Annotated in this window: 99 protein-coding genes and 4 pseudogenes (2 of these 103 running past the window's edge); 50 read left to right on the forward strand and 53 right to left on the reverse strand. The window is 59.3% G+C overall.

The window, feature by feature from the left end:
* The 10 genes from PI739_RS22485 to PI739_RS22530 all read right to left on the reverse strand — a co-directional run.
* Nucleotides 1–54 carry the start of a glutathione S-transferase family protein gene (locus tag PI739_RS22485; RefSeq protein ID WP_024661874.1) on the reverse strand. 576 nt of this gene lie to the left of the window's left edge, so only the first 54 of its 630 coding nucleotides appear in the window; its start codon is at nucleotides 52–54; its stop codon lies beyond the left edge, outside the window.
* Between the two features lie 69 nt (nucleotides 55–123).
* Nucleotides 124–306 carry a hypothetical protein gene (locus PI739_RS22490; protein WP_002555613.1) on the reverse strand — a complete coding sequence of 61 codons (183 nt, stop codon included), beginning with the start codon at nucleotides 304–306 and terminating at the stop codon, nucleotides 124–126.
* Nucleotides 303–1436 (reverse strand): PepSY-associated TM helix domain-containing protein, encoded by a 1134-nt coding sequence (locus tag PI739_RS22495; RefSeq protein WP_003432543.1) that lies wholly within the window; start codon nucleotides 1434–1436, stop codon nucleotides 303–305. Before PI739_RS22495 ends, PI739_RS22490 begins: the two co-directional genes overlap by 4 nt.
* Nucleotides 1437–1557: 121 nt before the next feature.
* Nucleotides 1558–2541, reverse strand: a complete 984-nt coding sequence (locus PI739_RS22500) for a FecR domain-containing protein (protein ID WP_003432542.1) — start codon at nucleotides 2539–2541, stop codon at nucleotides 1558–1560.
* Complete coding sequence (locus tag PI739_RS22505) at nucleotides 2538–3056, reverse strand: RNA polymerase sigma factor (RefSeq protein WP_003372500.1); 519 nt, start codon at nucleotides 3054–3056, stop codon at nucleotides 2538–2540. Before PI739_RS22505 ends, PI739_RS22500 begins: the two co-directional genes overlap by 4 nt.
* Before the next feature lie 287 nt (nucleotides 3057–3343).
* Nucleotides 3344–5050 carry a choline dehydrogenase gene (betA, locus tag PI739_RS22510; RefSeq protein ID WP_024661877.1) on the reverse strand — a complete coding sequence of 569 codons (1707 nt, stop codon included), beginning with the start codon at nucleotides 5048–5050 and terminating at the stop codon, nucleotides 3344–3346.
* Nucleotides 5051–5190: 140 nt separating this feature from the next.
* Complete coding sequence (gene betB, locus PI739_RS22515) at nucleotides 5191–6663, reverse strand: betaine-aldehyde dehydrogenase (RefSeq protein ID WP_054081724.1); 1473 nt, start codon at nucleotides 6661–6663, stop codon at nucleotides 5191–5193.
* Between the two features lie 103 nt (nucleotides 6664–6766).
* Nucleotides 6767–7360: a transcriptional regulator BetI gene (gene betI, locus PI739_RS22520; RefSeq protein ID WP_002555619.1), complete on the reverse strand. Its 594-nt coding sequence runs from the start codon at nucleotides 7358–7360 to the stop codon at nucleotides 6767–6769.
* Nucleotides 7361–7665: 305 nt separating this feature from the next.
* Nucleotides 7666–9054 (reverse strand): DUF3482 domain-containing protein, encoded by a 1389-nt coding sequence (locus PI739_RS22525; protein ID WP_054081725.1) that lies wholly within the window; start codon nucleotides 9052–9054, stop codon nucleotides 7666–7668.
* Nucleotides 9047–10426, reverse strand: coding sequence for a DUF2868 domain-containing protein (locus PI739_RS22530; RefSeq protein ID WP_054081726.1), 1380 nt, complete (start codon nucleotides 10424–10426; stop codon nucleotides 9047–9049). Before PI739_RS22530 ends, PI739_RS22525 begins: the two co-directional genes overlap by 8 nt.
* Nucleotides 10427–10535: 109 nt before the next feature.
* On the opposite strand from PI739_RS22530, the gene PI739_RS22535 reads away from it, so the two are divergent.
* Both PI739_RS22535 and PI739_RS22540 read left to right on the forward strand, forming a co-directional pair.
* Nucleotides 10536–11048: a dihydrofolate reductase gene (locus tag PI739_RS22535; RefSeq protein ID WP_003432534.1), complete on the forward strand. Its 513-nt coding sequence runs from the start codon at nucleotides 10536–10538 to the stop codon at nucleotides 11046–11048.
* A gap of 190 nt (nucleotides 11049–11238) precedes the next feature.
* Complete coding sequence (locus tag PI739_RS22540; RefSeq protein ID WP_003372512.1) at nucleotides 11239–12297, forward strand: HAD family hydrolase; 1059 nt, start codon at nucleotides 11239–11241, stop codon at nucleotides 12295–12297.
* 41 nt (nucleotides 12298–12338) lie between these two features.
* On the opposite strand, the gene trmB is transcribed toward PI739_RS22540, so the two are convergent.
* The 4 genes from trmB to PI739_RS22560 form a co-directional block, all read right to left on the reverse strand.
* On the reverse strand, nucleotides 12339–12986 hold the full coding sequence (gene trmB, locus PI739_RS22545) for a tRNA (guanosine(46)-N7)-methyltransferase TrmB (protein WP_216818618.1): 648 nt from the start codon (nucleotides 12984–12986) through the stop codon (nucleotides 12339–12341).
* Nucleotides 12987–13083: 97 nt separating this feature from the next.
* A complete protein-coding gene (locus PI739_RS22550) occupies nucleotides 13084–13878 on the reverse strand; it encodes a thiazole synthase (protein WP_003304387.1) in 795 nt (264 codons plus the stop codon).
* Between the two features lie 51 nt (nucleotides 13879–13929).
* The gene (thiS, locus tag PI739_RS22555; protein WP_003372514.1) at nucleotides 13930–14130 is read right to left on the reverse strand and encodes a sulfur carrier protein ThiS; all 201 of its coding nucleotides are present in this window, start codon (nucleotides 14128–14130) and stop codon (nucleotides 13930–13932) included.
* Between the two features lie 114 nt (nucleotides 14131–14244).
* Nucleotides 14245–14625, reverse strand: coding sequence for a DUF423 domain-containing protein (locus PI739_RS22560; RefSeq protein WP_003372515.1), 381 nt, complete (start codon nucleotides 14623–14625; stop codon nucleotides 14245–14247).
* Between the two features lie 80 nt (nucleotides 14626–14705).
* Between PI739_RS22560 and mtgA the strand changes: the two genes are divergently transcribed.
* A complete protein-coding gene (gene mtgA, locus PI739_RS22565; RefSeq protein WP_054081792.1) occupies nucleotides 14706–15416 on the forward strand; it encodes a monofunctional biosynthetic peptidoglycan transglycosylase in 711 nt (236 codons plus the stop codon).
* A gap of 134 nt (nucleotides 15417–15550) precedes the next feature.
* Here mtgA and rpoH read toward each other — a convergent pair whose 3' ends face one another.
* From rpoH to ftsY, 4 genes are all read right to left on the reverse strand, one after another.
* Nucleotides 15551–16405 carry an RNA polymerase sigma factor RpoH gene (gene rpoH, locus PI739_RS22570; protein WP_002555629.1) on the reverse strand — a complete coding sequence of 285 codons (855 nt, stop codon included), beginning with the start codon at nucleotides 16403–16405 and terminating at the stop codon, nucleotides 15551–15553.
* A 118-nt stretch (nucleotides 16406–16523) separates the two neighbouring features.
* Complete coding sequence (gene ftsX, locus PI739_RS22575) at nucleotides 16524–17558, reverse strand: permease-like cell division protein FtsX (RefSeq protein ID WP_003372518.1); 1035 nt, start codon at nucleotides 17556–17558, stop codon at nucleotides 16524–16526.
* Nucleotides 17555–18226, reverse strand: coding sequence for a cell division ATP-binding protein FtsE (gene ftsE / locus PI739_RS22580; protein WP_002555631.1), 672 nt, complete (start codon nucleotides 18224–18226; stop codon nucleotides 17555–17557). The genes ftsX and ftsE overlap by 4 nt, the downstream gene beginning before the upstream one ends.
* Nucleotides 18223–19728, reverse strand: a complete 1506-nt coding sequence (gene ftsY / locus PI739_RS22585; RefSeq protein ID WP_054081728.1) for a signal recognition particle-docking protein FtsY — start codon at nucleotides 19726–19728, stop codon at nucleotides 18223–18225. Before ftsY ends, ftsE begins: the two co-directional genes overlap by 4 nt.
* A gap of 256 nt (nucleotides 19729–19984) precedes the next feature.
* Here ftsY and PI739_RS22590 point away from each other — a divergent pair, with 256 nt between their 5' ends.
* From PI739_RS22590 to PI739_RS22605, 4 genes are all read left to right on the forward strand, one after another.
* Entirely contained in the window at nucleotides 19985–21337 is a 1353-nt protein-coding gene (locus PI739_RS22590) for a M16 family metallopeptidase (protein ID WP_003372526.1), read from the forward strand.
* On the forward strand, nucleotides 21334–22824 hold the full coding sequence (locus tag PI739_RS22595) for a M16 family metallopeptidase (protein ID WP_271352191.1): 1491 nt from the start codon (nucleotides 21334–21336) through the stop codon (nucleotides 22822–22824). The genes PI739_RS22590 and PI739_RS22595 overlap by 4 nt, the downstream gene beginning before the upstream one ends.
* Nucleotides 22824–23414, forward strand: coding sequence for a 16S rRNA (guanine(966)-N(2))-methyltransferase RsmD (rsmD, locus tag PI739_RS22600; protein ID WP_044309109.1), 591 nt, complete (start codon nucleotides 22824–22826; stop codon nucleotides 23412–23414). Before PI739_RS22595 ends, rsmD begins: the two co-directional genes overlap by 1 nt.
* A gap of 272 nt (nucleotides 23415–23686) precedes the next feature.
* Nucleotides 23687–24721 carry a hydrolase gene (locus PI739_RS22605; protein WP_072367015.1) on the forward strand — a complete coding sequence of 345 codons (1035 nt, stop codon included), beginning with the start codon at nucleotides 23687–23689 and terminating at the stop codon, nucleotides 24719–24721.
* Nucleotides 24722–24728: 7 nt separating this feature from the next.
* Here the strand turns inward: PI739_RS22605 and PI739_RS22610 are convergent, their stop codons facing one another.
* Both PI739_RS22610 and PI739_RS22615 read right to left on the reverse strand, forming a co-directional pair.
* On the reverse strand, nucleotides 24729–25586 hold the full coding sequence (locus PI739_RS22610) for a sulfurtransferase (RefSeq protein WP_003432512.1): 858 nt from the start codon (nucleotides 25584–25586) through the stop codon (nucleotides 24729–24731).
* A 54-nt stretch (nucleotides 25587–25640) separates the two neighbouring features.
* The gene (locus tag PI739_RS22615) at nucleotides 25641–26303 is read right to left on the reverse strand and encodes a TetR/AcrR family transcriptional regulator (protein WP_003432509.1); all 663 of its coding nucleotides are present in this window, start codon (nucleotides 26301–26303) and stop codon (nucleotides 25641–25643) included.
* 367 nt (nucleotides 26304–26670) lie between these two features.
* On the opposite strand from PI739_RS22615, the gene coaD reads away from it, so the two are divergent.
* Together coaD and PI739_RS22625 are read left to right on the forward strand one after the other, a co-directional pair.
* On the forward strand, nucleotides 26671–27150 hold the full coding sequence (coaD, locus tag PI739_RS22620; protein ID WP_003348749.1) for a pantetheine-phosphate adenylyltransferase: 480 nt from the start codon (nucleotides 26671–26673) through the stop codon (nucleotides 27148–27150).
* A 98-nt stretch (nucleotides 27151–27248) separates the two neighbouring features.
* The gene (locus PI739_RS22625; RefSeq protein ID WP_054081730.1) at nucleotides 27249–27500 is read left to right on the forward strand and encodes a YfhL family 4Fe-4S dicluster ferredoxin; all 252 of its coding nucleotides are present in this window, start codon (nucleotides 27249–27251) and stop codon (nucleotides 27498–27500) included.
* Nucleotides 27501–27508: 8 nt separating this feature from the next.
* Here PI739_RS22625 and PI739_RS22630 read toward each other — a convergent pair whose 3' ends face one another.
* The 3 genes from PI739_RS22630 to PI739_RS22640 form a co-directional block, all read right to left on the reverse strand.
* On the reverse strand, nucleotides 27509–27847 hold the full coding sequence (locus PI739_RS22630) for a hypothetical protein (RefSeq protein WP_003372544.1): 339 nt from the start codon (nucleotides 27845–27847) through the stop codon (nucleotides 27509–27511).
* A gap of 97 nt (nucleotides 27848–27944) precedes the next feature.
* Nucleotides 27945–28757, reverse strand: coding sequence for a bifunctional DNA-formamidopyrimidine glycosylase/DNA-(apurinic or apyrimidinic site) lyase (gene mutM / locus PI739_RS22635; RefSeq protein ID WP_003372546.1), 813 nt, complete (start codon nucleotides 28755–28757; stop codon nucleotides 27945–27947).
* Nucleotides 28758–28802: 45 nt separating this feature from the next.
* Nucleotides 28803–29615 (reverse strand): HDOD domain-containing protein, encoded by an 813-nt coding sequence (locus PI739_RS22640; RefSeq protein WP_170846043.1) that lies wholly within the window; start codon nucleotides 29613–29615, stop codon nucleotides 28803–28805.
* Nucleotides 29616–29853: 238 nt separating this feature from the next.
* Here PI739_RS22640 and PI739_RS22645 point away from each other — a divergent pair, with 238 nt between their 5' ends.
* Nucleotides 29854–30393 (forward strand): type 1 glutamine amidotransferase domain-containing protein, encoded by a 540-nt coding sequence (locus tag PI739_RS22645; protein ID WP_003372548.1) that lies wholly within the window; start codon nucleotides 29854–29856, stop codon nucleotides 30391–30393.
* Between the two features lie 85 nt (nucleotides 30394–30478).
* Nucleotides 30479–31675: a class I SAM-dependent rRNA methyltransferase gene (locus PI739_RS22650; protein WP_003372549.1), complete on the forward strand. Its 1197-nt coding sequence runs from the start codon at nucleotides 30479–30481 to the stop codon at nucleotides 31673–31675.
* An 819-nt stretch (nucleotides 31676–32494) separates the two neighbouring features.
* Here the strand turns inward: PI739_RS22650 and PI739_RS22655 are convergent.
* The gene (locus tag PI739_RS22655; RefSeq protein WP_003372560.1) at nucleotides 32495–33241 is read right to left on the reverse strand and encodes a TraX family protein; all 747 of its coding nucleotides are present in this window, start codon (nucleotides 33239–33241) and stop codon (nucleotides 32495–32497) included.
* Nucleotides 33242–33340: 99 nt separating this feature from the next.
* Here PI739_RS22655 and PI739_RS22660 point away from each other — a divergent pair, with 99 nt between their 5' ends.
* The 6 genes from PI739_RS22660 to msrA all read left to right on the forward strand — a co-directional run bounded on the left by PI739_RS22660 (nucleotide 33341) and on the right by msrA (nucleotide 42437).
* Nucleotides 33341–34381 (forward strand): threonine aldolase family protein, encoded by a 1041-nt coding sequence (locus PI739_RS22660; protein ID WP_003432507.1) that lies wholly within the window; start codon nucleotides 33341–33343, stop codon nucleotides 34379–34381.
* 125 nt (nucleotides 34382–34506) lie between these two features.
* A complete protein-coding gene (locus tag PI739_RS22665) occupies nucleotides 34507–35949 on the forward strand; it encodes a TldD/PmbA family protein (protein WP_003432506.1) in 1443 nt (480 codons plus the stop codon).
* A complete protein-coding gene (locus PI739_RS22670) occupies nucleotides 35949–37274 on the forward strand; it encodes a TldD/PmbA family protein (protein ID WP_054081731.1) in 1326 nt (441 codons plus the stop codon). The genes PI739_RS22665 and PI739_RS22670 overlap by 1 nt, the downstream gene beginning before the upstream one ends.
* A gap of 9 nt (nucleotides 37275–37283) precedes the next feature.
* Nucleotides 37284–38696, forward strand: coding sequence for a multidrug transporter subunit MdtD (mdtD, locus tag PI739_RS22675; RefSeq protein ID WP_003372572.1), 1413 nt, complete (start codon nucleotides 37284–37286; stop codon nucleotides 38694–38696).
* Nucleotides 38697–38946: 250 nt separating this feature from the next.
* Nucleotides 38947–41640, forward strand: a complete 2694-nt coding sequence (locus tag PI739_RS22680) for a bifunctional diguanylate cyclase/phosphodiesterase (RefSeq protein WP_054081732.1) — start codon at nucleotides 38947–38949, stop codon at nucleotides 41638–41640.
* Nucleotides 41641–41789: 149 nt separating this feature from the next.
* Nucleotides 41790–42437 carry a peptide-methionine (S)-S-oxide reductase MsrA gene (gene msrA, locus PI739_RS22685; RefSeq protein ID WP_003432504.1) on the forward strand — a complete coding sequence of 216 codons (648 nt, stop codon included), beginning with the start codon at nucleotides 41790–41792 and terminating at the stop codon, nucleotides 42435–42437.
* A gap of 281 nt (nucleotides 42438–42718) precedes the next feature.
* Here msrA and PI739_RS22690 read toward each other — a convergent pair whose 3' ends face one another.
* A complete protein-coding gene (locus PI739_RS22690) occupies nucleotides 42719–43555 on the reverse strand; it encodes a 23S rRNA (adenine(2030)-N(6))-methyltransferase RlmJ (RefSeq protein WP_054081733.1) in 837 nt (278 codons plus the stop codon).
* Nucleotides 43556–43934: 379 nt separating this feature from the next.
* Here PI739_RS22690 and PI739_RS22695 point away from each other — a divergent pair, with 379 nt between their 5' ends.
* Together PI739_RS22695 and PI739_RS22700 are read left to right on the forward strand one after the other, a co-directional pair.
* Entirely contained in the window at nucleotides 43935–44165 is a 231-nt protein-coding gene (locus PI739_RS22695) for a DUF6124 family protein (protein ID WP_003432502.1), read from the forward strand.
* 119 nt (nucleotides 44166–44284) lie between these two features.
* Nucleotides 44285–44551, forward strand: coding sequence for a hypothetical protein (locus PI739_RS22700; protein WP_003393668.1), 267 nt, complete (start codon nucleotides 44285–44287; stop codon nucleotides 44549–44551).
* 91 nt (nucleotides 44552–44642) lie between these two features.
* Here PI739_RS22700 and gbcB read toward each other — a convergent pair whose 3' ends face one another.
* Nucleotides 44643–45743 (reverse strand): glycine betaine monooxygenase reductase subunit, encoded by a 1101-nt coding sequence (gbcB, locus tag PI739_RS22705; protein ID WP_003372583.1) that lies wholly within the window; start codon nucleotides 45741–45743, stop codon nucleotides 44643–44645.
* Between the two features lie 309 nt (nucleotides 45744–46052).
* On the opposite strand from gbcB, the gene gbcA reads away from it, so the two are divergent.
* Both gbcA and PI739_RS22715 read left to right on the forward strand, forming a co-directional pair.
* Nucleotides 46053–47351, forward strand: a complete 1299-nt coding sequence (gbcA, locus tag PI739_RS22710) for a glycine betaine monooxygenase oxygenase subunit (RefSeq protein WP_003432500.1) — start codon at nucleotides 46053–46055, stop codon at nucleotides 47349–47351.
* A gap of 179 nt (nucleotides 47352–47530) precedes the next feature.
* The gene (locus PI739_RS22715) at nucleotides 47531–49936 is read left to right on the forward strand and encodes a fibronectin type III domain-containing protein (protein WP_054081735.1); all 2406 of its coding nucleotides are present in this window, start codon (nucleotides 47531–47533) and stop codon (nucleotides 49934–49936) included.
* Nucleotides 49937–50797: 861 nt separating this feature from the next.
* Here the strand turns inward: PI739_RS22715 and etfB are convergent.
* From etfB to PI739_RS22745, 6 genes are all read right to left on the reverse strand, one after another.
* A complete protein-coding gene (etfB, locus tag PI739_RS22720; RefSeq protein WP_003432497.1) occupies nucleotides 50798–51595 on the reverse strand; it encodes an electron transfer flavoprotein subunit beta in 798 nt (265 codons plus the stop codon).
* Nucleotides 51585–52805, reverse strand: a complete 1221-nt coding sequence (gene etfA / locus PI739_RS22725; RefSeq protein ID WP_054081736.1) for an electron transfer flavoprotein subunit alpha — start codon at nucleotides 52803–52805, stop codon at nucleotides 51585–51587. The genes etfB and etfA overlap by 11 nt, the downstream gene beginning before the upstream one ends.
* Nucleotides 52805–54766 carry a dimethylglycine demethylation protein DgcB gene (dgcB, locus tag PI739_RS22730; RefSeq protein ID WP_054081737.1) on the reverse strand — a complete coding sequence of 654 codons (1962 nt, stop codon included), beginning with the start codon at nucleotides 54764–54766 and terminating at the stop codon, nucleotides 52805–52807. Before dgcB ends, etfA begins: the two co-directional genes overlap by 1 nt.
* A 156-nt stretch (nucleotides 54767–54922) precedes the next feature.
* On the reverse strand, nucleotides 54923–56983 hold the full coding sequence (gene dgcA / locus PI739_RS22735) for a dimethylglycine demethylation protein DgcA (protein WP_003432483.1): 2061 nt from the start codon (nucleotides 56981–56983) through the stop codon (nucleotides 54923–54925).
* Between the two features lie 15 nt (nucleotides 56984–56998).
* Nucleotides 56999–57529: a DUF5943 domain-containing protein gene (locus PI739_RS22740; RefSeq protein WP_003432482.1), complete on the reverse strand. Its 531-nt coding sequence runs from the start codon at nucleotides 57527–57529 to the stop codon at nucleotides 56999–57001.
* Nucleotides 57530–57613: 84 nt separating this feature from the next.
* On the reverse strand, nucleotides 57614–58591 hold the full coding sequence (locus PI739_RS22745) for a dipeptidase (protein ID WP_003372603.1): 978 nt from the start codon (nucleotides 58589–58591) through the stop codon (nucleotides 57614–57616).
* A gap of 228 nt (nucleotides 58592–58819) precedes the next feature.
* On the opposite strand from PI739_RS22745, the gene PI739_RS22750 reads away from it, so the two are divergent.
* Both PI739_RS22750 and PI739_RS22755 read left to right on the forward strand, forming a co-directional pair.
* Entirely contained in the window at nucleotides 58820–59230 is a 411-nt protein-coding gene (locus tag PI739_RS22750) for a lysozyme inhibitor LprI family protein (RefSeq protein WP_003405168.1), read from the forward strand.
* A 55-nt stretch (nucleotides 59231–59285) separates the two neighbouring features.
* Nucleotides 59286–59705 (forward strand): DUF3010 family protein, encoded by a 420-nt coding sequence (locus PI739_RS22755; RefSeq protein WP_003372607.1) that lies wholly within the window; start codon nucleotides 59286–59288, stop codon nucleotides 59703–59705.
* A gap of 193 nt (nucleotides 59706–59898) precedes the next feature.
* Here the strand turns inward: PI739_RS22755 and fba are convergent, their stop codons facing one another.
* From fba to tkt, 7 genes are all read right to left on the reverse strand, one after another.
* Complete coding sequence (gene fba, locus PI739_RS22760) at nucleotides 59899–60963, reverse strand: class II fructose-bisphosphate aldolase (RefSeq protein ID WP_003372623.1); 1065 nt, start codon at nucleotides 60961–60963, stop codon at nucleotides 59899–59901.
* Nucleotides 60964–61076: 113 nt separating this feature from the next.
* Entirely contained in the window at nucleotides 61077–61403 is a 327-nt protein-coding gene (locus PI739_RS22765; protein ID WP_003320832.1) for an MliC family protein, read from the reverse strand.
* A gap of 52 nt (nucleotides 61404–61455) precedes the next feature.
* Nucleotides 61456–61653: a hypothetical protein gene (locus PI739_RS22770; RefSeq protein ID WP_003372626.1), complete on the reverse strand. Its 198-nt coding sequence runs from the start codon at nucleotides 61651–61653 to the stop codon at nucleotides 61456–61458.
* 84 nt (nucleotides 61654–61737) lie between these two features.
* Nucleotides 61738–61968: a lipoprotein gene (locus PI739_RS22775; protein ID WP_003316354.1), complete on the reverse strand. Its 231-nt coding sequence runs from the start codon at nucleotides 61966–61968 to the stop codon at nucleotides 61738–61740.
* Nucleotides 61969–61995: 27 nt separating this feature from the next.
* On the reverse strand, nucleotides 61996–63159 hold the full coding sequence (locus tag PI739_RS22780; protein WP_003372628.1) for a phosphoglycerate kinase: 1164 nt from the start codon (nucleotides 63157–63159) through the stop codon (nucleotides 61996–61998).
* Nucleotides 63160–63181: 22 nt separating this feature from the next.
* Nucleotides 63182–64225 carry an erythrose-4-phosphate dehydrogenase gene (gene epd / locus PI739_RS22785; protein WP_054081738.1) on the reverse strand — a complete coding sequence of 348 codons (1044 nt, stop codon included), beginning with the start codon at nucleotides 64223–64225 and terminating at the stop codon, nucleotides 63182–63184.
* 186 nt (nucleotides 64226–64411) lie between these two features.
* Nucleotides 64412–66409 carry a transketolase gene (gene tkt, locus PI739_RS22790; RefSeq protein ID WP_003372635.1) on the reverse strand — a complete coding sequence of 666 codons (1998 nt, stop codon included), beginning with the start codon at nucleotides 66407–66409 and terminating at the stop codon, nucleotides 64412–64414.
* 258 nt (nucleotides 66410–66667) lie between these two features.
* On the opposite strand from tkt, the gene PI739_RS22795 reads away from it, so the two are divergent.
* Together PI739_RS22795 and metK are read left to right on the forward strand one after the other, a co-directional pair.
* Nucleotides 66668–67663 (forward strand): ArsR/SmtB family transcription factor, encoded by a 996-nt coding sequence (locus PI739_RS22795; protein ID WP_003316359.1) that lies wholly within the window; start codon nucleotides 66668–66670, stop codon nucleotides 67661–67663.
* A 20-nt stretch (nucleotides 67664–67683) separates the two neighbouring features.
* A complete protein-coding gene (metK, locus tag PI739_RS22800; protein WP_003372639.1) occupies nucleotides 67684–68874 on the forward strand; it encodes a methionine adenosyltransferase in 1191 nt (396 codons plus the stop codon).
* Nucleotides 68875–68954: 80 nt separating this feature from the next.
* Here metK and PI739_RS22805 read toward each other — a convergent pair whose 3' ends face one another.
* Entirely contained in the window at nucleotides 68955–69575 is a 621-nt protein-coding gene (locus PI739_RS22805; RefSeq protein ID WP_054081739.1) for a LysE family translocator, read from the reverse strand.
* 664 nt (nucleotides 69576–70239) lie between these two features.
* Here PI739_RS22805 and ligB point away from each other — a divergent pair.
* Entirely contained in the window at nucleotides 70240–71925 is a 1686-nt protein-coding gene (ligB, locus tag PI739_RS22810) for an NAD-dependent DNA ligase LigB (protein WP_054081740.1), read from the forward strand.
* A gap of 40 nt (nucleotides 71926–71965) precedes the next feature.
* The gene (locus tag PI739_RS22815; RefSeq protein ID WP_003432477.1) at nucleotides 71966–72376 is read left to right on the forward strand and encodes a DUF1090 domain-containing protein; all 411 of its coding nucleotides are present in this window, start codon (nucleotides 71966–71968) and stop codon (nucleotides 72374–72376) included.
* Nucleotides 72377–72422: 46 nt separating this feature from the next.
* On the opposite strand, the gene PI739_RS22820 is transcribed toward PI739_RS22815, so the two are convergent.
* The 3 genes from PI739_RS22820 to PI739_RS22830 all read right to left on the reverse strand — a co-directional run bounded on the left by PI739_RS22820 (nucleotide 72423) and on the right by PI739_RS22830 (nucleotide 75001).
* Nucleotides 72423–72824, reverse strand: a complete 402-nt coding sequence (locus PI739_RS22820) for an MAPEG family protein (RefSeq protein WP_003372643.1) — start codon at nucleotides 72822–72824, stop codon at nucleotides 72423–72425.
* Between the two features lie 114 nt (nucleotides 72825–72938).
* Nucleotides 72939–74330 (reverse strand): heavy metal sensor histidine kinase, encoded by a 1392-nt coding sequence (locus PI739_RS22825; protein WP_054081741.1) that lies wholly within the window; start codon nucleotides 74328–74330, stop codon nucleotides 72939–72941.
* Nucleotides 74327–75001 (reverse strand): heavy metal response regulator transcription factor, encoded by a 675-nt coding sequence (locus PI739_RS22830; protein ID WP_003372647.1) that lies wholly within the window; start codon nucleotides 74999–75001, stop codon nucleotides 74327–74329. The genes PI739_RS22825 and PI739_RS22830 overlap by 4 nt, the downstream gene beginning before the upstream one ends.
* A 251-nt stretch (nucleotides 75002–75252) precedes the next feature.
* Between PI739_RS22830 and PI739_RS22835 the strand changes: the two genes are divergently transcribed.
* The 11 genes and pseudogenes from PI739_RS22835 to PI739_RS22885 all read left to right on the forward strand — a co-directional run.
* Entirely contained in the window at nucleotides 75253–76479 is a 1227-nt protein-coding gene (locus tag PI739_RS22835) for a TolC family protein (RefSeq protein WP_096105254.1), read from the forward strand.
* A 67-nt stretch (nucleotides 76480–76546) separates the two neighbouring features.
* Complete coding sequence (locus tag PI739_RS22840; RefSeq protein ID WP_096128192.1) at nucleotides 76547–77800, forward strand: efflux RND transporter periplasmic adaptor subunit; 1254 nt, start codon at nucleotides 76547–76549, stop codon at nucleotides 77798–77800.
* A gap of 24 nt (nucleotides 77801–77824) precedes the next feature.
* On the forward strand, nucleotides 77825–80989 hold the full coding sequence (locus tag PI739_RS22845) for a CusA/CzcA family heavy metal efflux RND transporter (protein ID WP_271352194.1): 3165 nt from the start codon (nucleotides 77825–77827) through the stop codon (nucleotides 80987–80989).
* Nucleotides 80990–81279: 290 nt separating this feature from the next.
* Nucleotides 81280–81867 (forward strand): hypothetical protein, encoded by a 588-nt coding sequence (locus PI739_RS22850; RefSeq protein WP_054081745.1) that lies wholly within the window; start codon nucleotides 81280–81282, stop codon nucleotides 81865–81867.
* Between the two features lie 112 nt (nucleotides 81868–81979).
* Nucleotides 81980–86179 (forward strand): RHS repeat-associated core domain-containing protein, encoded by a 4200-nt coding sequence (locus PI739_RS22855; RefSeq protein WP_271352196.1) that lies wholly within the window; start codon nucleotides 81980–81982, stop codon nucleotides 86177–86179.
* A 4-nt stretch (nucleotides 86180–86183) separates the two neighbouring features.
* Nucleotides 86184–86717 (forward strand): imm11 family protein, encoded by a 534-nt coding sequence (locus PI739_RS22860; protein ID WP_054081746.1) that lies wholly within the window; start codon nucleotides 86184–86186, stop codon nucleotides 86715–86717.
* A 220-nt stretch (nucleotides 86718–86937) separates the two neighbouring features.
* Nucleotides 86938–87774, forward strand: a pseudogene (locus PI739_RS25025) (RHS repeat domain-containing protein); the annotation flags it as partial.
* Nucleotides 87764–88162 (forward strand): hypothetical protein, encoded by a 399-nt coding sequence (locus tag PI739_RS22870; RefSeq protein ID WP_046720119.1) that lies wholly within the window; start codon nucleotides 87764–87766, stop codon nucleotides 88160–88162. The pseudogene PI739_RS25025 and the gene PI739_RS22870, both read left to right, overlap by 11 nt.
* 34 nt (nucleotides 88163–88196) lie before the next feature.
* Nucleotides 88197–88736 (forward strand): annotated as a pseudogene (locus PI739_RS25030) (DNA/RNA non-specific endonuclease); the annotation flags it as partial.
* Nucleotides 88714–89166: an NTF2 fold immunity protein gene (locus PI739_RS22880; protein ID WP_271352201.1), complete on the forward strand. Its 453-nt coding sequence runs from the start codon at nucleotides 88714–88716 to the stop codon at nucleotides 89164–89166. The pseudogene PI739_RS25030 and the gene PI739_RS22880, both read left to right, overlap by 23 nt.
* A 169-nt stretch (nucleotides 89167–89335) precedes the next feature.
* A pseudogene (locus PI739_RS22885) lies at nucleotides 89336–90571 on the forward strand (RHS repeat domain-containing protein); the annotation flags it as partial.
* A gap of 111 nt (nucleotides 90572–90682) precedes the next feature.
* On the opposite strand, the gene PI739_RS22890 reads toward PI739_RS22885, so the two are convergent.
* The 3 genes and pseudogenes from PI739_RS22890 to PI739_RS22900 all read right to left on the reverse strand — a co-directional run bounded on the left by PI739_RS22890 (nucleotide 90683) and on the right by PI739_RS22900 (nucleotide 92506).
* Complete coding sequence (locus tag PI739_RS22890; protein ID WP_054081748.1) at nucleotides 90683–91126, reverse strand: helix-turn-helix domain-containing protein; 444 nt, start codon at nucleotides 91124–91126, stop codon at nucleotides 90683–90685.
* A gap of 111 nt (nucleotides 91127–91237) precedes the next feature.
* A pseudogene (locus tag PI739_RS22895) lies at nucleotides 91238–91828 on the reverse strand (OprD family outer membrane porin); the annotation flags it as partial.
* 456 nt (nucleotides 91829–92284) lie between these two features.
* On the reverse strand, nucleotides 92285–92506 hold the full coding sequence (locus PI739_RS22900) for a hypothetical protein (RefSeq protein ID WP_054081749.1): 222 nt from the start codon (nucleotides 92504–92506) through the stop codon (nucleotides 92285–92287).
* Between the two features lie 221 nt (nucleotides 92507–92727).
* Here PI739_RS22900 and PI739_RS22905 point away from each other — a divergent pair, with 221 nt between their 5' ends.
* Together PI739_RS22905 and PI739_RS22910 are read left to right on the forward strand one after the other, a co-directional pair.
* Nucleotides 92728–93057: a DUF2790 domain-containing protein gene (locus PI739_RS22905; protein ID WP_003372061.1), complete on the forward strand. Its 330-nt coding sequence runs from the start codon at nucleotides 92728–92730 to the stop codon at nucleotides 93055–93057.
* A 279-nt stretch (nucleotides 93058–93336) separates the two neighbouring features.
* Complete coding sequence (locus PI739_RS22910) at nucleotides 93337–94596, forward strand: cation:proton antiporter (RefSeq protein ID WP_003343805.1); 1260 nt, start codon at nucleotides 93337–93339, stop codon at nucleotides 94594–94596.
* Here PI739_RS22910 and PI739_RS22915 read toward each other — a convergent pair whose 3' ends face one another.
* Nucleotides 94597–95496: an AraC family transcriptional regulator gene (locus PI739_RS22915; protein ID WP_024663424.1), complete on the reverse strand. Its 900-nt coding sequence runs from the start codon at nucleotides 95494–95496 to the stop codon at nucleotides 94597–94599.
* A 282-nt stretch (nucleotides 95497–95778) separates the two neighbouring features.
* Between PI739_RS22915 and PI739_RS22920 the strand changes: the two genes are divergently transcribed.
* The 3 genes from PI739_RS22920 to PI739_RS22930 all read left to right on the forward strand — a co-directional run bounded on the left by PI739_RS22920 (nucleotide 95779) and on the right by PI739_RS22930 (nucleotide 98881).
* Entirely contained in the window at nucleotides 95779–97095 is a 1317-nt protein-coding gene (locus PI739_RS22920) for an ABC transporter substrate-binding protein (protein ID WP_054081750.1), read from the forward strand.
* 39 nt (nucleotides 97096–97134) lie between these two features.
* Complete coding sequence (locus PI739_RS22925) at nucleotides 97135–97908, forward strand: L-iditol 2-dehydrogenase (protein ID WP_271352202.1); 774 nt, start codon at nucleotides 97135–97137, stop codon at nucleotides 97906–97908.
* Nucleotides 97909–98038: 130 nt separating this feature from the next.
* A complete protein-coding gene (locus tag PI739_RS22930; protein WP_003372074.1) occupies nucleotides 98039–98881 on the forward strand; it encodes a DeoR/GlpR family DNA-binding transcription regulator in 843 nt (280 codons plus the stop codon).
* A 79-nt stretch (nucleotides 98882–98960) separates the two neighbouring features.
* On the opposite strand, the gene typA is transcribed toward PI739_RS22930, so the two are convergent.
* Nucleotides 98961–100781 carry a translational GTPase TypA gene (gene typA / locus PI739_RS22935; protein WP_002555714.1) on the reverse strand — a complete coding sequence of 607 codons (1821 nt, stop codon included), beginning with the start codon at nucleotides 100779–100781 and terminating at the stop codon, nucleotides 98961–98963.
* A gap of 143 nt (nucleotides 100782–100924) precedes the next feature.
* Nucleotides 100925–102379, reverse strand: a complete 1455-nt coding sequence (gene thiI / locus PI739_RS22940) for a tRNA uracil 4-sulfurtransferase ThiI (protein WP_003426934.1) — start codon at nucleotides 102377–102379, stop codon at nucleotides 100925–100927.
* A gap of 336 nt (nucleotides 102380–102715) precedes the next feature.
* Here thiI and glnA point away from each other — a divergent pair, with 336 nt between their 5' ends.
* From glnA to ntrC, 6 genes are all read left to right on the forward strand, one after another.
* Nucleotides 102716–104122: a glutamate--ammonia ligase gene (glnA, locus tag PI739_RS22945; protein ID WP_003372080.1), complete on the forward strand. Its 1407-nt coding sequence runs from the start codon at nucleotides 102716–102718 to the stop codon at nucleotides 104120–104122.
* 163 nt (nucleotides 104123–104285) lie between these two features.
* Nucleotides 104286–104843: a chorismate mutase gene (locus PI739_RS22950; RefSeq protein ID WP_003432414.1), complete on the forward strand. Its 558-nt coding sequence runs from the start codon at nucleotides 104286–104288 to the stop codon at nucleotides 104841–104843.
* 77 nt (nucleotides 104844–104920) lie between these two features.
* Nucleotides 104921–105457 (forward strand): DUF4124 domain-containing protein, encoded by a 537-nt coding sequence (locus PI739_RS22955; protein WP_044310464.1) that lies wholly within the window; start codon nucleotides 104921–104923, stop codon nucleotides 105455–105457.
* Nucleotides 105458–105468: 11 nt separating this feature from the next.
* A complete protein-coding gene (locus tag PI739_RS22960) occupies nucleotides 105469–106086 on the forward strand; it encodes a DUF4124 domain-containing protein (protein WP_003372084.1) in 618 nt (205 codons plus the stop codon).
* Between the two features lie 282 nt (nucleotides 106087–106368).
* Nucleotides 106369–107454: a nitrogen regulation protein NR(II) gene (glnL, locus tag PI739_RS22965; protein WP_002555720.1), complete on the forward strand. Its 1086-nt coding sequence runs from the start codon at nucleotides 106369–106371 to the stop codon at nucleotides 107452–107454.
* On the forward strand, nucleotides 107451–108887 hold the full coding sequence (gene ntrC, locus PI739_RS22970; protein ID WP_271352203.1) for a nitrogen regulation protein NR(I): 1437 nt from the start codon (nucleotides 107451–107453) through the stop codon (nucleotides 108885–108887). The genes glnL and ntrC overlap by 4 nt, the downstream gene beginning before the upstream one ends.
* A 182-nt stretch (nucleotides 108888–109069) precedes the next feature.
* Here ntrC and mgrA read toward each other — a convergent pair whose 3' ends face one another.
* The 4 genes from mgrA to PI739_RS22990 form a co-directional block, all read right to left on the reverse strand.
* Nucleotides 109070–110107 (reverse strand): L-glyceraldehyde 3-phosphate reductase, encoded by a 1038-nt coding sequence (mgrA, locus tag PI739_RS22975; RefSeq protein ID WP_004654952.1) that lies wholly within the window; start codon nucleotides 110105–110107, stop codon nucleotides 109070–109072.
* Nucleotides 110108–110188: 81 nt separating this feature from the next.
* Nucleotides 110189–111124 carry a sulfonate ABC transporter substrate-binding protein gene (locus tag PI739_RS22980; RefSeq protein WP_058397121.1) on the reverse strand — a complete coding sequence of 312 codons (936 nt, stop codon included), beginning with the start codon at nucleotides 111122–111124 and terminating at the stop codon, nucleotides 110189–110191.
* Between the two features lie 123 nt (nucleotides 111125–111247).
* Complete coding sequence (locus PI739_RS22985) at nucleotides 111248–112573, reverse strand: LLM class flavin-dependent oxidoreductase (protein WP_058397120.1); 1326 nt, start codon at nucleotides 112571–112573, stop codon at nucleotides 111248–111250.
* 34 nt (nucleotides 112574–112607) lie between these two features.
* Nucleotides 112608–114923, reverse strand: coding sequence for a TonB-dependent receptor (locus PI739_RS22990; RefSeq protein ID WP_271352204.1), 2316 nt, complete (start codon nucleotides 114921–114923; stop codon nucleotides 112608–112610).
* Nucleotides 114924–115093: 170 nt separating this feature from the next.
* Between PI739_RS22990 and PI739_RS22995 the strand changes: the two genes are divergently transcribed.
* Nucleotides 115094–115343, forward strand: the start of a protein-coding gene (locus PI739_RS22995; RefSeq protein ID WP_058397119.1) for a LacI family DNA-binding transcriptional regulator. It continues 797 nt past the right edge of the window; 250 of the gene's 1047 nt are visible here — the first part of the coding sequence; it begins with the start codon at nucleotides 115094–115096; the stop codon falls past the right edge of the window.

A 115343-nucleotide genomic window follows, 5' to 3' on the forward strand; every position in this document is an offset into this window, starting at 1 on the left:
GCGGGCGAAGGGTGAAGCCGCGTTGAAGTACAACGTCATCGTGGGCGCTGACATGGGTATTCCTCGAATGAGACAGGATCCTAGACTAGTCAGCCTGTGACGCGTCTGCAATCAGCGTTTCAATCAGCCGCGCCGCACCAGCAAGCCCTTGATGCTCAACAGGGCAGCCGTCCCCATGCCCAGCCACGCCAGCGTATCCCACCAGCCATCGCCCAGCAGCGCGGCGAACAAGCCGACGCCGATAAGCAGCGCTATCACGGCGGGTATCGCAAAGGTCCTCCAGAATCGCGATGGCCTGGAACTCATTGCGCCACCTGGGCCCGAACCATGCTCACCGAGCGCGCGGCACGACGCCTCACCCACCACAGGTAGACGCCGCTGCCGAGTACGATGATGGTCAGCACGTCCAGCACTGCCCAGAGAATCTTCATCGGCATGCCGCCGTAATCACCGAAATGCAAAGGTTGCGACATGCCCAGAGCGTCCATATACCAGGGACGTTCGACCACGGCGGTGACTTGCAGGGTCTGCGCGTCGATCAGCACCGGTGTGGCGAGGTGCGCAGTCAGGTGTGTATTGCCTTTGAGGAACACCGCGTAATGATGCTCGCTGGAGAAGCGCGTGCCGGGGAAAGCGATGAAATCGGCCTGCATGCCGGGCGCAGCGGATTCGGCAATTTCCAGCAATCGAGTCGCCGGGGCGCGCTGGGTCAATGGCGGCGCGTCCTTGTAAGGGGCGATCATCGTCGCCAGCGCATCATTGCGCCAGGAGGCAATCAGCAGATCGGCACAGGCGCTGATGACCCCCGTCACGCCGACCACCAGCGCCCAGGTCAATGTCACTACGCCGATCAGGTTGTGCAGGTCCAGCCAACGCGTACGCCTGGATTTATTGACCCGCACCTGGCCGAACTCCAGCTTGCGCATGAACGGCGCATACAACACGGTCCCGGAAACGATCGCCACCACAAACAGCAAGCCCATGAACGCCAGCAGCAATTTGCCGGGCAGGTTGGCGTACATGTCTACATGCAGGCGCAGCATGACCATCATGAAGCCGCCGTTGGCAGAAGGCATCTCCAGCGCCTCACCGGTGCGCGCATCGAGGGCGAAGGTGTGCGAGGAGTTGGGCTCGGTGCCGGCGGTTGCAGCGGTGATTGCCATTACGCCATTGGGGTCTTCGTCGTCCCAGCCGAAATACTGCATCACCTCACCGGGGCGATGCGCTTCGGCTGCCCTGGCCAGTTGCTCCAGATCCAGGCGTGGTGTGTCGGCAGGCATCTCCCGGTAATGCGGAGCGTCGCCGAGCAGATGATCGATTTCATGATGAAAGATCAGCGGCAGGCCGGTGACAGCCAGCATCAACAGGAACAGGGTGCAAATCAGGCTGCTCCAGGTATGCACGATGGACCAGCGGCGCACGGTTTGGCTTTTCATGGTTTATCCACAGACGAAGAGACGCAACGCTAAGCGCGTCCCCGAAATGACTTGTAAGACTAAGCCGCTCGAAACCAAAAAAGTGTCAGGGCGATCCGCTGTCTGCATGAACGGGTATGTTTCAGAGTTTTGCCGGAGGATTACCGGGCTGTTGATCCCTGGGCAGCACGGACACCCACCACGCCGTGTGCTGTTCTATCTGCACAGGCAAGGTCGGCAGCAGCGCCCTGAGCGCCAGGTCAGTGTCTTTCAACGGGAAGGTACCGGTAACCCGCAGATCAGCCACCTTCGGGTCGACGCCCAGATGTCCTGCCCGGTAACGCCCCAGTTCAGCGAGCATGTCCGCCAGCCGCGCGTTGTCCACCACCAGCATGCCGCGCGTCCAGGCGTCGACACCGGAAGGCATGCCAAGCAACGGGCCAAGTCCGTTGCGGGTCAGCAGCACCTGTTGGCCCTCGCGCAGAACCTGTTCACCGGAAGCATTGCGCGGGTGGGCGACGACCGCCGATTGCAACACGCTGAGCCGTGTTCCATCGGACTCGCGCCGGACCAGAAAACGCGTTCCCAGAGCGCGCATCTTTCCATCCGCCGTCTCGACGATGAAGGGCCGCGGGTCGTCATGATCGCCGGTCTGCACCAGTATTTCACCGTCCTGCAGAATGACCCGACGTTGCTGCGCATCGAAGCGCACATCGATTGCGCTGTGGGTGTTGAGGCGAATCAGGGTGTTGTCCGCCAAACGCACGTCACGCTGTTCACCGGTGGCGGTGCGCTGGTCGGCAAGCCAGTAATCTATCGGCAGATAGCGGTCGCCGACGAACAATGCCAGACCCAAGGCCATGAACACCCCGGCCAGACCGCCACCGAGCTTGCGCAAACTGTGTCGCAGGGCTCCCGGTGACTGTTGCAATGCCTTGCGTGCCGGACCTGCGGGCAAAGCAAAGCGCTGATTGACCATGCCCAACTGGCTCCAGGCCCGGGCATGCTCTTCATCGGCAGCCAGCCAGCGCGCCAGTTCGGCGTCATTGCCGTCGTTGCTGTCCATGTTCAGTTGCCACTGGATGGCCGCATCGAGCACGCGGGCAGAGACCGGTCTGGCGTTCACGTCGGCTCACCGTAAAGTGCCACGTAGCACTGACGCATGGCCTGAGCCAGGTATTGCCTGACGCGCGAGACCGAAACGCCCAGCCTCTCGGCAATCTCAGCGTGACTCATGCCGTCGAGGCGACTGTACAGAAAGGCTGCCCGCGCCTTGCTGGACAGTGTGCCGAGCATGCTGTCGATCGCCTTGAGGTCTTCCAGAATCAGCATTTGCTCTTCCGGAGAGGGCTGCTCGGCCTCGGGCACCTGCATCAACTCCCCAAGATAGGCCTGCTCCAGCGCAGCGCGTCGGAAGTGATCGAACATCAAGCCTTTGGCGACGGTTGCCAGGAAAGCACGCGGTTCTCTGGGCGTGAGCAATTCATGGCGCCCCAGCAAGCGCACAAACGTGTCCTGACTCAAATCCTGAGCACGTTGCGGGCAGGCGACATTGCGTCTGAGCCAGGCCAGCAGCCAACCGCGATGATCGCGATACAGCGCACCAACGATCTCGCTATGAGTGCTTGGGACTGACGACACGAATGGCCTCGATGAGAAAGTTCTAACTAAAGAGAATCATTCGCGATTGTGGCAGAGCGGAGGGGTAGTGGCAATTCGCGTCTGTCGGGAGGCGGGTCTGAATCGAGTGGGCGCTCGTACCCATGCTCAGCGCACATTGCGAAGCGGAGCGTCGGGAAATGCAGTCTCACGCTGAAGCGTGAGGAACAAGAATCCTGTAACTATCGTGCCGATGCTCCAGTGTGAAATACATTCACGCTGGAGCATGCACAACGACAGGCGTCCCGGGAGGACGCCTGGGCGTTAGATCAGGCCTGGTGGCTGATCTCGCGCAGCGGCTTGCCGCGTGCCGGCTTGTCGCCTGCGACGAAGTAGTCGGCCGTGCTGCGTGGCAGCGGCTGGCGACCACGGATCTTGTCGGCGATTTTCTCGGCGATCATGATCGTCGGTGCATTCAGGTTACCGGTGGTGATGATCGGCATGATCGAGGCATCGACCACACGCAGGCCTTGCAGGCCATGCACGCGACCCTGACCATCGACAACCGCCATTTCGTCGGTGCCCATCTTGCACGAGCAGGACGGGTGATAAGCCGTCTCGGCATGCTCACGCACGAACTGGTCCAGTGCCTCGTCAGACTGCACGTCGATGCCGGGGCTGATTTCGCGGCCACGGTACGGGTCCAGTGCCGGCTGCTGCATGATCTCGCGCGTCAGGCGGATGCCATCGCGAAACTCCTGCCAGTCCTGCTCGCTGGCCATGTAGTTGAACAGGATGCTCGGGTACTCGCGCGGGTCTTTGGATTTGACCTGCACGCGGCCACGGCTCGGCGAACGCATGGAGCCGACGTGAGCCTGGAAACCGTGCTCCTGAACGCCCTTGGTGCCGTTATAGTTAATCGCGACCGGCAGGAAGTGGTACTGAATGTTAGGCCATTCGAACGCTTCACTGGAGCGAATGAAACCACCGGCTTCAAACTGGTTGCTCGCACCGATACCTGTACCGAGGAACATCCACTCGGCACCGATGGCAGGCTGGTTCCACCACTTCAGCGAAGGGTACAGCGACACCGGCTGGGTGCAGGCGTACTGCAGGTACATCTCCAGGTGATCCTGAAGGTTCTGGCCAACGCCCGGCAGGTCATGAACCACCGGAATATCCAGCTTGTTCAGCACTTCGGCCGGGCCGACGCCGGAACGCTGGAGAATCTGTGGCGAAGCGATCGCGCCGCCACACAGCAGCACTTCCTTGCGGGCACGGGCCTGGATGCGGGTATCGCTGTCGCCTACCAGGTACGCCACGCCGACGGCACGCTTGCCTTCGAACAGAATGCGATCGGTCAGCGCGTGAGTGACGATGGTCAGGGTCGAGCGCTTCTTGGCCTCGTCCAGATAACCACGGGCGGTACTGGCGCGACGACCGTTAGGCGTCACGGTGCGGTCCATCGGACCGAAACCTTCCTGCTGATAACCGTTGAGGTCGTCAGTGCGCGGGAAACCGGCTTGCACGCCCGCCTCGACCATCGCGTGGAACAGCGGATTGTTGCCCGCCTTGGGCGTGGTCACGCTGACCGGACCTTCACCACCGTGGTAGTCGTTCGGGCCGATGTCGCGGGTTTCGGCCTTGCGGAAGTACGGCAGGCAGTCGAGGTAGCTCCAGTCTTCGAGACCCGGCTCCTTGGCCCAGCCGTCGTAGTCCATCGCGTTGCCGCGGATATAGCACATGCCGTTGATCAGCGATGAGCCGCCCAGGCCTTTACCGCGGCCGCATTCCATGCGGCGGTTGTTCATGTGCGGCTCTGGCTCGGTCTCGTAGGCCCAGTTGTAGCGACGGCCCTGCAGCGGAAATGCCAGGGCGGCAGGCATCTGGGTGCGGAAATCCAGCCGGTAATCCGGGCCACCGGCTTCGAGCAGCAGAACGGTGACGCCTGCGTCTTCGGTGAGACGGGCTGCCAGGGTGTTACCGGCCGAGCCGGCACCAATGATGATGTAGTCGTATTCGGATTGAGTCGTCATAGAGGCTCCCTCATAGAGCTGCGAGTTTCAAGCCTTGGCCGCAAGCAGAAGCAGCGAGGCGATACTCGTGAAAATGGGGTGCGGCAGGCAGCTTTTGAGTGCGTCTGCTTGAGGCCTGCCGCGTGCCACTGAAACCGTGTTTAGAAAACCGAGGCGTAATCGCCCAGTTCGATTTGTACCGACTTGATGCGCGTGTATTGGGCCAGCGAGCTGATGCCGTTCTCACGACCGACGCCCGACTGCTTGTAGCCGCCGACCGGCATTTGTGCCGCCGACTCGCCCCAGGCGTTGATCCAGCAGATACCGGCTTCCAGCAGATGAATCACGCGGTGGGCGCGGTTCAGGTCGCGGGTCACGATGCCTGCAGCCAGACCGAAGTCGGTGTCGTTGGCGCGGCGTACCACTTCGTCTTCGGTGTCGTAACCGAGGATGCTCATCACCGGGCCGAAGATTTCTTCACGCACGATGGTCATCTCGTCGGTGCAGTCGGTGAACACGGTCGGCGCAACGAACGCGCCCTTGTCGAACACACCGCCGGTCAGGCGATCGCCGCCGCACAACAGACATGCGCCCTGCTCTTTGCCCTTGGCGATATAACCCAGCACGCTTTCCATGTGCTCGAAGCTGACCAGCGGGCCGAAATTGATAGTTTCGTCTTCCGGGTTGCCGGCGCGGATGCGCTTCACGCGCTCGAGGATTTTCGCTTCGAACTCGGCTTTCAGAGCGTTCGGCACGAACACGCGGGTGCCGTTGGTGCAGACCTGACCGGAACTGTAAAAGTTGGCCATCATCGCGATATCGGCCGCACGGTCCAGATCGGCGTCGTCGAACACGATCAGCGGTGATTTGCCGCCCAGCTCCATGGTCACTTCCTTGAGCGACGAGCTCGAGGCGCTGGCCATGACTTTCTTGCCAGTGTCAGTGCCGCCGGTGAAGGAGACTTTCTCGATGCGCGGGTGCTCGGTGATCCAGGTACCGACTTCACGGCCGCTGCCGGTCAGCACGTTGAATACGCCGTTCGGTACGCCCGCTTCGGTGTAGATTTCTGCCAGCTTCAGGGTGGTCAGCGAAGTGACTTCACTCGGCTTGAAGATCATCGCGTTACCCGCGGCCAGCGCCGGGGCGGATTTCCACAGTGCGATCTGGATCGGGTAGTTCCAGGCGCCGATACCGGCCACCACACCCAGCGGCTCGCGGCGGGTGTACACGAATGAAGAGTCGCGCAGCGGAATCTGCTCACCTTCGATGGCGGGTACAAGACCGGCGTAGTATTCCAGCACGTCGGCACCGGTCACGATGTCCACGTAGCGGGTTTCGGAGATCGCCTTGCCGGTGTCCAGCGTTTCCAGAGCGGCCAGTTCATCGTTGCGCTCACGCAGGATGTCGACGGCACGGCGCAGGATGCGCGAACGCTCGACGGCGGTCATGGCGGCCCAGATTTTCTGGCCCTTTTCGGCGGCGACGACGGCGCGCTCGACATCGTCCTTGCCGGCGCGCTGGATCTGCGCCAGGACTTCGCCGTTCGCCGGATTGATGGCGTCGAAGGTTTCAGGGTTGCTGGCATCGACATAACCGCCATCGATGTAAAGTTTCTGCAGTTCAAAACGGGCCATAAAGTCCTCGCAAATTCAGTGGGGGGGCGATGACTGATTTCAGTGTGCCGGGTTCGTTCGGCAACAGGCTTTTACAGTCGTTCGGTAAGGGGCTTCGAAAGCCTCAGCTCGCCGATTTCGCCAATTGGAAATCCATGTACTCGTAAGCGATCCGTTGCGCTTGCTCGGTGTCGAATGCATCGCCTGACAGCGCGCCTCTCAGCCACAACCCGTCTATCAGGGCTGCCAGCCCGCGGGCGGCACTGCGTGCCTGTTCCAGTGGCAAGGTGCGGCGGAACTGACAGCACAGGTTCGAATACAAACGGTGGTCGTTGATACGCTGCAATCGGTGCAGCGAAGGGTGATGCATGCTGGTCGCCCAGAAGGCCAGCCAGGTTTTCATGGCCGGGCCGCTGACCTGACTGGCGTCGAAGTTGCCTTCGATGATCACTTGCAGGTGAGCCCTGGGGCTGTCCTCGGTCAGCGCCTGACGGCGTTCGCGGACGTTCTGGATCAAGGCGTTCATCAGATGCCGCATCGTGGCGGCGATCAGGCCGTTCTTGTCCTGAAAATAGTGACTGATGATGCCGTTGGACACGCCTGCCAGTCGCGCAATCAGCGCAATGCTGGCATCGCCCATACCGACCTGATCGACCGCAGTCAGAGTGGCCTGGATCAACTGTTGGCGGCGGATGGGTTGCATTCCGACCTTGGGCATTGGCGCGATTCTCCCGGGTGTCTGCAGTGATCGTTGTACCAAAACGGTGAGACCAGTCTAAAGATTTTTTATTGAACGATCAATCAATAAAAATAATCGGCGGGTTTTCGCCGGTAAACGGCAAGCTGAAAAGCGCCTGAATGCGGGGGTTCTGGAGGATGCGTCAAGGCGCAGATTTGTGACGCGGAGCGTCACCCACTGCATTTCCACGCTGGAGCGTGAGGAACGATATCTCAACTATCGTGCTCAGCTTCATCCTCAACTATCGTGCGACGCTCCGCGTCCGGTCTTCAGCGCTGGAACAGTCAATCCTGCAAAACCACATCCGCCAGTTGATCAATCGCTTCCTGCCGCTCCGCCTGATTCGGTTTGGCGTGCGGGTTGAGTGTGGACCATTGCGGGTGGGCGCGGGCGCGGTTCAGGGGCTCGAGGATTTTGCCTTTGCGCCAGGTCTTGTCCTGCGGTGTGGTCAGTTCGATGCTGTGCAGAGCCGCGTGGCCCCTGACACCCAGCGCCAACAGCAAGTGGCGCTGACGCAGGGCGAGCAGGCGCAGTACCGCATCATCGACGGTCAGTTCTCTGCGCCCCTTGAACTTGCCGAGCAACCGGCCTCCGTAGCTGCGCGCCGTGGATAACGCACCACCAGCAATCGCGCCGACCAAAGCCGCCGCGCCAAGCGTTACGCCGCCGACCATCAGGTCGACCCCTGCCCCGGCCGCAGCGCCAGCCGCCACCCCGCCGCCAACGCGCACGCCCATCAACTTCAGGGTTTCCGGGTTGAACAGATCATCACCCCAACGACCGTCCATCAACGGCAAATCGCTGCTGGACACATCATCCTTGCGAAACGCATACAGCTTGAGCAGCGCCTCGACACATTGCTGTTCGCGCTGGCGAACCGCCTTGCGCAACGCTTCCACAGCCTGCTGCTCCTGCTCGGCAGTGGTCTCGACGCTACGCCGGCATGCAGCACAATCAATCAGCAGTTCGGCGATCAGGCGAGCAGCGCTGTGACGTTTGGCCGTGCGCTGTTTTTCCTGATCCTCAATCAAACGCTCGAGCCGCGGCCGCGCGCTTTCCAGCAGAAGCGCCAGGCTTTCATAGAGACGTCGACCGCCGTCTTCCGGCGGTGCGACGCTGTCGAAGCGCACCAGTGCATGCAGCCCCAGGCGTGAAAGCGCTTCGCGCCACTCCGGCTCGCGGTGTTGCTGTGCACTGACGAAATTCAGCACCGGCAGCAGTGGCTTGCCACAACTGGCCAGCACCGCCAGCTCATCACGGTACTTGGCGAGTACCGGTTCGCGTGCATCGATCACATACAGCCCAGCGTCCGAGCCGAGCAACTGGCGCATGACTTTGGCCTCCTGCTCAAAACGCTGGCGGGCCTCGCTGCCCTCCAGAAAGCGCGCCAGTCGCGCCGGTCCGTCCAGACGCTCGCCAGGACGGTCCAGGCGCTCCAGATAATCGAGCAGTGCGATAGCGTCTTCCAGGCCAGGCGTGTCGTACAGCTCGACCAAGGCCTCGCCGTCCACAGAAAGGCGCGCGCCTTCGACATGACGAGTCGTGCTGGGGCGATGGGACACTTCGCCAAAGCTGACATCACCGGTCAGGGTACGCAGCAGCGAGGTCTTGCCGACGTTGGTATGACCGACCACCGCCAGCTTGATCGCACGAGTGCTGTCTGCTTCAGTCATGGCCTGTCTCCAGCCAGTTCAAGGGCGCACTGTCGGCGTGTGGCAACTGCAACTGATCCAGCGCAACATGCCAGTCGCCAAGGCGCTCGGGGTCAAGCCTCTGCCCGGCAGGCGCGGGCAGCAGCCAGATACGCGCTGCACCGGCGCAGCGTGCCAGTTCGGCGATCAACGCCAGACTGCCACGGTCCGGCGAGCGGCGCGGGTCGCAGGCGATCACTATGCGCGCAGGCGGATACTGGGTCAGTTGCTCCAGCAGCTTGTGGCGCGACTCACGGCTGTCGAGAACACCTGCATCAGCAACACCCGACGGCAGCGATGGCGGCCAGACCTGCTGATCATCCAGCTCGATGGCCACCAGCAACGCGCCGTCGCTTTCGCTCGCCCCTGCGCCGGACTGCACCTGATGCAGTGCGGCAGGCTCGGCATCGTTGACACCCAGGCGCTCGCTGCTGGGCATCAGGCGCTCACGCAATTCAAGGTATTCGGGCAAATCCAGATCAAGGCGCAGCGCTGCCCTGCCCTGCTTCCAGCGCCACAGGCAGAACCCGGCCAGCAAAAGACGCGGCACGATGCCGTACACCAGCAGCACACCGACCAGCCATGCCGCCCAGGCCTGACGCGCATTCTCGATACTCAACGCGCCATTGCCGCTGGCACGAATCATGGTTTCGTCCGGCACACTGAACCCCAGCCACGCCGGGATCGTACTGAGCGTCTGGGTAAGGCTGACGAACGTGTCGCTGCTCAGAATGGTGGTTTCCCAGACAAACCCGTAGCGTCGGGTCGCCATCAGCATCAACAGCAACACCAGCGCAGTGAGTAACGCCAGCAGCCACAGGCTGTGAACCACCAGCCCCAGCGCCCAGCGGTTCAGGCGCTGGCGTTGCAGCAGCAAAACCAGCGCGGGGGCAAGCTGCGCGGCCTGGGCGTCACGGGCGAGTTTTTCGCTCAGCCACAGCCACACTCGGCCCAGCCCGGTGTTACTGCGCCCGGCGAAGATCAGGCCCAGCGCCCAGGTCAGCAACAGCACAAGGTTCAGCCCCAGCAGGCTGCCCAGCGCCCAGAACACATTGACCGCTGCCTGCCCGTCGCCCATTGCAGCGAACGCCAGGCCAGCGCCACTGATCACCGAGAGCACCGCCAGCGCAATCAACGCCAGCCGTGCGCCCTGCTTCCAGTGGTGCAGTGCGCCAAGCATGCCGTCGCGCTGCGCCAGGCCGAGGGCGCGGTGGGTAATGCGCGCAGTCAGGTCGCCGCCGGCAGCGCGGGCACGGCGATTGGCTTCCTGATCATCCAGCACGCCCGCCTGCTGTTCACGCAGGCGCACGGCTTCGGTCAGCCAGAGGGTATCGAGGGGGGTCAGTGCAGTCACACAGTGTCTCTTGATTGAATTCAGCGGTGAGCATAACCGCAGTCATGGGACTGAGCACGGCGCATGTCAGTTCATTCGCCTGCCCTGCGACCTCTGATATCCTCGCGGCATGAAAACTCATCTCCCCCTCAGCCTGATTGCCGCCCTTGGTGAAAACCGAGTGATTGGCGTCGACAATTCCATGCCCTGGCATTTGCCGGGGGATTTCAAATACTTCAAGGCAACGACGCTCGGCAAGCCGATCATCATGGGCCGCAAGACCTGGGATTCGTTGGGTCGCCCGCTGCCTGGCCGCCTCAACCTGGTGGTCAGCCGCCAGACTGATCTGCAGCTTGAAGGCGCGGAAGTCTTCGCTTCGCTGGACGCCGCCGTCGTGCGCGCCGAGCAGTGGGCGCAGGAACAGGGTGTCGACGAGGTGATGCTGATCGGCGGCGCGCAGCTTTATGCCCAAGGCCTTCCCGAGGCGGATCGCCTGTACCTGACCCGCGTGGCACTGAGCCCTGATGGCGACGCGTGGTTTCCTGAATTCGATACGGCGCAGTGGGCGCTGGTATCCAACATCGAAAACGCCGCCGTCGATGACAAGCCTGCCTACAACTTCGAAGTGTGGGAACGCGTCTGATCAGCAATTTTCGGCACAATGGCGGCCGCTGACGAAAAACTGCAATAAAAGTGTCGTTTTTGGTTTCACTGTCGCAAATAAAGGGGCAAACGGCGTCATTTAGCCTTTTTCGGGTCGCTGACGTACTTTTGCCTTCACAATAATTTGTTACGGTCTGCCCCTTCGTTTTTTCGACAAGGGGAAATCGCCTATGAAACTCGTGCCAAAACTGTTGGCTGCTGCCGTCTGCTTCGGGCTTGCCAGCCAGGCTACCGCGGCCACCGAATTGAAGCATTGGCCCGAGCCTGCCGCCAAGGCGCTCGACGCGATGATTGCGGCGAATGCCAACAAGGGCAATTACGCAGTCTTCGACATGGACAACACCAGCTACCGCTTCGACCTCGAAGAGTCGCTGCTGCCGTACATGGAAAACAAAGGCCTGATCACCCGCGAAAAACTCGACCCCTCGCTCAAGCTGATCCCCTTCAAAGACACCGCCGAGCACAAGGAAAGCCTGTTCAGCTACTACTATCGTCTTTGCGAAATAGACGACATGGTCTGCTACCCGTGGGTCGCGCAGGTGTTTTCCGGCTTTACGCTTCAGGAGCTCAAAGGCTATGTCGATGAGCTGATGGCCCTGAAAAAGCCGATCCCTGCGACCTACTACGAAGGCGATACCGTCAAGCAGCTCAATGTCGAACCGCCGCGGGTATTCACCGGGCAGACCGAGCTGTACAACAAGCTGATGGAAAACGGCATCGAGGTGTATGTGATGACCGCCGCGTCCGAAGAGCTGGTGCGTATGGTCGCTGCCGACCCGAAGTACGGCTACAACGTCAAACCGCAGAATGTGATCGGCGTGAGCACGCTGCTCAAGGACCGCAAAACAGGCGAGCTGACCACCGCACGCAAGCAGATCACAGCGGGCAAATACGATCCGAAAAGCAACATGGGTCTGGAGCTGACGCCATACCTGTGGACACCGGCAACCTGGATGGCGGGCAAGCAGGCGGCCATTCTGACCTACATCGACCAGTGGAAAAAACCGGTCCTGGTCGGCGGCGATACCCCGACCAGCGACGGCTACATGCTGTTTCACAGCGTCGACGTGAGCAAGGGCGGCGTGCACTTGTGGATCAACCGCAAGGACAAGTACATGACCCAGCTGAACGGCATGATCAAGGACAATGCCGAAGCTCAGGCCAAGGAGAAGCTGCCGGTCACGGCGGACAAGAACTGGGTGATCGTCAAGCCGGACGAGATTCAGTAAGCGACACGACATTGCGGGTTGTCAGCAACCCGCAAACCCGGTCAGTCGACTTTCTCGAACTTCAGATCCCAGACGCCGTGTCCGAGCTTCTCGCCACGGCGCTCGAACTTGGTGATCGGCCGTTCCGCAGGGCGCGGAACGTACTGGTTGTCTTCGGCCTGGTTGCGATAACCGGGCGCCACGCTCATCACTTCCAGCATGTATTCCGCGTACGGGCCCCAATCAGTGGCCATGTGGAACACGCCGCCTGCCTTCAGCTTGCTGCGCACCAGTGCGGCGAATTCAGGCTGCACGATGCGGCGCTTGTGGTGACGACTCTTGTGCCACGGGTCCGGGAAGAACAGCATCAGTCGATCCAGGCTGTTGTCCGCAACGCAGCGGTTCAGCACTTCAATGGCGTCGCAATCGTAGACGCGCACATTGGTCAGCCCCTGGGTGAGTACGCCGTTGAGCAATGCGCCTACGCCTGGAGAGTGCACCTCGACACCGATGAAGTCGTGCTCGGGAGCCGCAGCGGCCATTTCCAGCAGCGAGTGGCCCATGCCGAAGCCGATTTCCAGCGTACGCGGCGCAGAGCGACCGAATACCTGATCGAAATCAACAGGCGTGTCGGTCAGCGACAGGCCATACAGCGGGAGGCCTTGATCGAGGCCGCGCTGCTGACCTTCGGTCATGCGGCCGGCACGCATCACAAAACTCTTGATGCGGCGGTGCGGGCGCTCTTCGCCTTCTTCGACAGCAGGCGACTCTGGGTGCGGAACGTGCGAATCAGTCATCAACGGGCTCTTACTTGATCAGGCCATCCAGCGGCGAAGACGCGCTGGCATAGAGTTTTCGTGGCATGCGCCCGGCCAGGTAGGCCAGACGACCGGCAATTACGGCGTGCTTCATGGCTTCGGCCATCATCACCGGCTGCTGGGCATGGGCGATGGCCGAGTTCATCAATACGGCTTCACAGCCCAGTTCCATTGCGATGGTGGCATCGGAGGCAGTACCGACACCGGCATCGACCAGCACCGGCACTTTGGTTTCTTCAAGAATGATCTGCAGGTTGTACGGGTTGCAGATACCCAGACCGCTGCCGATCAGGCCGGCCAGCGGCATGATCGCGATACAGCCGATTTCGGCCAGCTGACGGGCGATGATCGGGTCATCACTGGTGTAGACCATCACGTCGAAACCGTCCTTGACCAGGATCTCGGCGGCCTTGAGGGTTTCGATCACATTCGGGAACAGGGTTTTCTGGTCGGCCAGCACTTCGAGCTTGACCAGATTGCGGCCGTCGAGCAGTTCGCGGGACAGGCGGCAGGTGCGCACGGCCTCGGTCGCATCGAAGCAGCCAGCGGTGTTCGGCAATATGGTGTAGCGATCAGGCGGCAGCACGTCCAGCAGGTTCGGCTCGCCGGGATTCTGGCCCAGGTTGGTACGGCGCACGGCAACGGTCACGATCTCGGCGCCCGAGGCCTCGATGGCCAGACGGGTCTGTTCCATATCGATGTACTTGCCGGTGCCTACCAGCAGGCGCGACTCGAAAGTCCGACCGGCCAGGACGAAGGGCTTGTCGCTGCGAACATTGCTCATCGGAAATCCTCATAACGTGCAGATTGGGTTGGGCGCAGTGCGGATTGCGAACTAGCCACCGCCAATGGCATGAACCACTTCGACCTGATCGCCTTCACTCAGGACGGTCGCCGCATGTTGACTGCGCGGCACGATATCCAGGTTCAGTTCCACCGCGACCCGGCGCCCTGCAAGGTCCAGACGGGTCAGCAATGCCGCGACGGTTTCGCCATCGGGCAATTCAAAGGGTTCGCCGTTCAACTGAATGTGCATGCGAGAGCAGCCATCATTTTAGGGGGCCAGCATTCTAGCCCGATCAGCCGGTATGACCAAGGCAAAGCCACGCCATTCGTCTCAAGCGCGGCCTGCTTTCCGGGGAGCAGGCGCTCAAGGAGGCGAGCCCAGCCTCCAGGCCGCCAGACCGAGCATCGACCAGCCGAACAGAAATGCCAGCCCACCGAACGGCGTGATGATGCCAAGCTTGCTGAAACCGGTCAGGGTCAGCGCGTAGAGGCTGCCAGAAAACAGCAGGATACCGACCGCGAAGGAGAATCCGGCCCAGGTGATCAGGCGCCCGGGGATGTGCGTTGCCAGTATCGCCACGCCGAGCAGGGCCAGCGCGTGAATCAGCTGATAAAGCACACCGGTGTGGAACACCGCCAGATACTCGGCACTCAGGCGTTCCTTGAGACCGTGGGCAGCAAATGCGCCCAGGGCGACACCGGTGAAGCCGAAGAAAGCGGCCAGCATCAAAAAGCTACGAAGCATCAGGAACTCCAGTGAAAAATCGTCGAAAGGCGCACGGTCTGTATAATGGCCCGCTCAACGGGTTCGGCCAAGCCATCTCTATGCTGCAGTCTATTCTTCGTCGTATTGTCAAAGCCCTGCTGTGGTTCGCCGCAGGCAGTGTTCTCGTGGTTCTGGTTTTGCGCTGGATGCCGCCACCGGGCAGTGCGCTGATGGTCGAGCGCAAAGTCGAATCCTGGGTCGATGGCGAGCCTATCGACCTGCAACGCGACTGGGAACCGTGGGACAAAATCTCCGACGACCTGAAAATTGCGGTCATTGCCGGCGAAGACCAGAAGTTTGCCGAGCATTGGGGGTTCGACGTCGACGCCATTCAAGCGGCCATCCTGCACAACGAGCGCGGCGGCTCGATACGCGGTGCCAGCACGCTCAGCCAGCAGGTGTCGAAAAACCTGTTCCTGTGGTCCGGCCGCAGCTACCTGCGCAAGGGGCTGGAAGCCTGGTTCACCATGCTGATCGAACTGCTCTGGTCCAAGGAGCGCATCCTCGAGGTGTACCTCAACAGTGTCGAGTGGGACGAAGGTGTATTCGGCGCCCAGGCTGCAGCGCAACATCACTTCCGCACCAACGCCAGCGCGCTTTCCGCCCAGCAGGCCAGCTACCTCGCCGCCGTCCTGCCCAACCCGCGCCAGTGGAGCGCCAGCCACCCGAGCAGCTATGTCTCCCGCCGCGCGGGCTGGATTCGTCAGCAAATGCGTCAATTGGGTGGGGATGAGTACTTGCAGGGGTTGAACAGCAGTCGTCGCTGGTGATGGGCTGGCGCTAGTTCGGAGAAGAGGACGCAGAGCGTCCAGAACGGCATGCCGATGCAGAGCGTCGCACGATAGCTGATACACAAACAAAAACGCCCCGATTATCTCGGGGCGTTTTTCGTTGCTAGGCAGCCTTACGCGGCAATCGACGTCTTGAGCTTGTTCATCGCGCTTTTTTCCAGCTGACGAATACGCTCTGCAGAAACGTTGTACTTCTGCGCCAGGTCGTGCAGCGTGGCTTTTTCTTCTGCCAGCCAGCGCTGGTAGAGGATGTCGCGGCTGCGTTCGTCCAGCACGTCCAGCGCCTGATGCAGATTGGCGGTGGAGTTGTCGGTCCAGTCGGAGTCTTCCAGTTGACGCGCCGGGTCGTAGCGGTGGTCTTCCAGATAATTGGCTGGCGACTGGAACGCGCTGTCGTCATCCGCCTCGGCTGCCGGGTCGAAGGCCATGTCGTGGCCCGTCAGACGGCTTTCCATCTCACGCACTTCACGCGGCTCGACGCCCAGGCTTTCAGCGACGCGATGCACTTCATCGTTGTTCAGCCAGGCCAGACGCTTCTTCTGGCTGCGCAGGTTGAAGAACAGCTTGCGCTGCGCCTTGGTCGTGGCGACCTTGACGATGCGCCAGTTACGCAGGATGAACTCGTGAATTTCAGCCTTGATCCAGTGCACGGCGAAGGACACCAGACGCACGCCCATTTCCGGGTTGAAACGCTTCACGGCCTTCATCAGACCGACGTTACCTTCCTGGATCAGGTCGGCCTGAGCCAGACCGTAACCCGAATAACTGCGCGCGATGTGCACGACGAATCGCAGGTGGGCGAGGACCATTTGACGGGCCGCGTCCAGATCCTGCTCATAGTAGAGACTCTCAGCCAGTTCACGCTCCTGCTCGGGCGTCAGCAAAGGAATGCTGTTGACCGTGTGCACGTAGGCCTCGAGGTTCGCACCCGGGACTAGAGCATAAGCAGGTTGCAAAGAAGTGGTCATACGAAAAAACCTCCAGCGCACAGGTTATGTGCAGTTCAGCATTAGCCAGATTGACCCGGAACCGCTAACCAAGTTCCTTGATTTTCAGAGGCCAGTCTGGTGAAACAATAATGTGGCTCTACCGGGGCGCCAGTTCACGAAGATGTCGGGCCACCGCAATCCAGGCACCGATATACCCTAACAGAACCGCTCCAAGCAAGAGGGAAAGACCATCACCCATCGGCACACCGGCCAGCGCAAAGTCACTTCCATAGAGACCTGCCAGTCCGACAACCGCGCCGTTCAGCCAGTTCAGGCCATAAGCCAGAACGCCCCAGGACAGGATGCCCGCCCCGAAGCCGTACAGCGCGCCCATATAAAGGAAAGGCCTGCGCACGTAGCTGTCGGTACCGCCCACCAGCTTGATCACTTCGATTTCGATGCGGCGGTTTTCAATGTGTAGACGAATTGTGTTACCAATTACTAACAGCAAAGCCGAGACCAGCAGAACCGTCAAGCCGAAAACGAAACGGTCACCCAGTTTGAGGATCGCGGCCAGCCTTTCTACCCAGACCAGGTCCAGTTGCGCCTGTTCTACTTTAGGTAATCCGGCGAGTCGCGTACGCAAGGCTTCCAGCGCAGGTTTGTCCACTTCGTCCGGCGTCACCAGCACCACGCCCGGAAGCGGGTTCTCTGGCAATTCCTTGAGCGCCTCGCCCAACCCGGACTGCTGCTTGAACTCCCCCAATGCCTGTTCGCTGCTGATGTACTCGGCATCTGCCACACCGGGCATCGCCTTGATTTCATCGCGCAGGCGCGTGCCGTCGGCAGTACTGGCATCCAGATTCAGATAAATCGAAATCTGCGCCGCGCGCTGCCATGAACCACCCAGACGCTCGACATTGCTCAGCAGCAACGACAAGCCCATCGGCAGGCTCAAGGCAATCGCCATCACCAGACACGTAAAAAAGCTGCCAATCGGCTGTTTGCCCAGGCGTCGCAGGCTGTCCAGTAGACTGGAACGATGGCTTTCCAGCCAGGCGGACATCAGCGCACTGAAATCAGGGCCATCGTCATCGTGGTCGTGGCGCTGTTTTTTCTGTTTCGGCGGTAGCGGATCGGCCGCTTTTGGCGCGACGCGCTCTGAAACCTTGGGGCTGCGTGTGGCACTCATACTCCGGCCTCCCCATCACCGATCAGACGACCGCGCTGCAGGGTCAGCATGCGATGACGCATGCGGGCGATCAATGCCAGGTCGTGACTGGCAATCAGCACGCTGGTCCCCAGTCGGTTGATATCTTCAAACACACCCATGATCTCCGCCGCCAGCCGTGGGTCGAGGTTACCGGTCGGTTCATCGGCGAGCAGCAGGGCCGGACGGTGAACAATGGCGCGGGCAATGCCGACACGCTGTTGCTGACCGGTAGAGAGGTCACCCGGGTACAACTCGGCCTTGTCGGACAACGCTACCCGCTCAAGCGCCGAATCGACCCGCTTGGCGATTTCGGGCTTGGACAGGCCGAGGATCTGCAAAGGCAACGCAATGTTGTTGAACACCGTGCGATCGAACAGCAACTGGTGATTCTGGAATACCACGCCGATCTGACGACGCAGAAACGGGATTTGTGCGTTGCTGATTTGCCCAAGATCCTGACCGGCCAGCATCAGTTTGCCGGTGGTCGGACGCTCCATGGCCAGCAACAGGCGCAGCAGCGTGCTTTTGCCGGCACCGGAATGACCGGTGACGAACAAAAACTCGCCGCGACGTACTCGAAAGCTCAGTTCATGCAACCCGACATGTCCATTCGGGTAGCGCTTACCGACCTGCTCGAATCGAATCATGGACGCTCCCGCTCCGCAAACAGTGCCTGAACAAAGGGTTCGGCCTCGAAGGTACGCAGATCATCGATACCTTCACCAACGCCGATATAGCGAATCGGCAAGCCGAACTGCTTGGCCAAAGCGAAAATCACGCCGCCCTTGGCGGTGCCGTCCAGCTTGGTCAGCGCCAGCCCGGTCAGCGTGACGGTCTGGTTGAATTGCTTGGCCTGATTGATAGCGTTCTGCCCGGTGCCCGCATCGAGGACCAGCAGGACTTCGTGAGGGGCATCTGCGTCCAGCTTGCCGATCACGCGGCGAACCTTCTTCAACTCCTCCATCAGATTGTCCTTGGTGTGCAGACGTCCGGCGGTGTCGGCGATCAGCACGTCGATGCCACGAGCCTTGGCAGCCTGCACGGCATCGAAGATGACAGAAGCCGAGTCGGCACCGGTGTGCTGAGCGATGACCGGTATGTGATTACGCTCACCCCAGACCTGCAATTGCTCGACGGCTGCCGCGCGGAACGTGTCGCCCGCCGCCAGCATGACCTTCTTGCCTTCCAGTTGCAGCTTCTTGGCCAGCTTGCCGATGGTGGTGGTCTTGCCCGCGCCATTGACGCCGACCACCAGAATCACGAACGGCTTGTGTTCGGCCTTGATCACCAGCGGTTGCTCGACAGGCTTGAGCATCGCAGCCAGTTCGCCCTGCAACGAGGTGTACAACGCTTGGGCGTCGGTCAACTGCTTGCGCGCGACCTTCTGAGTCAGGCTCTTGATGATGGCCGAGGTGGCCTCAACGCCGACATCGGCGGTCAGCAGGCGGGTTTCGATTTCTTCCAGCAGATCATCATCGATGGCCTTCTTGCCCAGAAACAGGCTGGCCATGCCTTCGCCGATGCTGGCACTGGTCTTCGACAGGCCCTGCTTGAGACGCGCAAAGAAGCCGACCTTGCCGGTTTCTGGCTCAGGTGTCGGTGCGGGCGCCGGCACTGCAACCGCTTGCGCAGCAGGCTGAACAGGTTGCGGCATTGCCTGCGCGACCACTGGCTCAGGCTCTGCAACAGGTTGAACCAGGACCGGCTCAGGCATCGCGAGCGGCACGATATCCGCCACCGGCTCCGCTATGACGGGTTCAGGCTCCCGCGGTTCGGGCGCAACAGGGGCATGGTTCTGTTCAGGGATGGCCGGCGTGACATGCGGCTCTCGCTCGTCACTCAATGCCACCGGCTCTTCAGTCACAGGCAAGGTCAGCCAGGGCTGGGGCGACGGAGCACCGGGCTCGACATGACGTTGCGAGGCAGGCTCAGCCGCTTCGACGGTGACTTCAGACACCGATTGCGAGGCAACATGAGGCTCAACCTGCGGCGTCGCTGCAACCTGATCGGCGATCGGGTCGGGTTGCGTCGGGGATGATTCTGCTGGCTTCGACTCGGTTTGCTGCGGCTTCTTGCGCAACCATCCGAACAGGCCTTTCTTCTCTCCAGCCTCGGCTGGGGTCTTCTTGTCGTCGTTGGAACCAAACATGGAGGACGGCTATCTCAAGGTTGCGGGTCGCCAGAGGGCGACCCGGAAAAATTCTGACATGCAAAACAGACTGCGTTTAGGACTTCTTGTTCACTCATCGGCCGCGTGTGCAGCTACCTTTACCTGCGTTTCAGACAGGTTTCACTCGCAATCGGCCAGTGAAGGCTGTCTCTGAAGCAAACGGATCAGTATCCTAACACCCCCGCGCCCGCCGACGCTAAGTTCAAGCGGGCCGTCCTACAGGTTCAAACTACGAATGAATGCTCTTGCCCGCCGCGCCGCAGGCCTGCTGCTCAGCACAATTTGTCTGCCTTTGACAGCATTGGCTGCTGATCCGCAACCGACTCACGAATTCACCCTCGACAATGGCCTGAAGGTTATTGTTCGCGAAGACCACCGCGCTCCTGTGGTGGTATCGCAGATCTGGTACAAGGTCGGCTCCAGCTACGAAACGCCGGGCCAGACCGGTCTGTCCCACGCACTTGAACACATGATGTTCAAAGGCAGCAGCAAAACCGGGCCGGGCGAGTCCTCGCTGATTCTCCGCGATCTGGGCGCTGAAGAGAATGCGTTCACCAGCGACGACTACACCGCCTATTACCAGGTGCTGGCGCGTGACCGCCTGAACGTCGCGCTGGAGCTGGAAGCCGATCGCATGGCAACCCTGAAATTGCCCGCCGACGAATTCAGCCGCGAGATCGAGGTCATCAAGGAAGAGCGTCGCCTGCGTACTGACGACCAGCCAATGGGCAAGGCGTTCGAGCGCTTCAAGGCAATGGCCTACCCTGCCAGCGGCTATCACACGCCGACCATCGGCTGGATGGCGGACCTGGAGCGCATGAAGGTCGAAGAACTGCGCCACTGGTACGAATCCTGGTATGCGCCGAACAACGCCACGCTGGTGGTCGTCGGTGATGTGCAGCCGGACGAAGTCAAAGCCCTGGCAGAGCGCTTCTTCGGGTCGATCCCGCGACGCGATGTACCGCCTTCGAAAAAACCACTGGAACTGGCCGAGCCAGGCGAGCGCAAGATCACCCTGCACGTCAAAACCCAGTTGCCGAGTCTGATCTACGGTTTCAACGTACCCAGTGTCGCAACCGCTGAAGATCCCCGCTCGGCGAACGCCCTGCGTCTGATCGCAGCGCTGCTCGACGGTGGCTACAGCGCACGCATTTCATCGCGCCTGGAACGTGGCGAAGAGTTGGTCTCCGGTGCCTCGTCGCGTTACGACGCGTTCGCTCGCGGCGACAGCCTGTTCATGATCAGCGCCACACCCAACCTGCAGAAGAAGAAAACCCTGGCCGATGTGGAAGCCGGGATCTGGCGCCTGCTCGATGAGCTGAAAACCAAGGCACCGTCCGCCGAGGAGCTGGAGCGTGTCCGGGCTCAGGTCATTGCCGGTGTGGTCTACGAGCGCGACTCGATCACCAGCCAGGCGACCATGATCGGAGAGCTGGAAACCGTCGGTCTGTCCTGGAAGCTGATGGACAATGAACTGGAGGCGCTGCAAAGCGTGACCCCGCAAGACATCCAGAAAGCTGCCAACACCTATTTCACCCGTGAGCGCCTCAGCGTTGCGCACGTTCTGCCTGAGGAGAAAGCCAAATGATCACGCGCAATGCTCCACGTCATGCGCTGCTTGGCCTGATCCTGGCCGGTTCGCTCGGCGCCTTTGTCGCACTGCCAGCCCTGGCCGACGACGCGCCTGCCGAGCAGGGCCGGGCCGCTCCCGCGCTGGGCAGCAACCTGCAGACCCTCAAGGAACTGGACGGCAAGGCTCCGGCCCGTCGCGCCCTGAACATCCAGACCTGGAATACCGCCGAGGGCGCCCGGGTGCTGTTCGTGGAATCCCGCGAATTGCCCATGTTCGACATGCGCCTGACGTTCGCCGCCGGTAGCAGCCAGGACCAGAAATCCCCCGGCATTGCCCTGCTGACCAACGCCATGCTCAACGAGGGCATCAAAGGCAAGGACGTCAACGCGATCGCCCAAGGCTTCGAAGGCTTGGGCGCCGACTTCAGCAACGGGTCCTACCGTGACATGGCGGTGGTCTCGTTGCGCAGCCTGAGTGCTGCGGACAAGCGCGATCCGGCCCTGAAGCTGTTCAGTGAGGTCGTGGGCAAGCCCACCTTCCCTGCCGATTCTCTGGCCCGCATCAAGAACCAGTTGATCGCCAGCTTCGAGACTCAGAAACAGAACCCTGGCGCTATCGCCAGCAAGGAACTGTTCAATCGTCTGTACGGTGATCACCCCTACGCTCACCCAAGCGAAGGCGACGCCAAGAGCGTCAACGCCATCACTCTGGCTCAGCTCAAGGCGTTCCACGCCAAAGGCTATGCAGCGGGCAATGCAGTGATTGCTCTGGTCGGAGACCTGTCGCGAGACGACGCGCAGGCCATCGCGGCACAGGTATCTGCCTCGTTGCCCAAAGGCCCGGCGCTGGCCAAGGTCGCTGACCCGGTCGAGCCCAAGGCAGGCACCACGCACATCGAATTTGCCTCCAACCAGACGCACCTGATGCTCGCGCAGTTGGGCATCGACCGTAACGATCCGGACTACGCGGCACTGACCGTGGGTAACTCGGTATTGGGCGGTGGCGGCTTCGGCAGCCGACTGATGACCGAAGTGCGGGAAAAACGCGGCCTGACCTACGGCGTGTCTTCCGGCTTCACTGCCATGCAGGTGGCTGGGCCGTTCATGATCGGCCTGCAGACGCGTGCGGAAATGAGCGAAAACACCCTCAAGCTGGTGCAGGACATCGTTCGCGACTTCCTCGCCAACGGTCCGACCCAGAAAGAAGTCGACGATGTGAAGCGCGAACTGACCGGCAGCTTCCCGCTGACTGCAGCCAGCAATTCGGCCATCGTGGGCCAGTTGGGTGCCATCGGTTTCTACAACCTGCCGTTGACCTACCTCGAGGACTACATGGCCGCCGCGCAGAACGTGACCGTCGAACAGGTGAAAGCGGCAATGAGCAAACACCTCAGCGCTGACAAGATGGTCATCGTCACCGTGGGTCCGACCGTCGAGCAAAAACCCTTGCCGGCGCCGACCGACAAACCCGTCCGCCAACCTGCAGGGGTCCCGGAACACTGATGGCCAATCCACGTCCGAAGGGCCACAACGGCCTGGGTCAGCTTCGTATCATCGGCGGGGAATGGGGCAGCCGCCGCCTGACCTTCCCCGACGCCCCCGGCCTGCGCCCGACACCTGATCGCGTGCGCGAAACCCTGTTCAACTGGCTGGCACCCTACATCGCCGGTGCCCGGGTGCTGGACGTTTTCACGGGCAGCGGCGCGCTGTATTTCGAAGCCTTGTCGCGTGGCGCCAGCATGGGCCTGGCCCTGGACAGCAACGCGGCAGCCATCGCCAGCCTGCGCCAGAACCTCAATGCGCTGAACTGCAGCAGCGGTCAGGTCTCCCAGACCGACGCCCTGCGCCACTTGGAAACCGCCACCGCCTCGCCCTTCGACGTGGTGTTCCTCGACCCGCCCTTCCATCAGGGCCTGCTGGCTTCAGCCTGCAACCTGCTGGAAAGCCACGGCTGGCTGGCCGACACCGCCTGGATTTACACCGAAAGCGAAACACCGCCATCGACCACCGGCTTGCCGGGAAGCTGGCGATTGCACCGCGAGAAAAAGGCTGGTCAGGTGTATTACGCGTTGTGGCAGCGGGGCCAGGGCTGACAGCTCACGAACCAATGCTCCGCGTTTGGAATGCAGCTCTGAACGTTCCGCGTCCTGTTGACGACGCAGAGCGTCATGAAAGGCATTCCCACCCTGCTATCGTGCGACGCTCCGCGTCGCATGCCGTTCTGGACGCTGTGCGTACTCTTTTGCGATGCAGAGCGTCACCAAACGCACTTCTATACGCAACGACACCGTCAAGCCACTTACATCCCGGACCACTTAATGGCAACGTACAGCTTCAGCCCCTGAACTGATCGTTGAGCAAGCACGTGTCCACACGCCCTACCTTTCTGTCCCATGCCAATCCATTCGTCCCGGCCGTCGGCATGGGCAATCCGCATTTGCAGACGCTTTGGGGACCGCTGCTGCGCAAGCCGACGCTGCTGGCGCGTACGCGAGAGCGGTTGTGGTTGCAGGACGGGGACTTTCTGGACATGGACTGGCATGGCCCGGATGAGTCCGATAAACCCTTGGTGCTGGTACTGCACGGCCTGACCGGGTCGTCCAACTCGCCCTATGTTGCCGGCCTGCAAAAGGCCATGGCAGCGCAGGGCTGGCCGAGTGTGGCGTTGAACTGGCGCGGTTGCTCGGGAGAACCCAATTTGCTGTCGCGCAGTTATCACTCAGGCGCGAGCGAGGACCTGGCCGAAGTGATCGCTCATTTGCGCTCGCTGCGGCCATTGGCTCCGATTTATGCGGTGGGGTATTCACTGGGCGGCAATGTATTGCTCAAGTACCTCGGCGAATCCGGCGCCAACAGTGATTTAAGGGGCGCCGTGGCGGTGTCCGTGCCGTTCCGTCTGGACGAATGTGCCAACCGTATCGGCCAAGGCTTCTCGCGGGTTTATCAGCGGCACTTCATGCGCGAAATGCTGGCTTATATCCGTGACAAGCAGCATCGGTTCCAGCATGAAGGCATCAGCGAGGGCCTGGCCGAGCTCGCCGCGCTGGGCTCACTGGAGAACATGCGCACCTTCTGGGACTTCGATGGCCGGGTGACTGCGCCGTTGCATGGGTTTACCGATGCCACGGATTATTACCGCAGAGCGTCCAGCCGCTACTACCTGGGCCAGATTCAGACGCCGACGCTGATCATCCAGTCCAGCGACGACCCATTCGTATTCCCTCACAGCCTGCCCGAACCCAGCGAGCTGTCGTCCTGCACCGAATTCGAACTGCACACCAAAGGCGGGCATGTCGGCTTCGTCGAAGGCTCGCTTCGTAATCCGCGTTACTACCTCGAACGCCGCATCCCGCTGTGGCTATGCGCCGCCCACGCGCGCGACGGCTCGCTCACGAGTTGATAACGAATCAATCGGCGCCCGTGGCGATTTCCCGTTCAGGATCGGTGATCCATTCACTCCACGAACCCGCATACAGCGTTGCCAGCGGATAGCCGGCCAGACACAGGGCGAACAGGTTGTGGCAGGCGGTGACACCTGAACCGCAATAGGACACCAGACTCTCCGGCGGGCGGCCCTGCAGCTTTTCAGCGAAACGCTGCCTGAGCTGTTCGGGCGGCAAAAAGCGTCCATCGGGACCGAGGTTGTCAGTACAGGCTGCACACTGCGCACCGGGAATATGCCCGGCAACCGGATCCAGAGGTTCTACGTCGCCTCGAAAGCGGGCTTCGGCACGGGCATCGATCAGGGTCATTTCCGGGCGTCCCAGACGACCCTGCAAGCGACTGCCGCTGAGCACCATGGACATGTTCGGCTCGCCGCTGAAATGACCGGGCTCACGATTCGGCGCATCCAGGCTCAACGGCAGCCCCGCAGCGTGCCAGGCCTTCAGCCCGCCATCGAGCAGGTAGACGCCTTCGCGCTTGCCCATCCAGGCCAGCAACCACCAGGCCCGCGCGGCATACATTCCCGGACCATCGTCATACAGCACAACATCGCTGTCGGCGTTGATGCCCCAAGCCTGAAAGCATTGCAGCAAAGCGGCGGGATCGGGCAGTGGATGACGTCCGGTCTTGCCTTTGATAGCAGGCCCGCTGAGGTCGCGCTTCAGATCGGCAAAAGACGCGCCCTCGATACGCCCCTGGGCGTAACTGCGTTGGCCGTAGTCGGAATCTTCAAGCGCGTAGCGGCAATCGAGAATCACCAGGCCTGGAGTTTTCTGGCGTTCAGCCAGTTGCTCAGGGTTGATCAGTTGCGCAATGGACATGACACACTCCTGTGGCAGAGAACCGACAAGCTGGCTGCTCGTCAGTCCCGGAATTCACATCAGAACCTCGGGCAGTGACGCGTGAAACGTCTTGCACAGAGCATCGAACGCTTCGCGAGCCTGAGGCGCGACAAAAACAGATTCGAGCATAAGTACCTGATAGACGCCACGTCGAATAGCCGATTGGTTGATCTGCGTGGAGTTTTCCCGATTGGTGCACAGAAAACGCACCCACGACGTCAGGACGATCCAGGTGTTAAGACTGGTCCACTCGATCTGCGACTCATCCATCTTCAGGATGCCCGCCTTGATGAATCCCCGGTAGATGGTCATCGCCTGCATCAGACAGCGGTACGAAAAACGCCGATAACGCCGCGCCAGCTCCTCATCCGAGGTCAGCAGGTGCTCAAGATCACGGTGCAGAAAACGGTAGCGCCACATGGCGTCGATAATCGCCAGGAAGTAATCGCGCTTGTCCTCGATGGTCGGCGCACGGTCGGCTGGCAGGGTCAGGAAACTGCCGATCAGCATCTCGTACTCGGAGAACAGTTCGGCGATGATCGCCTGCTTGTTGGGAAAGTGGTAATAGAGATTGCCGGGCGAGATTTCCATGTGCGCAGCGATGTGATTGGTGGTCACGCAACGCTCGCCCTGCTGATTGAACAGTTCCAGACTGGTTTGCACGATTCGTTCACGGGTTTTGGTACGCGGTGCCATGCTGGGCCAGGCCACTCTTTGCTGATCAGGTGATGGCAATCTTAGCGCAGGCTGATACTGCGATGGTGGCAGAATCGCGGCGATAAGGGTGTCACGTCGACGCAGGCACACCCGCCCAGGCCAAGACCGGACAGATCGAAAATCCGGATGACATCCCGCTCGTCAATCAGTGTCCGTCTTACAAAGTTTTTCATCGGCCGACCAGCCGCTGTGACTGCGCTAAATAGCCCCAAAATCAGGGATTTCAACATAAACATGGCCGATAATCGGCGCAATACGACGTTTGATACCTGCCGCGCAGCTTGGCCCATCGGGAAGGCTGCGATACCATCCGAGTCCCACAACGGACTCCGACCAGGACGACGCGATGAACCGAGTGTTGTACCCAGGCACCTTCGACCCGATTACCAAGGGCCATGGAGATTTGGTCGAGCGCGCCTCGCGCCTGTTCGACCAAGTGGTCATTGCGGTTGCCGCCAGCCCGAAGAAAAACCCGCTGTTCCCTCTGGAGCAACGCGTCGAGCTGGCCCGCGAAGTCACCAAGCACTTGCCCAATGTGGAGGTGGTCGGTTTTTCGACCCTGCTGGCGCATTTTGCCAAGGAGCAGAATGCCAACGTCTTTCTGCGCGGACTTCGTGCCGTATCGGACTTCGAATACGAATTTCAGTTGGCCAATATGAATCGCCAGCTGGCACCGGACGTCGAAAGCCTGTTCCTGACGCCCTCGGAGCGCTACTCGTTCATATCCTCGACGTTAGTGCGTGAAATCGCCGCGTTGGGCGGTGATATCACCAAATTCGTTCATCCTGCAGTGGCCCAGGCGCTGACCGAGCGCTTCAAGCGCTAGACTCGCTGCATGTGAAGGTGCATCCCGAAGCCTAATGCGGCACAATTCGCCGCATTGGTTTTAATGTGCCCCGGCGTCGGCTGCGGCAGGAGCAATTCATGTCCCTTATCATCACTGACGATTGCATCAATTGCGACGTCTGCGAACCCGAGTGCCCAAACGAGGCGATTTCACAAGGCGAGGAGATCTACGTGATCAATCCGAACCTGTGCACCGAATGCGTCGGTCACTACGACGAGCCTCAATGTCAGCAGGTTTGCCCGGTCGACTGCATCCCTCTGGATGAGAATCATGTCGAGAGCAAAGAGCAGTTGATGGACAAGTACCGGATCATCACCAGCAGGGCTTGATTACGCCTTCACTGCTGCTTGCCGTACCCGTCGCCCGTGCAACCCAGACAACGCACGAAGGCTGCCTTGCCCGGATCCACCACCAGCGCCTTGCCTGTTGCCCCAAGGTTGCCGCCTGCCGCCGCAAAAGGCGCAGCGATCACGAACAGTCCTGTACCGATAACGGTGGCCGCGATCAACAAGGGTCGGGCAATCAGAAGGTCACCGATCATGGCAAACGCAGGTGGGTTCTGGATGGTGTAGACCGGATCGCCGCTGCCTGTGGTGACATCGGCGGCCACCGCTGGCAGCGCCTGCAGGCCGATGAACAACGCCAGCGCGGCAGCGAGAATACGAAACGGGCTCATGGCTTGATCCTTCAGGCGTCGCAAATAATTAAGGTGCCATCACTATAAACAGGGCTGTGGGTTAAGCAAATGGCCCAGAGCCCCTGTCATCTGTATTTCAGCGCTGACATTTCGGGCAATACACGCTGGCGCGCTGGCCGAGCTTGACTTCACGCAGCGTCGTACCGCACACCTTGCATGGCTGACCGCCACGACCATACGCAAACAATTCCTGCTGGAAATACCCAGGCTTGCCGTCACCGCCGATGAAGTCACGCAGGGTGGTGCCGCCACGTTCTATAGCGTAGGCCAGAATGCGTTTGATCTCGATGGCCAGCTTCAGGTAACGCGCGCGGGACACACTGCCCGCTTCGCGGCGCGGGTCGATGCCGGCGGCGAACAGCGCTTCGGTCGCATAGATATTGCCCACCCCGACCACAACGGCGTTGTCCATGACGAACGGCTTGACCGCGATCGACTTGCCACGCGAGCGCTCGTAAAGACGCTCGCCATCGAAAAGATCGGTCAGCGGCTCCGGCCCCAGGCGGATCAACAGTTCATGGTTGTGCGGATCGAGACTCCAGAGCATCGCGCCAAAACGACGCGGGTCGGTGTAACGCAAGGCCAGCCCGGACTCCAGTTCGATGTCGACGTGCTCATGTTTGAGCGCCGGAAGCCCGGCTTCGACCAGACGCAGATTCCCGGACATACCCAGGTGACTGATCAGGGTGCCCACCTCGGCCTGGATCAGCAGGTACTTGGCGCGTCGATCCACCTGCACGATACGCTGGCCGGACAGGCGAACGTCCAGATCCTCGGGAATGGGCCAGCGCAAGCGGCTGTCGCGCACGATCACGCGGCTGACGCGCTGACCTTCAAGATGCGGCGCAATGCCACGACGGGTGGTTTCGACTTCAGGTAATTCAGGCATGGACAACTCGGTCGTGCAGAAAGGACAGGCCGGGGCGGCGCCGGATCAGCGCGCGCCCAGCTCGCGGATGCTTTCCCTCAGGTATTCAAAGTCATATTCGGACAGGCCCACGTAGTCCAGCACCAGCGCACCGATGCATTCCCACTCGTGATCCTCGTCCTGATTGCCCAGCACCCGATAGGACTGGCAGATATGCTCGGCCATTTTCAGCGGAGCCAGGAGGTTCTTGAGCGTGGCATTGCGACTGGTATCGTCCAGGAAAATCGCCAATGCGTTGTGATGATTGGCAATCGCGTCGGTAACGTGTGCAGGCAGACGCCAGGATTTGGCCGTGTAATAGCCGACGACCGAATGGTTGGTGTCGAAGGCGCTGTTTTCGGTATCGACGATGCGGCAATCGGGCCCCGCGTTGGCGTAGGCCTCTTCCAGCACCGGCATGTAGTTGGGAAAACGCTTGAGCATCAGCGGTATGCCGCAGTCGTGAAACAGGCCCAGGGCGTAGGATTCGTCCACCGTCTGCGAGCCAATGCGCTTGGCCAGGGTCAGACTGGTCATCGCGACATCCTGCGCCGTATCCCAGAAACGGTTGAGCGCGACGATGGTTTCATCGGTCATCTCGCCCCTGATCGACTGCGCGTTGATCAGGTTGATCACAGTCCGACTGCCCAGCAGGTTTACCGCCTTGTCGATCGAGGCAATCTTGTTGGACAGGCCGTAGTGTGGAGAGTTGACGATCTTCAACAGCGCCCCGGACAACCCGGGATCCTGAGCGATCAATCGTGCAATCGCCCCCAGGTCCGGATCGGGCATGTATTGCTCCATCTGCAGATCCACCATGATTTGCGGCTGCGGAGGCACACTGATGCCCTGCAACGCTTGCTGGATCTGTTCTGGGCTTAGCTCTTCGGACATAGGAATTCACTCACCTTGATGACTGGATTCTGACCCCTTGCGGAGAAACGGTCCATCACCCGAGACGAAGATATTCTCGGAACTTTGCCTTATACGAAGCTTCGGACGTTGTGTTAACGGCGTAAACGGCGGCTTCAAAAAGGCCTGCCAGACGCTACTCTTAAGCCCGACACTGGAGGATCCCATGTCTAAAGCATTGACTGGCAAACGCATAGCAATTCTTGTAACCGACGGTTTCGAACAGGTTGAATTGACCGGTCCGAAAGAAGCGTTGGAGCAAGCAGGCGCCACCGTGGAAATCCTTTCCGCTGAAGAGGGCAAGGTCAAAGGCTGGAATCACGACAAACCTGCCGATGACTTCAAGATCGACGGCACGTTCAAGGCTGCCAACGCCAGTGACTATCATGGCGTGGTGCTGCCGGGCGGTGTACAGAACTCCGACACCATCCGCATAGACAGCGACGCGCAAAAGATCGTCAAGGACATCGAGGCCGCGGGCAAGCCGGTAGCAGTTATCTGCCATGGCAGCTGGCTGTTGATCTCGGCCGGCCTGGTAAAGGGCAAAACCCTGACCAGCTTCAAGACGCTGAAAGATGACCTGGTCAACGCAGGCGCAAAATGGGTCGATCAGGAAGTCGTCACCGACGGCAAACTGATCAGCAGCCGCCAGCCCGATGATATCCCCGCCTTCAACAGCAAACTGATCGAAGCCCTGTCTGCCTGACAGATTCCGTCAGTTAATTGCAGTCATCCCGGCCCAGCGCCGGGATGACGCGCTATAATCCCGCTCCTTTTTCAGGAGCGACGTCATGTCCCTGCCTAGCTTGCGCCTCAAAGCCAACGCCGACCGCCGCTTGCGCGCCGGTCATCTGTGGGTCTACAGCAACGAGATCGATGTAGCCGCCACTCCACTGCATGGTTTTGCAGCCGGTGATCAGGCCATCCTCGAAGCTGCGGGCGGCAAGCCGCTGGGCATCGTCGCCATGAGCCCCAACAACCTGATCTGCGCACGCCTGCTGTCCCGCGACATCAAGCTGCCGCTCGACAAGTCGCTGCTCGTCCATCGCCTCAACGTTGCGCTGTCGCTGCGTGAACGCCTGTTCGACAAGCCTTTCTACCGTTTGACCTACGGTGACTCCGACCTGCTGCCGGGTCTGGTAGTCGATCGTTTTGGTGACATTCTGGTCGTTCAACTGGCCTCGGCCACGATGGAAAACCACAAGGAAGACATCATTGCGGCGCTGGTTCAGGTCATCAAGCCAAGCGGCATTCTGTTCAAGAACGATTCGGCGGCTCGCGATGCGGAAGGCCTGAATCGTTACGTCGAAACCGTTTTCGGTCTGGTGCCGGAATGGGTTGCGCTGGAAGAGAACGGCGTGAAGTTCGAAGCACCGGTCATGGCCGGGCAAAAAACCGGCTGGTTCTATGACCACCGCATGAACCGCGCGCGCATCGCCCCTTATGTCAAAGGCAAGCGTGTGCTCGACCTGTACAGCTACATCGGCGGCTGGGGCATTCAGGCAGCGGCTTTCGGTGCCAGCGACGTCACCTGCGTCGACGCGTCGTCCTTCGCCCTCGATGGCGTGGAGCGCAACGCAGCCCTGAACGGTTTTGCCGAAAAGATGACCTGCATCGAAGGCGATGTTTTCGAAGCGCTCAAGGAACTGAAAGCCGCAGAAGAGCGTTTCGACGTAATCGTCGCCGACCCGCCTGCATTCATCAAACGCAAGAAAGACATGAAAAACGGCGAAGGCGCCTACCGCCGCCTGAACGAGCAAGCCATGCGCCTGCTCAGTAAGGACGGCATTCTGGTCAGCGCGTCGTGCTCGATGCACCTGCCGGAAGACGACCTGCAGAACATCCTCCTGACCAGCGCCCGCCATCTGGACCGCAACATCCAGCTGCTGGAACGCGGCGGCCAGGGCCCGGACCATCCGGTACACCCGGCCATTGCCGAAACGCGCTACATCAAGAGCATCACCTGCCGGCTGCTGCCCAACAGCTGATACCAAAGCGCCCGGCCTCGTCGCGCCTACAGAGCTCGCTGTTCCTGACTATCGTGCCGATGCTCTGCGTTGGCATGCCGTTCCGGACGCTCAGCGCCGCTATAAAGAAGCGCTTTTTTATCACAGTGGCACTGACGACGCAGAGTGCGACGTAAGTGACGGCTGAGTCCTGGCTGGTGGGCCGGGGGCGGCGACCCCCGGATCAGTGACAGGGCGAAGGAACCCGACGAAGTCGGGCCGGAAACGGAGCTGCGGAATTTGCCTACTTTGGCCCCATCAAAGTAGGTCGCCGAGAGGCGAAAAGGTGACTTGAGCCGAACATCAATCTACCTAACAAAGAAAAACCCCCGTGTGACGCAGAGCGTCACGAACTGCATTCCCACGCGGAGCGTGAGGAACGATAGTCATCAGACTCCGGGCCGTGCCTTTAGCCAAATTGCTCTGAAGCGCTTTTCAACCGCGATGGCACTGACGACGCAGAGTGCGACGTAAGTGACGGCTGAGTCCTGGCGCTGATCCGGGGGTAGCCTGGCAGGACGCCAGGCTAGCCGCACCGGGCCATGGATGGCCCGTTGCGGCGACCCCCGGATCAGTGACAGGGCGAAGGAACCCGACGAAGTCGGGCCGGAAACAGGAGCGAAGGACTTTGCTCACTTTGGTCCCTCAAAGTGAGTCGCCGAGGGGCGAAAAGGTGAGCTGAGCCGAACCCCAATCTACCTAACGAAAGAAAAACCGCCGTGTGACGCAGAGCGTCACGAACTGCATTCCCACGCGGAGCGTGAGGAACGAGAAGTGTGTGGGATAACTGCATACTCCCGATCAAACCCTGCCCACCACCATTCGCACGCCCAGCAACAGCAGAAAGTGCAGCGGGTAGATCGCATAGGCCCAGCGCCGCATCGGGATCACTGCGAACCTAGGTTTCGCCCGCAGCAGCGCGATGCCCAGTACAGGCGCCAACACGCAGGTGAGTATCGAACCGATGGAAATCGGATCGCCCCAACTCGCACCGGCAAACATCTGCGACCAGGCATTACCCGCCAGACAAAAGACCGCCGGAAATATCGCATACCAAAGCCTTCTTTCCAGCACCAGCACAAAGACCAGCGGCAGCAATACACCGGCAAAGCCAAACATCAGGTATTTCTGGAAGATCGCCGTCAGCAGCAGTGCGACAAGGGCCATCACTCGGGTCGTCGGATTGCGATGCTGCCAGCCCTGAGCGATCACCAGCCCCAGTAGCAGCGTCGGCATTACATTCAGCACTGTGGCGTCAGCCATGAACAGCCGATACGGGATCTCCGCCAGCCCGGCAAACACCAGCAGCCAGCCCAGATAACGCCATTGCACCCGCGGGGCCACGATGGCTGCGCTGCGCCGGGAAAGATTCACGGCGATTGCCAGGCAGAACCAGGGAAAGGCAAAACGCCCCGGCACGTATAGAAAATCGACTGACCAGCCCACATAGCGAAGGTGGTCAAGCACCATACTCAACATCGCCAGCCACTTGAGCAGGTCCAGCGCCTTGTTGCGTCCGGGCAGAAAAGGCGGGTTGGAAAGATCCATAGTGCTCCTGAATGAGGAATTGCGTCATGCAGCCAACACATGACCGAACCTTATATTGTCGCTACAGTGCGCACCATAATCGCCCATAAGGAATCGGCCATGACAGACCAAAGCCAACAGTTCGCCAGCGACAACTATTCCGGTATCTGCCCTGAAGCCTGGGCGGCCATGGAGCAGGCGAACAAGGGCCATCAACGCGCTTATGGTGACGATCAATGGACTGCACGCGCTTCGGATGATTTCCGCCGACTGTTCGAAACCGACTGCGAAGTATTTTTCGCCTTCAACGGCACGGCGGCCAACTCGCTGGCGCTGTCATCGCTGTGCCAGAGTTACCACAGTGTCATCTGTTCGGAAACGGCTCACGTCGAAACCGATGAATGCGGTGCGCCGGAGTTTTTCTCCAACGGCTCCAAACTGCTGACAGCCCGCAGCGCGGGCGGCAAGCTGACCCCGGAATCGATTCGTGAAGTGGCGCTCAAGCGTCAGGACATTCACTACCCCAAGCCGCGCGTCGTGACCCTGACCCAGGCCACCGAGGTAGGTGGCGTCTATCAGCCGGAAGAACTCAAGGCGATCAGCGCGACCTGCAAGGAACTGGGCCTGCATCTGCACATGGACGGTGCCCGTTTCTCCAATGCCTGCGCCTTTCTGGAGGCGTCCCCGGCTGAACTGACCTGGAAGTCCGGCGTTGACGTGTTGTGCTTCGGCGGCACCAAAAACGGTATGGCGGTGGGCGAAGCCATTCTGTTTTTCGACCATGATCTGGCTGAAGACTTCGATTATCGCTGCAAGCAGGCCGGGCAACTGGCGTCGAAAATGCGCTTCCTGTCTGCACCGTGGGTCGGCCTGCTGGAAAACGACGCCTGGCTCAAACACGCCCGCCATGCCAACCGCTGCGCGCAACTGCTCGCCGAACTGGTCAAGGACATTCCTGGCGTGGAGCTGATGTTCCCGGTGCAGGCCAATGGCGTGTTCCTGCAACTGTCGGAGCCGGCCATTGCTGCACTGACCGCTCGTGGCTGGCGTTTCTACACCTTCATCGGCAACGGCGGCGCACGTTTCATGTGCTCGTGGGACACCGAAGAAGAGCGCGTGCGTGAACTGGCCGCCGATATCAAGCTGGTGATGCAGGGCTGAAGCGTCTGGCTCAAAGCTTGCAGGTGCAGCTTGGCAATCGTGGGGGGTAATCTCCCCCTTAACGGCAATCGGCTCAAAAGGCCGCCCGGACTTCACTGACCACCCTCAAGAAGGAGCTTGTCTGCATGTTCGATTTCTCCGCCCGGCTCAAGCAGCATTTCGCTGCTCTGCAGAGTGAAGCGCAATTTTTTTCCGTACGTTACGTGCACCGCACCGGCCAACGCCTGTGCGTGCGCAAGAATGTGGCCGAGCCGCCGTCACTGATCAGCGACGAGGGCGCCATGCTGACCGTGCGCCTGAATGGCGTTGAAGCCTACGCCGCCACCAACGACATCTCCCTGAAGGGTTTGCAGGCTGCCTTGCAGCAGGCCGAAACGCTGGCCCGCCGTCTGGCACCGCATGCGCTGCTGGACCTGAGCGATCAAGCTGTCTCGAGCGCAAAGGCTGACTACCTGTCGCCAAACATGGATCAAGCCTTTCCACCGCTGAGCGATTGCATCGGCCTGCTGATGGCCGAGTCCAGCGCGGTCCCGGCAGACGAACGCCTGGTCAACTGGCAGGCCATACTGGACCTGGAAACCGTTGAGCAAATCTACCTCAACAGCGCGGGCGCGCAATTGCGTCAGGCGCAGCGCTTTGTGTTTCCGGGCATGAGCGTGACGGCCTACGACGGTCGCGACAGCCAGACGCGCACCCTGGGCGGGCATAACTTCGGCCAGCAAGGTGGCATCGAAGTGCTGAGCAGTTGTGGCCTGATCGGGTCTGCCGCCAACGTCGCCGACGAAGCGTTGCAGTTGATCCTCGCCCCCAACACGCCATCAGGCCCACGCGACCTGCTGCTGATGCCCGATCAGATGGTCCTGCAGATTCACGAGTCCATCGGCCATCCCCTGGAGCTGGACCGGATTCTCGGTGACGAGCGCAATTACGCAGGCACCAGTTTCGTCAAAACGACTGACTTCGGCACCCTGCAATACGGTTCCAGCCTGCTGAACGTGACCTTCGACCCGGAGATTCCCGAGCAACTGGCCAGCTACGCGCATGATGACGATGGCACGTCAGCCAGCAAGCAGTTCCTGATTCGTGACGGCCTGCTGCAGCGCCCGCTCGGCGGTGCCCTGTCGCAATACCGCAGCGGCCTGGCAGGCGTCGCCAACAGCCGCGCCTCCAGCTGGAACCGTGCCCCCATCGACCGCATGGCCAACCTGAATATCGAACCGGGTGACCAGTCGCTGGACAGTCTGGTCGGTAACATCGAGCACGGCATCCTGATGTCGAGCAATCGCTCCTGGTCCATCGATGACGCACGCAACAAATTCCAGTTCGGCTGCGAATGGGGCCAGTTGATCGAGAACGGCGAGCTCAAGGGCGTGGTGAAGAACCCCAATTACCGGGCGATCTCCGCGCAATTCTGGAAAAACCTCAGCGCAGTGGGTGATGCCAGCACGTTCAAAGTGCTGGGCACGCCGAACTGCGGCAAGGGCGAACCCAACCAGGTGATCCGTGTAGGCCATGCCTCTCCGGCGTGTGTGTTTGCCAATGTCGATGTGTTTGGAGGAGATGCCTGATGTCGCACCAACAGCAGTTCGAGGCGCTGGTCGCCGTGCTCAAGGCTGCCATCAGCCCGACGGAACACTTCACTCTGGCCTACGACGCCGAGGCGTCTGACTTCATCCGGTTCAACCACGGCCAGGTTCGACAGGCCGGGAGCGTCCAGCAGGTCATCGTCACGTTCAAACTGATCGATGACGGCCGACATGCCAATCTCGAGCTGACACTGTCCGGCGACGCCGAGACCGACCAGCAGCGCCTTGTCGACGCCCTGCAACAATTGCGCGAAACACTGCCGTCGCTGGCCAAGGATCCCTATCTGTTGCCGAACACGAATGCCTGGCAAAGCAGTAACGTTCAAGATTTGCCGCTGCCGGACAGCGCCCGGGTCGTCGAGCAGATCAGCGAACTGGCAGGCGATCTGGACCTGGTAGGTTTCTATGCGGCAGGCCCGCTTTACCGCGGCTTCGCCAGTTCGTGGGGGGCGCAGGGCTGGCACCAGGCCAACAGCTTCAATTTCGACTGGAGCCTGTTTCACGAAAACGGCCAGGCAGTGAAAGCCAACTACGCGGGTCACGACTGGAGCGACGAAGCCTTCGCGCAGCGTTTTCAGCAAGCCCGCGAACAGCTCGAATTTCTCGGCCGCCCGCTGCATGCGCTCAAGCCCGGACAATACCGCGCGTACCTGGCGCCAGCGGCTCTGGACGAAGTCATCGGCATGCTCACCTGGGGCGGATTTTCCGCGCAGTCACTGGCCAGTAAACGCAGCCCGTTGCAAAGGCTGTATGACGGCGAGACGCCTTTCAGCCCGTTGGTCAACTTCGACGAAAAAGTCAGCGGTTCGCTTTCACCAGCGTTTTCACGGGAAGGCTACCCGCGCAAGGACCTGAAACTGATCGTCGACGGGCAAGCCCGCGATCGGCTGGTGGATTCGAGCAGCGCTGCCGAATACGACCTGCCTGCCAACGGCGCGGATTATGGCGAAGGCCCAAGCGCGTTGAGCATTGCCGGCGGTTCACTGGAGCTGGATCAGATCCTCGCCAGGCTCGGCACCGGGCTTTACATCAGTAACCTCTGGTACCTGAACTTCTCCGACCGCGCCGCTGCGCGCCTTACCGGAATGACACGCTTCGCGACGTTCTGGGTCGAAGAGGGCAAGATCGTCGCGCCGGTGAGCACCATGCGCTTCGATGACAGCGCCTACAGCCTGCTGGGCAGCGCACTGGAGGACTTGACCAAAGAAAGGGAACTGATTCTCCAATCGAGCACCTACAGTCAGCGCCAGACCGGTTCAATCCAGTTGCCGGGCGCATTGATCAGCCGACTCACCCTCACGCTATAGCAGGAGCCTATGCCGAACTCAGCAGCGCCGATCATGGACGAAAAGACCCTGCGCTGGATGCCCTGGGTCATCGCCATCGCATTCTTCATGCAAAGCCTGGACGGCACGATTCTCAACACCGCCTTGCCGTCCATGGCCCGTTCACTGGCGGAAGACCCGCTGCGTATGCAGTCGGTGGTCATCGCCTACATGCTGACCATTGCGCTGCTGATCCCGGCTTCGGGCTGGATCGCCGACCGGTTCGGGATCAAGCGCATCTTCTTCAGCGCCATCCTGCTGTTCAGTTTCGGATCATTGCTGTGCGCGCTGTCCTGGTCACTGAACGTGCTGGTAGCCGCCCGGGTGATTCAGGGGCTGGGGGGCGCGCTGATGCTGCCTATCGGGCGCCTGATCGTATTGCGCGCCTATCCGCGATCGGAGCTGGTGCGGATCATGGGCTTTATTACCGTGCCGGGCCTTTTGGGTCCGTTGCTGGGCCCGACGCTTGGCGGCTGGATGGTCGAGTACCTGAGCTGGCACTGGATTTTCCTGATCAACATTCCGGTCGGCATCCTCGGTTGCTACGCCGTCAAACACTTCATTCCTGATCTTCCGGGAGGCGGTCGAACACGGTTTGACGGCGTCGGTTTCATCCTGTTTGGCGCGGCGATGGTATTGATCACCATTGCCCTGGAGGGCCTGGGCGAGTTGCACCTGCCGCACATGCGCGTGGTGCTGTTGCTGTTTGCCGGAATGGGCTGTCTGGCAGCGTATTGGCTGCGTGCCGGGCACATCGAATCGCCATTGTTTGCCCCTTCACTGTTCCGTACCCGGACGTTTGCGGTCGGCATCATGGGCAACCTGTTCGCCCGCCTGGGCAGCGGTGCCCTGCCATTTCTGGTGCCGTTGCTGCTGCAGGTGGCGCTGGGGTATTCGCCGTCTCAGGCAGGCATGAGCATGTTGCCGCTGGCGGCCGCTGGCATGTTCGCCAAGACCATCGCCCGCTGGCTGATCGAGCGGCTGGGCTACCGCATGATTCTGACCGGCAACACACTGCTGCTGGGTATCCTCCTGGCCAGCCTGGCGTTGGTGGATGTGCAAACCCCATACTGGGTGTTACTGGTCCATCTGGGACTGCTCGGCGCCGTCAACTCCTTGCAATTCACGGCCATGAATACGGTCACCTTGATCGATCTGGACGATGCCAGTGCAGCGAGTGGCAACAGCCTGCTTTCGGTGGTGGCACAGCTGTCGCTGAGTCTTGGCGTGGCAAGCGCAGCAGCCTTGCTCGGGGGGTTCAGCGAAGAAGTTACCACCGGCGAGGTCAGCAGCATGCTGGGGGCATTTCAGCTGACATTCCTGAGTGTCGGGGTGCTGGCCATGTTTGCGGCAGGTATTTTCCTGCAATTGCCGGCAAAGGAGCCCAGGATGGCAAAAGCCTGATTGACAACAGCCCGTAACTGGAGCAAATCTGCAAAGCGAATTCCCCTGGAAAATAGGGGTTTTACCCGAAAAAACAACGAATTTGAGTATCCGACCAGATACATTGAAGAACCTGGACAACCGGCCGACACTTTTATAGCACTAAGCCACTGTGGTCTCTTGTAAGCATGGGCCGCATGATGCAACCTTGCCATACGCGAAAGTGGGGTTTATCCCCGTCGCGACTAGTATTCCGGAAGCGAGTTTGTTCATGAAAAGCCAAACCGATGCTGCCGGTAGATCCGCAGCCGAGGTAGTGACGCAATTGCCAGTGCCTTCGCGCCTGGGCATGCTGCGTTTCGAGCGGCTGAATGAAGCCAATTGGGCGCTATTGTTTCTCGATCCGAATTGCGAAAGGCAGTTCGGGCTGGCAGCTGTTGACCTTTGCGCCTTGATTGGATCCCCTTATGCCAGCCTCATGGAGCCGGAAGCACGTTATCAACTGCACGATGACATCCAGCTGCAACTGGCCTCTTCCCCGAATTACCTGATCCGCTACACCCTCCACAGCCCCAAAGGCCCCCTTGGCCTGCTGGAAATCGGCGAAGCGTACAAACAGCACAACCGGCATCTGTTACGTGGTTACTTTCTGATCGTCGAAGACCTTGTCACGACTGGCGAACCGGTCACGGACTCCGATCTGGAAACCCGCAACCTGCGACTGCAGATTGCCCTGGAACTCAACCAGCGCGCCCAGCGCGACCAGTTTGCCCACCTGGAACGCGTGCGCGCCCAGCAGGACCTGATCCTGCGCCTGACCCGACACCGCTACACCACGGCCAATACCTTGCTCGAAGCGGCAGAGCTGATCACCAAAAGTGCTTGTGATATCTACGATGTCGACCATGTCAGTATCTGGAACCTCAACGACAAACGCCTTGAGCCGATCACCGACTACAGCCGTGAAACCGGCGACTATCAGCCACGCACGCCAGTGGATATCAGCCCCTACCCTACTTACCTGCAAGCGCTGAATACCAGCCGGGCGATCGACGCCAGCAATATCCAGACTGACCCACGCACCTGCGAAATGGCCAAAAGCCTGAATCCTGGAGAAACCAGAGCGGTTCTCGATGCCAGTATTCGTATCGACGGGCAGGTGATCGGCGTGCTGTGTCTGGAAGAGTCCGGCACGACACGCGAGTGGCAGTCCGACGAGATCGCCTTCGCCGGCGAACTGGCTGACCAGTTTGCCCAGGTCATCAACAACCATAACCGGCGGGCTGCGACCAACGCGCTGCACCTGTTCCAGCGCGCGGTCGAACAAAGCGCCAACGCCTTTCTGCTGGTCAACTGCAATGGCGTGGTCGAGTACGTAAACCCGAGTTTCACGGCGATCACCCAGTACAGCTCGGAGGAAGTCTCCGGGCACAAGTTGTCGGAATTGCCCGCACTGGAAAACCTCAACCAGTTGCTGCTGGAAGCCAACTCCAGCCTGACCAACAGCAACAGCTGGCAGGGCGAGTTCAAAAGCCGGCGCAAGAACCTCGAACCCTACTGGGGCCAGCTGTCGATTTCCAAGGTGTATGGCGACAATCGTGAGCTGACGCACTATATCGGCATCTACGAAGACATCACCCAGAGCAAGCTGGCCCAGCAGCGCATCGAGCGCCTGGCGTACACCGACAACCTCACCAATCTGGGCAACCGTCCGGCCTTTATCCGCAATCTGGACGAACGCTTTGCCCGCGACACCGATACGCCGATGAGCCTGTTGCTGGTCGACATCGATAACTTCAAGCGCATCAACGACAGCCTCGGCCACCAGACCGGTGACAAACTGTTGATCAGCCTGGCGCGGCGCCTGCGCAACACCTTGAGCCCGTCCGATGTATTGGCGCGCTTTGCCAGTAACGAATTTGCCGTACTGATCGACAACACCGATCAGGAAGCCGGACAGGCCACCGCCACACAAGTGCTGGCCACGCTGGACAAGCCGATGTTCGTCGACAATCAGCTGATCAGCGTCACCGGCTCGGTGGGTCTTGCCTGCGCGCCGCTGCACGGTCGTGACCCGCAGACCCTGATGAAAAACGCAGGTCTGGCCCTGCACAAGGCCAAAGCCAACGGCAAACATCAGGTTCAGGTGTTTACCGAAGCATTGAATGCCGAGGCCAGTTACAAGCTGTTCGTGGAAAACAACCTGCGCCGCGCCCTGACCCAGAACGAGCTCGAGGTGTTCTATCAGCCCAAGCTGTGCCTGCTGACGGGTCGTCTGCTGGGCATGGAGGCGCTGTTGCGTTGGAATCATCCTGAAAAAGGCATGATCCGACCGGACCAGTTCATCAGCGTGGCCGAAGAGACCGGTCTGATCATCCCCATCGGCAAATGGGTCGCGCGTCAGTCCTGCCGCATGAGCAAGGACCTGACCGCTGCGGGGTTCGGCAACCTGCAGGTAGCCATCAATGTATCCCCCAAGCAGTTTTCCGACCCGGAACTGGTGTCATCGATTGCCGCCATCCTCAAAGAAGAAGAGCTTGACCCCTCCCTGCTGGAACTGGAGCTGACCGAGGGCCTGTTGCTGGAAGCGACAGAAGACACCCGCCAGCAACTGGACTCGCTGAAGAAACTCGGCCTATCACTGGCCATGGACGACTTCGGGACCGGTTACTCGTCGTTCAGCTACCTGAAGAAATTCCCCATCGATGTGATCAAGATCGATCGCAGCTTCATCCGCGATATTCCGGATGATGAAGACGACATGGAAATCACCTCGGCGGTCATCGCGATGGCTCACAACCTCAAGCTCAAAGTGGTTGCCGAAGGCATTGAAACCGCGGCTCAGCTGGCCTTTCTGCGGCGCCATCGCTGCGATGTCGGCCAGGGCTATCTGTTCGACAGACCTATCCCCGGCGAAGAGCTGATCGAGAGGCTGAAGCGCTATCCTCGTCGCCCATCCGCCTGACAACCTTCCCTGCACCCCGCTCTCTCGGGCACACTGTCCGCCTGTTATTGCACGGCAGCACTTGTTTCTGCGTGTAACGGGACCTATGTATTTGTATTGATCATCCGTCCTGGCCCCGCTGCCGATCTCCACACGAGAGGATATGGTTCATGACTTTGCGCTCGGAAATTCTAGTGAACAAAAACGTACTGCCTACCGCCGAACAAGCACTGCCGGGTCGTGAAACGCCAATGGCGCTTCCGGAAACCCACTTCGTCAACGGCAATCCGCTGTTGGGGCCGTTTTCGAGCAATGTCGAATTCGCCATCTTCGGCATGGGTTGCTTCTGGGGCGCAGAACGTCGTCTGTGGCAACAGGACGGTGTGGTGAGCACTGTCGCCGGCTACGCAGGCGGGTTTACTCCGAACCCGACTTACGAAGAAGTCTGCTCCGGGCTGACCGGCCACACCGAAGTGGTACTGGTGGTCTACGAGCCAGCAAAAATCAGCTACGAAGACCTGCTCAAAGTGTTCTGGGAAGTACACAACCCGACTCAAGGCATGCGTCAGGGCAATGACATCGGCACTCAGTACCGTTCGGTGATCTACTGCACCACTCCCGAGCAGCTCGACGCCGCCAAAGCCAGTGCAGAGACCTTCCAGGCGGAACTGAACAAGGCCGGTCTGGGCAGCATCACCACCGAAATCGAGCAGGCACCGACGGTTTACTTTGCCGAAGCCTACCACCAGCAATACCTGGCCAAGAACCCACAGGGCTACTGCGGGCTGGGCGGCACGGGTGTGTGCATGCCGGCTTGAGACACGCCCCTGCCGGGGCGTCAGGAAACGGGCTTCTGCCCGGAGGGCGTAGGAGCGGACTTGTCCGCGATGGGCTGCGAAGCGGCCCCAAAACCGGCCACCTCGGCTGTATCTGGCGCACCGAGGCAAGCGGTTTTGCTGCCGGTTCCCGGCAGATCGCGAACCAGTGAAGCGTTGCACGGTACGCACCTACACGCCCTGCACAGTCCTCTGGGCTTGCCAGGATCTGTGTACAACGCTGAGTGCTCCGCATGGGCACGCAGTGATGGATGCAGGCAAGCCTACTCCGCAATCAACCAGTCCATCTTCCAGCCGCCCTGGGTCTGGCCCAGTTTCTGGGCGAGGTACGGCATCAGGTCGCGCAATTCTTCTTCCAGACCCCAAGGCGGGTTGGCGATGGCCAGGCCTGAACCGTTGAGGCTGGCCGGTGTGTCCAGCGGATGGACGAACAGTTCAACGCGCAACAGCTTGGGCGCGCCGGTTTCTGCCAGGTCCTGATAGAAGCGGCGCAGCAGGCGGGTATCCTTGATCGGGTACCAGATTGCCGCCACTGTCTGACGCATGCGCCCGATGGCTTCCTTGAGCGCAACCGCGCAACGCTTCATTTCATCGAGTTGCTCGAATGGCGGGTCGATGAGCATGACGGCACGCTTTTCCGCCACGGGCAGCAAGGCGCGCGGGACATGCCAGCCTTCCCCAAGATGCACCGCCACACGGCGGTCGCCTTTCATGTTCTCCTTGAGCAGACGCCCGTCTTCGGGGTGCTTCTCGTTGAGCAGCACACGCTCGCGCTCGCGGGTCAGGCGGCGGGCCAGCTCCGGCGAACCGGGGTAGTAGCGCAGCTCGCCATCCGGGTTCATGTCGTGCAGCACTTGCAGATAGTCGGACGCCAGCGCAGGCAGGTCCGTGGCGTTCCACAGACGGCCGATACCCTCCAGCCATTCTCCGGTGCGCGTGGCCTGATCGCCTTTGAGGTCGTACAGGCCGAGCCCGGCGTGGGTGTCGAGATAGGCGAACGGCTGCTCCTTGCGCGCCATCAGGGCGATCAGGCGAGTCAGGGTCAGGTGTTTGAAGACGTCGGCGTGGTTGCCGGCATGGTAGGCGTGACGGTAATTCATGGCAGCTCCTGGCAAGCTGCGCAGTTTAGCAAACCTGAGCAATGAACAAGAATTTGTAACGAATTTGCGGGACTGGTCTCTTTCACTTGAAGGAAATTTCCGAGAAACTCCCGGCCCCTTGTGCCTGCCTGTTTCGATCTCTACTCTGCGCCCGTCGCTGCATATTCAGCGGTGAGGATTAGTAGCCCTCGATGTGATTAGGCGCAATGCGCCACCTTGTGCAAGGCGCTTGTTTACGGCCTGCATCTTTATGGTGGCCGTGCGTGGGGCGTCTTCGGATGCACCGGTTCCTAATCACCGGGCTACTACCTGCGTGCGGCCGCCACCTTCGATTAGTAGCCGAAGTGACGACCTTCCAGTTATTGATTAGGAGTCTCACATGCTGAAAATCGTCCCCGATCCGCCCCTCTTCACCGTCAGCGCCAACGTCAGCCAGGAAGACGCCCTGATGCATGCCAGCGACCTGCTGCGCTGCGCCGCCACCAGCGCCTGTGAATTCAGCGACAGCATGACCGGCACCCAGCGCGACATGACGCTTTCGATCATGCACCTGGTGGAAATGGCCAAGGTCATGGTCGACAGAACCATAGACAACCTGCAAACCGAATGACCGCATGAACTGAAAACGACACACTTGTAGCCAATCCTGCCACGCACGACAGGCAGGGGTTGCCCGCAGGCGGTTGTCCTTCCAGAATCGGAACAAGCCCGATCAAAGGAACAGACGTCATGATGCACGCGGATTTGATTGACCAGGAAGACCTGCTCGGCCAGCTCAGAGCCCTGGGCTTCGAAGCCCCCGGCGGCGCAACCGCTGAACAAGCCTGCGCAAACGCCGTCTGCGGCCTCAACGCCGAACGCGCGACCGCCTTGCGACGTCTGGTAGAACAACTTCTGACCGGCAGCGCCACCCTCCTCCCCGCCGTGCGCCAGGCCATCGACCAGCAACTGCTGCCCGCGCTGGCGGCTTATAAGCAGAGTCACAGTGGATCTTAGCCGGTAGGCGCCCTCAAGAACGTCTATCGTACCCATGCTCCGCGTGGGTATGCCGTTCGTGACCCTTTGCGCCACACAGTTTCAGGCGTGCTCAGTACTCAATCCGCACATCGCCCTTCGGCACGCTGCAGCAGGACAGAATGTACCCCTCTGCAACATCTTCGTCGGTAATGCCGCCGTTGTGCTCCATCTCGACTTCACCGCTCAGTTTCATGACCTTGCAGGTTCCGCAGATGCCCATGCCGCAGGCTTTGGGGATCATCAGGCCGAGTTTGGCGGCGGCGGCATGCACGGTTTCGCCCGGCCCGACGCGGATGCTCTTGCCGGTGTCGGTGAACTCCACCTGATGCAGGTCGGCGATGTCGATGTCGGGCGCGTCGGCGGCGATTTCGGCCTGCTCGACGGCGTCTGCCCTGGCCTCGGGCGGCGTCGCACCGAACGACTCTTCATGGTATTGCGCCATGTTGAAGCCGTTCTCCTGCAACAGACGCTTGACCGCTGTCATGTACGGCGTCGGTCCGCAACAGAACACCTCACGGTCCATGAAGTCCGGGGCCATCAGCTCGAGCATTTTCTGGTTCAGGTAGCCACGATAACCGGCCCACGGCTCGCCCAGACCATGCTTTTCACAGACCAGGTGCAGGCTGAAATTGTCGATCCGCGAGGCCATGTGCTCCAGCTCGCGGTGGTAGATGATGTCTTTCGGTGAACGCGCGCTGTGCACGAAGACCATGTCGACGTTGGCGTTGGTGTCGTAGAACCAGCGCGCCATGGACATCACCGGCGTGATGCCGACCCCGCCGCTGAGGTAGAGAATCTTCGGGTTCGGGAAGTCGATCGCGTTGAACAGCCCGACCGGCCCGTGTACCGCCAGCTCCTGTCCTTCAATCAGCGTGTCATGCAGGTAATTGGAAACCTTGCCGCCCGGCACGCGTTTGACGGTGATCGAAAAACTGTACGGCACCGATGGCGAGCTGGAGATGGTGTAAGAGCGCATGATCGGCAGGCCGTCGATCTCCAGCTCCAGGGTCACGAACTGGCCCGGCTTGAAGAAGAACATGATCGGCTGGTCGGCCATGAAGCAGAACGTGCGCACGTCCCAGGTTTCCTGGATGACTTTGACGACACGTACCAGGTGACGCCCGTTGGCCCATGTCTGGGTCGTGACCGGGCTCAGGAAACTTTGGGACATACTCGATCTCCACGGCCGACTGTCGGCCTCTCATGCTGCGGATTCTGCGTAACGCGCGAGACGGCCATTTACCTATCAACGACATTCACGTACTTACCGCGACCAGCCCCGTGCAACAAGGCCTGTCGCGTCGGGAACGGATGCGGCCATGTCGCCCATGGATAAGGTTCGCTGCGCGCCCGGCTCCACACTCGCCACCAAGGGTCATAAGCATGGTCGACTGATCTATCGTCATGCGTGAAACGCGATCACACCCGTATCAGCCACATTCGCAGGCCGCCCATGCCGCGGTCATGAGGGATTTAATCGATGGACGTCACCGCAACCTTGAGCCTGGGCGATCCGCTGGAACCTGCACGCAAGGCCACTGCCGAGATGCTGCAGAATCGCGAGCGCACGTACTCGCTGCCGCAGCCTTTCTACAGTGATGAGCGACTGTTTGAAATCGACATGCAGGAAATCTTTCACAAGGAGTGGCTGATTGCCGGGATGACGTGCGAAATCCCAACCAAGGGCAATTACCTGACGCTGCAGATCGGCAAGAACCCGATCCTGGTCGTGCGCGGCCCGGACGGTGTCGTCAACGCATTCCACAACGTATGCCGCCATCGCGGCTCGCGCCTGTGCACTGCCGAGAAAGGCAAAGTCGCCAAACTGGTTTGCCACTATCACCAGTGGACCTATGAGCTGGACGGTCGTCTGCTGTATGCGGGCACTGAAATGGGCGACGACTTCGACATGAAGCAGTTCGGCCTCAAGCCGGTGCACGTCAAGACCGCAGGTGGCTACATTTTCATCAGCCTCGCGGAAAACCCGCCTGCCATTGACGAGTTCCTGTCGACGCTGCGGCACTACATGGAACCGTATGACATGGAGAATACCAAGGTGGCCGTGCAAACCACCTTGATGGAAAAGGCCAACTGGAAGCTGGTGCTGGAAAACAACCGTGAGTGCTATCACTGTGGCGGCTCGCACCCTGAATTGCTCAAGACGTTGCTGGAATGGGACGACGTCACCGACCCGCGTGCCGATCAGGCCTTCAAGGATCATGTGGCCGCGTCTGCTGCTGCGTGGGACGCCGAGAAAATCCCGTACGCCCACGCCAGTTTCGGCCTGCGTAATCGTATCGTGCGCATGCCGCTGCTCAAAGGCACCGTGTCGATGACCATGGACGGCAAGGTCGGCTGCAAGAAACTGATGGGCCGCATCCAGAACCCTGACCTGGGCTCGATGCGTATTCTGCATTTGCCGCATTCCTGGAACCACTGCATGGGCGATCACATCATCGTCTTCACGGTGTGGCCGATCAGCGCGCAGGAAACCATGGTGACGACCAAGTGGATTGTCCACAAGGATGCGGTCGAAGGCGTGGATTACGACGTCGAGCGTATGCGCCAGGTCTGGGACGCCACCAATGATCAGGACCGTCGTCTTGCCGAAGAAAATCAGCGCGGCATCAACTCCAGCGCCTATCAACCCGGCCCTTATTCGAAAACCTATGAGTTCGGCGTGGTCAACTTCGTCGACTGGTACAGCTCGCGCATGCTGGAAAACCTCGGCGCAGAACCTGCGCCGTATTTGAAGGGTGTGGCGGTGAATCACGAATAGAGATTGCCCCGCCAACGCGACCCACCAAGTCAGACTCACTTCATTCACGAAGTGAGTCTGAACTGACCACGCCGACACAAAAACCCTCGCGCCGATACCGTCATTTCTGACAGTTACCCAAAAAAATCTTTCGTGATCAACTCCCGTTGCAGTCAATCCAACGGACGGAGACACGGACCATGCTCAGCCCAAAAAACATTAATCAATATAAAAATAAAACAGTCGATGCAGCCTCGGCCATGCCGGACATAAGAGGCAAAAATATTCTCATGGGGTTCTGGCATAACTGGCCTTCCGAACCCGGTCAAGGTTACCAGCAAGGCCTGTTCAAAGAGATGGCGCTGACCGACATACCCGAGGCGTATAACGTCGTGGCCGTGGCCTTCATGAAAGGTGCCGGCATTCCTACATTCAAGCCTTATAACCTGAGCGATGCTGCGTTTCGCGCCCAAGTGGCAGCACTGAATGCACAAGGACGTGCGGTGCTGATTTCTCTTGGCGGGGCTGACGCGCATATTGAGCTATATACCGGTCAGGAAGATGCACTGGCCTATGAAATTATTCGTCTGGTTGAAACCTATGGCTTTGACGGCCTGGATATCGACCTTGAACAAGCTGCGATTACCTTTGCCGATAACCGGACCGTATTACCCGCTGCGTTGAGGATGGTGCGCGAACATTACGAGACAGAAGGAAAGCACTTCATTATCAGTATGGCCCCCGAGTTCCCCTACCTGAGGGCCAGCAAAAAACTGCCGATATTGAAAGAGATCACGACGTATTTTCCTTTCCTGAAAGAATTTGTAACCTTTCTCGACTCCCTGAGATCCGGCGGTGCCTACCTTGCTTACATCAATGCGCTGGAAGACATCTATGACTTTATCGCGCCTCAGTATTACAACCAGGGCGGCGATGGCATATGGGTCGATGAGCTGAACCTGTGGGTCACTCAAAACAACGACGCCCATAAGAAAGAGTTTCTTTACTACCTGACCGACAGCTTGATCCACGGTACGCGTGGCTTCACTAAAATTCCGGCCGACAGGCTGGCCATTGGTCTACCGACCAACAATGACGCCGCCGCCACCGGTTACGTGGTTGACCCGCAGAACGTCAAGGATGCACTGCAAGAGCTGGAAGACGCCGGCAATTCGATCCGCGGGCTGATGACCTGGTCGATCAACTGGGATGCCGGGAAAGACAAGGATGGCAAGGAATACAGCTGGGAGTTCGTGAACCGCTACGGTTATCTCACCAGTGGTGAAACGCCCGTACCGGACAAGCCTTCAGTACCCACTGACCTCAGATCAACCGAGCAAACCCCAACGTCGGTGAAACTGGCCTGGTCGCTTTCGGAAGGCACGAACCCGGTTCTGAAATATGAAGTGCTCCGTAACGGCACTCTCTTCTTTACGGTGAGCCGTCCTGACTTTGAAGATACCGGCCTTCAGCCCGGCACCACTTACAGCTACCAGGTACGTGCCATTGATGTCATGGACAACACCTCGGCATTCTCCACAGCGATCAGCGTGAGTACACAGGCAGGGAGCGGCGGTGGTGCGAAACCGACAACACCGGTCTTGAGCCTGTCAGGCGTCACCGATAAAAGTGTGTCGCTGACATGGACAGCGTCTACCAGCGATAGCCCAATCAACAGGTATCAAATTGACCGGGACGGCTGGCCTACTAAAGCGCTCAGCGGTGAAACGTATGCGTTTACCGATGAAGAACTCACCCCGGGCCGTACGTATAAATACCGCGTTGTGGCAAGAGACGAAGAACTTCAATGGTCAGAGGTCAGCAACCTGATAGAAATCACAACCGATTCGGAACCCCATAAACCTTCATTGCCTGTCGACTTCAGGTCAACCGGGCGGACCACCACATCGATAACGCTGGACTGGAGTGTTTCGACGGATGCCAGCGGTCCGTTTCACTATGAGCTGTTCCGCAAGGGTGTTTCGATAGGCGAGGGCAAAGCTCCTCCCTTCACCGACGAAGGCCTTCTGCAAAGCCGCCTTTATGATTATCACATCATCGCGACCGACAGTATGGGTAACAGCTCAGGACCCTCTGAAAAACTTCTGGCCACTACAGACTCCGAGGCGTCCAATGATCGACCTGCGCCACCGGGCAACTTGCGTCAGACAGGTGAGACCACCACCAGTGTTTCACTGGCATGGGATGCACCTGCAGGGGGTACTGCCGTTGACGTCTACCGTGTCTACAGTTTCGACGCGCCTGCTGTGACCGTCGATTCAACCGTACTGACTTTTACCGTCAGAGGCCTGACCCCAGGCAAGACCTATCAGTATCTGGTCGGTGCACGCGATAAAGATCTAGAACTGTCTGGGCCCAGCAACGTTGTGCAGGCCTCGACCAGCGAAGCATTGCCTGAATGGGACGATGATACTGACTACGTGAAGGGGAATAAGGTGATGCATGCGGGTGCCTCTTACATCTGCATCAATTCTCACCATTCACAACCAGACTGGGCGCCGGGCACCGTGCCGACGTTATGGGCGCCCTGGACCGAGCAAGCAGGCGGCAGAGGTTTCCGCGACTGGCCCAAAGAATGGCAGTGAGCCTCATGCGTACCGGCTCTGGCTCGTAAACAGACGGTGACGATGTCATAACTGAACGACTTATCCACAGCGCCCAAAAAGCGTTTATGGATAAGTCGCTTTTTCATGGGCCTGGAAATAGTCAGGACAACAACGACTTACCATGGAACACCTAAGTCACAGAGCCTGTATGTTTTTTAACCAAATCTCTGTAGAGCTTAATTTCATTGGGCTACAGACGAGCACGAACACCTTATCCACAGAAGCGCCAACAGACTTTGGGTACAACTTCGTCCCAATCACCCGGCCTGCTGTGGACAACGTATAAAATGGCTGAAAAACCACCCGAATGAACCAATGCTGCACGCAAAACCCTGCTTTGATCATTTTTCATACAAAACCTCCAAAGCCTTTATTTACAAGGCTTGTAGGCAATCACAAACAACTTGTCCACAAGCACGCGCACAGAGATTGTGGGCAAACCCATTGGCTGGCAGATGGCAGTGCGCATTTATCCACAAAAAAATGCAATGAAAATAAAGAGTTAGATTGATCGTTTTTTGAACACCACTCCAAAAGCCACGTTCTACAAGCCGTTCAGACGTTCACGAACACATTATCCACAGGCACACGCACAGGGATTGTGCGTAAGTCTTCCCGAAAAGAATATTGGTCAAGGCCGTACAGGCGTGACGTTCAAACGAGCCATTTTGCTACCCATCACGATTTCGAGTTTCAACCGCCGTTACGAAAACGCGGATGTCAAAGTCGAGGTCAGCAATGGCGGTGATCTGAAAGGGAGTATTTCGTATGCCTACTTCCGGCCTCTCTCCGAGCAGAAGGCAAACCGCCCCTCAAAGACGGCAGCACAAGACTTTAGCCTTACTTTACGACGCCCTCATCGATCAAAAGCTTCAGAATCGCGGCTGCGCCCTCTTCAGGGCGCATCCCCTTGAGCACTTGGCCCCCGCCGCCACTGGCCTTGGCAGTGGCGGCTTTCATGCGATCAGCGCCGCTCTTGGCTTTGATGACCTTCAAGCGTTTGGGACGCGGTTTGGCTGGCTGCAGCGCTTGGTCGGTCAATAACTCATCGACAACGACCTGAACCAGTTCGGTGTCCAGCGTGCCACGCTGTGCAGGCCCGAACGCGCTCTGGCGGGGTTTGGGAGCGGCGTTATCCACAGTGGCCAGAAACGGCAAACGAACCTTCAGCCGGCGACGCTGGCCGCGAGGCAGAGCCTGCAACACCAGTGCGGTGCCGTTGTTCAACGACTCGACTTCAGCCAGACCGGTCACCAGTGGCCAGCCCAGCCTTTCAGCCAACAGAAAGGGCAGCATCCCCGACCCTTCACCGGTTTCAGCCTGACTGCCGGCCAACACCACCTGCGCGGCAGAATCCCGGAGGTAGTCAGTCAACGCAACCAGCGCATCGGCGCCCTCGGGTTGCTCCAGCACATGCAGCTCGTTGAGCCCCATGCCAAGGTAAGCGCGCAGCGCCGGTTCTTCGGCATTGCCCGCGTGCAGTACCTGCAAGTTATCCCCAGCCAGCTGCAAACCAAGCTCGACGGCCCGCGCATCCTGTTCGGCGCGGCGCGCACGACCTGATGTCGGGTGCGCCCCGATGGACACCAGACTGATGATCTGTACCGCATGCTTATCCACAGACACTTCAGGCTGCATCACGCTTACCTCCGCTGCGCCAGGCTTCGACTGCGGCGATCAGCGCCGTAAGTACTTCGGCGCTCTCGCCGATGACCGATAGATCTGCACGCTTGACCATGTCGCACCCCGCATCCAGATTGATCGCAATGACCTTGTCACAGGCGCCGATACCCTGCAGATGCTGGATGGCCCCGGAAATACCGACGGCGACATACACCCTTGCGGTCACCCAGGTGCCACTCGCGCCTACCTGCCGCTCGCGGCCCATGAAACCATCGTCCACTGCGACACGCGACGCCCCTTCGGTGGCCCCGAGTGCCGAAGCGGCCTGATGAAACAGGTCCCAGTCTTTGACACCATTGCCGCCAGACAGAATGAATTCGGCTTCAGCCATGGGGATAACTCCGGGATCGACGGCAACCGCTCCCAGGTCCTCTATACGCGGCAGGCTGCGCGCCACGCCTGTGGACAACTCGACCGGCACTACCTCGTGACGGGTATCGCTGACCGGTTCAGCGCACTCTACAGCGGCCAGAATCAGACGGGGCAGAGGCCGAACCAGGTCTTCGCGACCGGCGCCTGCGCGACTTATGCACACCTGGTCCTTGACCTGCCAGACCCGCGTTGCAGGTCGCTCGCCGATGCTGGCGGCAAAACGTCTTCCCAGTTCGCCACCGCCGGTGCGGCTGTCCGGCAGCAGCCAGTGGCGCGGGTTGAACTGGTTATCCACAGCTCGCAAACCCTGCACGCGTTGTTCCGGTGAATAACCGTCGAACCCGGCACCGTCGATAATCAATAACCGATCCACGCCAGCAACGTCGAAAGCAGTTTCCTTGTGTTCGCCGAACACCACCGCCAGCACGGCACCGTCGGCCCCCGCCAGCTGACGCGCCAGCCCCAGCAAGTCGCGGTCGTGGCTGCTCAGGCGGCCGCCGACCATATCGGGCACCACCGTGATATGGAACGCTGGCTCGACGATGGTATGCAGCGGCAACTGCACGTCGGCAGCGGCCGAACGCTTGACCGTGCCGCCCTGCTGAGTGCCGCTGCGGTCGATACGCTTGATGCCGTTGGGACCGATAAAACCCAGGCCATGCACGTTCTTGCGCATCAGGCCATTCGGCCCCATCCAGCGGCTCTGCGCAGGCTGCATGGCCGCATGCAGTGGGTGCAGTCGATTGCGGGCAATCCACTCGGCGCGTGGATCACGGCGGATAATGTCACTCATCAGAGCACCTCCGCGGGTTCACGTTTGGCAGGCGCTGGCGTATTGGGGATAACTTCCTCAATCAGCGCATCGGCGACCAGTTCGGCAATGTCCTTGATCAGTGGTCGCGGCTCGACAACGCCTTCGAGCATGGCTGTGCACTGTGGACAACCTACCGCAACCAGCTCGGCAGCCGTCTCACGAATGTCGTCCATGCGCATGTCAGGAATCCGCTGTCTGCCGGGAATGTCAGTGATGGGCGCGCCACCGCCGCCACCGCAGCAGCGGGAGCGAAAGCCCGAGCGCTGCATTTCCCTGATCTCGATCCCCAGCGCGCGCAGCACTTCACGCGGCGCCTCGTATTCGCCGTTGTAACGGCCCAGGTAACACGGATCGTGATAAGTCACGCTGGCGCCTTTGTGCTGGCCCAGCGTCAGGGCGCCGCTGCGCACCAGCTCGGCCATGAAGGTGCTGTGATGCTGCACCTGATAGTCACCGCCAAAAGCGCCATATTCGTTTTTCAGCACATGAAAGCTGTGCGGGTCGCAGGTCACGATACGTTTGAAATCGTAACGGGACAGGGTCTGAATGTTGCGTCGGGCGAGCATCTGGAAGGTCGCTTCATCACCCAACCGCCTGGCCACATCACCGCTGTCGCGTTCTTCAAGGCCCAGCACGGCGAAATCCACCCCGGCCGACTTGAGGACTTTGACGAACGCGCGCAGGGTGCGTTGATTACGCATGTCGAACGCGCCATCACCGACCCAGAACAGCACATCTACGGTTTTTTTCTCGCTGAGCAATGTCAGGTTCAGATCGGCCGCCCAGTTCATTCGCCCGCCCGGTGCAAACCCGCCGGGGTTGTCGGTGGCGATCAGGTTGTCCAGCACCTCGGCGCCCTTGTTCGGCGTAGCGCCCTTTTCGAGGGTCAGGTGGCGGCGCATGTCGACGATGGCATCGACGTGCTCGATCATCATCGGGCACTCTTCGACACAGGCTCGGCACGTGGTGCAGGACCACAGCGTTTCGGCGTCCACCAGCCCGTTGACGATGGGCTGATGCGGATTACCACCATGCTCGCCCAGTGGCTTGCCTTTGCCGTCCAGCGATGGATAGGGACTGCCGGCAAATTTTGCGTCGGAGCCACCGGCAAGACCGACCACCATGTCCTGAATCAGCTTTTTAGGGTTGAGTGGCTGGCCTGCGGCAAACGCCGGGCAGGCCGCTTCGCACTTGCCGCACTGCACGCAGGCGTCGAAGCCCAGCAGTTGGTTCCAGGTGAAGTCCTGAGGTTTCTCCACGCCCAGCGGTGCGGTTCGATCGTTCAGGTCCAAAGGTTTCAGGCCCGTGGAACGTCCACCACCAAAACGCTCGGCACGCCGGTGCCAGGCCAGGTGCAGCGCCCCGGCGAAGGCGTGCTTCATCGGCCCGCCCCAGGTCATGCCGAAAAACAGTTCGCTTACGCCCCACAGCACGCCCAGCCCGAGAACAGCGACCAGCACCCATCCGCCGAAGTGCTCGGGAAGAATGCCCGCCACTGGCAACGTGACCAGAAAGAAGCTCGCGGAAAACGCCATGAGGCTTTTCGGCAGGCGCATCCACGGGCCTTTCGACAGACGCGCAGGCGGGTTGAGACGACGACGATAGACAAACACCGCACCGACGAACATCACCGCCGTCATCAACAGCAGTGCGTAACCAAGCACGCGGTTATGCACACCGAAACCGTGCACCAGAATCGCCAGCACAATCGAGGCCACCGCTCCGCCCGCTGTGGCCACGTGGGTATTGGCGATGTATTTGTCACGCGCGACCACGTGATGCAGATCGACCATGTACCGCTTGGGCATGGCCAGCAGACCACCCAGCCAATCGACTTTCGAGGACCGACCGTTGCGCCACAGGGTTGCCCGCCGCCAGGCGCCCAGCGCCGCGAGGGCCAGGGCGCTGAAGAGCAGGATCGGAAGAAGGGTGTCTAGCATCTGAAGCTCCAGGTACCAAGCGGTCTTGCAGTCCGGGTGACGCTTCGTGGATTCGCAAAAACCGTGGATCAGACAACCCGCATGTCGGCTGATCTATCGCATTCGCGAACCCGTTCGCTCCCACGGCCTGCGGCCGGAATCAAAGACAGGCGAGCCTTAAAAGTCCTTGCACAGCCGCAAGCCGTCATAGATCGCCGCGTGGGTATTACGCTGCGCCACGCAATCGCCGATACGAAACAGCAGATAACCGTCACCCGGCTGGCTCAACGATGGCTGTGGCTGAATGGCGAACAGCGCATCGATATCGATCTGGCCCTTGTTGCGCGAGCCTTCCTTGAGCGCGTAGTAGATCGCTTCGTCGGGACGCACGCCGTTTTCCACCACCACCTGATCGACGACCCGCTCTTCCTTGGCGCCGGTGTATTCGTTTTCCAGCACCGCCACCAGCTTGTCGCCCTCGCGATAGACCTTTTCCAGCATCATGTCGCCGGTCATGATCACTTCCTTGGGGTACATGCTGCGGTAATAGGTCGGGAACGAGGTTCCGCCAATCGCCACGCCCGGCTTGATGTCATCGGTGACGATTTCGACCTGGCAGCCCTTGTCGGCCAGAAAATCGGCCACCGACATGCCGGTGAACTCGCAGATGGTGTCGTAGACCAGCACGTTCTTGCCGGGCGCCACCTTGCCGTCCAGCACATCCCAACTGCTGACCACCAGGCCTTCAGCCGCCCCCCAGTGTTCGTTCTGCTCAAGAAACGGGTGACCGCCGACCGCGAGCACCACGATGTCGGGCCGCAGATCGAGAATGGTTGCCGCATCTGCTGCGGTGCCCAGACGCAGGTCGACTTTCAGGCGCGCCAGCTCAAGCTGGAACCAGCGCGTGATGCCGGCAATCTGGTCGCGCTGCGGTGCCTTCGATGCGGTGGTGATCTGCCCGCCGATGAAGTCCTTTTTCTCGAACAGGGTCACGTCATGTCCGCGTTCGGCAGAGACCCGTGCGGCTTCCATCCCGGCAGGACCGGCACCGACCACCACGACCTTGCGCCTGGGTCCGGCGGATTTCTCGATGATGTGCGGCACGCCCATGTATTCGCGGGACGTGGCGGCGTTCTGGATGCACAGCACATCCAGCCCTTGATACTGGCGATCGATGCAGTAGTTGGCACCGACGCACTGCTTGATCTGGTCGATCTGGCCCATCTTGATCTTGGCGATCAGGTGCGGGTCGGCAATGTGCGCGCGGGTCATGCCGACCATATCGACATAGCCACCTTCCAGAATTCGCGTTGCCTGGTTCGGGTCCTTGATGTTCTGCGCGTGCAGCACCGGGGCCTTGACCACTTCCTTGATCCCGGCAGCCAGGTGCAGGAACGGCTCCGGTGGGTAACTCATGTTCGGAATGACGTTGGCCAGGGTGTTGTGGGTGTCACATCCCGAGCCCACCACGCCGATGAAATCGATCATGCCGGTGTCGTCGTAATACTTGGCGATCTGTTTCATGTCCTCGTGGCTTAGGCCATCGGGATGAAACTCGTCGCCACAGATGCGCAACCCTACACAGAAGTCGGGGCCGACTTCCTTGCGCACCGCCTTGATCACTTCCAGGCCGAAGCGCATGCGGTTCTCGAAACTGCCACCCCATTCATCGGTGCGCTTGTTGACCCGCGGGCTCCAGAACTGGTCGATCATGTGCTGATGCACCGCCGACAACTCGACGCCATCCAGACCACCTGCCTTGGCACGCGCCGCAGCACTGGCGTAGTTGCCGATCACCCGCCAGATTTCCTCGGGCTCGATGGTTTTGCAGGTTGCCCGATGTACCGGCTCGCGAATGCCCGATGGCGACATCAGGGTCGGCCAGTGATCGCCATCCCAGCGCGAGCGACGGCCCATGTGGGTAATCTGGATCATGATCTTGGCGCCATGCTTGTGCATGGCGTCGGCAAGGTTCTGGAAGTGCGGGATGATTCTGTCGGTTGCCAGGTTGACCGATTTCCACCAGCCTTGCGGGCTGTCGATGGCCACGCTTGAAGAGCCGCCACAAATGGCCAGGCCGATGCCGCCCTTGGCTTTTTCCTCGTAGTACTTCACGTAACGATCCGTGGTCATGCCGCCATCGGTGGCGTAGACCTCGGCGTGCGCAGTGCTCAGCACGCGATTGCGGATGGTGAGCTTGCCGATCTGGATCGGCTGGAACATCGCTTCGAAAGCCATAACCCGATCCTCGATTTACAGCGGCTTGACGACAAACAGACCGTCGTCATGACCGTCTTCGGAACCACCGTAAACCTGCTCGGCAACCGTACGCACAGCGCTGCCACTGGCAGCGAGGATCTGATCCATGGCCCCGGCGAACCAGCCGGTGAACATGTAATCGACCTTGCGCCCGACCTTGCCGTAGACGTACACGAAACAGGAGTGCTCCAGCTTCACACTGGCAGTGCCTTTCTCGACGTCGATGTCCTGGATCTTGAACAGGCCCCAGCCACGCTGCGACAGACGCTTCATGTAGTGCTCGAACACCGCAACGCCTTCCAGGCCGTGGCATTCGGCTTCCTTTTCGCACCAGTGCCAGGCGGATTTGTAACCCGCCTTGTAGAGGATGTCGGCGTAGGCATCGGCGCCCAGCACTTCTTCGATGCCCATGTGGTTGTTGACGAAAAAGTGCCGGGGCACGTACAGCATCGGCAACGCATCGGAGGTCCAGACGCCGGTTTCGCTGTCGACTTCGATGGGCAGTTGCGGGGCGATTTTAGCCATGGCGGTCAAACTCCAGATGATTCGGGCTACACCCACCGCTCGGAGGGCCGTGGGGGTTCAATTCGATAAGGTATGGCGGGCGAGTTACTCGCCCCAGACGTCGGCCAGAACGTTGACCCAGTTCTCGCCCATGATCTTGCGCACCACGCGTTCGGAGTGACCGCGCTTGAGCAGCGTTTCAGTCAGATTGGGAAACTCGCCAACGGTGCGGATGCCCAGCGGGTTGATGATCTTGCCGAAGTTGGTCAGGCGGCGGGCGTAGCCCTTGTCGTGGGTCAGGTACTCGAAAAACTCCTGGCCGTGACCCTGAGTGAAGTCAGTGCCAATGCCGATGGCGTCTTCGCCGACGATGTTCATGACGTATTCGATGGCTTCGGCGTAATCGTCAATGGTCGACTCGATGCCCTTGGCCAGGAACGGCGCGAACATGGTCACGCCGACAAACCCGCCATGATCGGCGATGAACTTCAGTTCGGCGTCGGACTTGTTGCGTGGGTGTTCCTTGAGGCCGGAAGGCAGACAGTGGGAGTAGCAGACCGGTTTTTTCGATTCGAGAATGACTTCTTCCGAGGTTTTCGAGCCGACGTGGGACAGGTCGCACATCACCCCGACACGGTTCATTTCAGCGACGATCTCACGACCGAAACCCGACAGCCCGCCGTCGCGCTCGTAGCAGCCCGTGCCCACCAGATTCTGGGTGTTGTAGCACATCTGCACGATGCCGACGCCGAGCTTCTTGAAGATCTCGACGTAGCCGATCTGGTCTTCATAGGCGTGTGCGTTCTGGAAGCCGAACAGAATGCCGGTCTTGCCCAGTTCCTTGGCCTTGCGGATGTCGGCTGTGGTATGCACCGGCATGACCAGGTCGCTGTTTTCGCGCATCAGTTTCTGGCTGGTGCAGATGCTGTTGATGGTCGCCTGAAAGCCCTCCCACACCGACACTGTGCAGTTGGCCATGGTCAGGCCGCCCTTGCGCATGTCTTCGAACAGCTCGCGGTTCCACTTGGCGATGATCAGCCCGTCAATAACGATGCTGTCGGCGTGTAATTCGGCTGGGCTCATCAGGCTGTCCCCTTTTTTGATTGCGGTGCGCCGAATCGGCTGTCGGCGCTAATGGGGTCAGCATATGCCGGAGGGTCAGGGGAACCGGGTGCAAAAACGACAGGGGGTTTGCCGAAAGCGTCAAGATGCGACAAAGGGGGACGGCGAGTCGTCGGGCGATGTCGTAAACCTGTTCAATGTCTCACGCTTGAGACAGAATCGAGCCTATCAATGGATCGGAGCGACTCGATGAAAACGTTTTTGCTGACCCTGGCCCTTATGACGACGGCCGTGACAGGCGTACACGCCGCCCAGAATCCGGACGCGTCGCCCTGCGACGGTGTCGAGGACGACAAGCAGACCCTGGAATGCTCGGCCTACAGCCGCACCACTGCCGAACAGTTGCTCAAGGAAAACTTCGACAACCTGCTCAAGCGCGTTCAGTCGCAGTTCGTCGCCAACAAGACGCAGTTCAACGACTTTACCAGCAAACTCAAGACCGCCCAGCAAGCCTGGGAGAAGCTGCGTGACGCCGACTGCGCGGTTGAGGTCTTCCCTTCTGCAGCAGGCAGCAAAGCCTTCACTATCAGCGAAAACGACTGCATTGCGCGCATGAGTGACGAGCGCTCGGAGTATCTGGAGTCGATAGCGCAGGAATAACGTCTACGATGAGATAACCTGCCTCTTTATATGAACGAGCTCATCAGGTTTTCTCATGATTATTTGCGGTGTAGAAATCAAAGGCAGCGAAGCTATCTTCGCCCTCGCCACTCGACGTAATGGCGGCATCGAGCACTTGCCGCTCGCCACCAAGAAGCTTGCGCTGGAGGACGATGACGAGGCCGCCAACGTCAAAGCCTTCTCCACGCAACTCGCCGGTTTCGTGCGTGAAAACGGCATCAGCCATGTGGTTATCAAGAAGCGCAGCAAGAAAGGCGAATTCGCTGGCGGCCCGACCACCTTCAAGATCGAAACCATCTTTCAACTGATGTCTGATTGCAACGTGGTGCTGATCTCGCCGCAGACCGTTAATGCGCAGAACAAGAAACACACCTTCGCCCTGCCCGACACCCTGAACAAGTATCAGCACGAAGCGTACAAGGCGGCGTGTGCGGGTGTGATGAAGAGCGTTTAAGCCTTTCGAGAGAGGACGCAGAGCGTCCAGAGCGTCCAGAGCGTCGCACGATAGCGGGGATTATCGTTCCTCACGCTCCAGCGTGGGAATGCAGTTCGTGACGCTCCGCGTCACATTCATTCGCCGCGCAGTTACGTTTGACCCGACATAAAAAAACCCGCATTTCTGCGGGTTTCTTCAATGCTCAATCAACTCAGTTGACCTTGGCATCCAGCTCGCCACGCGCGTAGCGTTCGAACATGGCGTCCAGGGAGATCGGCTTGATCTTCGAGGCGTTGCCAGCGGTGCCGAATGCTTCATAACGGGCGATACATACATCACGCATGGCCACGACAGTCTTAGCCAGGTACTTGCGCGGGTCGAACTCACTCGGGTTTTTGGCCATGAATTCGCGGATCGCACCGGTCGATGCCAGACGCAGGTCAGTATCGATGTTGACCTTGCGCACGCCGTGTTTGATGCCTTCAACGATTTCTTCGACCGGCACACCGTAGGTTTCTTTGATGTCGCCGCCGAACTCGTTGATGATTTTCAGCCATTCCTGTGGAACGGACGAAGAACCGTGCATCACCAGGTGAGTGTTAGGGATGCGCTTGTGGATCTCTTTGATGCGCTCGATCGCCAGGATGTCGCCGGTAGGCGGCTTGGTGAACTTGTAAGCGCCGTGGCTGGTGCCGATGGCGATGGCCAGGGCATCGACCTGAGTGCGCTTGACGAAGTCAGCGGCTTCTTCCGGGTCGGTCAGCATCTGGCTGTGATCCAGAACGCCTTCCGCACCCACGCCGTCTTCTTCACCAGCCATGCCGGTTTCCAGCGAGCCCAGCACGCCCAGCTCGCCTTCCACGGAAACGCCGCAGGCGTGAGCGAAGGACACAACGCGACGGGTCACGTCGACGTTATAGTCGTAATCGGCCGGGGACTTGCCGTCTTCACGCAGCGAGCCGTCCATCATCACCGAGCTGAAGCCCAGCTGGATCGAGCGCTGGCAGATGTCAGGGCTGGTACCGTGGTCCTGGTGCATGACCACCGGGATGTGCGGGAATTCTTCGATCGCGGCGAGGATCAGGTGACGCAGGAACGGCGCACCGGCGTATTTGCGGGCACCGGCAGAAGCCTGGACGATCACCGGGGAGTCGGTCTTGTCGGCCGCTTCCATAATGGCGCGCATCTGTTCCAGGTTGTTTACGTTGAAAGCTGGAACGCCGTAGCCGAATTCGGCTGCGTGGTCCAACATCTGGCGCATGCTGATAAGTGCCATTGTCTGTGTCTCTCCCGGTAGGGTCGTTAGTCGAGCAAGCCTGCCGTAGTGGCGGCTGCCATTCAAGTTATAAGCTCAGCCACAAGGCCGCGCGCGTGTGCCCGAGATCCGACTTATCTGGCCTTGCAGCCGCGACCGATCAGATCGTTGGTAGCGTCCCAATAGATCAGGCCCTCGCTACCCTTGTTGACGAATGCCAACACATTGTTGCTGTACAGCGTACCGCTGGCAGCGCCGGGTTCAGCCTTGAGCCTGAACACCTGATCGCTTTGATTCAGACGAACATCGACTTCCTTTTTGGCCGAGTCGATGTAGCGCCAGTTGACCTCTGCATTGCTGTCACATACCCAGCGATTCCAAGGGTCATTCTGCTGCGGTGAACTCATGCTCGAACAACCGCCAAGCACTGCCAACACCCCGAGGGCAATCACGCCTTTCATTACGTCTCCTGGCTGCCCTGCGAAACGCGGCGTGTGCCGTTCGTTTCAACTGTCAGGGGCAGTTCTGTTCCTGTTTTCGGTCATCGGCCGGCTCACCGGTGACATGTGCCTCAACCCGTTGACTGTTTTCAGTCGTGGGCACATTTACGGCGGCCGGGCTGAATATCTGACAGGTCTTGGCACGCGAGCCAGAACCGGTACAACCAGCCAGTACAATGCAGCTCATCAGAGCCAGGGCAGCGATCTTCATGGCGAAACTCCTTTCCCGGAAAAATATCCACCCTTTAAAGACCGCTGAAGCCCGTCAATGTTGCCAACGGGTTTCAGACCTGGCTCACAGACACCCTACATTGCCTGTCCGCGGCATGAATTCGTAACGATCCCACACCTCGGGGCCGCCGCGCTTGTAGACCACCGGCACCGTTTCTGCCTGCCAGCCCGCCTGATAGCAGCTTAACTGGAGCGGTTGGGTCGGGGAGTCGCTCTCCACCTCTTCAGCCGCAGGCTTGCCCGCGCAACCGGCCAATAAACCTGCGATGAGAAACCACGGTAACGCCCTGACCATTGACCACTCCTTGTCCAAGGCTTTCACTCAAGCCTTGGCGCGTTGTTCGAGCATTTCCACCGCAGGCAGAACCTTGCCTTCCACGAACTCGAGGAACGCACCGCCACCGGTCGAAATGTAGGAAATCTGTTCTGCCACACCATACTTGTCGATGGCCGCCAGCGTGTCGCCACCGCCCGCGATGGAGAACGCCTGGCTTTCAGCGATGGCCTTGGCCAGTGTTTTGGTGCCTTCACCGAACTGATCGAACTCAAAAACGCCGACCGGACCGTTCCACAGGATAGTCCCGGAAGATTTCAGTAATTCGGCGAAATGTGCAGCAGTTTGCGGGCCAATATCGAGAATCATATCGTCATCGGCGACGTCAGCGATCAGTTTGACAGTAGCGGCAGCGCTCTCGGCGAACTCCTTGGCAACCACCACGTCCGTCGGCAATGGCACGCTGACCTTGGCGGCGATGGCGCGAGCGGTGTCGAGCAGGTCAGGTTCGTACAACGATTTACCGACCTTGTGACCGGCCGCAGCCAGAAAGGTGTTGGCAATGCCGCCGCCGACGATCAACTGATTGCAGATGCCGCTCAGGCTGTTGAGTACGTCCAGCTTGGTGGAGACCTTGGAGCCCGCCACGATAGCGGTCATCGGCTGGGCCGGAGCGCCCAGGGCCTTGCCCAGTGCTTCAAGCTCGGCGGCCAGCAACGGACCTGCCGCTGCCACCTTGGCGAATTTTGCCACGCCGTGAGTAGAACCCTCGGCACGGTGGGCGGTGCCAAAGGCATCCATCACGAACACGTCGCACAATGCTGCGTATTGCTGCGCCAGCTCGTCGGCGTTCTTTTTCTCGCCCTTGTTGAAGCGAACGTTCTCGAACAGGACGACATCACCCGCTTTCACGTCGACCCCTTCCAGGTAATCGGCAACCAGCGGAACGTCACGACCCAGCGCCTTGCTCAGGTAGTCGGCAACCGGCTTGAGGCTGTTCTCGGCAGAAAACTCACCCTCGGTCGGGCGGCCAAGGTGTGAGCAGACCATGACGGCCGCGCCCTTCTCCAACGCCAGCCTGATGGTCGGCAGCGAAGCGAGGATACGTGCATCACTGCTGACTACGCCGTCCTTTACCGGGACGTTGAGGTCTTCGCGAATCAGTACACGTTTACCTTGCAGATCGAGGTCGGTCATCTTCAAGACGGTCATGAGCATTCCTGTTTTTTTACTGTTATTGGTCAGCGACGCGCAGAAAGTGATCGGCGACGTCGAGCATTCGATTGGCAAAGCCCCACTCGTTGTCGAACCAGGCCAGCAGATTGACCAGCCGGGGTCCGGAAACGCGGGTCTGACTCGCATCGACAATGGCCGAATGCGGGTCATGGTTGAAATCGCAACTGGCGTGCGGCAATTCCGTGTAGGCCAGCAGCCCCTTGAGCGGACCGCTGGTGGCGGCCTCACGCAGGATACGGTTGATCTCCACGGCATCGGTGTCTCGCGACATCTGCAACGTAATGTCCAGACAGGACACATTCACCGTCGGCACGCGAACAGCTTTGGCCTGAATTCGGCCGGCAAGTTCCGGAAGCAGCCGTTCGATTCCTCGCGCCAGACCGGTGGACACCGGAATGATCGACTGGAAAGCCGACCGCGTACGGCGCAGATCCTCGTGATGATAAGCGTCGATCACCGGTTGATCGTTCATCGCCGAGTGGATGGTGGTAATGGTCATGTATTCCAGGCCGATGGCCTGATCCAGCAAGCGCAGCAGCGGCACGCTGCAGTTGGTGGTGCACGACGCGGCCGAGACCAGCAGCTCGCGGCCAGTCAGCTTGTGCTGATTGATGCCGAACACCACGGTGGCATCGACATCCCGTTCGCTGGCCATCGGCTGGGAAAACAGCACCCGCGGCGCACCGGCCTCCAGAAAGCGCTGGCCATCTTCGCGAGTGTTGTAGACACCGGAACACTCAAGCACCAGATCGACTTCCAGACCGGCCCAGTCGATGCCTTCGGGCGTCGCACTGCGCAGGACCTTGATCCGGTGGTCATTGATGTGCAGGTATTGCCCTTCGACCCGCACTTCGCCGGGAAACCGGCCGTGTGTGGAGTCAAAGCGCGTGAGGTATTCAAGACTGGCCATGTCGGCCAGATCGTTGATGGCAACCACTTCAAACCCGGCCTTGGCCCCTCGCTCGCACAGCGCGCGAACAACGCAACGACCAATACGGCCGTAACCGTTCAGAGCAACTTTGTAAGGGCGGGACTGGGGCATGAAATTTTCGCCAGGGGCTGGATCTGATTGCGTAAACGATAAAACCTGTGGGAGCAACAGGGGCGGCAATCCGCTTTGCTCGCGAATGAGAACACCCGGTTTGCCTGACTCACCGAGGCGCTTCCTTCGCGAGCAAGGCGGATCGCCGCCCCGGTCGCTCCCACAACATCAACATCACATAGCTGATCAGTCTTCGAGCAGCTCTTCAGCAGTGCTCAGGACGTTTTCCAGCGTGAACCCGAACTCTTCGAACAGCGCTGGCGCAGGGGCCGACTCGCCGAAGGTGGTCATGCCGATCACGCGCCCTTCCAGACCTACGTATTTGTACCAGTAGTCGGCGTGAGCCGCTTCGATGGCAATACGCGCGCTGACCTGCAGTGGCAGAACAGCCTGCTTGTAGGCCGCATCCTGAGCTTCGAAGATGCTGGTGCATGGCATGGACACCACGCGCACGTTGCGGCCCTGCTCGGTCAGCTTGTCGTAAGCCTGGACAGCCAGACCGACTTCCGAACCGGTCGCGATCAGGATCAGCTCAGGCTCGGCAGCGCAATCACGCAGTACGTAACCGCCACGCGCGATGTAGGACAGTTGCTTCTCGTCACGCGCCTGATGAGTCAGGTTCTGACGGGAGAAGATCAGTGCCGACGGGCCATCGTCACGCTCGATAGCGTGTTTCCATGCCACGGCCGACTCCACGGCATCCGCAGGACGCCAGGTGTCCAGGTTCGGCGTGGTACGCAGGCTGGTCAATTGCTCGATCGGCTGGTGAGTCGGGCCGTCTTCGCCCAGACCGATGGAGTCGTGAGTGAATACGTAGATCACGCGCTTCTTCATCAACGAGGCCATACGCACCGCGTTGCGAGCATATTCCATGAAGATCAGGAAGGTTGCGCCGTAAGGCACGAAGCCGCCGTGCAGGGCGATGCCGTTCATCATGGCGCCCATACCGAACTCGCGAACACCGTAATGCAGGTAGTTGCCGTTAGGGTCTTCGCCGGTGATGCTCTTGCAGCCTTTCCAGATGGTCAGGTTGGATCCGGCAAGGTCAGCCGAACCACCCAGAATTTCAGGCAGCAACGGGCCGAGTGCCCCCAGTGCGTTCTGGCTGGCCTTGCGGCTGGCGATGGTTTCGCCCTTGGCGTTGACTTCAGCGACATAAGCCGCTGATTTTTCAGCGAAATCTGCAGGCAATTGCCCACTCATGCGACGAATGAAGTCGTTGGCCAGCTCCGGGAACGCGGCGGAATAGGCAGCAAAGCGCTGGTCCCACTCGGCTTCGGCCGCCAGACCTTTTTCCTTCGCGTTCCACTCGGCATAGATATCAGCCGGGATTTCGAAAGGACCGTGATTCCACTTCAGCGCGGCACGGGTCAGGGCGATTTCGTCAGCACCCAGTGGCGCACCGTGGGACTCTTCCTTGCCCTGCTTGTTCGGCGAACCGAAACCGATGGTGGTCTTGCAGCAGATCAGCGTTGGCTGGTCGCTCTTGCGAGCGGTTTCGATGGCTGTCTTGATTTCTTCAGGGTCATGACCGTCGACATTGCGGATCACCAACCAGCCGTACGACTCGAAACGCTTAGGCGTATCGTCGGTGAACCAGCCTTCCACTTCACCATCGATGGAGATGCCGTTGTCGTCGTAGAACGCGATCAGCTTGTTCAGCTGCAACGTGCCGGCCAGCGACGCCGCTTCGTGGGAAATACCTTCCATCATGCAGCCATCGCCCATGAACACGTAGGTATGGTGATCGACGATGGAGTGGCCTGGACGGTTGAACTGTGCGGCGAGGGTCTTCTCGGCAGCAGCGAAACCGACGGCGTTGGCAAAGCCCTGACCCAGCGGACCGGTGGTGGTCTCGACGCCAGGCGTGTAACCGTATTCCGGGTGACCCGGAGTGCGGCTGTGCAATTGACGGAAGTTTTTCAGGTCGTCGATGGACAGGTCGTAGCCGGTCAGGTGCAGCAACGAGTAGACCAGCATCGAGCCGTGGCCGTTGGACATGATGAAACGGTCACGGTCGGCAAAAGCAGGGTTTGCCGGGTTGTGCTTCAGATAATCGCGCCAAAGAACCTCGGCGATATCCGCCATGCCCATGGGGGCACCCGGATGGCCGCTGTTGGCTTTTTGCACGGCATCCATGCTGAGGGCACGAATAGCGTTGGCACGCTCACGACGGCTTGGCATCGCTGATCTCCTGGGAATTAAGAAATAGGATTGAGAAAAAGAAGGTCATTTTCCCTCACGGACAGGCCGGGGGCAATCACAGATAGACGACCATAGGCTTTTTTCCGGGGTTGCGGACATTATTTGCCACGCAAAGACTGGATCACCCGCCTGCACGACAAGTTCACAACGCCTGACCGGCGCCATCCATCCAGCAATATCAAAACTTTTTGATATTGCCCTTGCGACACTCCGGATCGCTCTCTAGACTGCGCAGCTATGAACCTGCGTGTACCTGCCATTCGCCACGATGCATGCGACGACCTCTCTGCATTGTGCAAGGCCGGCGGCGATCCCTTGCGGCTGAACGTGCTGCGTGTGCTGACCAACGACTCGTTCGGCGTGCTGGAACTGGCGCAGATTTTCGCTATCGGCCAGTCCGGCATGAGCCATCACCTCAAGGTGCTGGCGCAGGCTGATCTGGTCGCGACACGGCGTGAAGGCAACGCGATTTTCTACCGGCGCGCCCTGCCCCACACCGAACTGCCGGGTGGCAGGCTGCATGCGGCGTTGCTCGACGAAGTGGATACGCTGGACTTGCCGGACGACGTACAGAGCCGTATCGGCCTGGTGCATCGGCAACGGGCACTGGCCAGTCAGGATTTTTTCGCCCGTACCGCAGAAAAGTTTCGCGCCCAGCAGGACCTGATCGCCGGTTTGGCGCAGTACAGCGAAAGCCTGCTTACCCTGCTCGACAAACTGAGCTTTGGTGCGCAGGCAACCGCTCTGGAAGTAGGCCCCGGTGACGGCGGCTTCCTCCCTGAGCTGGCGCGGCGCTTCGGTCAGGTCATCGCGATGGACAACAGCCCGGTGATGCTGGACCTGGCGCGTGGCGTCTGCGAGCGCAAGGCGCTGGCTAACGTTGAGCTGAGGCTGGCCGATGCACTGACCGACGCTAAAGTCAGTGCCGATTGCGTCGTCCTCAACATGGTGCTGCATCATTTCGCGGTACCGGCCGAAGCCTTGAGGCAACTGGCCGAACATGTAAAACCCGGCGGTAGCCTGCTGGTAACAGAATTGTGTAGTCATGACCAGAGTTGGGCCAGGGAGGCCTGTGGCGATCTCTGGTTAGGTTTCGAGCAGGAAGACCTGGCCCGTTGGGCCATCGCTGCGGGGCTAGTTCCCGGGGAAAGCCTCTATGTAGGCTTACGTAATGGTTTCCAGATCCAGGTTCGCCATTTTCAGCGACCGGCTGGCGACACTCACCATCGGTAAAATGAAGGAAACCCGTAGAGATGAGCGAATACTCACTTTTCACCTCCGAGTCCGTGTCCGAAGGGCATCCGGACAAGATCGCCGACCAGATTTCCGACGCGGTTCTGGACGCCATCATCGCTGAAGACAAATACGCCCGTGTAGCGTGCGAAACACTGGTCAAGACCGGTGTGGCGATCATCGCTGGCGAAGTGTCGACTTCGGCCTGGGTCGATCTGGAAGACATCGTGCGTAACGTCATCCTCGACATCGGCTACAACAGCTCCGACGTCGGTTTCGACGGCGCGACCTGCGGCGTGATGAACATCATCGGCAAGCAGTCGGTAGACATCGCCCAGGGCGTTGACCGCAGCAAACCTGAAGATCAGGGCGCTGGCGACCAGGGCCTGATGTTCGGCTACGCCAGCAACGAGACCGACGTGCTGATGCCAGCGCCGATCACCTTCTCCCACCAGCTGGTGCAGCGTCAGGCCGAAGCGCGTAAATCCGGCCTGCTGCCGTGGCTGCGCCCGGATGCCAAATCCCAGGTTACCTGCCGTTACGAAAACGGCAAGGTGGTCGGCGTTGACGCTATCGTGTTGTCGACCCAGCACAACCCGGATGTGTCGTACAAGGACCTGCGCGAAGGCGTGATGGAACTGATCGTCAAACACGTCATCCCTGCGCACCTGCTGCACAAGGACACCCAGTTCCACATCAACCCGACCGGCAACTTCATCATCGGTGGCCCGGTAGGCGACTGTGGCCTGACCGGCCGCAAGATCATCGTCGACACCTACGGCGGCATGGCGCGTCACGGCGGCGGCGCTTTCTCCGGCAAGGACCCATCGAAGGTTGACCGCTCGGCCGCCTACGCCGGTCGTTACGTGGCCAAGAACATCGTCGCTGCCGGCCTGGCCGAGCGTTGCGAGATCCAGGTGTCCTACGCCATCGGCGTCGCTCAACCGACTTCGATCTCGCTGAACACGTTCGGCACCGGCAAGCTGTCCGATGACAAGATCATCAAGCTGGTCCGCGACAACTTCGACCTGCGTCCTTACGCAATCACCACCATGCTCGACCTGCTGCACCCGATGTACCAGGCCACTGCAGCCTACGGCCACTTCGGTCGTATCCCGGTCGAAATGACCGTTGGCGATGACACCTTCACCGCCTTCACCTGGGAAAAAACCGACCGCGCCGACGCCCTGCGCGCAGCTGCCGGCCTGTAAAAACCCAGAAAAAAGCCCCGGACGACCTGGTCGTTTCGGGGCTTTTTTTGTCTGCGCGGCGGTTATTCCAAAGTCACACTTCAAGCCCGCCGCGACACCAGCAGTACCGATGCAGCGCCCGCCAACAACCCTGCGCACACCCTGTTGAACAATCGCTTGCCACTGGGTTTCGCCAAGAGGCGACGAGCATGTATACCCATCGCGGCATATAACGCGATCGCTACGCACTCCAGCACCAGAAACAGACCACCCAGCACTGCAAACTGACCTGAGACATTACTCTGCTGATCCACAAACTGCGGAAGAAAAGCAGTAAACAGCAGGATCGCTTTCGGATTGCCAATAGCCACCAGAAACTCTTGACGCGCAAGGCTGCCAGCGTTGGCTGTTATGACCGCTGCCTGGTCCTTTATGGACGGAGTGGCGCGCCACAACTGCACCGCGAGATAAAGCAGATATGCCGCGCCGAGAACCTTGATCACATGAAACAACCATTCGGACGTATGCAACACAGCAGCCAGTCCTGCACCGGCCAAGGCGATCATGATGACAAACGCCAGCAAGCGCCCCGCTCCGCCGACGCAAGAGCTGGTGAAGCCATAGCGCGTAGCATTACTGATCGACAAAAGATTGTTCGGACCGGGCGCCATGTTCAGCGCAAAGCAGGCCGGAATGAATATAGCGAGAGTCGAGATGTCCATTGGCTCCAATCCCTGAATTGAGTCAGCTACTCAGTCTGGCTTTTTTTAGTGAGCGGTCAAGACACAGCTGCGCCGTGAAATGCGACCGGGCTTTACTGGCAAGGCCATGCGTCCCCAGCCCCTGTGGGAGTGAGCTTGCTCACGAAGACGCCGGTACAGTCGCGACTATCGTGCGGCGCTCTGCGTCGCATGCCTTTCTGGACGCTCCGCGTCCTCTTGACGACGCAGAGCGTCGAGAACTGCGTTCCCACGCGGGAGCGTGAGGAACGATAACCTCAACTATCGTGCCCGATGATCTGCGCTTCTGCCCGAAGGGCGTGCGAGCTTGCTCACGAAGACGCCGGTGCAGTCGCGACTATCGTGCGGCGCTCTGCGTCGTATGCCTTTCTGGACGCTCCGCGTCCTCTTGACGACGCAGAGCGTCGAGAACTGCGTTCCCACGCTGGAGCGTGAGGAACGATAACCTCAACTATCGTGCCCGATGCTCTGCGCCTCTGCCTGAAGGGCGTCTGAGCTTGCTCACGAAGACGCCGGTGCAGTCACTGAGCACTCTGCGTGGACATGCCGCCTGCTCCATCGCAAAACCCGGTAACCAAGCCCTGCCCCTTCACCACACGACAACGACTAGCCTCATCGAGCCCATTCCTAAAGCAAGGATGCTTCGATGCTGCCCACCAGTCGCCTGATGACGTTCGCTCTTGTGTTTCTTCTGCCCGGCCTCGGCCATGCCAGTCAATGCCCTGACTGGTCTGCAGCCAAGGCGCGCAGCGAGGTCACAAACTTGCAACAGCAGATGGCTGCGTGGGACGACAGCTACCACCGCCAGGGCATTTCGCCCATTCCGGACGAGCTCTACGATCAGGCGCGGCAGAAGCTGAGCCTGTGGCGCTCGTGCTTTGCCGTTTCCACCCCCGAGGCCGATCCGCTAAAGACAGCAGTCGGCCCGTTGCCTCATCCCGTTGCGCACACGGGCGTCAACAAGCTGGCCGACGAAAGCAGCGTCAAGGACTGGCTCAAGGGCCGCAACGATCTGTGGATTCAACCCAAGGTCGATGGCGTAGCCGTCACCCTGGTCTACGAAAACGGCCAGCTTGTGCAGGCGATCAGTCGTGGTGACGGGCGCAAGGGGCAGGACTGGACCTCGCAGGCGCGACTGATCAAGGCCATTCCTCAGCACCTGCCCCAGGCTGACTCCGCAATATTGCAAGGCGAGCTGTACTGGCGTCTGGACGACCATATTCAGTCAGCATCCGGCAGCGTCAACGCGCGCAGCAAGGTCGCGGGATTGCTGGCGCGGCAGACGATCAGCCCGCAGCAGGCCGACACCATCGGGCTGTTCGTCTGGGACTGGCCGAACGGGCCTGGCGATATGGCGCAACGTCTCGCAGGCCTGCAAGCCATGGGTTTTGAGGACAGCGCGGCCTATTCGCACCCACTGGAAAACTACGCCAAGGCCGCACGCTGGCGCGAGCATTGGTATCGCAATCCCCTGCCGTTCGCCACCGATGGCGTGATCATGCGTCAAGGCCAACGTCCACCTGCTCAACGCTGGCAAGCCAGTGCGCCTTACTGGATCGCCGCCTGGAAACATCCCTACGCCCAGGCGCTGGCCGAGGTGCGCAAGGTCAACTTCAAGATCGGTCGCAGCGGCAGAATTACGCCGGTGCTGGAGCTGACCCCGGTACGCCTCGACGACCGTACTGTCAGCCGCATCAGCACGGGCTCGCTGCAGCGCTGGCAAAAACTGGATATCAGGCCTGGCGATCAGATCGCCGTGAGCCTGGCCGGGTTGACGATCCCACGACTCGACGGGGTGGTGACCCGAGCTGCCGAACGAGCCGACATAATCATTCCGCGAGCCGAAGACTTTCATGAACTGAGCTGCTGGCAAGCCACACCGGGCTGTGAAAGCCAGTTCCGCGCCAGGCTGGCATGGCTCAGCGGCAAGAAAGGCCTGGCGTTGCCCGGCGTGGGTCCGGGGACCTGGAACACGCTTATCGAGAACGGCCAAATCATGGGCTTACTCGATTGGATGACCCTGAATCATGCTGAGCTTGCTAACATTCCCGGCTTCGCTGAACGCAGTAGCGCTAAACTGCTCAACAGCCTGCAGACCGCACGCGAACGGCCGTTTCAGACATGGCTCAAGGCCATCGGACTGCCGCCCACCGGAGGCGCCAGACTGCCCGACAACTGGCACGAGCTGGCTGAACGCAGTGTGGAGCAATGGCAAGCAGAGCCAGGCATCGGTCCTGGTCGCGCAACCAGGCTCAGGGCTTTTTTTCAGGACCCGCAGGTACAGGCACTGAGCCAGCAATTGCAGGCACAGAGCATTTCAGGTTTTAAGTAGCGGACGTTCATTTTTCTGTCCGTATTCAAACGGAGTTCATATGCAGTTTTTATCACCACTGATTCTTTTCACCAGTTGCACGCTGCTCGCCACAACCGTGTTCGCAGACGCTCAGGCACCGGTGCCGTCCGAATGCCAGATCAAAAGCCAGGAGATCAGCAGCAAGATTCAGGATGCCAAGACCGAGGGCAACAAGGCAGAACAGGCCGGCCTTGAAAAGGCACTCGCCGAGGTCAACGCCAACTGCACCGAAACGTCATTGATCAAACAGCGCAAGCAAAAGGTGCTCGACGCCAAGCAGGAAGTCAGCCGCCGTCAGACCGACCTGAACAAGGCCATGGAAAAGGGCGATCCGGAGAAGATCAACAAGCGCAAGGACAAGCTCGCCGATTCTCGCAAGGAATTGCAGGAAGCGCAGACCGAACTCGAGAAAGTCCAGCCAGACGATTGATCAGGTCGCGACGCTGCGCATGATCGGCAGCGTCGCGAACAGCCTGTCAGGAAGCGGCCGGGAAAGCCGATACCCCGAACAACGCGATGATCAGGCCCATGCCCACCAGCCAGACAAGCGAGCGCAGTGCGGCCAGATCGGCCAGGTAGAAAATGATGTACAGCAGGCGACTGGTGATAAACAGTACCGCCAGCACATCAATGGTCACCAACTGCGCGTTACCGGCAATGTGCGCAATGATCACCGCTGCGGCAAACGCCGGGGTCACTTCAAAGCTGTTCAACTGGGCAGCATGCGCGCGGCGCGGGAACCCCTCCAGCTTGTCGAGAAAGGCACGCGGATCATGATTATGCCCACTGCCGAATTTGCCGCTGCCGAACTTGGCGATACCGGCACACATAATCGGCAGCAGGATCGCGACCAGCACGCACCAGAAAGCAACTGTCATACGTCCATCCTTATAGGTTCAGCTTCATCTGAAGCATCCGGGCAATACCCGCTCACACACTATGAGCAGGGGGTCAGCGAAAGGTTCTTGAAGAACGACCACCAACCTGACGCATTACACCAGTTTAGGAAAGATCAGGCTGAACGTGGTGAATTGGCCCGGCTCGCTCTGCACCGTCACCTGCCCTTCATGCAGGCTCATGATGGAGCGCACAATCGCCAGCCCAAGCCCGGTCCCGCCCTGCTGTCGCGCGCGGCTGACATGCACCCGATAGAAACGATCGAACAGGCGCGGCAGGTGTTCGGCATCAATGCCATCCCCCGCATTGCGCACCGCCAGTGACACTTCATCTTCGTGCGTGGCAAGCGTAAGGGTAATGACGCTGCCGGACAGACCATGGCGAATGGCGTTGGACAGCAGATTGGAAATCGCTCGCTGAATCATCAGCCTGTCCCCGGTCGCCCTGGCGTGCCCATGAACCTGCAGGGTGATGTCGCGATCCTCCGCCGAGGAGGAGAACAGTTCGGCGACCTTGTCTGCCTCCTCGCGAAGGTCGATGACCTCGACCGGCAATGGCGCTGAGGGCTGGCTGACGCTGGCCAGAAACAGCATCTGACTGATCATGCGCGACATGCGCTCCAGCTCTTCGCTGCAGGATTCCAGCGCCTGTTTGTATTCCTCCGACGGGCGCGGTCTGGACAGCGTGACCTGCGCCCGACCCATCAGGTTGTTCATCGGCGAGCGCAGCTCATGCGCGAGGTCGTCCGAGAACTGCGCCAATTGCTGCACATCGCCGTCCAGCCTGTGCAGCATGAAGTTGACGGCATGTGCCAGGTCGCGCAACTCGTCAGGCAGGCCCTTCACTTTCATGCGATGAGACAGGTCGCGGGCCGAGATCAGCGCGGTGACTTTCCTGAATGCCTGCAGCGGCCTGAGCCCGCGACGCACCACCCACCAGACGCCAAAGCCGACCAGCAACAGAATCACCGGCAAGGCCATGCAGGTCGATCTGACGTAAGCGTGCAACAGCGCGGTGTCGCTTTCCCTGTCCATGGACAGCCTGACCAGCACGTCCTGACCGGTCTTGAGGCGTACGGCCCTGTAACCCAGCAGAATCTTGTGGCCCTGGGCGGATTTCAGTTCCTGAAAGCCTGGCGGCAGCGCATCGGTATCGGGAACCGGCAGATTTCGCCCCTCTACGTTACCAACGCTCATCAGCTCTTGCCGAGGGTTGCCCGCGTCGAGAATGGTCAGCGAGAAGCTGTCATGCCCGACGATCTGGTCACGCAGCGTGTGCGGGTACTGGACAATGTCCTCGATGCCCAGAAACCCCTCGCTCATGCTGTGTTCGATCTGCCTGAACTTCTCGCTCAAACTGTCTTCGGCACGTATATCGAGCTGACGGGAAATGGCTGTGTAGGCAAGCATTTCCATGACCAGCACCAGACACCCGATGAGCGCCGCGACCGTCAATCCGAGGCGTGTCGAAAGACGGGTCAGCTTCATTCACGCACTTCCAGTACGTAACCGACGCCACGCAGCGTGTGAATCAGCTTGGTCTCGAACGGATCGTCGATCTTCGCCCGCAGACGGCGGATCGACACCTCCACCACATTGGTGTCGCAATCGAAGTTCATGTCCCAGACCAGAGAAATGATCTGGGTGCGCGACATGACTTCGCCGCTGTGCCGCATCAACAGGTGCAGCAGCGCGAACTCCTTGGTCGTCAGGTCGATGCGCTGGCTACCACGGAATGCCCTGTGGCGCCCCTGATCCAGCTCCAGATCGCCGACCTGCAACACCTTGGACGTGGTGGTCTGCTCGCTGCGGCGCATCAGCGTGCGGACCCGTGCCAGTAACTCGGGAAACTCGAATGGCTTGACCAGGTAATCATCGGCGCCCATTTCCAGGCCCTTGACCTTCTCTTCGAGACGGCCTCGTGCAGTGACCATCATGATGCGCGTACTGACGGTCTTCCTCAGGCGGCTCAACACCTCCCAGCCGTCCATCTCCGGCAGGTTCACGTCCAGTATCACCACATCGTAAGCCTGATGCTGCGCGAGATAGAGACCATCGAGGCCGGTTGCAGCGATATCGACGATATAGCCGCTTTCGGTCAGCCCCTGATGCATGTATTCGGCAGTTTTTGGCTCGTCCTCGACGACAAGGATTCGCATAACCAGGCTTCCTGTTTGATGAACGATGAATGACGATGCCGTGCAGTGTACTGAAAAGAAACGCCCATCCCGCTGGATAACAAAATCGTAATTTTGCAGCAATCCCTCTGATAACTCCGGTTGCATAAAGTCCCCTCAGCCAACTTCAGCGCCCTGGTGCCTGTTTGTTTTTTGCTTTCGATGGGGTGAGTCATGCGACTGGAGAATAACGTGCGCGCTCAGCGTATAGATCGATTGGCAGGGAGTGCGCTATGAGAGTCGCCGCACTGTGCCTGGTGTTGTTACCGTTTGTTGCCCCTGGCATCGCCGCAGCCCAAGGCATCAGCCTGGCTCAGGCACTGGAGGCAGCCTTCGCCCGTAACCCGGAACTTGCCGCAGCCCAGTGGGAGATCGGCGTTGCCGAGGGTGATCGGCAACAGGCCGGGCTGATCCCCAACCCGACCGTGTCATGGGAAGTGGAAGACACCCGCCGCGAGACCAGCACCACCACCGTGATGCTCAGCCAGGTACTGGAACTGGGCGGCAAGCGCGGGGCGCGCATCGAGGCCGCCAGCAAAGGGCAGGACGCTGCGCGTCTGGAGCTGGAGCGTCGCGGCAATGAGCTGCGTGCCGAGGTGGTTCAGGCGTTCTACGCAGCGGCGCGGGCGCAGGCAGGTCTGGACCTGGCGCGCCAGTCCAGAACACTGGCCGAACGCGGCCTGCAGGTTGCCGAGGGGCGTGTTCGGGCAGGCAAGGTGTCACCGGTGGAAGCCACACGCGCCCAGGTACAACTGGCCGAAACCGACCTGCTGGTACGCCGCGCCGAGACCCTGAAAATCAACAGCCACCGCGAGCTGGCGCGCACCACCGGTTCGCCGGTCGCCTCTTTCGAACGTCTGGACTACAGCGACCTGTCGCCAGGCAAGCTGCCACCGGGCGCAAAGCTACTGACCGCCCTCAATCAGTCCGCCGAGCTGCGCCTGGCGCAGACCCAGATCGAGCAGCGCGAAGCCGCGCTGGGTTCGGAGCGCGCCAAGCGCATCCCTGACCTGACCGTCAGCGTTGGCAGCCAGTACAGCCGCGAAGAGCGCGAGCGGGTCAACGTCGTGGGCCTGTCGATGCCGCTCCCGCTATTCGACCGGAACCAGGGCAACGTGCTCGCGGCATCACGCCGTGCCGATCAGTCGCGCGACCTGCGTAACGCCGTCGAACTGAAGCTGCGCACCCAGACGCAGTCCGCCCTCGATCAATGGAACACCGCCGCGCAGGAAGTCGAGTCCTTCGACCGCGTGATCCTGCCCGCCGCGCAACGTGCCGTCGACACGGCAACGCGCGGTTTCGAGATGGGCAAGTTCGGCTTTCTCGAAGTGCTGGACGCGCAACGAACGCTGATCTCGGCGCGCAGCCAGTACCTCGAATCGCTGGCCACCGCCACCGACGCCAGAGTCGCCATCGAGCGAATCCACGGTGATCTCAACCGTTTCAGCCTCAACCCCTGACTTTCCTTTTCCGCCTGTATCGAGCGTATCCAAAAGTGCTGCACGCACCTGATCGCCGGGAGCCTTCATGAACAACAAACGAAGCATTGCCATCGCGCTGGCGGTGGTGGTCATCATTGGTCTGGGCAGTCTGACCCTGAACCCGCAGAGGCTGCCGTTCGCAGCCGGACCAGAACCGTCAGCCGATGAGCACGCGCATGAATCCGGGCAGGGCCATGCTGAAGAGCCAGGCCACGCCGACGAGGCGAAAAAATCGGACGCCGCAGCCTCGGAAGCTTCTCACGAAGAGGATGAGGGACACATCGAGCTGACTGCCGGGCAGATCAAGGCGGCAGGCATCGAGCTGGCCACTGCAGAACCCCGGCAGATGAGCACGACCGTGACCTTCCCCGGTGAAATCCGCTTCGATGAAGACCGCACTGCGCATGTCGTGCCGCGGGTCAGCGGCGTGGTCGAAGCGGTGAAGGTCGATCTGGGTCAATCGGTGAGGAAGGGCCAGGTGCTGGCGGTGATTGCCAGCCAGCAGATTTCCGATCAACGCAGCGAATTGAACGCTGCACAACGACGTCAGGAACTGGCGCGCCTGACCTTGCAACGCGAAAAGAAGCTCTGGGAAGACAGAATCTCGGCCGAGCAGGATTACTTGCAGGCCCGTCAGGACTTTCAGGAAGCTGACATCAACCTGGCCAACGCGCGGCAGAAGATCAGCGCCATCGGTGCCAGCACCCATCCTTCGGCGGGAAGCCGCTACGAGCTGATCGCACCGTTTGATGCCGTGGTCGTGGAAAAGCACCTGGGCATCGGCGAGATGGTCAGCGAAGCGAGCAATGCCTTCACGCTGTCCGACCTGTCGCGTGTCTGGGCCACCTTCGGCGTAGCGCCCAGGGATCTGGACAAGGTGGTGGTCGGTCGTCCGGTCATCGTCAGTGCGCCCGACCTGAATGCCCGGGTCGAAGGACGAGTCGGCTACGTCGGCAGCCTGCTGGGCGAGCAGACCCGCGCTGCGGCCGTGCGCGTGACACTGGCCAACCCGCAGGGCGCGTGGCGTCCCGGCCTGTTCGTTTCGGTGGAAGTCGCCGCCGAGCAGGCCAGTGTGGCGGTCAGTCTTCCCGAAACGGCGATCCAGTCGGTCGAGGACAAACCCTCGGTCTTCGTGCGCAACGCTGAAGGGTTTCAACTGACGCCGGTGACACTGGGCCGCCGCGATGGTGGCCACGTGGAAATCGTCAAGGGCCTGGCGGCCGGCACACAAGTGGCCACCGCTGGCAGTTTCATCCTCAAGTCGGAGCTGGGCAAAGGCTCCGCCGAGCACGCCCATTGATCTGCGTCCCACGAGTACACCCCCATGTTTGAACGGTTGATTCAATTCGCGATTGAACAGCGCATCGTCGTGATGCTTGCTGTGCTGCTCATGGCTGGGCTGGGCATCGCCAGCTACCAGAAACTGCCCATCGATGCGGTCCCCGACATCACCAACGTACAGGTGCAGATCAATACATCTGCGCCCGGCTTCTCGCCGCTGGAAACCGAGCAGCGCATCACCTTCGCCATCGAGACCAACATGGCGGGCCTGCCCGGCCTGCAACAGACGCGCTCGCTGTCGCGCTCGGGCCTGTCGCAGGTCACGGTGATTTTCGAGGACGGCACCGACCTGTTCTTCGCCCGCCAACTGGTGAACGAGCGCCTGCAGATTGCCAAGGACCAGTTGCCGGAAGGCGTCGATGCGATGATGGGGCCGATCTCCACCGGCCTCGGCGAGATCTTCCTGTGGACAGTCGAAGCGCGCGAGGGCGCGCTGAAGGAGGACGGTACGCCGTACACGCCGACCGACCTGCGGGTGATTCAGGACTGGATCATCAAGCCGCAATTACGCAACGTACCGGGCGTGGCCGAGATCAACACCATCGGCGGTTTCGCCAGGCAGTACCAGATCGCGCCTGATCCGAAAAAACTAGCCGCTTACAAGCTGACGCTGAACGATCTGGTGGCAGCGCTGGAGCGCAACAACGCCAACGTCGGCGCAGGCTATATAGAACGCGGCGGCGAGCAGTTACTGATTCGCGCACCGGGTCAACTGGGCACCGTGGATGACATCGCCAACATCGTCATTGCCAACGTGCAGGGCACGCCGATCAGAATCAGCAGCGTGGCCGAAGTCGGCATCGGCAAGGAAATGCGCTCCGGTGCCGCCACCGAAAATGGCCGCGAAGTGGTGCTCGGCACCGTGTTCATGCTGATCGGTGAAAACAGCCGGACGGTATCGCAGGCCGTGGCCGCCAAGCTCGCCGACATCAACCGCACACTGCCTGCAGGTGTGGAAGCGGTAACGGTTTATGACCGCACCACGCTGGTGGAAAAAGCCATCGCGACGGTCAAGAAGAACCTGATCGAAGGCGCGATTCTGGTCATCGTGATTCTGTTTCTGTTCCTCGGCAACATCCGTGCTGCGCTGATCACCGCCATGGTGATTCCGCTGGCCATGCTGTTCACCTTCACCGGCATGTTCACCAACAAGGTCAGCGCCAACCTGATGAGCCTGGGCGCACTGGACTTCGGCATCATTGTCGATGGCGCGGTGGTGATCGTCGAAAACGCAATCCGCAGGCTGGCGCATGCCCAGCAAAAGCAAGGCCGCATGCTGACCCGCAGCGAGCGTTTCCATGAGGTCTTCGCCGCCGCCAGAGAAGCGCGTCGGCCGCTGATTTTCGGTCAGTTGATCATCATGGTCGTGTATCTGCCGATCTTCGCCCTCACCGGTGTGGAAGGCAAAATGTTCCACCCGATGGCCTTCACCGTGGTCATCGCCCTGCTCGGCGCCATGATTCTTTCGGTGACCTTCGTGCCTGCCGCCATCGCCATGTTCGTCACCGGCAAAGTCAAGGAAGAAGAAGGCTTTGTGATGCGCACCGCTCGCCAGCGCTACGCACCGATACTGAGCTGGGTACTGGGGCATCGCTCAATAGCGTTCGGCATGGCCTTGGTGCTGATCGTGCTGTCCGGCTTCACCGCCAGCCGCATGGGCAGCGAGTTCATCCCCAGCCTGAGCGAAGGCGACTTCGCCTTGCAGGCGCTGCGTGTGCCCGGCACCAGCCTGACCCAGTCGGTGGACATGCAGCAGCGTCTGGAAAAAGCCATCGTCGAAAAGGTCCCGGAAGTGCAGCGCGTATTCGCCCGCACCGGCACCGCCGAGATCGCCGCCGACCCGATGCCGCCCAACATCTCCGACAGCTACGTGATGCTCAAACCACAAAGCGAATGGCCGGACCCGGACAAATCCCGCGAGGCACTGATAGCCGACCTGCAAAAGGCCGCCGCCAGTGTGCCGGGCAGCAACTACGAACTGTCCCAGCCTATTCAGTTGCGCTTCAACGAACTGGTTTCGGGGGTGCGTAGCGATGTCGCGGTAAAGGTCTTCGGCGACGACATGAACGTGCTGAACCAGACCGCCGCTAAAATCTCCGCCACCCTGCAAAAAGTGCCGGGTGCTTCGGAAGTCAAAGTCGAGCAGACCACCGGGCTGCCGGTGTTGACCATCAACATCGACCGCGACAAGGCCGCGCGTTACGGCCTCAACGTGGCCGATGTGCAGGACGCCATCGCCATTGCGCTGGGCGGTCGTCAGGCGGGCACGCTGTATGAGGGCGACCGCCGTTTCGACATGGTGGTGCGCCTCTCCGAGCAACTGCGAACCGATGTGGACGGGCTTTCCAGCCTGCTCATTCCGGTGCCTGCAGTTACTGGCAGCAGTGCGGGCAACCAGCAGATCAGCTTTATCTCCCTGTCTCAGGTCGCCAGCCTCGACCTGGTGCTCGGGCCGAACCAGATCAGCCGCGAGAACGGCAAACGCGTGGTCATCGTCAGCGCCAACGTGCGCGGCCGCGACCTCGGCTCGTTTGTCGAAGAAGCGGGCACCACCATCGACAACGGCGTGCAGATCCCGGCCGGCTACTGGACCAGTTGGGGCGGGCAGTTCGAACAACTGCAATCTGCCGCCAAACGCCTGCAAATCGTCGTACCGGTGGCATTGCTGCTGGTGCTGGCGCTGCTGTTCATGATGTTCAACAACCTCAAGGACGGCCTGCTGGTATTCACCGGCATACCGTTCGCCCTGACCGGCGGCGTCATGGCCCTGTGGCTGCGCGACATTCCGCTGTCGATCTCCGCAGGCGTGGGCTTCATCGCCCTGTCGGGTGTGGCGGTGCTGAACGGCTTGGTGATGATCGCCTTCATCCGCAGCCTGCGCGAACAGGGCCACTCGCTGCACAACGCCATCAACGAAGGCGCCCTCACCCGCCTGCGCCCAGTGCTGATGACCGCACTGGTCGCCTCCTTAGGCTTCATCCCCATGGCCCTCGCCACCGGGACTGGCGCCGAAGTGCAGCGACCACTGGCGACGGTGGTGATTGGCGGGATTCTGTCGTCGACAGCGCTGACGTTGCTGGTGTTGCCAGCGTTGTATCAGTGGGCGCATCGGCGGGAGGATGAGGTGGAACTCAAGTCGCTTAAATAGGGTTTCAAACAACTATTTAAACCCCGGAAGGCTCAGGGCAGAGCCTTCTGGAGCTTTGCCCGGCCCACACTGAACTTTCATTTGGGAAAAGGTCAAACGATTCAGCCTTCGACAGTAGACTGTGTCCGTAGTCTTCTTCACACGGGACTTTCAGACACTTCCAGGCAAGCGGGTAACCGCTGGAGATACAAACCACCCGTGCAAGTACTTATCGTCAACTTGCAAATGGCAGCCACTGGGGCCGCCCTGCATAAGGACATGTAGATGTTGACGAACAAGGTTCCTGCCATATGACGCGCACCAGTCTCTACGACCGCATCTCCGAGCGCCGACTGGCTGACGAAGCCCTGGCGCGTGAGGCAGCCGAACATGCTGCCGCGCAGCAGGCACTTGAACGTGTCGAAGCGCTCATCCCTGTTCCAAAGCCGTTGCTCGACGCGCCCTGCAGTTTCAATTTCGGCGGGTTCCACTTCGGCTTTCCGGAAGGTTTCCAGTGCAACGCGATTGAAGCCACCGTTCAAGTGGGCGGAGAGCCTGTCGTCGTCTCCATTCAGCGTCGCGATGTACCTGAAGAGGCAACGCTTGCCGAAGCGTTCGCCGAAGCCGTCAAGGCGCTGCAGCCACTGCATGGCGAAGTCCAGGTCATTCGCCACTATGAAACGCTGTTGGCGGGTAATGCCGCGCTGGCGCTGGATTTTCATTTTCGCGCAGGCCTTGAAGAGCGGCATGGACGCCTGATCGGTGCCATCGTGCCGTGTGCCGATCACAACGAACGCCAATGGCTGAGCGTGGGCTGCGTGATTGACTCCGAAAAGCCCGCGCTGAAAACCTGGTTGCTGGATTTTGACAGCATGCTTGAAGGCCTGACCGCCCCCTGAACTCTATTTCATCGCTGACAGGACACGCTTTAATGGACTATCCGTTGCAGAACATCAGCGTCACGCCAGGTGATCGCACCTCAACTACTCGCAGCCCGCAGGAGTAACGGCGATGTTCGAGGCAGCGCGGTTACTGGATGAGATCGAACACACCGGTGCGATGGCGGGCTTTGTGCTCGGAGCGATCGTGGGCATCGCGGCAGTGGCGTATGTCTCGCTCACCTTCGCCACGTGCGGGTTCGGCGGTTTTTTACTGGCCATGGCAGTCGGCCTGGCCGGTAATGCCATCGCCAGTATCGGGGAGAGTATCGGCAGCGCCTTCAGCTCTCCCGCGGGGCAGATCGAATCTGCCTCGCCCAACGTGTTCATCAATGGCCGCCCCGCTGCCTTTGCCATCGAAAGCACCGCCGTGTGTGACAAGCACTCGCCGATCGTCAAGGTGGCCGAAGGCTCCAGCAACGTCTTCATCAACGGCCAGCCCGCTGCGCGCAAGGGCGACAAGCTGACCTGCGGCGCGAAGATCGGCACCGGCTCGCCCAACGTCTTCATCGGCGGCGGTACCCAACGCTACCTGCCGGTGGACGACGAAGTCTCGGCGATGGCCCGCTACACCGTGGACATTCTGTTGGTCGTAGCCGGCGGCGCCAAGGCCGTGCTCAGCATTGCCAAGCTGGGCATGCAGGCCGGTCTGAAAGCGGCAGGCCCTTGCGCGCTGCAGTTTATGGGCGGTGTCTTTCTCGGGGACGCCATTTTTCGCTTCGGCGTCGCCCCCGTGGCCGAAAAAGTGCTGGGCGGCCTGCACGGCAACCCGGTCGACACCACCACCGGACGCAAACTGCTGATCGACGAGTCCGATTTCAGCCTGCCCGGCCTGATGCCGATCGAGTGGACACGCTTCTACGCCAGCGACCTCGATGTCGACAGCGCGCTGGGCAAGGGCTGGGTGTTGCCCTGGGAACAAAGCCTGCGGCGCAAGGGCAGCTTTCTGTACCTCAGCGACAATCAGGGCCGCAGCGTGCCCTTCGTGACACTGGACTACAACCAGCGCATCTACAACGCACAGGAACAGCTGTACCTGGTGCGTACCGAGGGTGGTCATTACCTGCTGCAAACACTGGATAACGTCTTTTACTACTTCGGTGAAGTGCCCGACGACAACCAGCCATTTCCCCTGCAACGCGTCGAAAACGCCCTCGGTCATTTTCTGCATTTCGTACGCAGCGAAGACGGCGTTCTGACCGACATTTGCTCCACCGGCGGGCATCGCGTGCACCTGCACTACGACGAGGTGACCAACCGTCTGAGCACCGTCAAGCGAATCGTCGGCGACCAGGCCGTCGAGACACTGGTGCGCTATGGCTACGACAACAATGGCCAGTTGAACAGTGTGTACAACCGCAATGGCGACTCGGTGCGCAACTTCAGCTACACCGATGGCCTGATGACCCGCCACGCCAATGCGCTGGGGCTCAGTTGCGAATACCGCTGGGAAGTTCTCGACGGCAAGCCGCGCGTGGTCGAGCACTGGACCAGCGACGGCGAGCACTTTCATTTCGATTATGATTTCGAGGCGCGCCAGACGCGCGTAACCGATGTGCTGGGGCGTCGCGCCGAGGTGACCTACAACAAGGACCGTCGCGTCATCGCCAGCACTGATTTCGGCGGTGAGCAGTACCGTATCGCGCTGGACGACACCGGCAATATCACCGGTCTGACGCTGCCTGACGGCAATCAACTGAGCTTCGAATACGACGATCTGTCACGCCTGACCGCAGAAACCGACCCGCTGGGCCGAACCACGCGTTATCAGCATCACTACAAGACCACACTGGTCAAACAGATCGCTTACCCTGACGGCGCCATCTGGACGGCCCGCTACGATTCGAAAGGCAATCTGGTTGCCGAGATCGACGCGCTGGGTCAAAAGACCGAATACCTCAACAGCGAAGATGGCCTGCCACACACCATCATCGATGCGACCTACAAATCCAAATACCTGTGGTGGAACAACCTGGCGCAGGTCGAGCGCTTCCAGGACTGCTCGGGCAAGAGCACCTGGTACCGTTACGACGAGCGCGATCAACTGGTCGCCGTCACTGATGCCCTGAACAACACCACCACACTGGAACGCAAACCCGGCGGCGAAGTGCTGAGCATCAACCATCCGGACGGCACCCGCGAGAGCTTCACCTACAACGCCCACGGCCAGGTGCTCACGCACACCAACGGCAAGGACCAGACCACGCATCTGGCACGCAACGCCCGTGGCCTGCCGATCAGACGCCAGGACCCCAAGGGTTTTATCGTAGGCTACCAGTACGACAAGGCCCTGCGCCTTGCCGCGCTGATCAATGAAAACGACGCCACCTACACATTCGCCTACGACGACTCCGACCGGCTGATCGAAGAAAAGCGCATCGACCAACTGACCCGCCGTTTCAGCTACAACCTCGGCGGACACCTGACTCAGGTCGAGGAAATCGGCTACAGCGAGAAAGGTGAGCGACCACAGCGCAGCACGCATTTCGAGCGCGACCCGATTGGCCGCTTGCTGGCCAGACTCAACGACGACGCCCGTCAGGATTTCACCTACGACGACAGCGACCGCCTGCTGTCCATTCAGCGCACACCCACTGACGGCGGCAGAAAGATCGGTGTCACGGCTGAAAAACTGGAATTCGCTTACGACATTCTGGGCCGCCTGACACAGGAATCGTCGCCCCAGGGCGCGCTGGCCTACGACTACGATCCGCTCAGCAACCTGACCACACTGACCCTTCCCACCGGCCAGCACCTGAATCACCTGTACTACGGCAGCGGTCACCTGCATCAACTGAACCTCGATGGCCAACTGATCAGCGACATGGAGCGCGACGACCTGCACCGCGAGATCTATCGCACGCAGGGCAAACTCACCAGTTGCTTCGGCTATGACGCCCTTGGCCGCAAGGCCTGGCAGTACGCAACCACACTGCCCGCTGAAAAACTCTCACAGATCCAGAACCCGCTCATTAAGCCAGAGCGCTACATCGAGCACGCCTACAACCCGGTCCACCGCCGCTACGAATACGACCCGGCCGGCGAACTGAGCCGCACCCTCGACAAACTGCGTGGCGAAGTCACCTACGAATACGAAGCCAACGGCCGCCTGCTTGAACACAACCCCGAAAAACGCTTCGACGGCGAAGAATTCCGCTACGACGCCGCTGGCAACCGCCTGAACTTCAACACCAACCGCTTCGACCGCGTCAAAGACAACCGCCTCAAGCAATGGAGCAACCACGAATACAAATACGACGCGTGGGGCAACCTGGTCGAGAAAATCGTCGGCATCGTGCGTTGGCAAACCTTCACCTACGACTGCGAAAACCGCCTGGTCAAAACCGAGACCATGGCCAACAGTCAGGTGGAAAGCACCAGCAGCTACCGGTACGACAGCCTGGGGAGACGCGTTGCCAAACAGTGGGAGATCAAGGGGCAGACCGGCCAGAAACGCTTTCTCTGGCAGGGATTGCGGATGTTGCGTGAAGAAAGTCCTGGGCAGAGCAGCCTGTACCTCTACGAACCCGGCAGTTATGCGCCGCTGGCCCGTGTTGATGAGAAAGAGGGCGAGGTAGAGAACAAGGTCTACTACTTCCACACCGACCAGATTGGTACGCCGCTGGAGATGACCGACGCCGAAGGGCAGATCGTCTGGCAGGCCAAACATCGGCCGTGGGGCGCGGTTGAGAAACTGGTGGTGAACGAGGTCGAGCAGAACCTCAGGTTTCAGGGTCAGTATTTCGATGTCGAGACGGGGCTTCACTACAACACGTTTCGGTATTACGATCCGGAAATTGGGCGGTTTATTACGCAGGATCCGATTGGGTTGAGTGGTGGGGATAATCTCTATCTGTATGCTGTTAATTCAACATCCAGAATCGACCCTCTCGGACTGTGCTCTAAGACTTTAAGTTCCAGAATGGTAGACAGTGGCATTGCACGACCAGCCAACTCAGAAGCACACCATATCGTCGGAGACACATCGAAGTTAGCGAAGCCCGCGAGGAAAATCTTGGCTAAACATGACATTGATATTGACGACCCCATTAATGGTGTATTTTTACCAAGCAGGAACAACACAGACTTTGATTTGCCCGGAATTGCACATAATGGAAAGCATCCCAGTATCTACTTTGAGAATGTGAACGAAATGATAATTGCCGCCGATCAAGCAGGAGGCAAACCAATGGTAATGAAAACTTTAGACAACATACGTGGGGAGCTTCTTGCAGCCTCTCGTGACAGTAAGTGGGCCAATTTATTTAGGTGAAATCGTGAAATATTATAAAATCACTCAAGACGATAAATACAAAACATTGATTGATGGCGATAGTGCAAAAAGCCTTCAACAATTTGCAATCCAGTTGGCCTATGGCAAGGCAGACATGAAAGGTGATGAAACCTTCAAAGTCAAGTACAACGAAGATGACCACAAGAAAAAGCCTTTGTCGGACATATATACTTTTTTTAGGCCCATCCTTATAGCTTCCGAAAAAGCGGCAGAAGCACTACAATGCACAAAACAACAACAATTAAAATTGGAATTGCCTCAAGAAGGTCTGGTGGGGTTTTTCGTAACTCCACTATTAGAAAATCATTTGGACAAAGAAAAATCAAAATATGATCAAGGGCCTAATGGATATGTAGTTTATAAAATGGCACTTAAGAATGTGTCGACTATTGAGCATGATATATTTAGAATTCTTGAAAGCCCGCAAACCATCATCGTCAGCGAGCAATTAAAAGAGCGCATCCTGAAACGCAACCTTAAGGGATTTACGCTTGTCGAAATACCCTGCACCGAATAAATAAACTCACATGGCAAATGATAAGCTTGGAGCAACGCTAGCTGTAGTTACAGCCCACCGATTCAATGAGACACCATTGATTGAACCTCTGCTAGTTTTTGATATTGAAATTGTAGTTATTATTGATCCTGGATATTAAAACCAGCTCTTTAAAAGCCGAATCAGAAACCATCACACTGAAACGCAAACCCTGCGGCGAAGTGCTGGGCATCAACCATCCGTTGCCAAACAGTCCGACATTAAGGGCAAGACCGGCCATCGACTATTTCTCTGGCAAGGTCTTCGCTTGCTGCGTGAAGAAACCCCGTGACAGAGTAGCTTTTAACTCTACGAGCCGGGCAGCTATGCGCCGCTTGCCCGCGTTGATCAGCAGGAAGGCGAGACAGAGAACAAGGTCTACCACTTCCACACCGACCAGATCGGTACGCCGCTGGAGATGACCGATGCCGAGGGGCAGATCGTCTGGCAGGCCAAATATCGGCCGTGGGGGGTGATTGAGAAGCTGGTGGTGAACGAGGTCGAGCAGAACCTGAGGTTTCAGGGGCAGTATTTCGATGTCGAGACAGGGCTTCACTACAACACGTTTCGGTATTACGATCCGGAAATTGGGCGGTTTATTACGCAGGATCCGATTGGGTTGGCTGGTGGTGTGAATCTCTATCAGTATGCGCCTAATCCAATTCGATGGACTGATGCTCTGGGTTGGGCTTGCGAACTGTTCCGGGGAGTGAGCGCCAACCATCCAGCTATTGATGATGCTAAGAGGGGTGTGGCTAGGCCAGGCAAAATTGATAGTGATATTAGTCCTGCATCGCACAACGGCGGTGATGTATCTGATATAAGTTCTTACACATCATGGACGAGAGATCTAGAAATTGCTAAATGGTGGGCTAATAGACAAGGCCCGGGAGGTGTAATTTTAGGAACACCGACCGGGGCACCTAAGCCAGGTGATACATGGCGCTGGGAGTTTTCGCCTGATGAATATGGCGAGTCAGAAATTTTACTTAAGGGCATAAGAGATAAATTACAGGTATTTACTTCAGATGAACTCTAAAAAGTCAATAACCACTCAAACCATTGACGAGGCACTGTCAATTAACGACATTGACAAAGACACCAGAGCCTTACTATCTTGCTCAAAAAAAGATAAGGCTTTGGTGAACGGCATTAACATAGATAGGTACGACATACATAAATGCTCAGAGCTTAAAGAAATTGTTAATTATAGAATGGAGAGGCTGCAGTTAGAAAAAAGACCACTTGTAGGCGCTCAGACATGTATTGAGAAATTAAAAAAACTACCAAAAGACATGCCAACGAGTTGGGCCTCCGTACACATAGATAAAGAAGTATTGATTTTTATTATAAACCGCGTTAACAACAGCATCATACACGCAATGTCGTTCATCTCTAAAAATAAAATCAAACAACCAGACAAGTGACCGCTTGATTAATTCAACAAAAAGCATAGGAAACCTTCACTACGAAACGTCCCAGTATTACGATCCGGCGATTTGAAGGTTTATTACACCGCATCCGATTGGGCTGAGTGGTTGGGAGAATCTTTATCAAGATGCGCCTAATCCTAATGGGTGGGTTGATCCGTTAGGCTGGTGCGTCAATGCGAGTGTTACCCGAGGCACCGCAGGACAGCCTTTGCGAGCAACGGCTACGATTACCAAGGCCGACATCAAAAAAGGCGGAACTGCGACAAACGCGTCGTCCCGGAGTTGGGCGAGAAGCCTTGGCAATCCGGACGATGATGCTGGTCACATAATCGCTAAGCTTCTTGGTGGATCGGGTGGTAAGGATGGGGTCTTTCCACAGCTATCGAAAGTTAATAGAGGGTTGTTCAGAGACTTCGAACGAGCAATTGCGAACGAGGTTAAAGACAATGGGCCAGTTGATCTTTAAATCGTTTACCAATATGCAAATGGCGGCACACGCCCCACTAAAACTTATTATGACCTTTATCGTAACGGGAAGTTAATTGATGGCGCAGAATTCAACAACTAACATAAGCACCGAGCTTAACGAGGAAGTTGTAGAAAAAACGTTTCGCGATTTTTCGACGGCATTGCGCAATTGGGAAAATTGGTTTTATACGCACAAGAGAGAGAACAGAGACGCAAATAACAGTACGCCTAATGCGGATGGACGTGCGCGCGCTGAGTTACTAGCAATCTTTTCGACTTACGTTACTGAAAAAGGCAGAAACTATGATCGATTAGAGAATCTGGTATGCAGCATGCATCCTGAATATGAGTTTGAAGAAGAATCGATAAGGTTAGAAATCTCTTCAAAAAAGACTGCAAGCTTAGTATATAAAAAAAAGCACGGCCTAAGACAAACCTACAGATTGACCTTCTCAATAAAAGACAATACATGCAGAATACAAAAACGCGAATTTCAAGACAATGAAAAATGGAGAACCACTTACATCTAGACTTTAAAAAAACCAGAAGACCAACAAACGAAAGGAGCATCATTAAACATTCTCTTTTGGCCGTAAGCATCCAAGACGCGGATGATAATATTGAATATTAAAAATGGCTCTTTAAAAACCCAGATAAAGCGATATAGATGAGCAATGGCGCTAAGTATATGACCCGGCCGACAAATTGCGTGGCGAAGTCACCTACGAATACGAAGCCAACGGCCGCCTGCTTGAGCACAACCCCGAAAAACGTTTCGACGGCGAAGAATTCCGCTACGACGCTACCGCCAACCGCCTGAACTTCAACACCAGCCGCTTCGACCACGTCAAAGACAATCGCCTCAAACAGTGGGCGAACCACGAATACAAATACGACGCCTGGGGCAACCTGATAGAGAAAACGGTCGGCATCGTGCGCTGGCAGACCTTCACCTACGACTGCGAAAACCGCTTGGTCAAAACCGAGACCATGGCCGACACACAGGTGGAAAGCACCAGCAGCTACCAGTACGACAGCCTGGGCAGGCGCGTTGGCAAACAGTGGAAGATCAAGGGGCAGACCGGCCAGAAACGCTTTCTCTGGCAGGGATTGCGGATGTTGCGTGAAGAAAGTCCTGGGCAGAGCAGCCTGTACCTCTACGAACGCGGCAGCTATGCGCCTTTGGCCCGTGTTGATGAGAAAGAGGGCGAGGTAGAGAACAAGGTCTACTACTTCCACACCGACCAGATTGGTACGCCACTGGAGATGACCGACGCTGAAGGGCAGATCGTCTGGCGGGCCAAATATCGGCCGTGGGGCGCGGTTGAGAAACTGGTGGTGAACGAGGTCGAGCAGAACCTCAGGTTTCAGGGTCAGTATTTTGATGTCGAGACGGGGCTTCACTACAACACGTTTCGGTATTACGATCCGGAGATTGGACGGTTTATTACGCAGGATCCGATTGGGTTGAGTGGTGGGGATAATCTCTATCTGTATGCGCCTAATCCTAATGGGTGGGTTGATCCGTTCGGTTTATGCAAAAGCTCTTCGGGTGGTGCAAAAGGAACTGGGGCTGTTGTAGATGACACGATCAAGGCATTACCAGCCCCAAGACAAATAGATGCATCGTGGAGCGCGAGCACTTATAAAAAAGGCGGTTTGATGACAGGCATTGAGCATGTATTCTATCGCCACGGACCTGACTCAGGATTTTCGAATGTTAGTAAGTTCTCGCAAGGAACATCTGTTAAAGATGTCTCTAGTTATGTTGATAACGCACTGAGGTATGGGAAGGTAACTCCTAATGGCCCAGGTGGGCATGTTATTGAGTACAACGCAGGTAAGGTGATTGGAAGAAGCGTCTCAGGCGCTCCAACATCGACAATCAAAATAAATGTTCGGAATGGTGTGATTCAGACAGCGTTCCCGTACTAGTTAGGAATGGTTATGAGCAGTGACTGCACACTAATAGAACGATTTGTCGCCCAAGAGCTGGACGACAGCGTTCGCTCTATTTTGAAAGATGCTTTTGATGAGCGGATGTGCTCAAAAAGCGTTCTGCTCAGGGAGTTCGAGTTTAATTGCTTTGACGTTTCTTTGGACTTTGAAAAGGACATCGTCACATTGCAAGATGCTCTTTCCGCTGGAGAGAGTAGCTTTCTTGATATACCGATACGTGATTTTATCTCTGCTTGCGGTTTGAATGTCTCTTGTTAATTGTAGAAGCCTAGATGTGATCTGACACCGGCCTAGCGCCGGTGTTTTTGCACTCGGGGTGTCACAAGCGCTGAAAAAATCTTCCAAATGATCGTGTGTAACTCCCATTGCTTCGGCGATTACACCTATACCCTTGGCGTGTGCCGCCATGCCTAATACCTTGCCGACATAACCTGCATCACCCGCCTGAAGCGCATCCGTGAGAAAAATGGCCACCGCCTGCGGGTCGATAATGGCGTGCGCCGGATCGTATGGAGTGAGTAGCTCGGGCATGGGAAATGACTCGTGTGACAGAAATTTAAAATAGCGTATGTGGGCCGTAGCGACAGTGCCTGAAACCGCGTCTGGGCGATTTTATGCAGCGACAGCACATCACCGGAACCGACCTGCGCGCAGGCCGCGCCCCGTCTGACGTCGAGCGTGTAGACAACGAAAATCGCGTCGGGTGATACTGTTGTTGACGGCGGTAACGCCGCGAAAGCTTTCCGGCAGCAGTCGGGAGTCGCCGAAGGCAACCACGGGGGTGGAGGGAAACACATCGCCCACGTTGACGACGGTGTCGAAGGCTCTGGCCTTCAGCGAACCACCTACCTTGGTGTATTCGTCACGGGCGCGGCCTTCCCCATCGACCGGCAGCACGTCGAATGCGCTGCGGCCGCCGTTGCGGCCGTCACCGGTGTCGAGCTTGATGCCGATCATGGCAAATGCATCGACCCCGACGCCGAAGGTGCCTTGAGTGAAACCTGACTGGAATCGCCCGATGATGCCTTGCGCCCACGCTTCGGAGTAACCATTGCCGGTCGGGCTGGATTCGCCGTTGCGGTGGTCGCGGTTCATGTAGAAGTTGCGGTTGAGTACGGTCAGCGTGCTGCCTTCGATGAAGCCTTCTTTCTGTTCTTCGGCGAATACGGCAGCCGGTGCGACACCGGCAAGGGTCGAGCACAGGGCCAGTGATAGTGTTTTAAGTTGAGTCATGTGCGCTCCGTCTAATCGGCAGATTGTTATAAACATGTCGACCTGGCTCTTTTTATAGGTACGAGAGCTGCCAGTGGGGCACCATCTTGAAGTGGCGAAGATAACGGCGGGGTGACAGCGGGATTACAAATATGAAAGGAAATGCGCTGCAGCGTGTGTCTATTCAATAAAAATGACTCACGCTTTGACCAACACAAGCCAACATTCAAGATAGGGCGCAGAGCGTCTAAAACTGCATTCCCTGGTTCAAGTGCACTCCTTCTGGCGGCTGTAACGGCCTTTTCGCGAGCAAGCTCGCTCCCACGGGCGCTGGAGCACGGGCGTGATAACGATTTGTGGTAGATACGGGAATAAAAAAAGCGCCCCGAAGGACGCTTAAAGATTCGCCCCGACCAAAGGAGCAGGGAGCTGCTACAAAGGGCGAATAGGGGTGCAGCGGGTCGGGCAGCAAAGGCATCAGCCTTCGGACTTGGTCGACCGCTCGGCCTTGGCGTTGTCGTCTGTATTGACGTAGCGCTCGGCTTTATTGCTGCTGTTCTGTTCCTTGAAGCGCAGTTCCTGTGCAAGACGCATCTTGTCAGCCGCTGTGCTTGCGTACTCGTTACCGTCGTCGGCAAAGGCTGCGCTGGCGGACAAGGCAGCTACTGCGAAGACCATCGATTTGACCAGTTTCATCATCGTTACCTTTATCGGTTGAATGTCGGACCTGCGCAGCGCTCGGCGCTCGTCAGGGATGAAACAAGCTTACGGAGGGGGAGCTAACAGGAAGGTGAGCGAACAATGACAATACTGTTAGGAAGCTGACATCTTCGAGATGACCGATTTGTAATGTTTCAGCAACCTTCCGGTTAGTGCGCATTGGTTAGGGTTAAGCCACATTCAAACGGAGACAAAAGAAAATGCGCACAGCCAAATCGTTGTTACTTGCTCTGGTCATCCTTTCGCCCATCAGTGCTTTCGCCTACACCTCTGATGAAGTCAAAGCCACTACGGTGATCAAGGAGCACCAGGCCAGCGTGCAGAAGTATGCCGCCATCCATAACAAGCCAATGCCGGAGATCAAGGAGTACACCTACGGCATGAAGCTGGACATTGCCAAGCTGGTCCGCAAATCCCCGGATCTGCAAACCTGTAGCGTGATGCCAAAGCTGATGACTTACGAAGACTCCAAGGGCAAGCTGAACACGGTTCAGTATCAGGTCCTCGGCGGATGCAGAAACAGCCAATGATTCTGATCCTGCCAGGAAGGCCACTCAGCGTTACATCCCCCGTCAGCCCGGACCGTCATTCGGGCTGATTTTTTTGCGTCTGCAATGCCCTGCCTCTCCCGTCTCAAATCCAGCTTCGCTGGGTGATTCCAGCATTTTTTGCAACATCACCGCCTTTGCGTGGTCAACGCAAACCCCACTGTGGCGTGTCGAGATGTGTCTGGACGTAGATCCAGTCCATCAAACACAGGCTCGGTTACGGTGATCGAGACACTGCACTTACGGACTCTGGAATGACGGATGCTTGAACTCGCTGCTGGTTTTATCTGCCTCACTGCGCTGCTGACCTACGTGAACTACCGTTTCATCGGTCTGCCCCCCACCATTGGCGTGATGGTCACTGCGCTGATGTTCTCGTTGCTGTTGCAGGGTCTGAGCTTTCTGGGCTATCCCGGCCTGGAAGATCGCGTTCAACAATTGATCGGTCAGATCGACTTCGGCGACCTGCTGATGAACTGGATGTTGTCCTTCCTGCTGTTCGCCGGGGCGCTGCACGTCAACCTTGGCGATTTGAGGAGCTACCGTTGGCCCATCGGCCTGTTGGCGACTTTCGGGGTGCTGATTGCCACTACCGTGATCGGCGCACTGGCCTACTGGATCTTCGCCCTGTTCGGCTGGCACGTCAGCCCGTTGTACTGCCTGCTGTTTGGTGCACTGATCTCGCCTACCGATCCGATTGCGGTGCTCGGTGTGTTGCGTACCGCCAACGCCTCCAAACCGCTGAAAACCACCATCGTTGGTGAAAGCCTGTTCAACGATGGCACCGCGGTGGTGGTGTTCACCGTGCTGCTGGGTATTGCGCAGCTGGGCGAAACGCCGACGGTGGGCGAAACCGCTCTGCTGTTCGTCCACGAAGCGGTCGGCGGTGTGCTGTTCGGCGGCCTGATCGGCTATGCCGTGTACCTGATGATCAAAAGCATCGAGCAGTATCAGATCGAAGTCATGCTGACTCTCGCACTGGTGATCGGCGGCTCGGCGATGGCGTCTGAACTGCATGTGTCCGGTCCTATCGCGATGGTCGTGGCCGGCCTGATCATCGGCAACCTGGGACGTAATCTGGCGATGAACGACATGACCCGTCGTTACATGGACGGTTTCTGGGAGCTGCTGGATGACATGCTCAACGCACTGCTGTTCGCGCTGATCGGCATGGAGTTGTTGCTGTTGCCGTTCTCGTGGCAGCACCTGATTGCGGCCAGCCTGCTGGCGGCGGCGATTCTGCTGTCGCGCTTCGTCACCGTGGCCCCGGCCATCCTGCTCCTGCGTCGCTGGCGCAAGGTGCCGCACGGCACGATCCGCATCCTCACCTGGGGCGGCTTGCGCGGCGGTGTCTCGGTGGCACTGGCGCTGGCCTTGCCCACCGGGCCGGAACGCGATCTGCTGCTGAGCATCACCTACATCGTGGTGTTGCTGTCGATCCTTCTGCAGGGCCTGACCATCGGCAAGCTGGTGAATGCCGTTACCCGTGCCCCGCAGGCGAAAGAACCGGCAGAGCATTGATCAGGCCGATGCAGCGGCGCGCCGGTATTCACTGGGCGTCTGCTGCATCTCCACGCGGAAGTGCCGGTTGAAGTTGGACAGGTTGGCATAGCCGACTTCAAAGCAGATGTCCGACACTGACATCTCGCTGTGCAGCAGCAGCCGGCAAGCCCGCTGGACCCGCAGTTTGCGCATCAGGTCGATAAAACAATGGCCCGTGGTGCGCTTGAAGAAGCGTGAAAAACCCGGATCGCTCATGTCCAGCCGCTGCGCGATGACGGACAGGCGAATATCGCTGGTCAATTCGGTCAGCAGATAGTCGAACGCCTTGTTGATCCGTTCGGAGCTGCGCGCATCCAGGGTCGGTGCATACCAGGTGCTGGCCAGCAGACGAACCTCCTGCGCAGGCGCTTTCATCAGCGTGTTGACCAGTTGCAGGAACAGAATCAGCCGCTCAAGCCCCTGAGCCGGGCCGATCTGTTCAAGCAGGCGCGCGGCCTGCACCGCTGTTGCACCGCTGAACTCAAGGCCACGTCGCGCCTGCTCGAACAGACGCTGCAAATCGCCTATCTCCGGCAGCGTGCCGCGCAAGGCCAGCAACGCGGCACCATCAAACTGCAGCACCACGTCCCGCCCGGGCAGATGCTCACCGGGGGCCAGATCGCCGATCCAGTCATGCGGCAGATCCGGGCCGATCAGGGCCACATGCCCTGCCGCGAACTCACCGATGTAATCCCCGGCCACCAGCTTGCCGCTGCCCTGGCGGATCAGATGAATTTCGAATTCCGGATGATGGTTCCAGCGCGCCAGTGCGTAGGGATAGTCATGCTCGTACCAGCGAAAGCAGTGGTCGGGCTGCGGGAGAATAACCTCAAGCTCGGCAGGGCGCTGCTCGAGCAAGGCGGCTCGGCTGTCAGGCACGGGATGCCCCTTTTTATCGTTATGAATGCGCTGTTGACGCTTGAACATACCCCCTCGCGTCCAGCCAGCGCTAGCTCGCGTTCAAACCGGCACTGATACTTTTTTGCTTTCGGACAGCCGGAGCGCGGCCGGTTAAAAAAGTATCAGTCGATCATCCGCGCTGCGTTTGTTCAGCCCCCTGAGGGCTGCTGTAATCAAGCCGTCCACCAGGGTGACTCAACCGTGGCCAACAACAAAAACAATGACTCCCGCCAGACAAGGCGCGGGGTGGAGAGCACTACGATGAACATTCGGAAAACGCTTTTCCTGTCCGCAGGCGTGTCCGCCGCCCTTTTCAACCTGACCGTCCAGGCTGCCGAAACCGTGACCATCGCCACGGTGAACAACGGCGACATGATCCGCATGCAGCGCCTGTCGAAAACCTTTGAGCAGCAGCATCCCGACATCAAGCTCAACTGGGTAGTGCTCGAAGAAAATGTTTTGCGCCAACGCCTGACCACCGACATCGCCACGCAGGGCGGCCAGTTCGACGTGTTGACCATCGGCACCTACGAGACCCCGTTATGGGGCGCCAAACAGTGGCTGGAGCCAATCACCGATCTTGCGCCGGACTACGATCTGGAGGATATCTTTCCCTCCGTGCGCCAAGGCTTGTCAGTCAAGGACACGCTCTATGCCCTGCCCTTTTATGGCGAAAGCACCATCACTTATTACCGCACCGATTTGTTCAAGCAGGCAGGCTTGAGCATGCCCGAACACCCGACCTGGACGCAGCTGGGCGACTTCGCCGCGAAGCTGTATCAGCCCGACAAGGGCGTTTACGGCATGTGCCTGCGCGGCAAGGCCGGTTGGGGCGAGAACATCGCTTTGCTCAGTACCATGGCCAATGCATTCGGCGCGCGCTGGTTCGATGAGCAATGGAAACCGCAATTGACCAGCCCGGAATGGAGCAAGGCTGCGAATTTCTACGTCAACACACTGAAAAACTATGGCCCGCCGGGCGTGTCGAGCAACGGCTTCAACGAAACCCTCGCGCTGTTCAACAGCGGCAAATGCGCCTTGTGGGTCGACGCCAGCGTGGCCGGCTCCTTCACGACGGACAAGGAACAGAGCAAGGTGGTCGACAGCGTCGGCTTTGCACCTGCGCCGGTTGAAGTGACTGACAAGGGCTCATCATGGCTTTACGCCTGGTCGCTGGCGATACCGACCACCTCCAAGCACAAGGATGCGGCCAAGGCGTTCATCACCTGGGCGACGTCCAAGGCGTATATCCAGCTGGTCGCCGAGACGGACGGCATCAGCAACGTGCCGCCTGGCACCCGCGCCTCCACCTACAGCGAGGCTTACCTGAAAGCTGCGCCGTTCGCCAAGGTCACGCTGCAAATGATGCAACACGCCGACCCGGCGCACCCCTCGGCCAAGCCTGTGCCCTACGTTGGTATCCAGTACGTGACCATTCCCGAGTTTCAGGCCATCGGCACCTCGGTCGGCAAGCTGTTCTCTGCCGCCGTGACCGGGCAAACCACCACTGAACAGGCGCTCACAGCCGCGCAGGCGGTGACCGAGCGCGAGATGAAACGTGCCGGCTACCCGAAGTAGAGCGCCAGCCCTCAACTGTATTGAACGGACGATGAACCCATGAAACGACTTGAAGGTAAAAGCGCGCTGATCACCGGATCGGCGCGAGGCATCGGGCGGGCATTTGCGCAGGCGTACATTCACGAAGGTGCGCGCGTGGCGATTGCCGATATCGATCTGCAGCGCGCACAGGCGACAGCGACCGAACTGGGCCCCAACGCTTATGCGGTGCGGATGGACGTCACGGATCAGTCGTCCATCGATCAGGCCATCGCCGCTGTGGTCGCACAGACTGGCAAGCTGGATATCCTGATCAACAACGCCGCGCTGTTTGATCTGGCACCAATTGTCGATATCACCCGCGACAGTTACGAACGGCTGTTTTCGATCAACGTCGCGGGCACCCTGTTCACTTTGCAGGCAGCAGCCAGGCAAATGATTGCCCAGGGGCACGGCGGCAGGATCATCAATATGGCCAGCCAGGCTGGTCGGCGGGGCGAGGCGCTGGTGGCGGTGTATTGCGCGACCAAGGCTGCGGTGATCAGCCTGACCCAATCGGCCGGGCTGGACCTCATCAGGCACGGCATCAATGTCAACGCCATCGCGCCGGGTGTGGTCGATGGCGAACACTGGGACGGCGTGGATGCGCTGTTCGCCCGCTATGAAAACCGGCCGTTGGGCGAGAAGAAAAGGCTGGTGGGCGAACAAGTGCCTTTCGGGCGCATGGGCAAAGCGGACGATTTGACCGGCATGGCCATTTTCCTGGCTTCAGCGGACAGCGAATACGTCGTAGCCCAGACCTATAACGTCGACGGTGGCAACTGGATGAGTTGAAGTGCGACGGGAGTAAAGATGAGCCGAACCGCGCAAAAAAGCCTGCAACTGCTTCCATTGCCGAAGCGATTGGCTAAGATGCGCGGACCGCCTGCAGCCTGAGGCGGCTCATTGATGTACAGGAGTACGAATGTCCACTGAAGAGGAGATCGCCATTTCCGGCGGTACACCTATGATCCCTGACCAGCGCCGGGAGCTGATGCTGCGTCAGTTGCGCAAGCATCAGGTGCTCAGCGTGCATCAGTTGATGGAGATGTTCGATTGCTCGCACATGACCATCCGCCGCGACATCGCCCAGCTGGAGCAGGAAGGTCGCGCCTACTCGGTCACCGGGGGCGTGCGTATCGCCAGCCAGGTCCACAGCGAGCCCAGCCACCAGTCCAAGGCCGTGGTGGAGTTGCCGCACAAGCAGGGTATGGCGCGGCTCGCAGCGGGCTTGTTGCACCCGGACATGACGATCTATCTGGACGCAGGCACCAGCACACTCGAAATCGTCCCGCATATCATCGCGCTGTCGGGCATGACTGTGGTCACCAATGATTTCGGGGTGGTCAACGCGCTGGCCGATGCCGCGCATGTGGATGTGATTCACACCGGTGGGCTGCTCGATCATCCGAACCGCTCCAGCGTCGGCGGCCTGGCAGCGGCGACCCTGCGCCAGCTGGCGACCGATGTGGCCTTCATGTCCACCAGCTCGTGGGACCTGCAACGCGGCACCACCACACCGTCGGCGCTGAAGGTCGAGGTCAAGCAGGCCGCCATGCAGTCCGCCTCGCAAACCGTGCTGATCGCCACCAGCTCCAAATACGGCACCTTCGGCATGTACAAGGTCGCCGGGCTCGAGCAGTTCGACACCATCATCACCGACGCAGCCTTGGCCGAAGCGGCTGCCGACGGGATTCGCAAGCAGCGTATCGAACTGTTGCTGGCACCCGTGGCGGGCAAACGTCAGGCCCTCGATATCAAGTCCTGAACCTCATTGCGATGATCAGCAGGTCAAAAAAAACCCCGGTCTCTCGACCGGGGTTTTTTTATTCAGCGCAGGGCAGCTATCACGCCTTGGCTTTCTTGGCAGCGCGGGTACGCTCGCTTTCGTCCAGGATCTTCTTACGAAGACGGATGGACTTCGGCGTTACTTCGCACAGCTCGTCGTCCTGGATGAATTCCAGAGCCTGTTCAAGGGTGAACTTGACAGGTGGAACCAGGGCGATGGTTTCGTCTTTGCCCGAAGCACGCATGTTGTCGAGCTTCTTGCCTTTGGTAGGGTTCACACCCAGGTCGTTGTCACGGCTGTTCAGACCAACGATCTGACCACCGTAGATTTCCTGACCGTGCTCGACGAACAGCTTGCCGCGCGCCTGCAGGGTTTCCAGGGAGTAGGTCAGTGCCTTGCCGGTTTCAACCGAAACCAGAACGCCGTTCTGGCGGCCGGACATGTCGCCGGACTTCATCACGTCGTAACGGTCGAAGATCGAGGTCAGGATGCCTGCACCGGAAGTGAGGGTCAGGAACTCGTTACGGAAACCGATCAGGCCACGGGCCGGGATGTTGTACTCGAGGCGAACACGGCCCTTGCCATCCGGAACCATGTTGGTCAGGTCGCCTTTACGCAGACCCATTTGCTCCATGATCGCGCCCTGGGATTCTTCCGGCAGGTCGATGGTCACGTTTTCGTACGGTTCGTGCTTCACGTCGCCTACACGACGGATGATCACTTCCGGACGACCAACACCCATTTCGAAGCCTTCGCGACGCATGGTTTCGATCAGTACCGAGAGGTGCAGCTCACCACGGCCGGAGACCTTGAACTTGTCGGCGGTGTCGCCTTCTTCAACGCGCAGGGCAACGTTGTACAGCAGTTCCTTGTCCAGACGTTCCTTGATGTTACGGCTGGTGACGAACTTGCCTTCCTTACCGCAGAACGGCGAATCGTTAACCTGGAAGGTCATCGAAACGGTAGGTTCGTCAACGGTCAGCGGCTTCATCGCTTCGACATTCAGTGGGTCGCACAGGGTGTCGGAGATGAACAGCTGGTCGAAGCCGCTGATGCAGACGATATCGCCGGCAGCTGCTTCTTCAACGTCCACACGGTGCAGACCGTGGTGACCCATCAGCTTCAGGATACGGCCGTTACGCTTCTTGCCTTCGGCATCGATGGCAACAACCGGAGTGTTTGGCTTGACGCGACCGCGAGCGATACGGCCAACACCGATGACGCCCAGGAAGCTGTTGTAGTCCAGAGCCGAAATCTGCATCTGGAAAGGACCGTCACGGTCAACTTTTGGCGCAGGAACGTGATCGACGATCGACTGGTACAGCGGAGTCATGTCTTCAGCCATATCGGTGTGTTCCAGACCGGCAATGCCGTTCAGGGCCGAGGCGTAGACGACTTTGAAGTCCAGCTGTTCTTCGGTGGCACCCAGGTTGTCGAACAGGTCGAAGATCTGGTCCAGAACCCAGTCCGGGCGCGCGCCTGGACGGTCAACCTTGTTGATGACCACGATTGGACGCAGGCCGGCTTCGAATGCCTTCTTGGTCACGAAACGGGTTTGCGGCATAGGGCCGTCCTGGGCGTCGACCAGCAGCAGTACGGAGTCGACCATCGACATCACGCGCTCTACTTCACCACCGAAGTCGGCGTGGCCCGGGGTGTCCACGATGTTGATGTGGTAGCCATTCCAGTTGATCGCGGTGTTCTTCGCGAGAATGGTAATACCGCGCTCTTTTTCCTGGTCGTTGGAGTCCATCACGCGCTCGTCGTTGAGCTCGTTGCGCTCAAGGGTGCCGGACTGGCGCAGGAGTTTGTCTACCAGGGTGGTCTTACCATGGTCAACGTGGGCGATGATGGCGATGTTGCGTAGATTTTCGATCACTTGTGTATCTCGATCAGAGGATTCGGTCTGCTGACTGTTTAAAGGCAGCGATTAACTATTTCGAGTCGGCAAAAGCCGTTACGGCATGACGACTGGTGTCGGGGGGCCGGTGACGCAAGCCACAGGCAAACAGCCCCGGGCACTTAGCTCGGTCGATATACGCGCACATTGGCATGTCCCTCACTGAGCAAATGGTGGGCATGCAGGCGACTCATGACGCCTTTGTCGCAATACAGCAGGTACTGGCGCGTGTCATCCAGTGCCTTGAAACGGCTGTTCAATGCGTAGAACGGCAACGTCTGTATCTCCACGCCAGGCACCTGCAACGGCTGGTCTTCCTGGGCATCCGGGTGACGGATGTCGAGGATCACCTGACCGGCCAGCGCCTGGCTGACTTCTTCTATATCGACATTGCGGCTCAGATCGTCGATGACCCGATCGATCGAAACCAGCTTCGCGCGTTCGAGCGCCTGCTCGAGAATCGCCATGTCGAACTGTTTTTCTTCGTACTCAACGCGATTTCGCTTGGCGTTGGTCTTGGGGTTGACCGAAATCACCCCGCAATATTCAGGCATGTGCCGGGCGAAATCAGCAGTACCGATTTCAGTCGCCAGGTCCACGATGTCCTGCTTGTGGGTGGCAACCAGCGGCCGCAGGACCAGCTTGTCGGTCGCCGCGTCAATCAGCGACAGGTTGGGCAGCGTCTGGCTGGCAACCTGGGAAATCGCTTCGCCGGTCACCAGCACATCGATTTCAAGACGATCGGCCACGGCGGATGCAGCGCGTAACATCATACGCTTCAAAACTACACCCATATGACTGTTATCGACTTTCTGCAGAATTTCTCCGAGAACTTCCTCGAACGGTACGCTGACGAACAGCACGCGCTGAGAACTGCCGTACTTCTTCCAGATGAAGTGCGCGACTTCCATCACGCCCAGTTCATGGGCTCTTCCGCCCAGATTGAAGAAGCAGAAGTGCGCCATCAGGCCGCGGCGCATGATCTGGTAGGCCGCAACGGTCGAATCGAACCCGCCGGACATCAATACCAGGGTCTGCTCCAGCGCGCCCAGCGGGTAACCGCCCATGCCCTGATGCTGGTCATGAACGACAAACAACCGTTGGTCGCGAATTTCCATGCGCACCACCAGATCGGGCTTTTTCAGCTCGATTCCGGCCGCGCCGCACTGCATGCGCAACTTGCTGCCGACGTATTTCTCGACGTCCATGGAGCTGAAGTCGTGTCGGCCGGCGCGCTTGCAGCGCACTGAAAACATCTTGCCAGGCAACAGGTCGGCGTAGTGCAGTTTGCACTTCGCAACCACGTCATCCAGATCGCCCAGCGGGTACTCGGCGACCTGCAGAAAGTTGGCGATGCCTGGCATGCAGCTCAGCCGCTCCCTGATGCCCTGCAGCACTTTGGGGTCGGTCAGCCGGGTTTCGACCTCAAGGTTGTCCCATACGCCACCCACGACAATGTCCGCGTCCAGTTCACGGAGCACGGTACGAATGTTCTTGCCCAGTTGCCGGATGAACTTCTTGCGCACCGGCGGGCTTTTGATGGTGATTTCTGGGAAAACTTTAACGATTAGTTTCATGGAAACGGAGCGTGAGGTGCCGACCAAAAAAGGGGGGCGCGGATTATAGCGGAAATTGCTCAAGGTTTAACCAGTTATCGTACACGCAATCACCGATGCACCAAAAAGAGTCGATGCACCAAATTGCAGCGCCATAAAGGTGCGTGTTTTTCCTGCGCGGTGCGTTTTCGCCCCCTGAAAACCAGCGTTTGAGGCAAAAAACCCAACACGGGGCACTGGCATGCAAATTGCTCCCTTGTGAGGCAGGTTGCCTTGGCAGAGTATTTGCGCCGGCATCACCCAAATTCAAGGGACCACAACTCTATCAAGTCGGTCTCTAGCCACCCGGAGGACACCATGTCGAAGTCGGTTCAACTCATCAAAGATCATGACGTTAAATGGATTGATCTGCGCTTCACAGACACCAAGGGCAAGCAGCAGCACGTCACCATGCCTGCGCGCGATGCACTGGAAGACGATTTCTTCGAAGTCGGCAAAATGTTCGACGGTTCCTCCATCGCTGGCTGGAAAGGCATCGAAGCGTCCGACATGATTCTCCTGCCGGATGACGAAACCGCCCTGCTCGACCCGTTCACCGAAGAGCCAACCCTGGTTCTGGTGTGCGACGTCATCGAACCTTCGACCATGCAAGGCTACGACCGCGACCCGCGCGCCATTGCCCACCGTGCCGAGGAATACCTGAAGTCCACCGGTATCGGCGACACCGTATTCGTAGGTCCGGAGCCAGAGTTCTTCATCTTCGACGAAGTGAAGTTCAAGTCCGACATCTCCGGTTCCATGTTCAAGATCTTCTCCGAACAGGCTTCCTGGATGACCGACGGCGACGTCGATGGCGGCAACAAGGGCCACCGTCCGGGCGTCAAAGGTGGTTACTTCCCGCTGCCACCGGTCGACCACGACCACGAAATCCGCACCGCAATGTGCAACGCTCTGGAAGAAATGGGCCAGGTCGTGGAAGTTCACCACCACGAAGTGGCAACTGCCGGCCAGAACGAAATCGGCGTGAAATTCAACACGCTGGTCAAGAAGGCTGACGAAGTTCAGACCCTCAAGTACTGCGTGCACAACGTTGCCGACGCGTACGGCCGTACCGCTACTTTCATGCCCAAGCCACTGTACGGTGACAACGGTTCGGGTATGCACGTACACATGTCCATCTCCAAGGATGGCAAGAACACCTTCGCAGGCGAAGGCTATGCCGGTCTGTCCGATACCGCCCTGTACTTCATCGGCGGCATCATCAAGCACGGCAAGGCTCTGAACGGCTTCACCAACCCGTCGACCAACTCCTACAAGCGTCTGGTCCCTGGCTTCGAAGCCCCGGTCATGCTGGCCTACTCGGCCCGTAACCGTTCCGCGTCGATCCGTATTCCTTACGTCTCCAGCCCGCGCGGCCGTCGTATCGAAGCACGCTTCCCGGATCCAGCGGCCAACCCGTACCTGGCATTCGCTGCCCTGTTGATGGCTGGCCTGGACGGCATCCAGAACAAGATCCACCCTGGCGACGCAGCTGACAAAAACCTGTATGACCTGCCGCCTGAAGAGGCCAAAGAGATCCCACAAGTTTGCGGCAGCCTGAAAGAAGCCCTGGAAGAACTGGACAAGGGCCGCGCGTTCCTGACCAAGGGCGGCGTTTTCAGCGACGACTTCATCGATGCCTACATCGAGCTGAAAAGCGAAGAAGAAATCAAGGTTCGCACCTTCGTACACCCACTGGAATACGAGCTGTACTACAGCTGCTGATCCAGCCACGCCAGCGTTGATGGCGTAACAGGAGACCTCCTTCGGGAGGTCTTTTTTTGCCCGGAGTTTACCGCGTGAACTTTTGTTCACCCCGCAACGCTGGCTCTGCCCGGTCGCCTGGAGTTAAATCTGCATCTCCCCACCGAACCGAGATGGAACTGCCATGCGCCTTATCCTGGCCACTTCCCTGCTGACAATGACGTTCATGTCTTCCTGCTTCGCCTTCACTGCCGAGCAGAAGCCTTCTGCACTTGAACCCCTGCTGCAAGCGATCAGCGAGCGCCTGACCATCGCCGATCAAGTTGCCCTGAGCAAGTGGGACAGCGGCAAGGCGGTCGAGGACCCGCCACGCGAGCTGCAAGTGATCAACGCCGCCCAGGCCCGCGCTGCCGAGTTCAAGCTCAACCCCGATGATGTTCAACGTCTGTTCCGCGCCCAGATCGAAGCCAATAAACAGGTGCAGAACGCCCTGCTCGCCCAGTGGCACGCGGCAGGCAAAGCGCCCGACACAGTCAGGCTCAGCCTGGTCGATGACATCCGTCCGAAGCTGGATCGCCTGCAGACCCAACTGCTCCAGGCCTACGCGGACTTCCAGCCACTGCGCAAGGCGGAAACCTGCCAGATGCAACTGGATGCGGCGCTGAAGCGTTATCAGACCAACCCGATTCACGATCAGGCGCTGGTACTGGCCACTGCCGACCTTTGCCCTGCGAAACTCTGACACATCAGGCAGATAGCGCAGCATAGGGCGATGTGTTCTATGCTGACGGCCAATCTTGCCCTACTGTCGAGAGTCTCATGCGTCAAAGTCTGATTTGCCTGCTGCTGTTGATCAGCCTGCCCGCGCTGGCGCAGATCTATAAGTACACCGATGCGAACGGTAACACCGCGTTCAGCAACCAGCCGCCCAACGGGGCCAAGACCGAAGTGGTCGAGTTGCCGCCACTCAACAGCATAGAAACGCAGACGCCTTCCAGACCGGTCGTCAACAGTGCGCCGCAACCAGCCCCTGTCGCACCACCCTCGCAGCCGCAAACGGCCTATGACGTACTGGAACTCACCGACCTGCCCACCGACGAAGCGTTACGCGCCAACAATGGCACGTTCATCATCGGCGTGAAGATCCAGCCGCGTCTGCAACCGACTCACAGCCTGCAACTGCTGCTGGACGGCAACCTGTACGGGCAGCCCTCCAACCTGCCGCGCTTTCAAGTGGTCAACGTAGATCGCGGCGAACACAGCTTCGCGGTGGTCGTGAAAGACGGCGAGCGGATCATTCAGCAGAGTGAAACCATCACCCTGACCGTACAGCGCGTACACCTCGGCAAGCCATGAGCAGACACACGATGCGCCGTCTGCTGACCTGCCTGTTGCTGCTGTTGACGCTGCCCGCAGCGGCCGACGTCTATACCTATATCGACGCGCAGGGTAATCGGGTGTTTACCGACCAGCCGCGCAAGAACGCCACCCGCGTCGACATCGCGCCCAGCAACAACATGACCGGCACACCGCCGACCCGGACCTTGAAGGCCCACCCTGCCAAACCTGCAATAAAGCCGATGTTTCATTACCAATTGCTGAGAATTCTGGTGCCCGAACCGGACGCCACCCTGGTCAATCCCAGTGGCGACCTGATCGTTACCGTCACCAGCGAACCGGTGTTACAGGACGGGCACAGCTATCGATTGCTACTGGATGGTGTTGCCGTCGGCCAGGCCGGCCGCAGCCCGGTGTTCCCGTTGAGCAATGTCGATCGTGGCACGCATCAACTGTCGGTAGAGATTTTCGACGAACTTGGCCGTGTGCTGGAAAAAACACCGAACCAGCCCTTTCACGTGCAGCGCATTTCCCTGGCGCAAAAGCGCGCGACTCACCCCTGCAAAGAGGATGACTACGGTGTGCGGCCGGAGTGTCCGCTCAAGGACAAGCCCGAGCCCAAAAGCAGCATCCTGCCCTTCTTCTGATCTCGCCAAAACGCCAGCACCTTTTTGGTGCGCCCAATGACTGCCTGCGCAACAATACAGCCCAATCTGGTTCAGGAAGCCCGGCCGGGTAGCGCCGTATGCGGGCACGCTTTGCAAAAACGGCCCGACTTTGCAGATAAAACGCTTCTTTTCGGAGCCTTGGTTTGTTTTTTGCAACTTCACTGACACAGCACCGTATTGGTGGCTTTGCTCCTGCTGGCGCAGACCAGCCAGCACCAGCATGGCGCGACTGCAATGTGCCAAAAGAGGTCAACACGATTCATGACTATCAGCGATGCGCTGCACAGACTGTTACTGGATAACCTGACCACTGCCACCATTCTGCTCAACGCCGACTTGCGACTTGAGTACATGAACCCGGCAGCGGAAATGCTGCTGGCCATCAGCGGGCAGCGTAGCCATGGGCAATTCATCAGCGAGCTGTTCACCGAGTCGGCCGAAGCATTGAGTTCGCTGCGTCAGGCAGTCGAACAGGCTCATCCTTTCACCAAGCGCGAAGCGATGCTCACTGCACTGACCGGTCAGACCCTGACTGTCGACTATGCGGTGACGCCTATCCTCAGCAAGGGCGATACCCTGCTGTTGCTTGAAGTACACCCGCGTGACCGGTTGTTGCGCATTACCAAGGAAGAGGCCCAGCTGTCCAAGCAGGAAACCACCAAGATGCTGGTGCGTGGCCTGGCTCACGAGATCAAGAATCCGCTGGGCGGCATTCGCGGGGCCGCACAATTGCTGGCCCGCGAGCTGCCTGAAGAAAGCCTCAAGGACTACACCAACGTCATTATCGAAGAGGCCGACCGCCTGCGTAATCTGGTCGACCGCATGCTCGGCTCCAACAAGCTGCCATCGCTGGCCATGACCAATGTGCATGAAGTGCTGGAGCGTGTGTGCAGCCTGGTCGAGGCCGAAAGCCAGGGCTGCATCACCTTGGTGCGCGACTATGACCCGAGCATTCCCGACGTGTTGATCGACCGCGAGCAAATGATCCAGGCCGTGCTCAATATCGTGCGCAATGCCATGCAGGCCATCAGCGGCCAGAACGAATTGCGCCTTGGCCGGATCACCCTGCGCACCCGCGCCATGCGCCAGTTCACCATCGGCCACGTTCGCCATCGACTGGTGAGCAAGATCGAAATCATCGACAACGGCCCCGGTATTCCGGCCGAACTTCAGGAAACCATTTTCTACCCCATGGTCAGTGGCCGCCCGGACGGTACGGGATTAGGTCTTGCCATTACCCAGAACATCATCAGCCAGCACCAGGGTCTGATCGAGTGTGACAGCCATCCCGGCCACACCACATTCTCGATCTTCCTGCCGCTGGAACAAGGAGCAGCTTCGACATGAGCCGTAGTGAAACTGTCTGGATCGTAGACGACGATCGTTCTATCCGCTGGGTACTGGAAAAGGCCTTGCAACAGGAAGGCATGACCACGCAAAGCTTCGACAGCGCCGACGGGGTGATGAGCCGTCTGGCCCGTCAGCAACCCGACGTGATCATTTCCGACATCCGCATGCCGGGTGCCAGTGGCCTGGACCTGCTGGCGCGGATTCGCGAGCAGCATCCGCGTCTGCCGGTGATCATCATGACCGCCCATTCGGACCTGGACAGTGCCGTGGCGTCTTATCAGGGTGGTGCGTTCGAGTACCTGCCCAAGCCGTTCGACGTCGATGAAGCCGTCTCGCTGGTCAAGCGCGCCAATCAGCACGCTCAGGAACAACAGGGCCTGGACGTTGCACCGACACTGACCCGCACCCCTGAAATCATTGGCGAAGCGCCAGCGATGCAGGAAGTGTTTCGCGCCATCGGCCGTCTGAGTCACTCCAACATCACGGTGTTGATCAACGGTGAGTCGGGAACCGGCAAGGAATTGGTCGCTCATGCATTGCATCGCCACAGCCCGCGTTCGGCCTCGCCGTTCATTGCGCTGAACATGGCGGCGATCCCCAAGGACCTGATGGAGTCCGAACTGTTCGGGCATGAAAAAGGCGCGTTTACCGGCGCGGCCAACCTACGTCGTGGACGCTTCGAACAGGCCGACGGCGGCACGCTTTTTCTCGATGAAATCGGTGACATGCCGGCCGACACCCAGACCCGTCTGTTGCGTGTATTGGCCGATGGCGAGTTCTACCGGGTAGGCGGGCACACGCCGGTCAAGGTCGACGTGCGGATCATTGCCGCGACACACCAGAACCTGGAAACCCTGGTACAGGCCGGCAAGTTCCGCGAGGACTTGTTCCACCGCCTGAACGTGATCCGTATCCACATTCCGCGCATGTCGGACCGTCGTGAAGACATCCCGACCCTGGCCAAGCACTTCCTCAGCCGCGCGGCTAAGGAACTGGCGGTCGAACCCAAGCTGCTCAAGGCCGAGACCGAGGAATACCTCAAGCATCTGCCGTGGCCTGGCAACGTGCGTCAGCTGGAAAACACCTGCCGCTGGATCACGGTCATGGCGTCGGGTCGTGAAGTGCACATCAGCGACCTGCCACCGGAACTGCTGAGCCTGCCGCAGGACGCCGCACCGGTCACCAACTGGGAACAGGCGCTGCGCCAGTGGGCCGATCAGGCCTTGTCTCGTGGTCAGTCCAGCCTGCTGGACAGCGCCGTGCCGACCTTCGAGCGGATCATGATCGAAACCGCCCTCAAGCACACCGCCGGCCGCCGCCGCGACGCCGCCGTACTGCTGGGCTGGGGCCGCAACACCCTGACCCGCAAGATCAAGGAACTGGGCATGAAGATCGATGGCGGGGATGACGACGAGGCCGATGAGGGCTGAGTGGTTATATGATGGTCATTAGTGCCAATGCTCCGCATTGGCATGCATTTCGAAACACTCTGCGCCGCGCCTACTATTCAAGGCAGGACGCAGAGCGTCCAGAACTGCATTCCCACGCGGAGCGTGGGAACGATAGTCATCTCAGGAATTGCGTGTAACGCGCAGCTCAGCACAGCACCGCATCACTCAGCCAGTGATGGTTTTTCCCACAGGTTGATTCCGCCTTCCACCGCAAAGCTGTCGATCTCGGCCAGTTCTTCAGGACTGAACGCGAGGTTCTTCAGCGCGCCGACGTTTTCGACAATCTGCTCCGGACGGCTCGCACCGATCAACGCAGAGGTCACGCGCGGATCGCGCAGCGTCCAGGCCAGGGCCATTTGTGCCAGGCTCTGACCGCGACGCTGGGCGATTTCGTTGAGCGCACGCACGTGGGCGATGTTCTGCTCGGACAGGTGCGAAGCCTGCAGCGAGCCGCCACCCGGACGATTGACCCGCGCATCCTTGGGCACGCCGTTCAGGTATTTGTCCGACAGCAACCCCTGGGCCAACGCGGTAAAGGCGATCACGCCCGCGCCCAGCTCTTCAGTCGCGTCGAGCAAGTCTTTCTCGACCCAGCGATTGAGCAGGTTGTAGGCCGGCTGGTGGATCAGCAACGGCACTTTCCACTCTTTGAGCAACGCCGCGATCTCACGGGTCTTGGCCCCGGAATAGGATGAGATACCGATATACAGCGCCTTGCCCTGCTGAACCGCGGTGGCCAGCGCGCTGGCGGTTTCTTCCAGCGGAGTGTCCGGGTCAAAACGGTGGGAATAGAAGATGTCGACGTAATCGAGCCCCATGCGCTGCAGGCTCTGGTCGAGGCTGGCGAGCACGTATTTACGTGAACCACCGCCCTGTCCGTATGGGCCCGGCCACATGTCCCAGCCAGCCTTGCTGGAGATGATCAGTTCATCACGGTAGTGCTTGAAGTCTTCGCGCAGCAGACGGCCGAAGTTGATCTCGGCGCTGCCGTACGGCGGGCCATAGTTGTTGGCCAGGTCGAAATGGTTGATGCCCAGATCGAACGCCGTGCGCAGCATGGCGCGCTGGGTGTCGATCGGCGTGCTGTCACCGAAGTTGTGCCACAAGCCCAAAGACAGTGCCGGAAGCACCAGCCCGCTGCGGCCGGTACGGCGATAAGGCATGTCTTCGTAACGATTTTCGGCAGCGATGTAGGTCATTGAATCCTCTCTTGTCTGGGGGATATTCGAGGCGTCTTGATTGCGTTTGCGAACAGGCGACGCCTGTTCGCAACGCCGGAATCATGGCTTTTGCCAGACAACCTGCTGAATGTCGACCCGCTTAGGTATCAAGTGGTTGTCGTAAAACAGATCAGCGGTCGCCTGTTGCGCACTTACGATCTCCGGCGTGATCGGCAGGCTGGGTGATACAGGCCGATGGTCAAGATACTGAGTCATGACCGCTTCGGACAAGCCCATGCTGCGCGCCAGTATCTGAATACTCTCGGCACGCTGCGAGCGCGATAGCCCATCGGCAACTGTCAGTTCATCGAGCACCTGCTGCACGAGCGCTGCATTTTCCTCGGCAAACGCCCGCCGTGCGGTATAGAACGGCCCGGACAATCCAAGTCCCTCGCCGTTGGCCAGCAGGCGAGTGTGGCCTTCGCTCATAGCGATGGAGTAGTAAGGGTCCCAGATCGCCCAGGCATCGACACTGCCGTTTTCAAAGGCAGCGCGGGCATCGGCAGGGGTCAGATAGATTGGCTGAATATCCTTGAAGGTCAGGCCTGCTTTGTTGAGCAAACGCAGCACCACGTTATGCGAGCTGGAGCCTTTCTGCAGCGCGACCTTGCGGCCTTTCAATTCTGCGACGCTGTGCACCGGGCTTTCGTTGCGCACCAACAGGGTTTCCACCTGCGGCTTGGGTGGCTCGGCACCAATGTAGACCAGGTCGGCACCTGCGACCTGGGCGAAAATCGGCGGAATGTCGCCGGTGGAGGCGATGTCCAGGCTGCCAATGTTCAGCGCCTCCAGCATCTGCGGCCCGGCCGGAAACTCGATCCATTTGATTTGTTTCTCGGGAAAACGCTTTTCCAGCAAGCCGTGTTCCTTGGCCAGCACCAGCGTAATAGAGCCCTTCTGGTAGCCGATGCGGAGGGTGTCGGGCTCGACGGCAGCAGCTGTCCCGAACAGGCCACTGAAAGCCAGAATGGCGGCGATAAACGTGAATGGTTTCATGGGTGATCCCTTAATTCTGTATAAAAATCTGCCTCTGATTCTGGCCGAAGGCCCCGGTCGCTCCCACGCCCTGCGGACAGAAGCCCGCTTGCTGCGCTCATCAGGACTTGCATGCGGCAACGATCAAAATCTGTAAGCAGGCCGTTGCAAGCCAAGGTTTTCACGCAAGGTCGTGCCCTCATACTCGGTACGAAACAGCCCACGCCGCTGCAACTCGGGCACCAGCAACTGCGCGACATCTTCCAGACCACCCGGCAGATGCGGCACCAGCACATTGAAGCCATCCGCCGAACCTTGCTCGAACCAGCGTTGCAGCTCATCGGCAATCTGCTCAGGCGTACCGATCAGGCTGTAGTGCCCTCGCCCGCCGGCAATCCGCCGCCCCAGTTGCGCCAAGGTCAGGTTTTCCTGATCGGCCAGTTCGGTGAGCAGTTTCTGCCGGCTGCGCTGGCCGCTGTCGGTCAGTGGCAGCTCTGGCAACGGGCCATCCAGCGGGTAACCCGACAGGTCGAAATTGCCCAGCATGCGGCCCAGCAGAGCGACCCCGACCTGAGGCTCGACCAGCGCCTGAAACGACTCGAATTTAGCTTTCGCCAAGGCTTCGGTTTCGGCCACGACGATGAACACGCCGGGCATGATTTTCAGCGAATCGACGTCACGCCCGTAAGCACTCAGACGGCCTTTTATATCCGCATAAAACGCCTGGGCGCTGGCCAGCGAGGTCTGCGCGGTGAACACCACTTCCGCCGTCTGCGCCGCCAGGTCACGCCCGACTTCCGAGGAACCGGCCTGCACCACCACCGGTTGTCCTTGCGGCGAACGTGCCACGTTCAGCGGGCCTTTGACGCTGAAGTGCTCGCCCTGGTGATCGAGCACATGCAGCCTGGCCGGGTTGTAATACTCGCCGCTGGCCTTGTCGCGGGTGAAGGCATCGTCTGCCCAGCTGTCCCAAAGGCCGGTCACCACCTGATGAAACTCTCGTGCGCGGCTATAGCGCTCGGCATGCCCCACATGCTCGGCGCGACCGAAGTTCTGCGCTTCGGCGGCGGCATCCGAGGTCACCAGATTCCAGCCCGCTCGCCCACCGGAGAGATGATCCAGCGAGGCGAACTTGCGGGCTACGTGATACGGCTCGTTGTAGGTGGTGGTTGCCGTCGCGATCAGACCGATATGCTCAGTCACCGCACTGAGTGCCGAGAGCAGGGTCAGCGGTTCGAAATGATCGGAGCGTGCCATGCGGCTGGCGATATCACCGGTCGCGGCAGCCACGCTGTCGGCGACGAACAGTGCATCGAATTTTGCCGCCTCCGCAACCCTGGCCACGTGCCGGTAATGCTTGAAATCCAGCCCTGCATCCGCAGGCACATCCGGGTGCCGCCAGGCAGCGACATGGTGCCCGGTGGCCATCAGGAAAGCGCCCAGCTTCATCTGTCGAGCAGTCGTGCTCATACCTCACTCCTTACGTGTTGCCTGGGGTCTCGGCTCAAAAATCCTTGCGTAACTGCACACCGAAATAACGTTCATCATCACGCGGCACGGATCGGTAAACGTAGTTGCCCCCGGTCGCCAGCATTGGCGAATAGGACTTGTCAGCCAGGTTCTTGCCCAGCAATGCCACACGCCAGCCACTGTTGTAATCAGCCAGTGCCACGCTGGCGTTCCAGATGCCGTAAGCGCCCTGTTTGGTGTCCGGGTTCTGGCTGATGTCGTACTGCACTTCGCTCTGCCAGCTGTAATCGGTGCCCAGTTCGATATCCAGGCCGTTGTCCAGCGGGAGGGTGTAGTCGGCGCGCACGTAGCTTTTCCAGTCCGGGCTGTACGGCAGGGTTTTGCCGTCGACGTTGCAGGACGCCGCCGCACCGGCCGGGCAGGCAAAGCTGTCGATGCGTGCTCTGGTGTAGGACAGCGCGCCGGAGAATTTCAGGTTTCGCGTGGCTTGCAGGGCGTAATCCAGCTCGACGCCTTCGGTGCTGACACTGCCGGCGTTGATCAGGCGCGTCACGACCTGTCCGGCAACACTGTCGAAGAAGTTCGCCTGATAGTTGTCGTATTCGCTGTGGAACACCGCCAGGTTGGTGGTCAGGCGATTATTCCAGGTGGTGGCCTTGAGGCCGACCTCCCAGGTGTTCGAGGTTTCCGGCTTGAGGGCCTCGGTGTCACGCGGCTGCATGTTGAAGAACACGTTGTAGGCCGGGCCTTTGTAGCCGCGCGAATAGGTGATGTAGGTCATCACACTGTCGCTCAGGTCGTATTGCAAACCGAGACGCCCGGACTTGCCGTCTTCGTCCACCGACCCGGAACTGCTGGTCGCTGGCTGAATGCCGCTGACGGTCGTAGCCGATGTCGAGACGCGGCGATGATCGTATTCCAGATCGTCGTGGGTCCAGCGTGCCCCGGCAATCGCACGGAAGTCCGGCGTGAAATTGAACGTGGTTTCGCCGAACACCGAATAACTGTCGGTGGTGGTGCTGTAGTCGGCGATGCCGCGATCCTGAGTCGTCGGTGTGATCAGCGTGCGCTGATAGGTCTCGTCGCTCTTGCCGTGCATGTAAAACAGCCCGCCCACGTATTCGACGAACTGGCCTTTCGGCGACGCCAGACGCAGCTCCTGTGAATACTGGTTGAACTCAAGATCGCCCTTGTCTTCAGTGCCGGGGAACGCGGCGGTGATGGTGCCAAGCCGATCGCCGTCCTGATACTGCGTGTTGTCCCAACCGCGCCAGGCGGTGATGGAGGTCACGGTGTAGTCACCCAGTTGCCAGTCGAGCTGACCGGACAGGCCTTTGTTGACGTCCTCGACATGGCTGCGGTAATCGCTGACGACATTGCGGTTATCGCTGTCGGCACGTACCGGCGCCAGGGCACTGGCGAAGGACGGGGTCAGCGCCTTGGCTACCACGCCGTTGGGCGCGTCGTCATGGGACTGCATGTAGTCCGCTGCGAGGGTGAAGGTGATGTCGTCATTGGGCGTGAATTCCAGCTTGCCGCGTGCACCCTTGCGGTTGTAACCGTTGACTTCCTGACCATTGAGCTTGTTATCGACATTGCCGTCATAGCTGCCGAACAACGTCGTGATCGAGCCTTTGAGGGTCTGCGGAATCAGGCTGCCGCCAATACCGAAACGGGTGCGGCTTTCGTTGCCGCTGTAATACGACTGATCGATGTAACCGTGAGTCTCTTCGGTCGGTGCCTTCGTGGTGACGTTCAGCACGCCCGCCGAAGCGTTCTTGCCGAACAGCGTACCTTGCGGGCCGCGCAGCACTTCGATGCGTTCCAGGTCGAGCAAGTCCAGCGTGGCCTGACCCGGACGGGCATACACCACGCCGTCGATCACGGTTGCCACGGTCGGTTCGACGCCTGGCGAGGTGGAAATGGTGCCGACACCGCGAACGAACAGCGAAGTGTCCTTGTTGGAAGCCCCGGTGCGGAAATTCAACGACGGCACCTGCTGCACAATACTGGCCACGCCATTACGGTTATCGCGCTCCAGTTGTTCGCCCTCGATCACGGACACGGCAACCGGTACTTTTTGCAGCGATTCTTCACGGCGTGTGGCGGTCACGGTCACCGATTCCAGCGCTACCGTTTCTGTATTCTGCCCTGCCGCTGTCTCTGCCATGGCCGGAACACACGGCAATGCCGTCAGCCCCATCAGTAACCACCCACAACGACGCCCCCGCGCCGCATGAGCCTGATCGATCGCCTGCGCCAGAAGCGTGTGTCTGACGCCATCCCCAGCTGTTGTGTGCATCTGCGTGCCTACCTGAAATATGCCCTGATCCGACAGTGCGATGCGCACTGGCGCCTATACGTGCTGACTAAACCGGGTCCGGGCATTCGCGGTGGCGAGTAGCAGACAACCATCTTTGTTAGCGCTAACATCGCCAGTATCGGGAAATGCTAGATAGACCGTCCAATACTGAAAAATTAGTTTTATATTCTTTTTAATTTTATGCGAAGTGATCGAGCATGGCTGACGAGAAACCCCTGACACGTAAACGCCGAGGCGCAGGCCGGGTGACGATCACTGCCGTGGCGCGTCAGGCGGGGGTGTCGGCCATTACCGTATCGCGCTATTTCAATCAGCCGGAACAGGTATCGCCCGAACTGCGCGAGCGGATTGCGAGCACGGTCAATGCACTGGGTTACGTGCCCAATCTGGTTGCTGGCGGCCTGGCGTCAGCACGCAGCCGGGTGGTGGCGATGGTGATTCCCAACA

The organism is Pseudomonas cerasi, assembly GCF_027983475.1.
Classification (GTDB): Bacteria; Pseudomonadota; Gammaproteobacteria; order Pseudomonadales; family Pseudomonadaceae; genus Aquipseudomonas; species Aquipseudomonas cerasi.

Excerpts from the sequence above, each read along its gene's own strand:
- PI739_RS22920 (WP_054081750.1), top strand. The coding sequence starts at position 95,779 with ATGAACATTCGGAAAACGCTTTTCCTGTCCGCAGGCGTGTCCGCCGCC.
- trmB (WP_216818618.1), bottom strand. The coding sequence starts at position 12,986 with ATGCGTGCCGGCCGCATGACCGAAGGTCAGCAGCGCGGCCTCGATCAA.
- PI739_RS22740 (WP_003432482.1), bottom strand. The coding sequence starts at position 57,529 with ATGGCTAAAATCGCCCCGCAACTGCCCATCGAAGTCGACAGCGAAACC.
- PI739_RS22645 (WP_003372548.1), top strand. The coding sequence starts at position 29,854 with ATGTCTAAAGCATTGACTGGCAAACGCATAGCAATTCTTGTAACCGAC.
- epd (WP_054081738.1), bottom strand. The coding sequence starts at position 64,225 with ATGCCCCAGTCCCGCCCTTACAAAGTTGCTCTGAACGGTTACGGCCGT.
- PI739_RS22905 (WP_003372061.1), top strand. The coding sequence starts at position 92,728 with ATGCGCACAGCCAAATCGTTGTTACTTGCTCTGGTCATCCTTTCGCCC.
- rpoH (WP_002555629.1), bottom strand. The coding sequence starts at position 16,405 with ATGACCACTTCTTTGCAACCTGCTTATGCTCTAGTCCCGGGTGCGAAC.
- PI739_RS22690 (WP_054081733.1), bottom strand. The coding sequence starts at position 43,555 with ATGAATTACCGTCACGCCTACCATGCCGGCAACCACGCCGACGTCTTC.
- mutM (WP_003372546.1), bottom strand. The coding sequence starts at position 28,757 with ATGCCTGAATTACCTGAAGTCGAAACCACCCGTCGTGGCATTGCGCCG.
- PI739_RS22770 (WP_003372626.1), bottom strand. The coding sequence starts at position 61,653 with ATGAAGATCGCTGCCCTGGCTCTGATGAGCTGCATTGTACTGGCTGGT.
- thiS (WP_003372514.1), bottom strand. The coding sequence starts at position 14,130 with ATGCACATTCAGTTGAACGGCGAACCCTTTGAATTGCCCGATGGCGAA.
- PI739_RS22750 (WP_003405168.1), top strand. The coding sequence starts at position 58,820 with ATGAAAACGTTTTTGCTGACCCTGGCCCTTATGACGACGGCCGTGACA.
- gbcA (WP_003432500.1), top strand. The coding sequence starts at position 46,053 with ATGGACGTCACCGCAACCTTGAGCCTGGGCGATCCGCTGGAACCTGCA.
- PI739_RS22695 (WP_003432502.1), top strand. The coding sequence starts at position 43,935 with ATGCTGAAAATCGTCCCCGATCCGCCCCTCTTCACCGTCAGCGCCAAC.
- PI739_RS22680 (WP_054081732.1), top strand. The coding sequence starts at position 38,947 with ATGAAAAGCCAAACCGATGCTGCCGGTAGATCCGCAGCCGAGGTAGTG.
- PI739_RS22745 (WP_003372603.1), bottom strand. The coding sequence starts at position 58,591 with ATGAGCCCAGCCGAATTACACGCCGACAGCATCGTTATTGACGGGCTG.
- PI739_RS22775 (WP_003316354.1), bottom strand. The coding sequence starts at position 61,968 with ATGGTCAGGGCGTTACCGTGGTTTCTCATCGCAGGTTTATTGGCCGGT.
- PI739_RS22930 (WP_003372074.1), top strand. The coding sequence starts at position 98,039 with ATGTCCACTGAAGAGGAGATCGCCATTTCCGGCGGTACACCTATGATC.
- PI739_RS22805 (WP_054081739.1), bottom strand. The coding sequence starts at position 69,575 with ATGGACATCTCGACTCTCGCTATATTCATTCCGGCCTGCTTTGCGCTG.
- PI739_RS22820 (WP_003372643.1), bottom strand. The coding sequence starts at position 72,824 with ATGACAGTTGCTTTCTGGTGCGTGCTGGTCGCGATCCTGCTGCCGATT.
- PI739_RS22535 (WP_003432534.1), top strand. The coding sequence starts at position 10,536 with ATGAAAACTCATCTCCCCCTCAGCCTGATTGCCGCCCTTGGTGAAAAC.
- PI739_RS22590 (WP_003372526.1), top strand. The coding sequence starts at position 19,985 with ATGAATGCTCTTGCCCGCCGCGCCGCAGGCCTGCTGCTCAGCACAATT.
- PI739_RS22610 (WP_003432512.1), bottom strand. The coding sequence starts at position 25,586 with ATGTCCATTGCGCAACTGATCAACCCTGAGCAACTGGCTGAACGCCAG.
- PI739_RS22850 (WP_054081745.1), top strand. The coding sequence starts at position 81,280 with ATGACGCGCACCAGTCTCTACGACCGCATCTCCGAGCGCCGACTGGCT.
- etfA (WP_054081736.1), bottom strand. The coding sequence starts at position 52,805 with ATGAGTGACATTATCCGCCGTGATCCACGCGCCGAGTGGATTGCCCGC.
- ftsX (WP_003372518.1), bottom strand. The coding sequence starts at position 17,558 with ATGAGTGCCACACGCAGCCCCAAGGTTTCAGAGCGCGTCGCGCCAAAA.
- PI739_RS22870 (WP_046720119.1), top strand. The coding sequence starts at position 87,764 with ATGAACTCTAAAAAGTCAATAACCACTCAAACCATTGACGAGGCACTG.
- betB (WP_054081724.1), bottom strand. The coding sequence starts at position 6,663 with ATGGCCCGTTTTGAACTGCAGAAACTTTACATCGATGGCGGTTATGTC.
- PI739_RS22625 (WP_054081730.1), top strand. The coding sequence starts at position 27,249 with ATGTCCCTTATCATCACTGACGATTGCATCAATTGCGACGTCTGCGAA.
- PI739_RS22880 (WP_271352201.1), top strand. The coding sequence starts at position 88,714 with ATGGCGCAGAATTCAACAACTAACATAAGCACCGAGCTTAACGAGGAA.
- mgrA (WP_004654952.1), bottom strand. The coding sequence starts at position 110,107 with ATGACCTACATCGCTGCCGAAAATCGTTACGAAGACATGCCTTATCGC.
- PI739_RS22845 (WP_271352194.1), top strand. The coding sequence starts at position 77,825 with ATGTTTGAACGGTTGATTCAATTCGCGATTGAACAGCGCATCGTCGTG.
- PI739_RS22890 (WP_054081748.1), bottom strand. The coding sequence starts at position 91,126 with ATGCCCGAGCTACTCACTCCATACGATCCGGCGCACGCCATTATCGAC.
- ftsY (WP_054081728.1), bottom strand. The coding sequence starts at position 19,728 with ATGTTTGGTTCCAACGACGACAAGAAGACCCCAGCCGAGGCTGGAGAG.
- dgcA (WP_003432483.1), bottom strand. The coding sequence starts at position 56,983 with ATGGCTTTCGAAGCGATGTTCCAGCCGATCCAGATCGGCAAGCTCACC.
- PI739_RS22650 (WP_003372549.1), top strand. The coding sequence starts at position 30,479 with ATGTCCCTGCCTAGCTTGCGCCTCAAAGCCAACGCCGACCGCCGCTTG.
- mtgA (WP_054081792.1), top strand. The coding sequence starts at position 14,706 with ATGCTGCAGTCTATTCTTCGTCGTATTGTCAAAGCCCTGCTGTGGTTC.
- rsmD (WP_044309109.1), top strand. The coding sequence starts at position 22,824 with ATGGCCAATCCACGTCCGAAGGGCCACAACGGCCTGGGTCAGCTTCGT.
- PI739_RS22910 (WP_003343805.1), top strand. The coding sequence starts at position 93,337 with ATGCTTGAACTCGCTGCTGGTTTTATCTGCCTCACTGCGCTGCTGACC.
- PI739_RS22615 (WP_003432509.1), bottom strand. The coding sequence starts at position 26,303 with ATGGCACCGCGTACCAAAACCCGTGAACGAATCGTGCAAACCAGTCTG.
- PI739_RS22960 (WP_003372084.1), top strand. The coding sequence starts at position 105,469 with ATGCGCCGTCTGCTGACCTGCCTGTTGCTGCTGTTGACGCTGCCCGCA.
- dgcB (WP_054081737.1), bottom strand. The coding sequence starts at position 54,766 with ATGCTAGACACCCTTCTTCCGATCCTGCTCTTCAGCGCCCTGGCCCTC.
- glnL (WP_002555720.1), top strand. The coding sequence starts at position 106,369 with ATGACTATCAGCGATGCGCTGCACAGACTGTTACTGGATAACCTGACC.
- PI739_RS22670 (WP_054081731.1), top strand. The coding sequence starts at position 35,949 with ATGTCGCACCAACAGCAGTTCGAGGCGCTGGTCGCCGTGCTCAAGGCT.
- thiI (WP_003426934.1), bottom strand. The coding sequence starts at position 102,379 with ATGAAACTAATCGTTAAAGTTTTCCCAGAAATCACCATCAAAAGCCCG.
- PI739_RS22490 (WP_002555613.1), bottom strand. The coding sequence starts at position 306 with ATGAGTTCCAGGCCATCGCGATTCTGGAGGACCTTTGCGATACCCGCC.
- gbcB (WP_003372583.1), bottom strand. The coding sequence starts at position 45,743 with ATGTCCCAAAGTTTCCTGAGCCCGGTCACGACCCAGACATGGGCCAAC.
- PI739_RS22715 (WP_054081735.1), top strand. The coding sequence starts at position 47,531 with ATGCTCAGCCCAAAAAACATTAATCAATATAAAAATAAAACAGTCGAT.
- tkt (WP_003372635.1), bottom strand. The coding sequence starts at position 66,409 with ATGCCAAGCCGTCGTGAGCGTGCCAACGCTATTCGTGCCCTCAGCATG.
- PI739_RS22985 (WP_058397120.1), bottom strand. The coding sequence starts at position 112,573 with ATGAGCACGACTGCTCGACAGATGAAGCTGGGCGCTTTCCTGATGGCC.
- fba (WP_003372623.1), bottom strand. The coding sequence starts at position 60,963 with ATGGCACTTATCAGCATGCGCCAGATGTTGGACCACGCAGCCGAATTC.
- PI739_RS22900 (WP_054081749.1), bottom strand. The coding sequence starts at position 92,506 with ATGATGAAACTGGTCAAATCGATGGTCTTCGCAGTAGCTGCCTTGTCC.
- PI739_RS22795 (WP_003316359.1), top strand. The coding sequence starts at position 66,668 with ATGAACCTGCGTGTACCTGCCATTCGCCACGATGCATGCGACGACCTC.
- PI739_RS22830 (WP_003372647.1), bottom strand. The coding sequence starts at position 75,001 with ATGCGAATCCTTGTCGTCGAGGACGAGCCAAAAACTGCCGAATACATG.
- PI739_RS22630 (WP_003372544.1), bottom strand. The coding sequence starts at position 27,847 with ATGAGCCCGTTTCGTATTCTCGCTGCCGCGCTGGCGTTGTTCATCGGC.
- PI739_RS22655 (WP_003372560.1), bottom strand. The coding sequence starts at position 33,241 with ATGGATCTTTCCAACCCGCCTTTTCTGCCCGGACGCAACAAGGCGCTG.
- PI739_RS22980 (WP_058397121.1), bottom strand. The coding sequence starts at position 111,124 with ATGAAACCATTCACGTTTATCGCCGCCATTCTGGCTTTCAGTGGCCTG.
- betA (WP_024661877.1), bottom strand. The coding sequence starts at position 5,050 with ATGACGACTCAATCCGAATACGACTACATCATCATTGGTGCCGGCTCG.
- PI739_RS22825 (WP_054081741.1), bottom strand. The coding sequence starts at position 74,330 with ATGAAGCTGACCCGTCTTTCGACACGCCTCGGATTGACGGTCGCGGCG.
- PI739_RS22950 (WP_003432414.1), top strand. The coding sequence starts at position 104,286 with ATGCGCCTTATCCTGGCCACTTCCCTGCTGACAATGACGTTCATGTCT.
- msrA (WP_003432504.1), top strand. The coding sequence starts at position 41,790 with ATGACTTTGCGCTCGGAAATTCTAGTGAACAAAAACGTACTGCCTACC.
- PI739_RS22780 (WP_003372628.1), bottom strand. The coding sequence starts at position 63,159 with ATGACCGTCTTGAAGATGACCGACCTCGATCTGCAAGGTAAACGTGTA.
- PI739_RS22955 (WP_044310464.1), top strand. The coding sequence starts at position 104,921 with ATGCGTCAAAGTCTGATTTGCCTGCTGCTGTTGATCAGCCTGCCCGCG.
- betI (WP_002555619.1), bottom strand. The coding sequence starts at position 7,360 with ATGCCCAAGGTCGGAATGCAACCCATCCGCCGCCAACAGTTGATCCAG.
- PI739_RS22525 (WP_054081725.1), bottom strand. The coding sequence starts at position 9,054 with ATGACTGAAGCAGACAGCACTCGTGCGATCAAGCTGGCGGTGGTCGGT.
- mdtD (WP_003372572.1), top strand. The coding sequence starts at position 37,284 with ATGCCGAACTCAGCAGCGCCGATCATGGACGAAAAGACCCTGCGCTGG.
- PI739_RS22540 (WP_003372512.1), top strand. The coding sequence starts at position 11,239 with ATGAAACTCGTGCCAAAACTGTTGGCTGCTGCCGTCTGCTTCGGGCTT.
- PI739_RS22925 (WP_271352202.1), top strand. The coding sequence starts at position 97,135 with ATGAAACGACTTGAAGGTAAAAGCGCGCTGATCACCGGATCGGCGCGA.
- PI739_RS22765 (WP_003320832.1), bottom strand. The coding sequence starts at position 61,403 with ATGAAAGGCGTGATTGCCCTCGGGGTGTTGGCAGTGCTTGGCGGTTGT.
- PI739_RS22495 (WP_003432543.1), bottom strand. The coding sequence starts at position 1,436 with ATGAAAAGCCAAACCGTGCGCCGCTGGTCCATCGTGCATACCTGGAGC.
- PI739_RS22755 (WP_003372607.1), top strand. The coding sequence starts at position 59,286 with ATGATTATTTGCGGTGTAGAAATCAAAGGCAGCGAAGCTATCTTCGCC.
- coaD (WP_003348749.1), top strand. The coding sequence starts at position 26,671 with ATGAACCGAGTGTTGTACCCAGGCACCTTCGACCCGATTACCAAGGGC.
- PI739_RS22550 (WP_003304387.1), bottom strand. The coding sequence starts at position 13,878 with ATGAGCAATGTTCGCAGCGACAAGCCCTTCGTCCTGGCCGGTCGGACT.
- ligB (WP_054081740.1), top strand. The coding sequence starts at position 70,240 with ATGCTGCCCACCAGTCGCCTGATGACGTTCGCTCTTGTGTTTCTTCTG.
- PI739_RS22835 (WP_096105254.1), top strand. The coding sequence starts at position 75,253 with ATGAGAGTCGCCGCACTGTGCCTGGTGTTGTTACCGTTTGTTGCCCCT.
- etfB (WP_003432497.1), bottom strand. The coding sequence starts at position 51,595 with ATGCAGCCTGAAGTGTCTGTGGATAAGCATGCGGTACAGATCATCAGT.
- PI739_RS22595 (WP_271352191.1), top strand. The coding sequence starts at position 21,334 with ATGATCACGCGCAATGCTCCACGTCATGCGCTGCTTGGCCTGATCCTG.
- PI739_RS22815 (WP_003432477.1), top strand. The coding sequence starts at position 71,966 with ATGCAGTTTTTATCACCACTGATTCTTTTCACCAGTTGCACGCTGCTC.
- PI739_RS22660 (WP_003432507.1), top strand. The coding sequence starts at position 33,341 with ATGACAGACCAAAGCCAACAGTTCGCCAGCGACAACTATTCCGGTATC.
- ftsE (WP_002555631.1), bottom strand. The coding sequence starts at position 18,226 with ATGATTCGATTCGAGCAGGTCGGTAAGCGCTACCCGAATGGACATGTC.
- PI739_RS22855 (WP_271352196.1), top strand. The coding sequence starts at position 81,980 with ATGTTCGAGGCAGCGCGGTTACTGGATGAGATCGAACACACCGGTGCG.
- PI739_RS22840 (WP_096128192.1), top strand. The coding sequence starts at position 76,547 with ATGAACAACAAACGAAGCATTGCCATCGCGCTGGCGGTGGTGGTCATC.
- glnA (WP_003372080.1), top strand. The coding sequence starts at position 102,716 with ATGTCGAAGTCGGTTCAACTCATCAAAGATCATGACGTTAAATGGATT.
- PI739_RS22665 (WP_003432506.1), top strand. The coding sequence starts at position 34,507 with ATGTTCGATTTCTCCGCCCGGCTCAAGCAGCATTTCGCTGCTCTGCAG.
- metK (WP_003372639.1), top strand. The coding sequence starts at position 67,684 with ATGAGCGAATACTCACTTTTCACCTCCGAGTCCGTGTCCGAAGGGCAT.
- PI739_RS22700 (WP_003393668.1), top strand. The coding sequence starts at position 44,285 with ATGATGCACGCGGATTTGATTGACCAGGAAGACCTGCTCGGCCAGCTC.
- ntrC (WP_271352203.1), top strand. The coding sequence starts at position 107,451 with ATGAGCCGTAGTGAAACTGTCTGGATCGTAGACGACGATCGTTCTATC.
- PI739_RS22560 (WP_003372515.1), bottom strand. The coding sequence starts at position 14,625 with ATGCTTCGTAGCTTTTTGATGCTGGCCGCTTTCTTCGGCTTCACCGGT.